The following is a 113,664-nucleotide window of genomic DNA, read 5'->3' on the forward strand; positions in this document are numbered from 1 at the left end:
CACCCAACCAAAGTTTTTTGACATTTTTGTAACAGGTTGAAAATGAAGGGCTTTTACTGCCTGCCTCCAAAAACGAGCAAATCCACCACCCGATCGGACGGTTTTTGAGATTCGTTTTTGCCGAATCCCGAAGGAAAGGCTTCGGCGAGGGAGATGAGCCTTATATGGGGCGCCTGACGCGGAATTCCAGGGTGCTTGCCTATGCCACGCCTCACTCGCTAGTTTGGCGATGAAGAAAGATCCGGCGGAGTGAAGAATGCTTGTCCTCGATGAAGAACAGACGCGCGCGGCCTTGCCCTGGCCGGAACTGATCGAGGCGATCGCCCGCATGTTCCAGAGCGAATGCGTGATGCCGGTGCGTCATCACCATGAGATGGAGGTGCCGGATGATGAGGAGAGCGCCACATTGCTCCTGATGCCGGCCTGGGTTCCCGGACGCTATGCCGGGGTAAAGACGGTCTCGGTCTTTCCAGGCAATGTGCGGCGGGGCCTGCCGGCGATCTTCGGAACCTATCTTCTTTCCTCCGGCGCTACCGGGGAAATGCTTGCCGCAATCGACGGCGGCGAATTGACCGCGCGGCGGACGGCGGCAGCATCGGCGCTGGCGGCCCGTCATCTCGCCCGTGTCGACGCGGAAGAGCTGCTCGTCTGCGGAACCGGGCGGCTGTCGCTCAACCTGATGTTTGCCCATGGCACGACCCGGCCGATCAAGAGGTACCGGGTCTGGGGCCGCAATGGGCAAGCCGCGGAAAAGATCGCAGCCGAAGCCCGGGCGCTCGGACTGAATGCCGAGGCAGTCGCGAATGCTGAAGCCGCAGCGCGGACAGCCGATATCATTTCCTGCGCCACGCTTTCCAGCGCACCGCTGATATCAGGCGAATGGCTGAAGCCCGGCGCCCATCTCGATCTCGTCGGCGCTTTCAAGCCGAGCATGCGCGAAAGCGACGACGAGGCCATCCGCCGTGCCTCCGTTTATGTCGACACCCGCGCCGGCGCCATCGCCGAGGCAGGCGACATCGTCCAGCCGCTGAAAAGCGGCGTGCTGAAGGAAGGCGACATCAGGGCTGAGCTTTCGGAACTCGTCAGCGGCGCCCATGGCGGACGAAGCCATGACGCAGAAATCACGCTGTTCAAGTCGGTGGGTGCGGCGTTGGAGGATCTCGCCGGCGCCATCCTTGCCTATGAGACAGTGACGGGCCAAAAGTGACAATCAGTGCATCCTTGCCGGAGCTTCCGGTTTCACATGTCCTGCCGGCCGTCGCTACCGCGCTGGAAAAGCAAAAACGCGCCGTTCTTTCCGCCCCACCCGGCGCCGGCAAGACGACGCTGGTACCGCTTTACCTGCTCGACAAGACCTGGCGCGGCGACGGCAAGATCATCCTGCTGGAGCCACGGCGGCTGGCGGCGCGGGCAGCGGCAAGCCGGATGGCATCGCTCATCGGCGAACAGGTCGGCGAGACGGTCGGCTACCGCATGCGCCTCGACAACAGGATATCGGCAGCGACACGGATCGAGGTGGTGACCGAAGGGGTTTTCGCCCGGATGATCCTCGACGATCCGGAACTGAACGGCGTCTCGGTCGTGATCTTCGACGAGTTCCACGAGCGTTCGTTGGACGCAGACTTCGGACTCGCTCTGGCGCTCGACGTGCAGTCGGCGCTACGCGAGGATTTGCGTATCCTCGTCATGTCGGCGACCCTCGACGTCGAACGCGTGGCCGCCCTGCTCGATCATCCGCCGGTGATCGAAAGCCTGGGGCGCAGCTTTCCGATCGATATCCGCTACCAGGATCGGCCGGGCGGCGAACGCATCGAGGATGCCGTGACGCGGGCGATACTCGATGCCCATGCCAATGAGGCCGGCTCGATCCTCGCTTTCCTGCCCGGCCAGGCGGAAATCACCCGGACCGTCGAACGCTTGGCAGGACGATTCGGAGCCGAAACGCTGATTGCGCCCCTTTACGGCAATCTCAGCCAGAAGGAGCAGGATGCGGCGATCCGACCGGCATCCCAGGGGACGCGCAAGATCGTGCTTGCGACGTCGATCGCCGAAACGTCGATCACCATCGACGGCGTCAGGATCGTGATCGACAGCGGGCTGCAGCGTCTGCCGGTGTTCGAGGCGTCGACCGGGATTACGCGGCTGGAGACGGTGCGCGTGTCGCGGGCTTCCGCCGATCAGCGGGCCGGCCGTGCCGGACGAACGGAACCGGGTATCGCTATCAGGCTGTGGCACCAGGGACAGACGGCGGCATTGCCGGCCTTTACACCACCGCAGATCCTTTCCAGCGATCTCTCGGGGCTGGTGCTCGACCTTGCGCATTGGGGCGTTCAAGATCCGGCATCCCTTGCCTTCGTCGATCAGCCGCCGGAAACCACGCTGAGGGAAGCGCGGGTGCTGCTTGGCCAGCTTGGCGCGCTGGACAAGGACGGAGCGCTGACGGCGCGCGGCAAGGTGATGCGCGATCTCGCTTTGCCGCCGCGGCTTGCCGCCATGGTCGTCTCCGCGGGAGAAGCCGGACACGCCCGGGATGCGGCGATGATCGCCGTGCTTCTCACCGAACAGGGGCTTGGCGGGACGAGTGTCGATATCGAGGAGCGGCTGCGACGCTTCAAGGCCGAGCGGGGCGAGAGAGCAGAGGCCTCAAGGCGGCTGGCGGGGCGGCTGTCGAGCGGCCTCGAGAGGGTTGCCTCAGCGGCGCCGGCGCTTGCAGGCCAGCTGTTGCTGCATGCGTTCCCGGATCGAATAGCACTTCAGCGCGGCGGGCGCGGCCGGTTCGTGATGGCGAATGGGCGCGGAGCGGAGCTGCCGGAAACCGAGCGGCTGGCCGGCAGCCAGATGCTGGTGATTGCCGACCTGACCGGACGGGCGGCGCAGGCGCGGGTTCTGGCGGCAGCCGAGGTGACACGAGGCGATATCGAAGCCGAGTTGCCCGGTGAGATCAAAACCGGCGACCAGATATTCTTCGACCGGCAAAGTCGGCAAATCCGGGCGCGGCGGGCAACCCGGCTTGGCGCGATCGTCTTCGAAGAGACGCCCTTGCCGCGCCCTTCCGGGGCAGCCGTCACCCAGGCGCTGGTGGAAGGGGTGCGCGAGCTCGGGCTTGATCAGCTTGCCTTCTCGAAGGAGGCCATACAGTTGCGCGAGCGGATCGGATTCCTCCACCGGACGATCGGAGAGCCCTGGCCCGATGTCAGCGATGATGCCCTGCTTTCTCGGCTGGACGATTGGTTCGGCCCCTTTCAGACGGAGGCCTGCGGCCTTTCGGAGATTTCCGCAGCCGGGCTTTCGAACGGGCTGATGTCGCTGGTGCCGCACGAATTGCAACGCGACCTTAGCCGGCTTGCGCCGACCCATTTCGAAGCGCCGACCGGCCAAAGGCATCCGATCCAATATGAGGGCGAGGAGCCGGTTCTGACGATCCGCGTGCAGGAGCTGTTTGGACTGAAGCAGCATCCAGCCATTGCCGGTGGCCGCCTGCCGCTGCTGCTCGAGCTCACCTCGCCGGCGCACCGGCCGATCCAGACGACACGCGACCTGCCGGGCTTCTGGGCCGGATCGTGGAAGGATGTGCGTGCCGATATGCGCGGGCGCTATCCCCGGCATCCCTGGCCGGAACGGCCGGAGGATGCGTTGCCGACGACACGGGCAAAACCGCGTGGTACATGAGGGCCATTCAAGGAACCCCCGGCATGATCGACAAGCCTGACATGATCGACAAGACGGAAGGCTATACGCTGGAGGACCGGCACAACAGCCGCAGGCTGCGCCTGCAGACGCTGGTGCGGCTGCGCTGGCTTGCCGTCGGCGGACAGGCGCTGACGGTTTTCATCGTTGCCTTCTGGCTGAAATTTCCCTTACCGCTGGTTGCCAGTTCTTCGCTGATCGCCGCCCTTGCCTGGGTGAATTTCTACCTGACGATCCGTTATCCGCCGACGCATCGGCTGGAACCGCCTGCCGCCTTTGCGCTGCTCGGCTTCGACCTTTTGCAGCTCTGCGCGCTGCTCTTCATCACCGGCGGCCTTGCCAATCCTTTCGCAGCGCTCGTCTGCGTGCCGGTCATCATCTCCTTTGCCTCGCAGCCGATTCGCTACAGCACCGCGCTGATCGGCGTTGCGATGGTCTGCATCACGGTGCTTGCCTTTTCGCCCTTTCCACTACCCTGGTTCGACGGGGCCGAGATCAACGTGCACACCGTCATGCAGTTCGGTGTCTGGTGCTCGATCGCCTCGACCATGGCATTCGCCGCTTTCTATGCCTATCGGGTCTCGATGGAAGCGAGCCAGCTTGCCGATGCGCTGGCTGCGACCGAACTGGTGCTGCAGCGGGAAAAGCACCTGTCGCAGCTCGACGGCCTGGCGGCCGCGGCCGCCCATGAACTCGGCACGCCGCTTGCGACGATCAGCGTCGTCGCCAAGGAAATGGAGCGGGAACTCAAGGACGACGATCGTTTCCGCGAGGACGTCATGCTGCTGCGCAGCCAGAGCGAACGCTGCCGCGACATCCTGCGGCGGCTGACGACGCTTTCCTCCGAAGGCGAGGCGCATATGCGCCGGCTGCCGCTTTCCTCGATGATCGAGGAGATCGTCGCCCCGCACCGGGAATTCGGCATCAGATTGGAGCTTATCGAAAAGAGCCCGCGCAAGGGCGAGCCGGTCACCGACCGCAATGCCGGCATCATGTACGGGCTCGGCAATCTGATCGAAAATGCCGTCGATTATGCGCGAGAGAAAGTGATCGTTACCGTCGAGCACGATCACGACAAAGTGCTGATCGTCATCGAGGACGACGGCAACGGTTATGCGCCCGATATTCTGACGCGGATCGGCGAGCCGTATGTGACGAAGCGGCAGAAGGAAGATACGGCAGGCGGCCTCGGGCTCGGCCTTTTCATCGCCAAGACGCTGCTGGAGCGCTCCGGCGCATCGCTGGTTTTCGAGAACCGCGATCCGGAAAGTGCGGGCGCGCGTATCCGGATCGAATGGCCGCGCATGCTGATCGACGCAAATTCGACAAAATGACTTTGTCGGCATAAAGGATATAAGCGGTTGACGCAGATCGGGCGCTCAACCGCCGGGACCGAGACGATGACAGAACAGAATCATGACAATTTCGCCGCGTCGGACGAAGACCATATCGGTCCCGACGCCAGCCTGCTGATCGTCGACGACGACGGGCCGTTCCTGCGCCGTCTGGCACGGGCGATGGAGACGCGCGGCTTCCAGGTGGAGACGGCCGAATCAGTGGCGGAGGGCGTTGCGAAATCGAAAGGCCGGCCGCCGAAATACGCGGTGGTCGACCTTCGGCTCGGCGACGGCAATGGGCTCGACGTCATCGAGGCGATCCGCCAGCGGCGCGACGACACCAGGATCATCGTGCTGACCGGCTACGGCAATATCGCAACGGCGGTCACGGCCGTGAAACTCGGCGCCGTCGACTACCTCGCAAAGCCTGCGGATGCCGACGACGTGTTTTCGGCGCTGACGCAGCGGCCGGGCGAAAAGGCCGAGCTTCCCGAAAATCCGATGTCGGCCGACCGGGTGCGCTGGGAGCACATCCAGCGGGTCTATGAAATGTGCGAGCGCAATGTTTCCGAAACGGCGCGCCGGCTCAACATGCACCGGCGGACGCTGCAGCGTATCCTTGCCAAACGCGCGCCGAAATAGACGCGCACGTCGCGCGTTTATAATTAGACGTCGTCCACGGTGAACGGTTTTCCGTTCGCCCATTCGGCCATCATCAGCCTTTGCGCGGCGGCACGCGAGAAGTTGAGCGTGACGGATTTGCGCGTGGCCGGCGCCATGCGGTGTTCCGGCGCCTCGCGAATCATATGGGCGCCGTAACCATCCGACAGGAACAGCCCGCATTCCTCGGGAAAGATCTCCAACGGCACATCCTGGTGAGTCGCGAAGAACAGGCGGTCGCAATGCAGCCTGTATTCCGGCCATTTGCGATCCACCCTGAAATCCTCGATCGAGGTCTTGATTTCGATGATCCAGACCTCGCCCTTTTCCGAAAGCGTGATCAGATCGGCGCGGCGGCCGCTGGCCAGCGGCAGTTCGGGCAGCACGGCGTGGCGCATTTCATGCAGCAATATCTGCGTTCCGCGCCGCACCATCATGGCCCTGTCCGATTGCCGGCCATCGATTAACGGATTGTTATTGTAAACGCTCAAAATCGTCATGGATAACCATCGCGGGGGCTGGCGTGTTGTTGCAAAAAAACCATGCGCTTCTAATTTGCGCGACAGACGGATTCCTCGCGCTGCAGCAGCCTTGCAAAGCGCAAGTTAATCGAAAATAAACCATAATCAACGATGGTCGAAAGACCGTTCTCCTTGCCCCAAAACTTCAAGAGTCATCCATGCGCATCCGCAATGCATTCCCTGTCTTTGGCCTGCTGGCGACATTCGCTCTGGCCGGTTGCTCCACGACCTCAGACAGCGCATCCGTCGACGACAAGGGCGCAGGCCCGACGGTTCAGACGGCACAGATCTTCACTGACGCCTACGGCCTGACGAAGGATGCCGGATACTCCCTACCGGCGATCCCGATCGACAGGGTCAAGCCGCAATTCCGCCGCCAGGTCGTCAGCTACCAGACCACAGAGCGTCCCGGAACGATCATCGTCAACACGCGCGAGCGTTTCCTCTATTACATCCTGGCCAATGGCAAGGCGATGCGCTACGGCATCGGCGTCGGCAAGCAGGGCTTCGCATGGGCCGGCACCGCCTACGTCGCCTGGAAGCAGGAATGGCCGAACTGGCACCCGCCGAAGGAAATGGCCGTCCGCCGGCCTGATCTCGCCAAATACGTCGAGGACGGCATGGGTCCGGGTCTCAGCAATCCGCTCGGCGCGCGCGCCATGTATCTCTTCAACGAGGACGGCAAGGACACGCTCTTCCGCCTCCACGGCACGCCGGAATGGGCCTCCATCGGCACCGCCGCTTCCTCGGGCTGCATTCGCCTGATGAACCAGGACGTCATCGATCTCTACAGCCGCGTCCGCCCGGGCAAGGGCACGTCCAAAGTCGTCGTCATTCAGTAAGCTAATTATCGAATTCGGTATAAAAAGGGCCGCCGAACTATCGTTCCGGCGGCCTTTTTGTATTCTCCGTCAGGCAGTCTGCTTCGCCTTGAGCTCAAGGCGGCGGCGGTGAAGCACCGGCTCGGTGTAGCCGTTCGGCTGTTCCCTACCCTTCAGGACGAGATCGAGGGCGGCCTGGAAGGCGATCGAATCGTCGAAATTGCCGGCCATCGGCTGATAGGCGGGGTCCGACGCATTCTGCCGGTCGACGACGGCGGCCATGCGCTTCATCGTCTCGACGATCTCAGCATCGGTGACGACCTTGTGATGCAGCCAGTTCGCCATGTGCTGGGCCGAAATGCGAAGCGTCGCGCGATCTTCCATCAGGCCGACATTGTTGATGTCGGGCACCTTCGAGCAGCCGACGCCCTGATCGACCCAGCGCACGACATAGCCGAGGATTCCTTGAGCATTGTTGTCGAGTTCGCGCTGGATTTCTTCCGGCGTCCAGTTCGGCCGCACCGCGACCGGCACGGAGAGAATATCGGAGAGCTTGGCGCGGGCGCGATCCTTCAACCCCTGCTGAACACGGGCGACATTGACCCGGTGATAGTGGGTGGCATGCAAGGTCGCGGCCGTCGGCGACGGCACCCAGGCGGTGTTGGCGCCGGCCTTCGGGTGGGCGATCTTCTGTTCGAGCATTGCCGCCATCAGATCCGGCATCGCCCACATGCCCTTGCCGATCTGGGCGTGGCCGGCAAGGCCGCATTCGAGGCCGATGTCGACATTCCAGTTCTCATAGGCGGAAATCCAGGCCGCCTGGCGCATGTCGCCCTTGCGAATCATCGGGCCGGCTTCCATCGAGGTGTGGATCTCGTCGCCGGTGCGATCAAGGAAGCCGGTATTGATGAAGACGACGCGCTCGCGGGCGGCACGGATGCATTCCTTGAGGTTGACGGTCGTGCGGCGCTCCTCATCCATGATGCCCATCTTGATGGCGTTGCGCGGTAGACCAAGCGCATCTTCGACCCGCGAGAAGATCTCGACGGCGAAGGCCACCTCTTCCGGCCCATGCATCTTCGGCTTGACCACATACATCGAGCCGGTCCGGGAATTCTTCCGCCAGCCGGAGGAACCAATATCATAAAGCGCGATCAGGCCGGTGATCGCAGCATCCATCATGCCTTCGGGCACCTCGTTGCCGTCGCGGTCGAGGATCGCCGGGTTGGTCATGAGGTGACCGACATTGCGCACCAGCATCAGCGAGCGGCGATGCACCTCGAAGGCGGCACCATCCGGGCCAGAATATTGCAGATCCGGGTTGAGCGTGCGGATGAAGCTCGTTCCGCCCTTTGCCACCTCTTCCTGCAGGTCGCCCTTCATCAGACCGAGCCAGTTGCGATAGACGACGACCTTGTCCTCGGCATCGACAGCGGCAATCGAATCCTCGCAGTCCATGATCGTCGTAATTGCCGATTCCAGCCAGACATCGGAAATATGAGCCGGATCGGCTTTTCCGATCGTCGTCGCCGCATCGATGACGATTTCAATGTGAATGCCGTTGTTCTTCAGGAGAATATGCGTGGGAGCGGCCGGATCTCCGCGATAGCCGGCAAAATGCTTGCCGTCCGTCAGCATGGTCTGCTCGCCATCGATCGATCTGACGACCAGCGCTCCATCCTTGACGGCGAAGCTTCCGACGTCCTTCCAGCGGCAGTCCTGCAGCGGAGCTGATGTATCGAGGAAATCGCGCACCCAGGTGATGACCTTATCGCCGCGCTTCGGATTGTAACCCTTACCCTTCTCTGCGCCATCGCTCTCCGGAATGGCGTCCGTGCCGTAGAGCGCATCATAGAGCGAGCCCCAGCGGGCATTGGCGGCGTTCAGGGCGTAACGGGCGTTCATGACGGGAACGACGAGTTGCGGGCCGGCGGTCGAGGCGATCTCCGGATCGACATTTTCGGTCGAAACCTGGAAGTCGGATCCCTCAGGCAGCAGATAGCCGATTTCGCGGAGGAAGGCCTGGTATTCGTCCATATCGGCCGGCGCACCGTGCCGGCGATACCAGTCGTCGATCTTTACCTGCAGCTCGTCGCGTTTTGCCAGCAGCGCACGATTTTTCGGGGCGAGATCGTGGACGATCGCCGAAAAATCGGCAAAGAACTTGTCCGCATCGATCGCCAGACCCGGCAGCACCTCCGTGACGAGGAAATCATGAAGGACGGTTTCGATGGCAAGACCGTTCTTATCAACGCGGCTCATGCGACATTCTCCCTGGCAACGACTTTTGAATGCTGCCACTTTGCCCGGCTTTCATTCACAGTCAATTCTGCAATAATTCGAAAGATTTATGCCGTCGTGGAAATTATGCGTGGCGTCACGCGCATCGGCAGTCCGTTCTGCGGCTGCGTCGTCAGCTTCTGCACCGGCCAAGGATTGGTCTGATCGGTGGAATCGAAGCGATAACGATGCATTAGGACAGCAAGGGCGATTACCGCCTCCTGAAGCGCAAAGGTTGCGCCGATGCAGACACGCGGGCCAGCGCCGAAAGGCAGGAACTGGAAACGGCCGATAGAGCCGCGATTTTCCGGCAGGAAGCGTTCGGGCATATAGGCGCGCGGCCTGTCCCAGTGAAGTTCGTGGCGATGCAGCGTCCAGGGCATGATCAGCACCGTGACGCCGGCCTCGATTACGACCCGCTCGCCCTTGGGGCTTGTCCAGGAATCATCTGATATGGCGGCGCGATTGATCGATGGCGCCGGCGGATAAAGGCGCAAAGCCTCCTCGAAGGCGGCGCGCGTCTGCGGCATCATATCCAGCCATTCCACAGGTTTGGTCCCAGTGGCGAGCACCGCGTCGATTTCTTCTTCCATCGCCTCGCGGATATGCGGGCTGTTCGATACGCAATACAACGTCCAGGCCAACGCTCGGGCTGTGGTCTCATGCCCCGCGCCGATGAAGGTCAGAATATTGTCTTCGATTTCCTCCTTGGTCAGCCCCTCAGGACCAGCCTGATCCAGGAGCAGGGTCAGGAAATCTTGCGGCGCGCTGCTGCGGTCTGCCTTCATCTTTGCGAGCCGCATATCCATGGTGTTGCGCACGATGGCACGGAATTTCTCCAGCACTTTCTGACCGCCGATGCGTGTCACACGTGGAACCCAGGACGGAGCGCGCATCAGATCCATCGGATCGACGCGGCCCATGCGATGCAGAAGTTCATTGACGTCGTCGGCAAAATGGCCGCTCGAGGTGACGATTTCGCCAGAGAACAATGTGTCAGCCAGAATCGCGAAGGTCAGCTCGGTCATATCGGTGCTGATATCGAAAATTGCGCCTGCCTCGCCTGCGCTCTCATATTTGCGGGCATAATCTTCGGACTGGCGCAGCATCTGCCCGGCAAAGCCTTGGGCATGGCGGGGGGTGAAAATAGGCGCCACCGCCTTGCGCGATCTCTTCCAGACAGGACCTTCGGCGGTCAGAAGGCCGTCGCGGAGGATCGGACGCAGGACGAGCTGGCGTACATCCGACATGCGGTAATTATTGGCATTATCAACAAGCACGTGTTTGATCAGGCCGGGATCGTTGACGATCAGCGTCCTCTGGCCGAAGAAATTGGTGCGGATCCACGGCAGCGTGTAGGACGGCTCGCCCCAGAGTTCGAGCGGATTGCGCAGGATGATGCGAATGATTTCCAGCCGGCTCGGCGGCACGGTACGCGGCAGCGGTGCTGGCGGGACGAAGGGGTCCGGACGCATGTCCATCGTAAAAGCCTTTCGGGGAAGATCTAGGCCTTCCCGGCAAGCTTGAAGCTAGAGCAGGCCCTTGAGTTCGTCCAGCTTGTCGTTGATCAGCCAGCCGTAATAATTCTCTTCCGGCCAGACCGTCGCACCGGCGCCGCGGTTCTTCGCAGCAAGGGCTGCGGCGCGCTGGCGTGAATTGCCGACATTATAAAGCGTCGCCGTCAGTCCGGGATTGCCCGAGATATCCATGCCGGCAATCTCCTTGTAATCGTCGATCGACCTGCGGATCGAGGCCGCGACGAAGGCGAGCGAAATATCGGGATCCATGATGGCCCTGTAGACGGCGCCGGCATTCTTCTCGTTCAGCTTCGGATAGCCGGACACGCGGGTGACGAGATCGGAGAGCATCAGCGCCGTCAGCGGATTGACCTGGCCGAGGCCGAAGGTCTGACCGGCATAGAAGGGCTGGAAGAAGACCGCGCTAAAACGGTTATTAGGAAAGCTCGTACCTTCAACCGTCTTGCCGCGGAAATCGGTTTCCCAGACATCTTCGCGGCAGGACCAGAGCGTATAGGAATCGCTCTTGCCCTTGCACCGAGCAAACTGGGGCCGCGTCACGAAATCGTCGATACTTTCGCCGTCATAGGAGAAGCGGAAGCTTTCTCCGGCATAGGAGGCGGCCTTGACGTAATAAGCCTGCAGCCGGTCGTAGGCGTCGACATTATAGGTGTGTTCGCCGACGATCGCGCCGACGACATGGATGGGATTGATGCCGTAAGCGCTGGAAATCTTTCGGATCTTGCTCATCAACTCGCGATCGGTCGCCAGAAGCTCATGCACCTTTTCGTATTTCAGATCGAAGCTGCTCTTGGTGCCCTTGGTGCGCCGGATGGAAGCGCCCGGAATATCGGGCTGCTCGGCATGACGGTTGCCCGCCGGCACCGCCTGCATAGCGAAGGCAGGCGCCGAATTCACCAGGGCAACGGCAATCATAAGGCTTGTCAAAAGGCGTCGCACGATCCGTTATCCCGTCCGTTCCATCGTCCTGTTTGTGATGCGGCTGCCTGGACCAGAATCTTGGCCGAATAAAGCCGAGCGAAAACAAAACGGGCCTTCACTACAGCGCCGCGCGTCTTTTCAGACGCGCAAAGGACGCTGTAGCACTTTGAGTTGCTGCATAATTTTATCCCCAAATCGATCCCGATTTAGGAATTATGCAGTAGAAAGTAAAAGGCCCGTTGTCGAGAGTCGCGTTCGTCACAATCCGTCATTCATGCCGGGAAACACATCAAGCGGTGTGCCGATATCACAGAATGAAGCGCGAGAGATCGGTATTCTGTGCGAGATCGCCGACATGTTCGCGCACATAGGCGGCATCGATCGTCACGGCCGTCCCGCCTCGATCCGGCGCGTTGTAGGAAATATCGTCCAGCACCCGCTCCATCACCGTCTGCAGACGGCGTGCGCCGATATTCTCGACGGAGGAGTTCAGATGCACGGCGACATCGGCAAGCGCGTCGATCGCGTCGTCGGTGAATTCGAGGCTCAGGCTTTCCGTCTCCATCAGCGCGCGGTACTGGCGGATGAGGCTCGCTTCCGTCTCGGTCAGGATCCGGCGGAAATCATCCTTGTTCAGCGGGCGCAATTCGACGCGGATCGGCAGGCGGCCCTGCAATTCCGGCAGAAGATCCGAAGGCTTGGAGACATGGAAGGCGCCGGAGGCGATGAACAGGATATGGTCGGTCTTCACAGGCCCGTATTTGGTCGAGACCGTCGTGCCTTCGACGAGCGGCAAGAGGTCGCGCTGCACGCCTTCGCGCGAAACGCCGGCGCCCATGCCACCGTCGCGGGCTGCAATCTTGTCGATTTCGTCAAGGAAGACGATACCGTCATTCTCGGTGGAGCGAACGGCTTCGCGCTGGATCACTTCGTTGTCGATCAGCTTGTCGGATTCGTCGCGGATCAGGTCACTGTAGGAGGCCTTGACCGTCGTGCGGACCTTCTTGGTGCGGCCGCCCATCGCCTTGCCGAACATTTCCGACAGGTTCAGCACGCCGATATTGGCGCCCGGCATGCCGGGAATTTCGAAGCCTCCCATGCCGGAGCCGGCATCGGCCACCTCGATATCGATTTCCTTGTCGTCAAGTTCGCCGTCCCGGAGCTTCTTGCGGAAGTTCTCGCGCGTCGCAGGCGATGCTGTCGTGCCGACCAGCGCATCGAGAACACGCTCCTCGGCGCTCACATGCGCCTTGGCCTGTACCTCGGTCCGCTTCTTCTCGCGCACCAGGCCGATGCCGACCTCGACCAGATCGCGGATGATCTGCTCGACATCGCGGCCGACATAGCCGACTTCGGTGAACTTTGTGGCTTCCACCTTGATGAAGGGCGCACCGGCGAGCTTTGCCAGGCGGCGGGAGATTTCCGTCTTGCCGACGCCGGTCGGGCCGATCATCAGGATGTTCTTCGGCATGACTTCGTCACGCAGGCTCGGGTCGAGCTGCTGGCGGCGCCAGCGGTTGCGCAACGCAATCGCAACGGCGCGCTTGGCGTCATGCTGGCCGATGATATAGCGATCGAGCTCGGAAACGATCTCGCGGGGGGAAAAAGTGGTCATTGCGTATCATTCTCCTGGCGGTCCAGGGCCATCAACAGCGCCCGGCCGCAATTAGTCGTTGTTTCGCCAAGTCCTTGAAAGCCCGCCTTGGTATAGGCTCTGATTGCGAATGCATTGTCAGGATGCGGATCGACGAGGATCCGCTGCGCGCCCTTTGCAAAGAGCATATCGCAGAACCCTATCATAAAGGCCGGTCCATGACCCTTGCCCGCGAGTTCCTCGATGCCGATGAACTGGTCGATGCCGTAGGTGCCCTTCGGCTGACCGGCGAGCGCTTCATCGTCCACGTCGTCGAGATCGGCCGCCTGGATAAAGGCAAAGTCCTTTCCATTCAGCGTGACGATGAAGCACGAGACAGAGGCCGCATCGATATGCTTTTCCATCGAAGCCAGCGCCTTGGCCGGATCGCTCCACCAGCGCCTGACATGCCGGCTTTCCAGCCATTTGGCGAGGAGCGGCAGGTCAACCGCGGCAAGCGGCCGGAAGGCATAGGGTTCAGCCTTCGGCATCCAGCAATTCCACCACGACGTTGTGGTTCGTGTAGACGCAGATGTCGGCGGCGATATCGAGGGCGCGGCGAGCAATCTCTTCGGCCGATTTGTCGGTATCCATGAGTGCGAGGGCGGCGGCGAGGGCAAAATTGCCGCCGGAACCGATCGCCGTCGTGCCATGCTCCGGTTCCAGAACATCGCCATTGCCAGTGATCGCCAGCGTGATCGACTTGTCGGCGACGAGCATCATGGCTTCGAGATTACGCAGGTACTTGTCGGTGCGCCAATCCTTGGCGAGCTCGACGGCGGCACGCATCAATTGACCGGGATATTGCTCAAGCTTCTTTTCAAGCCTTTCGAGTAGGGTAAAGGCATCGGCCGTGGCGCCGGCGAAACCGGCGACGACTTCGCCCTTGCCGATGCGGCGCACCTTGCGGGCATTGCCCTTCATGACGGTCTGGCCGAGGCTCACCTGGCCATCACCCGCCATCACCACCTTGCCGCCTTTTCGAACTGTAATGATTGTTGTCATAAAACACCTGTCTGCCGGGCCGCATGCCGGCCCTGTTGAGCCCTATGTAAGTGGACTGGCGCCGATTGCAAATGGGCCGGCTTTTCTCTTGCCCGGCTTCTGGATATTTCCCGATGCGCCTGATAAGGAACGGCCTTATTCCCGATGGAGGGCCATATGGCCGAGACCGCAGCGAGCCGCACCGGCAGCGTTTCCCGCAAGACCAACGAAACCTCGATTTCCGTTTCCGTCAATCTCGACGGCACCGGCAAATCGACGATCTCGACGGGCGTCGGCTTCTTCGACCATATGCTTGACCAGCTTTCGCGACATTCCCTCATCGACATGGAGATCGATGCAAAGGGCGACCTGCATATCGACGACCATCATACGGTCGAAGATACCGGCATCGCCATCGGCCAGGCGATCTCCAAGGCGCTCGGCGACCGGCGTGGGATCACCCGCTACGCGTCGATCGATCTCGCCATGGACGAGACGATGACCAAGGCTGCGGTCGATCTTTCCGGCCGGCCGTTCCTCGTCTGGAACGTCGCCTTCAGCGCGCCGAAGATCGGCACTTTCGACACCGAGCTCGTGCGCGAATTCTTCCATGCGCTCGCCCAGAATGCCGGCATCACCTTGCATATTCTCAACCATTATGGCGCCAACAATCACCATATTGCCGAGACATGCTTCAAGGCCGTTGCCCGTGCATTGCGCATGGCAACAGAGATCGATCCGAGACAGGCGGGCCGTGTTCCCTCGACCAAGGGCACGCTCGTCTGAGCCCTTCAAGGGAGCGGCGGCAATGACATCCAGCTATATCTTCCTGACACCGCCCGGTAGCACGAGCGCCACGGCCGATGAGACGCGAACCATCCGTGACGGCTTCACGCTGCTCGGCTTCCTGTTTCCATGGGTTTGGCTGCTGGCGCATCGGCTTTGGCTGCATGCGGCCGCGGCCTTTCTGCTGCAGGGGATTGGTGGTGCGCTGATGGACGAACCCGGCCTTGGGCCGGCGGGAGCGGCAATCCTGCTCGGCGTGAATATGCTGGTCGGTCTTGAGGGCCAGAATTTCCGTGTCCGCAACCTTGCTGCCAAGGGCTGGAACGAAGACGCATTCATTGCGGCCGATACGATCGGCATTGCCGAGCAGGTCTATTTTTCGGGCAACGAGGTCGCTACGAATAGTGACGGCGGCGCGGCACCGGACTGGGAGAACAAGACCCAGCCGAGCAGCCGGCACGGCCAAGCCACCTCGCTCGGTCTCTTCGGTTTTGATGGAGGACGCTAACGATGCGCGTCGCGATTATCGACTATGGCTCAGGCAACCTGCGCTCGGCAACCAAGGCTTTCGAGCGTGCCGCCCACGAAGCTGGCATCGATGCCCATATCGATCTCACCGACAGGGCGGAGGATGTTGCCGCAGCCGATCGTATCGTGCTTCCCGGTGTCGGCGCCTATGCCGATTGCCGGCGCGGCCTCGATGCCGTGCCTGATATGACCGAGGTGCTGATCGAGGTTGTCGAGAAGAAGGCGCGGCCGTTCTTCGGCATCTGCGTCGGCATGCAGCTCATGTCCTCGCGCGGTCTCGAGAAAACCGTGACGCACGGTTTTAACTGGATTCCCGGTAACGTCGTCGAGATGACGCCGGATGATCCGGCACTCAAGATCCCGCAGATCGGCTGGAACACGCTCGACCTGAAGCGCGAACATCCGCTCTTCGAAGGAATTCCGACGGGGTCGCAGGGACTGCACGCCTATTTCGTGCATTCCTACCATCTTGCCGCCGAAAACGCCGAGGATGTTATTGCCACGGCCGACTATGGCGGTCCGATGACCGCTTTCGTCGGGCGCGACAACATGGTCGGAGCGCAGTTTCACCCGGAAAAGAGCCAGAAGCTCGGCCTGGCCCTGATCGCCAATTTTCTGCGCTGGAACCCGTAGAGCCTGGAACCGTCAAGCATTGTTCATGCAATCCGAAGCAAAACGCTACACGGTTTGCTGGATCTCCAAGGTCTGGCTTTCAACACAGCCGCCTTATTTCCCTAGAGCATGATGCCGAAAAGTGTGAGCGGTTTTCGGACGACATCATGCTCTGCTATATATGTAGAACGGGATTCAGAACAGGAGTGCGCTCGATGCCGGCTTCACGGAAATCAGGCAAGGTGTTCTACACGTTGCGGCCCTCCAGGGAAGGCTTGCCCCCCTTTTCTGATATCAAGCTTCCCGGCGGCACGATCATCCGCCGTGTCGACGAAGCCATCCACAGGAAGGCGCTTTCCAATGCAGCCAAGGCGCTGAAAGAAAGGCTGGACCGATGATCCATGAATCTTTCTCCGCAAACGACGGTTCGAGCCGGCGGCAAAACGGGGTCAGCGCCGGCGATATCGCCGAGGCCGTGCTGGAATTCTATATCGAAGGTGAGGACGATCTGATCGGCCTGCTCGCCTACGCACTCTACGAGCGGCAAAAGCGCGATTTCGTTCTCAGCCATCGCAAGCGCAATGCCGGCCGTTCGCCCGATGAGGCCGAGCTTGCCGCCGTCAACAGCAATTATCTCTCGACCGACCTGCGCAACACGCTGCGCGACCGCGCCTCGCAGATCCTTTCGAGTTATGCCGAAACCTATGTCGAGGCGATGGAGCCGCAGATCCGGCTGACCGCCGTCAATAGCGATGCGTTGCGCCAGGTGCAAAACATCGAGAAATCGATCAAGAGGCGCCTGGGCTTCTGGCGTCAGGTCGGGGCCGGCTTTGCCATCACCCTGCTCCTCCTTCTGCTTTTCGGCGCGGCTGCCATTGCCGCTGTCTTTTTCCAATCGGATATCGTAGATGCGTGGAATGCGCTGATGGTACCGACCACTCTACGGACGTAAGACGACATGATCCTTTTTCCCGCGATCGACCTGAAAGGCGGCCAATGCGTCCGCCTGAAGCTCGGCGACATGCAGCAGGCGACGGTCTACAACACCGATCCGGCCGCCCAGGCGAGATCCTTCGAAGATCAGGGTTTCGAGTGGCTGCATGTGGTCGATCTCGACGGCGCCTTTGCGGGACATTCGGCCAATGGCGATGCCGTCGAAGCGATCTTGAAGGCAACGGACAATCCCGTGCAGCTCGGCGGCGGCATTCGCACGCTCGATCATATCGAGCGCTGGCTGTCGCGTGGGCTGCGGCGCGTCATTCTCGGCACCGTCGCAGTCAGAAATCCGGCGCTGGTCATCGAGGCCTGCCGGAAATTTCCGGGTCATGTCGCCGTCGGCATCGATGCCAAGGGCGGCAAGGTGGCCGTCGAGGGTTGGGCGGAGGCCTCCGAACTCGGTATCATCGAACTCGCCAGGAAATTCGAGGGCGCCGGCGTCGCTGCGATCGTCTACACCGATATCGACCGTGACGGCATTCTGGCCGGCATCAACTGGAATTCGACGCTGGAACTTGCCGACGCCGTTTCCATTCCCGTCATCGCTTCGGGCGGCCTTGCCTCCCTCGACGATGTTAGACGCATGCTGCAGCCCGATGCGCGGAAGCTGGAAGGGGCGATTTCAGGCCGCGCGCTTTATGACGGCCGTATCGATCCCAAGGAAGCGCTGGCGCTGATCAAGGCGGCCCGGGCCAAGGAGACCGCGTAATGACCCTCAAGGCCCGTGTCATCCCCTGCCTCGACGTCAAGGACGGTCGTGTCGTCAAGGGAGTCAACTTCCTCAACCTCGTCGACGCCGGCGATCCCGTCGAAGCCGCAAAGGCTTATGATGCGGCCGGCGCCGACGAACTCTGCTTCCTCGATATCACCGCTTCCTCGGACAATCGCGAGACGATCTTCGATGTCGTATCGCGCACGGCCGACCAATGCTTCATGCCGCTGACGGTCGGCGGCGGGGTCAGAACCATCGCCGATATCCGCAAGCTTCTGCTGTGTGGCGCCGACAAGGTCTCGATCAATTCGGCAGCCGTCAGCAATCCCGATTTCGTCACCGAGGCGGCCGACAAGTTCGGCGACCAGTGCATCGTCGTCTCGATCGATGCCAAGCGCCGGCGCACGCGGGCGGCCGGCGGCGACAATCTCAGCGCCTGGGAAATCTATACGCATGGCGGCCGCAACGCGACCGGCATCGACGCCGTCGAATTCGCGGAGAAGATGGTGGCGCGCGGCGCCGGCGAGCTGCTGGTCACCTCGATGGACCGCGACGGCACCAAGGTCGGCTACGATCTGGAGCTGACGCGGGCGATCGCCGATGCGGTGCGTGTGCCGGTCATTGCGTCCGGCGGCGTCGGCGATCTCGACGATCTCGTCGCCGGGGTGAAGGAGGGCCATGCCAATGCCGTGCTCGCCGCGTCGATCTTCCACTTCGGCACCTATTCCGTCAGCGAGGCGAAGCACTATATGTCGAAGTGCGGCATCGACATGCGTCTCGACTAAATTTTGAAAGCGGACCTATGAGCGGATTTTCCCTTTCCGATCTCGAAAGCATCGTCGCAGAACGATCGAAAGCCTCGCCGGAACAATCCTGGACAGCCAAGCTCGTGGCCGCCGGCCAGCCGAAAGCGGCAAAGAAGCTCGGTGAAGAGGCGATCGAGGCCGTGATGGCGGCGGTGACCGGCGACCGCGACAATCTGACCTATGAAGCCGCCGATGTGCTCTATCACCTATTGGTCGTATTGAAGATTGCTGAAATACCGTTAGAGAATGTCATGGCCGAACTCGAGCGCAGAACCGCGCAGTCCGGCCTCAAGGAAAAGGCCAGCCGGCAGAGTTCATGAGTATCGCGACTGAGATTATCGGGGTGCAGGAAACGTTGGATCACTTCCAGTCTGAATCCTATTCGCCCTACCACTTCTTCTCTTCCGAACAATGGGCGAAATTCCGCGCCGACACGCCGTTGACGCTAACGAGCGACGAGGTCAAACGGCTGCGTTCGATGGGCGATCCGATCGATCTCGACGAGGTCCGGCGCATCTATCTGTCGCTGTCGCGGCTGCTCTCGGCACATGTCGAATCCTCGCAGATGCTGTTTGAACAGCGCAACCGCTTCCTCAGCCTGTCCGATGTGACGAAGACACCCTTCGTCATTGGCATCGCCGGCTCGGTCGCAGTGGGAAAATCGACCACCGCCCGTATTCTCAAGGAGCTCCTGGGGCGCTGGCCTTCCAGCCCGAAGGTCGACCTCGTCACCACCGACGGCTTCCTCCATCCCAACGCCGTGCTGCAGCGGGAAAAACTGATGCAGCGCAAAGGCTTTCCGGAAAGCTACGACACGGGTGCGATCCTGCGCTTCCTCTCGGCGATCAAGGCCGGACGGCCGGATGTGAAGGCGCCCAGCTATTCGCACCTCGTCTACGACGTGCTGCCGGACGAATACAAGATCGTCGACCGGCCCGACATCCTGATCTTCGAGGGCATCAACGTGCTGCAATCGCGCGACCTGCCGGCCGGCGGCAAGATCGTGCCGATGGTCTCCGACTTCTTCGACTTCTCGATCTATATCGATGCCGCCGAAGACGAGATCCACAACTGGTATGTCACGCGCTTCATGCGGCTGCGCGAGACCGCCTTCCGCGATCCGAATTCCTATTTCCATCGCTATGCCTCGATCAGCGACGCGGAAGCGCTCGAAATCGCCGAGGATCTTTGGGCAAACATCAACCTGAAGAACCTGCGGCAGAACATTCTTCCGACGCGTCCACGCGCCGATCTCATCCTGAAAAAAGGCAAGGATCACCTGATCGAACAGGTTGCGCTGCGAAAACTATAGCAGTCGGTTGTCTTTTAAGGATTGACGCGGCGGAGCGTCAGATTGATGCGGCCGCCATTCTTCAGCAGCGTCGACGTCGCCGGATGGATACGGTCGACGCCGTGGAAGCAAAGTCTCCCCTCGCCGCCCAGCACGACCAGATCACCGCTCGAAAGCTTGAAAGACAGCGTGCGATCATTGCGGCTGAGACCGCCGACGCGAAAGAGGCAGCTGTTGCCGAGCGAGATCGAGACGACCGGGGCTTCGAGATCCTGTTCGTCCTTGTCCTGATGCAAGCCCATGCGCGCTTCGTCGGAGTAGAAATTGACGAGGCAGGCTTCCGGCGGCTTGTCGTAATTCGAAACGTCATTCCAGATATCGAGCAATTGCTGCGGCATATCAGGCCAGGGTCTGCCGGTTGCCGGGTGCGTCGGCTGGTAGCGATAGCCGCGCTCTTTGTCCGTCACCCAGCCGAGCGGCCCGCAATTGGTCATGCGCACCGACATCGGCTCGCCGGTACCGGGCATGGCGGGCACATAAAGCGGCGCTTCGGCGACGACGGTGCGGATCACCTCGACCAATGCTTCCTGATGCTCTCGGTCGAGGTAACCGGGGAGATGGCGGATGCCGCTCAAGAGCTCCGGCATGTCACTCACCGCTGCCGCCGGGGCGGCCGCGCATTTTCTTGACTTCCGAGCGACCGGATTTTTCCTTCAGGCGGCGCTCGACCGAACCCTTGGTCGGCCTGGTCTTCTTGCGCGGCGGCGGCGGCGGCTTGGCGGCCTCGAGGATCAGTTCCTTCAGCCGGTCGCGCGCATCCTCGCGGTTGCGGTCCTGGCTGCGAAACCGGCTCGCCTCGATCATCAGCACGCCATCCTTCGACAAACGCCGGCCGGCTAGTTTGACCGCATTGGTTTTGACACGATCATTGAGGGACGGCGAATTCACGATGTTGAAGAACAGCTGGACCGCGGTCGAGACCTTGTTGACATTCTGCCCGCCGGGACCGCCCGCCAGAACGAACTGTTCCGTCAGCTCCCATCCCGCGATGGTGATCCTGTCATCGATATAGAGCGCGTCGCTGGCCATGCGGCGTTCTATCTCACATCGGCGGCGAATTGAAAATATCGGCCGTCATCAAGGAAAGCCCGGCAATCCTGCGATGCCGGGTTTCACGTGAGTCAGCGGCTAGAACATTCCGTTTTTCTTCGAACCACGGAATGCTCTAGCTCTTTGTCTAGCGCAATTCCGCTGCGCAATTTTGCTGGAATTGCTCTGGGCCTTATTCGGCAGCAACCTTCACGCCCGGGGCGGCATCGCGGACGCCGCCGTCGACATGATTTTCGAACTTGGCGAAGTTCGTGATGAACATCGAGACCAGCTTTTCGGCCTGCGCGTCATAGGCTGCCTTGTCGGCCCAGGTCGAGCGCGGATCGAGAATGCTGCCGTCGACGCCATCCACCGAGACCGGCACGGCGAAGCCCAAGTTCGTGTCAGCACGGAATTCCGCCTGTCCAAGTTCGCCGCTCAGGGCGGCAGCGAGAAGCGCACGCGTCGCCTTGATCGGCATGCGCTTGCCGGTGCCGTAGGCGCCGCCGGTCCAGCCGGTATTGACAAGCCAGCATTGAACGCCATGCCGACCGATCAACTCCTTGAGAAGATTACCATATTCGGCCGGATGCCGCGGCATGAAAGGAGCGCCGAAGCAGGTAGAGAAAGTCGCTTCCGGCTCGACGACACCCTTTTCGGTGCCGGCCACCTTGGCAGTGTAGCCGGAGAGGAAGTGATACATCGCCTGATCAGGCGTCAATCGGGCGATTGGCGGCATGACGCCGAAGGCATCGGCGGTCAGCATGATGATCGTCTTCGGATGCCCGGCACGGCCCGTTTCCGAAGCGTTCGGGATGAAGTCCATCGGATAGGCGCAACGGGTGTTCTCGGTCAGCGAGCCGTCGTTGAAATCCGGCTCGCGGCTTTCGTTCAGCACGACGTTTTCTAGCACGGTGCCGAAGCGCTGCGTCGTCGCATAGATTTCCGGCTCGGCTTCGGCCGAGAGGCGGATGGTCTTGGCGTAGCAGCCGCCTTCGAAGTTGAAGATGCCGTTTTCGCTCCAGCCGTGTTCGTCATCGCCGATCAGCGTCCGGGCCGGATCGGCCGAAAGCGTCGTCTTGCCGGTGCCGGAAAGGCCGAAGAAAACCGCAGCGTCACCGGCCGGGCCGACATTGGCCGAGCAGTGCATCGGCATCACGCCCTTGGCCGGAAGCAGGTAGTTGAGCACGGTGAAGACCGATTTCTTCATTTCGCCGGCATAGGAGGTGCCGCCGATGAGGACGAGACCGTTAGTAAGATCGCAGGCGATCACCGTTTCCGAACGGCAGCCGTGGCGGGCCGGATCGGCCTTGAAGCTCGGCAGATCGATGATCATCAGCTTCGGCACGAAGCTCGGCAGCGCTGCGGTGTCAGGGCGGATCAGCAGATTGCGGATAAACAGCGAATGCCAGGCGAATTCGGTCACGACGCGGGTCGGCAGAGCATGGCCTTCCTCGGCGCCGCCGACGAGATCCTGGACGAAAAGGTCCTTGCCCGCGGCATGCGCCAGCATATCGTCGCGCAGCACGGCGAAATGCTCCGGCGAGATCGGCTTATTGTTGTCCCACCAGATTTCGCCATCGGTGTTAATATCGCGAACGACGAACTTGTCGCGCGGCGAACGGCCGGTGTGCTGGCCGGTAATAGCCCGCAATGCGCCTTGAGCGGTCAGTTCGGCTTCGCCCCGGCGGATCGCTTCTTCATAGAGCGCGGCGGCGGAAAAGTTGTAGCGAACGCTGGCTGCGCCGCCCAATCCCACCGTTGCCAGCTCTATTGCCGGGTTATGAACTCCGAACATTTCCATGGCTAGTTCCCTTCGCTCAGGCTCGTTGCCGTTAAAACTAACCGCGAAAATACGGGCAGAAATTTTAAAATACAAGATGGAAAACTTGAGAAAATGCAGTGATATCAAACAATTAATCGATTTAAATTTATCGCCTTAATTTTAAATCGTTTGAATGCGCCGCGTTTAAACATCTAGAAGAACTACCTACGATTGCCGGCGAAATTTACGACAATCCTCCCCTTTATCTTTGCCACAATTTGTTCCACCTTTATCCTCCATAAGCGCATCCGGTCACTGAGACCGCCTGGGGAGAGCAAATCCGGGAGATTGCGCACTGATGACGGAGACCAACACCATGCCGACAATCGCGCTCGTTGATGACGACCGCAACATCCTCACCTCGGTGTCGATCGCACTGGAGGCCGAAGGATATAAGGTCGAGACGTATACGGACGGTGCTTCGGCGCTCGACGGCCTGCTGGCGCGACCGCCGCAGCTGGCGATCTTCGACATCAAGATGCCGCGCATGGACGGCATGGAACTGTTGCGCCGCCTGCGGCAGAAGTCGGATATTCCCGTCATCTTCCTCACCTCCAAGGATGAGGAGATCGATGAACTCTTCGGCCTGAAGATGGGCGCCGATGATTTCATCACCAAACCTTTTTCACAGCGTCTGCTGGTGGAGCGCGTGCGCGCCGTCCTGCGCCGCGCGTCAAGCCGCGAAGCCGCCGCCGCCGGCACCAGCCCCAGCGGCTCGCCGAAGACAGGCGCGGTGCAGCAAGCCCGCTCGCTGGAGCGCGGGCAGCTGGTCATGGACCAGGAACGCCATACCTGCACCTGGAAAGGCGAGGCCGTGACGCTGACGGTGACCGAATTCCTGATCCTGCATTCGCTGGCGCAGCGCCCCGGCGTCGTCAAAAGCCGCGACGCGCTGATGGACGCAGCCTATGACGAACAGGTCTATGTCGACGACCGGACCATCGACAGCCACATCAAGCGGCTGCGCAAGAAATTCAAGATGGTCGACACCGACTTTGATATGATTGAAACACTCTACGGAGTGGGATACCGCTTCCGCGAAGCAGCCTGAGCCCCGAGCGGCGCAGCGCGCTCCTGCATAATCTCCTAAGTCGGCATCGATCTAAGGATTAAATTGTGCAGCAGTTCAAAATGTCACAGCGTCCTTTGCGCGTCTGAAAAGACGCGCGGCGCTGTCGGAAATGTTGAGGGCTGCGGGCCGGTCCATCCGGCCCCGCCCTTCGAAAGGGCCTGTCATTGGCACAGTTGGTGCAGGAAAGGGATCTGGACGATGCGGAGGGCGTGAGCACCCGTCGCGTCCGAGGCCGCCGTTGGTCGCATCCCTTCACGCTGATCCGCCGCATCTTCGGTAATGCCGTCTTTTCGAGCCTGACGCGGCGCATCCTGTTCTTCAATCTCGTCGCGCTGGTGGTACTCGTCGGCGGCATCCTCTACCTTAACCAGTTCCGCGAGGGATTGATCGACGCCCGCGCTGAAAGCCTGTTGACGCAGGGCGAAATCATCGCCGGCGCCGTTTCGGCCTCCGCGTCGGTCGATACGAACTCGATCACCATCGATCCGCAGAAGCTGCTCGAGCTGCAGGCCGGTCAGAGCATCACCCCGGTGCCAAACGACGAGGACCTTGAATTCCCGATTGATCCCGAAAAGGTCGCGCCGGTCCTGCGCCGGCTGATCTCTCCGACGCGCACGCGCGCCCGCATCTTCGATGCCGATGCCAACCTGCTGCTCGATTCGCGCCATCTCTATTCGCGCGGCCAGGTGCTGCGCTTTGACCTGCCGCCGGTGGAGGAAGAGAAACAGACCTGGAGCGAGTGGTTCGCCACCCTGTTCAACAAGGCGTTACAGCCCGGCAATCTGCCGCTCTATAAGGAAGCGCCGGGCGGCGACGGCTCGATCTATCCCGAAGTGATGAACGCGCTCACCGGCGTGCGCGGCGCAGTCGTGCGCACCACCGAAAAAGGTGAACTCATCGTTTCCGTCGCCGTGCCGATCCAGCGCTTCCGCGCCGTGCTCGGCGTGCTGTTGTTGTCGACGCAGGCGGGCGACATCGACAATATCGTCCATGCCGAGCGGCTTGCCATCATGCGCGTCTTCGGCGTGGCGACACTCGTCAACGTGCTGCTTTCGCTGGTGCTGTCGTCAACCATCGCCAATCCGCTGCGCCGTCTTTCGGCAGCGGCCATCCGCGTCCGCCGCGGCGCCAAGACGCGTGAGGAAATTCCCGACTTCTCTGCCCGCCAGGATGAAATCGGCAATCTTTCCATAGCATTGCGCGAGATGACGACGGCGCTCTACGACCGCATCGATGCGATCGAGAGTTTCGCGGCCGATGTCAGCCACGAGCTCAAGAACCCGCTGACCTCGCTGCGCAGCGCCGTCGAAACACTGCCGCTTGCCCGATCCGACGATTCCAAGAAGCGGCTGATGGACGTCATCCAGCACGATGTCCGCCGCCTCGACCGGCTGATCAGCGATATCTCCGACGCCTCCCGTCTCGACGCCGAACTCGCACGCGTCGATGCCGGCTCCGTCGATATGGAGGTGCTGCTGCGCGACCTCATCGAGGTTTCGCGCCAGGTCAGGAGCACCAAGAAGCAGGTGGAAATCGAATATGCGATCGAACGCAAGCCGAACGTCAAGACGCGCTTCGTCGTCAACGGCCACGATCTACGCATCGGCCAGATCATCGCCAACCTGATCGAGAATGCCCGCTCTTTCGTGCCGGAAAAGGGCGGCAAGATTACCGTGCGGCTGGTGCGGACACGCTCGCGCTGCGTCACCACGATCGAAGATAACGGCCCCGGCATCCAGGCGGAAAATATCGACCGTATCTTCGAGCGCTTCTATACGGACCGGCCGGAGGCGGAAGGCTTCGGCCAGAATTCGGGGCTCGGCCTTTCGATCAGCCGGCAGATCGCCGAAGCGCATGGCGGTTCGCTGAGAGCCGAAAACATCACCGATGCCGAGAGCGGGCATATACTCGGCGCGCGCTTCATCCTCTCTTTGCCGATCGGCGCCGCAGCATGACCGAGGCAGGTTTCAACGTCCATGCGACGGCGATCGTCGTCGGCAAGACGGGGCTGCTGTTCAGCGGCCCCTCCGGCTGGGGAAAATCGATGCTGGCCTTCACCTGCATGACCGAGGCGCGCCGGCTCGGGCTTTTCACGGCGCTGGTCGCCGACGACCAGGTTCTTCTCTCAAGAGAGGCCGGCGCGGTGATCGCCACGTGCCCGCCGTCGATCATCGGGCTGATCGAACTTCGCGGCACCGGCATCGTTCGCCAGGACCATATTCCCAGGGCGGTCATGCATTATGCCGTGCTTCCGGGCAGCGCCACCGGTGAAGACCGGGTGCCTCCCGAGGGCGAAATGGTGAGCCTTGCCGCCGGTTTTTCGCTTCCCGCATTGCGGTTGCTCACAGGCGTTTCCTCACCCCTTGCGATCCTGATGGCAAAAGTGCCGGATATCGGGCGCTGAGGCCTTCCGGATTGGTCAATCTGCCTTATATATTCGCATTTTTATCTTGCACTTCGGCTTTTCATAGCCAAGATGTGCCCCCACCGGTGGACGTAATTGCTGCATTGCGATATTGGGGCCACCGTTTGTATATGGGAGCAGTAATATCATGATCGGACTTGTGCTTGTCACTCATGGCAAGCTGGCTGAAGAGTTTCGTCATGCTGTAGAGCACGTCGTCGGTCCTCAGAAATTCATCGAGACGGTCTGTATTGGCCCCGAAGACGACATGGACCAGAGACGGCAGGACATTCTGGAAGCCGTTTCCGGTGCCGATGATGGCCATGGCGTCGTCATCCTGACCGACATGTTCGGCGGCACGCCGTCCAATCTTGCCATATCAGTCATGAGCAGCGGCCATACCGAAGTCATCGCCGGCGTCAACCTGCCGATGTTGATCAAACTTGCCGGGGTGCGCGGCGAGAACAACATGGAGAAGGCGCTGGTGGAGGCCTCCGAAGCCGGGCGGAAATATATCAATGTCGCGAGCCGTGTGCTCAGCGGAAAATAACGAGCATTTATGACATCGCTCTCCCGGGAACTCCTCATCATCAACAAGCGCGGTCTTCATGCGCGCGCTTCCGCCAAATTCGTACAGATGGTCGAGACCTTCGATGCCGCCATCACCGTTTCCAAGGACGGAATGACGGTCGGCGGAACCTCCATCATGGGCCTGATGATGCTTGCGGCAAGCCCCGGCTCGAGCGTCGTCGTCTCGGCAAGCGGCAGCCAGGCCGAGGAAGCGCTGGAGGCTCTGGACCAGCTGATCCAGAACAGGTTCGGCGAGGAGATGTGAGCTCCGATCGAGTTCATATAAACATATAAAGACTTCTTTATATCCTTATTGCCATCACCGGCGAAGCCTGCTAAACGGCGGACATGCCGTGCGCTTGCACGCGGGTCATCTTCGCGCCTGCGCCAATTTTGAGACGTTTTTCAGCCTGGAGGCCTCTATGAGCACTGAAAAAGATTATGTCGTCGCCGATATCGGGCTTGCGGATTTCGGCCGCAAGGAAATTACGATCGCCGAAACCGAAATGCCGGGGCTGATGTCCTGCCGCACCGAATTCGGCCAGACAAAGCCGCTGAAGGGCGCGCGCATCACCGGCTCGCTGCACATGACCATCCAGACGGCCGTGCTCATCGAGACGCTGGTCGCGCTCGGCGCCGAAGTCCGCTGGGCCTCGTGCAACATCTTCTCGACGCAGGATCATGCCGCTGCCGCGATCGCCGCTTCCGGCGTGCCTGTCTTCGCCATCAAGGGCGAATCGCTCGAAGATTACTGGGTCTACACCGACAAGATCTTCCAATGGGCCGATGGCGGCCTTTCCAACATGATCCTCGATGACGGCGGCGACGCCACCATGTACATCCTGCTTGGCGCCCGCGCAGAAGCCGGCGAGGACGTGCTGTCTCACCCGCATTCCGAAGAAGAGGAAATCCTCTTCGCACAGATCAAGAAGCGCCTTGCCGCTTCCCCGGGCTGGTTCACCAAGCAGCGCGACGCGATCAAGGGCGTCACCGAGGAAACGACGACCGGCGTCAACCGCCTTTACCAGCTCAGCCAGAAGGGCCTGCTGCCCTTCCCGGCGATCAACGTCAATGACTCCGTTACCAAGTCGAAGTTCGACAACAAGTATGGCTGCAAGGAATCGCTGGTCGACGGCATCCGCCGCGGTACCGACGTCATGATGGCCGGCAAGGTTGCCGTCGTCTGCGGATACGGCGACGTCGGCAAGGGTTCTGCCGCTTCGCTCTCCGGCGCCGGCGCCCGCGTCAAGGTGACCGAAGCCGATCCGATCTGCGCATTGCAGGCTGCTATGGACGGTTACGAAGTCGTTCTGCTCGAGGACGTCGTTTCCTCGGCCGATATCTTCATCACCACCACCGGCAACAAGGACGTCATCCGCATCGACCATATGCGGGCGATGAAGGATATGGCGATCGTCGGCAATATCGGTCACTTCGACAATGAAATCGAAGTGGCTGCATTGCGCAATCTCAAGTGGACCAACGTCAAGCCGCAGGTCGACCTGATCGAATTCCCCAAGGGTAACCGCATCATCCTTCTTTCCGAAGGCCGCCTGCTCAACCTCGGCAACGCCACCGGCCATCCGTCCTTCGTGATGTCGGCTTCGTTCACCAACCAGACGCTGGCGCAGATCGAGCTCTTCACCAAGCCCGACCAGTATTCCAACCAGGTCTATATCCTGCCGAAGCATCTCGACGAGAAGGTCGCACGCCTGCATCTCGACAAGCTCGGCGTGAAGCTGACTGAGCTTTCTGAGGAACAGGCTGCCTATATCGGCGTCTCGCCGAAGGGCCCGTTCAAGTCCGACCACTACAGATATTGATTTGATCGTTTAATATCCACAAGATGTAGAAGCCGCGGCATTGACAAATGCCGCGGCTTATTTTTTGGACGCTCCCTTCCCGCAGATTCCCTTCCGAAGTATTGTTTTAAGACTTGATTCGTGGCGCCGGACCCTGTCCGACCGCTGCGAAAATGGGATGTCTTGTCGTAATGCGGCACATTGAAGGACGGAGACATACCGCGGATGTCGGAAATGAAAAGCAGCCTGCCCGGTCAGGCGGATGATGGCGCTCGCGCCGATCGCCGCTCGCTCATGGCAGGCCGAGGATATAAATCTGCAACGGCACACGAGGCCGCAAAGCAAGAGCACGGACCATTGGCGCGCCTCCTGAAAAGCTGCGCCGCCGGCACGGCGCTTGTCGCGCTGGCGCGGCCGGCTCTGGCACAGGCGGAGCAGCAGGCGGCGGCCTCGGCTCACCTCTTCACATCCTCGCAGGTGATCGGTGTTTCCGTCGTCATCGGCGTCATATCGGCAGCGCTGCTGTCGACGCTATGGCTCGTGCGTCAGCGCGGCAATCTGGAAAACGAGAGCCGGGAAATCCGCTCGGCGCTCTCGGATGCCCAGCAGCGCATTTCGCAATACCAGGCTCTGATCGCCGACAAGAACCGGCGCATCGTCATCTGGGACGGCAATGCTCGCCCCGAACTGCTCGGCCAGCTTCCGCCCGAAACCGGCGCACCGCAGGACGGCGAATTCCTGGCCTTCGGCCTGTGGCTGAAGTCACGTTCGGCTTCCGAGCTGGAAAAGGCGATCGACCGGCTGCGTGACGAGGCGCAGAGCTTCGACATGGTAGTCGAAACCATCCGCGACGAAATCCTTGAGGCGCAGGGCCGGGTTTCCGGCGGACGGGCCTTCGTCCGTTTCGTGGCGCTCAACAATCTGCGCGCCGAGCTCGCAGAGCTCCGGATCGAGCGCGACCGGCTGATGACCTCGATCTCGGCCTTCCAGACCATGCTCGACGCGATCGACATGCCGGCCTGGCAGCGCGATCCGGTGGGCCGCCTGACTTGGGTCAACCAAGCCTATGGCGAGGCGGTCGAAGCGCGATCGCCGCAGCAGGCGATCAATGAAGGCCGCGAGATGCTGACGACCGTGGCGCGCGAACGCATTCGCGCGACGACGACACCGGAATCGCCCTTCCACGACAAGATCTCGACGGTCGTGCGCGGCAATCGGACATTCTTCGACGTCGTCGACGTCAGGGTTCCCGGCGGCTCGGCCGGCATCGCGATCGATGTGTCCGACATAGAGGCAGTGCGCGCCGAGCTGGAACGGACGCTGAAGAGCCATGCCGAAACGCTCGACCATCTCGCCACGCCGGTTGCCATCTTCGACGGCGAGCGCCGGCTGCAATTCTACAATCAGGCCTTCGTCGCGCTCTGGGAGCTGGATATCGCCTTCCTCGAAGGCCGGCCGGACAATAGCGAGTTGCTCGAGCGGCTGCGCGCAGCCAAGAAGTTGCCGGACCAGCTCAACTGGAAAAGCTGGAAGGAAGCAGCCCTTTCCGTCTATCGCGCGCTCGACACGCAAACGGATCTGTGGCACCTGCCCAACGGACAGACGTTGCGGGTCTTCGCCACCGCTCATCCGCAGGGCGGCGCCACCTGGGTGTTCGAAAATCTGACCGAGCAGGTCGATCTCGAAACGCGCTACAACACGCTGGTCAAGGTACAGGGCGAAACGATCGACCACCTTTCCGAAGGTGTGGCGGTGTTCGGTCCTGATGGACGCATCCGCCTTTCCAACCCGGCCTTCCGCGCGCTCTGGGGGATCACCGAAATCGAAGCCAAGCCCGGCACCCATATCCGTGCGCTGGGCGAGGCCTGCGCCCCGTCCTATGACCGGCCGGACGGCTGGAAGACCTTCGCGGAACTGATCACCAGCTTCGACGATGAACGCCGCTCGGGTCAGGGAACGCTGGAACTCTTCTCCGGCCTCGTGCTCGACTACGCGGTCATCCCGCTGCCGAACGCGCAGACCATGCTAACCTTCGTCAACATGACGGACAGTGTGCGTGCCGAGCGCGCGCTGACCGAGAAAAACGAAGCGTTGCGCAAGGCCGATGAGCTGAAAAACGACTTCGTCCAGCATGTTTCCTATGAACTGCGTTCGCCACTAACCAACATCATCGGCTTCACCGATCTTCTGCGCACGCCCGGCGTCGGGCCGCTTACCGAACGGCAGGCCGAATATATCGACCATATATCGACCTCGTCCTCGGTTCTGTTGACACTCGTCAACGATATTCTTGACCTTGCGACCGTCGATGCCGGGATCATGCGCCTCAATTATGCGGATATCGATCTCAACGATCTGCTCGACGACGTCTCGATGCAAATCGCCGATCGCCTCCACGAAAGCGGCGTCGCGCTTGAAATCACCGCTCCTGCCTATCTCGGCTCGATCGTCGCCGATCCGCAGCGGCTGAAGCAGATCCTGCTGAAGCTTCTCTCCAATGCGGCAAATTTCTCGCCCGAGGGCACGTCGATCTCGCTGGAATGCCATCGCGAAGGCACGGATTTCGTCTTCTCCGTCAGCGATCGCGGCCCCGGCATCTCACCCGATATGATCGCGACCGTCTTCGACCGTTTTGCCACGGGAGCGAAAAGCGGCAAACGCGGCGGCGCCGGCCTCGGCCTCTCGATCGTCGACAGCTTCGTCAGTCTGCATCATGGCGATGTGACGATCGACAGCGAGCCGGGCAAGGGCACGACGGTCATGTGCCGTATCCCCTCGGTCAATGTACCGCATTCCGCCGCAGCCGAATGACGACCAGTGATACGATTTCGCTTTTCCTGGAGGACGAGGCGGCTACCATCCGCCTCGGCGAGGACCTGGCGCTGGCCCTGAAAGCCGGCGATTGCCTTGCCCTTTCCGGCGATCTCGGCGCGGGGAAATCCTCGCTCGCCCGCGCGATCCTGCGTGCCATGGCCGATGACGAGGGGCTCGAGGTCCCGAGCCCGACCTTCACGCTGGTACAATCCTACGATCTGCGCATACCGGTTTCGCACTTCGATCTCTACCGGCTCGGCGATCCTGCCGAACTGACGGAACTCGGCTTCGACGAGGCGCTGCAGAACGGTATCTGTCTCGTCGAATGGCCTGAAATGGCGCAGAGTGAGCTGCCCGCGGAGCGCATCACGCTGACGCTGGCGCATGAAGGCAGCGGCCGCCGGGCAACGATCATAGCCGCTGGCGCGCAAAATACACGCATCCGCCGCGTCCTGGCGATCCGCGATTTCCTCGATACCGCCGGTTACCCCGCAGCGAAACGCCGATTCCTGACCGGTGATGCCTCGCTGCGCGCCTATGAGGCGATCTATCCGCAAGCCGGGAACCAACGCATCATCCTGATGGACTGGCCGCCTCTTGCTGAAGGCCCGCCGGTGCTCGACGGCAAACCCTATCCCAAAGTCGCGCATCTTGCCGAAAACGCTTATCCCTTCGTGGCGATCGCCGATACGCTGCGCAAGGACGGTTTTGCGGCACCCGAAGTCTACAAGGTGGATTATGACAAGGGTATCCTGCTGATCGAAGATCTTGGCAGCGAAGGCGTGCTGGATGCCCACGGACAGCCGGTTATCGAACGCTATCGCGAAAGCGTTGCGTGCCTAGCCAGGCTGCACGCCCTGAAATTTCCGCAGGACATCCCCATTGGAAAGGGCCATATCCACCATATTCCCGATTTCGACCGCACGGCGATGAAGATGGAGGTGCGGCTGGTGCTTGACTGGCACCTGCCCTGGAAGCGTCAGGGCGCACTTGCAACGGAAGCCGAACGGGCGGAATACCTGGCGATATGGGATGCGCTCATCGACGAGCTCGCAACGGCCGAGAAGAACCTGCTGCTGCGCGACTTCCACTCGCCGAACATCATCTGGCGCGAACATGAAAGCGGTATTCGCAAGATCGGCCTCATCGATTTCCAGGACGCGATGATCGGCCCCACGGCTTATGACCTTGCCTCGATCGTCCAGGATGCGCGTGTGACGATCGAGCCGGGCCTCTTCCGGCAGCTGATGGATGACTATCTGACGCTTCGCCGCGCAGAGAGCGGTTTCGACGAAGCCGGATTTATGAAGGCCTGGGCGATCATGTCGGCCCAGCGCAACTGCAAGCTTGCCGGCCTCTGGGTGCGCCTGTTGCAGCGCGATGGCAAGCCGGGCTATCTGAAACATATGCCGCGCACGCTTTCCTATCTGAACGTCGCGCTCGAGCATGAAACGCTTGCCCCCTTGCGCGATTGGTGCGCAAGGGCTGGAATAGGCCAGAGCGAATCATAAGTTCCGGATCAGAATGACCATCAGACAAGCCATGGTACTGGCCGCGGGTCTCGGAACCCGCATGCGCCCGATCACCGACACGATCCCGAAGCCGCTGGTGAAGATCGACGGCAAGCCGATGATCGACTACGCGCTGGATTCGCTGGTGGCGGCCGGCATAAAACGCGCCGTCGTCAACGTTCACCACCACGCCGACCAGATGCTCGAACATCTCGGGAATTATCACGGCCTCGACATCGTCATATCAGACGAGCGGGACGCGCTGATGAATTCCGGCGGCGGGCTGGCGAAGGGGCTGAGGCTGCTTAACCGCGACAATATTTTCGTCATGAACGCCGATCTCTTCTGGATCGGCGAACAGCCGGGGCGGCCGACGAACCTGGAACGCTTAGCCGGATTCTTCGATGCCGAACGCATGGATATGGCGCTGCTTTGCGTCGGGATCGAGGATACGACGGGTCACAACGGCAAGAACGACTTCAGTCTCGCGGCCGATGGCCGGCTGACGCGTTATCGCGACGATCCGTCCAATCCCGTCGTCTATGCCGGCGCGATCGCCATGAACCCATCGCTGTTCGACGATGCGCCGAAGGATGCCTTCAACCTCAATATCTATTTCGACAAGGCGATCGCGCGCGGACGGCTTTTCGGCATGGTGCTCGAAGGTCACTGGCTGACGGTCGGCACGCCCGACGCGATCGGTGAGGCGGAGGAAACGATCCGGCGATTGCGGACGTTTGCGTAAGCCATGGCGGAGCGGCACCAGCCACGCATCCTGACGATCCCGGCAGGCCTCTCCTTCCTAAAAACGCTGGCGACGACGCTTTGCGACGGCCGATTGACGCCGATTTTCCGGCACGACGCCGATGATCCGCTATCGCTTGCCAAAGTGACGATCTACCTGCCGACCCGGCGCGCCGTGCGTGTGCTGCGCTCCGAATTCGTCGACCTGCTCGGCGGCCGCTCGGCGATCCTGCCGGTGATCCGTCCGCTCGGCGAAACCGATGACGATAGCGGCTATTTCGACGAGGCGCTGCCGGCAACGATCGATCTCGTCCAGCCGCTATCGAATACCGCCCGTCTGCTGGAGCTTGCGCGTCTGATCCTTGCCTGGCGGAACAAGCTGCCGGAGATCGTCCGCCACATCCATTCGGACTCGCCGCTGGTCGCGCCGGCAAGCCCGGCGGATGCAATCTGGCTCGCCCGCAATCTTGCCGAGCTGATCGATTCCATCGAAACCGAAGATCTCGACTGGTCGGAACTGTCGAAACTCGATACCGGCGATTATGCCGCCTGGTGGCAGCTGACGGCGGAGTTCCTGCAGATCGCCAGCGCCTTCTGGCCGGAACGGCTTTCCGAACTCGGCAAATCCTCACCGGCGCGGCACAGAAACGCCATTCTCCGGGCCGAAGCAAGCCGGCTTTCGGCAACGAAACCCACTGGCCCGATCATCATCGCCGGTTCGACGGGTTCCGTTCCCGCCACTGCCGATCTCATTGCCGCCGTCGCCCATCTGCCGGAGGGTGTAATCGTGCTTCCTGGTCTCGATCTCTCCATGCCCGAGAAGCACTGGCAGATGGTCGCGCCGGAACCGGCGCCCGGCCAACATGTCAATCCGGCAAGCCGGAGCCATCCCCAGTATGGTCTGTCGTCGCTGCTCAAGCGGCTGAAGCTGACGCGGGCCGACGTCACGCTCCTCGATAGACCGGAGGCTGATCTTGAGCAGCGCGCCGAAATCCTGTCGCGGGCCCTTGCCCCGGCGGAGGCGACCAGCGACTGGGGAGCGTGGAAAAACGACCTGCCGGCAGGCGCGCTGTCTTCGGCCTTCTCCGATATCTCGCTGATCGAAGCCGCCAATGAGCGCGAGGAAGCAACCGCGATTGCCATCGCACTCCGGCTGGCGCTGGAAAGGCCGGGACAGGACAGCGAGAGCCGGGCAGCACTCATCACTCCCGATCGCAATCTCGCGCGGCGGGTGATGGCCGAGCTTTCCCGCTTCGGTATCCTCGCCGACGATTCGGCGGGCACACCGCTTGCGGCCATGCCGCAGGGCACCTTGCTGCAATTGCTGCTGGAGGCAGCGCTGCGGCCGGGCGATCCTGTGGCGATCGTCTCGCTGCTCAAACATCCGCTTGCCCGCTTCGGCCTGGAGCGCGGCGCGTTGATTTCCGCTACCGAGGCGCTGGAGCTGCTGGCACTGCGCGGTGGTGTGGCAGAGGTGGATATCAGCACGCTGGAACCGCTGCTCACGCACCAGCTTGCCGAACAGGCCCTGGACAGGCACGCGCCGCAATGGCGAAAAGCGCTTTCGCCCGATGCAGCGGACGCCGCATACGACCTTGCCCGACGGGTCACACAAGCGACCGAGCCTCTGGCTTCGGCGCTGATGCGGGAGCGGCCGGAAGATCGTGGAAGAACAGCGCGCTTCACATTGTCCGCATGGGCAGAGCGCACCGGCCGTTCGCTTGAAGCGGTCGCGGTCGATCCGCAAGGCAATCTCGCCGATCTCTGGTCGGGCGAAGCGGGAGATGCCCTCGCCGGCCTGCTCAGTGAAGTGATCGATACGGACGGCCAGATGGAGGCCGACGGACCGCAATGGATCGACATCATGGCAGCGCTTGCCGCCGGCCATGCGGTGAAGCCACGGGCTCTCAGCCATCCGAGGCTCTTCATCTTCGGCACGCTGGAAGCCCGCCTGCAGAGCGTCGATACGTTGATCCTCGGCGGCCTGAACGAAGGCACCTGGCCGGGACAGACCGCCAACAATCCCTTCATTCCGCGCATGATGAAGACGGAGATCGGCCTCGAGCCGCCGGAGCGGCGCATCGGCCAGCTGGCGCATGATTTCGAGATGGCAAACGGCACGCGCCATCTGATTTATTCGCGCGCGCTGCGCCAGGGCTCGACGCCGACCGTCGCCTCGCGTTGGCTGCAGCGGCTGCTGGCGCTCGGCGGAGAGGCGTTCGAAGCGGAATTGAGGGGTCGCGGTGATCGGTTTCTTCAATGGGCCGCTCTCATCGATCGGGGCGAGGCCCAAGCGCCGGCGCAACGACCCTCGCCGAAACCGCCGCTGGCGCTGCAGCCGAAATCCTATTCCTTCAGCGAAGTCGGCCGGCTGCGCCGAGATCCCTATGCCATCTATGCCCGTCGCATCCTGCGGCTCGACCCCGTCGACCCGTTCAACCGCGACCCGGGTGCCGCCGAACGCGGGACGCTCTACCATAAGATCATCGATCGTTTCATCCGCGAAGCCCATATCGCCGGCACGCCGGATGCGGCAGCGGCGATGGAGCACGTCCTTTCCGAGCTTTTCGACATGGAGCAACTGCCGCCGCATATCGATGCCGTGTGGCGGCCGCGCTTCCGCGCCGTGGCCCGCGCCTTCCTCGAATGGGAGGCTGGACGCCGGCATGGCATCCTGAAAACGCTGACGGAAGTGCGGGGCGGCATGGAGCTGGAGCCGGTCAATATCCGGCTTACCGGCGTCGCAGACCGGATCGACGTCACCGGACCAAACGCCGCCGATATCATCGACTACAAGACCGGCTACAATCCCTCGCCGGCGCAGGCACGCGTGCTTCTCGATCCGCAGCTGGCACTTGAAGCGGCGGCCTTGAGCGCCGGCGCTTTTCGCGATGCCGGCAGCCTCGTGCCGCAGGACCTTCTCTATGTGCGTCTGCGTCCGGGAAGCCGCTTTCAAGTCGATACCGTCAACAACGAGAGCTCGGCACGCAGCGACAAGGCGAAATCGGCGATGGATCTCGCCGCCGAATCGATCGACCAGCTGGTCAAATTCGTGGGGTTGCTGCAATCCAGCGAAAGAGGCTTTACCTCGCGGCTAATCCCGACCCAGCAATTCGATTTCGGCGGCGACTATGATCATCTCGCCCGCGTCTCCGAATGGTCGACGGCCGAAACCGAAGAGGGCGGCGATGAGTGATGTGACCGCCCTTCCCAACGATGACGATCCGGGCGCCTGGATCGGCTGGACGACGATCCAGCAGGCGATTGCCTCCGATCCGCTGCGTTCAGCATGGGTCTCGGCCAATGCCGGTTCCGGTAAGACACATGTGCTGACACAGCGCGTCATCCGGCTGCTGCTATCAGGTGCGCGGCCTTCCGCCATTTTATGCCTCACCTACACCAAGGCTGCGGCGTCGGAAATGTCGAACCGCGTCTTCGAACGGCTGGCGGAATGGGTGGTGCTTGACGATGAAGACCTCGGCCGCCGCATCACACAGATCGAAGGTACGCCCCCCGACAGGCTGAAGCTTGCCGAGGCCCGCCGGCTGTTTGCCAAGGCGCTGGAGACGCCCGGCGGACTGAAGATCCAGACGATCCACGCCTTTTGCGAGGCGCTGCTGCATCAGTTCCCGCTGGAGGCCAATGTTGCCGGGCATTTCTCGGTTCTCGACGATCGCGCGGCGGAAGCGCTGCTTTCCGATGCGCGCCGGGCGCTGCTGACGGCAACGGCGCCTGACGAAGACAGCGCCCTTGCCGAGGCATTCGCCTACGTGCTCAATCTCGGCGACGAATCCGGACTGGAGAACCTGCTCGGCGACATCGTCGCCAACCGCAATGCCATTCGTCGTTTCACGGCGACGGCCGAACAGCAGGGCGGCGTGGAAATGGTTCTGCGCAAAAGGCTTGGCCTTGCGGCCGGTGACACGGAAGACAGGATCGCGGCGCAATATTGGCCTTTGCCGGAGCTTTCGGGCGGCATGCTGGAGCTTTATCTCTCGCTTGCCGACCAGAAAGGCGGCGCGAAGGCGCAGGAGGTTGCCTACGGTCTCAGGCTCGCCGGACGCGAGCGCGATAACGCAAGGCGCGCAGAGTTTCTCGAGAAGATCTTTCTGACCGTGAAGGGCGAGCCGAAGGCGGATTCGCAATTCCTCGTCAAGGCCATGCTCGCCGAGGCACCGCAGCTCTCGGACGCCATCGCCATTGCCCGCGCGCATGTCGCTGCAAGCCGCAACCGGCTGAAACTGATGCGGATGCACGGCGCCACGCAGGCCGCGCTCGTGCTCGCCGACCGGCTGAATCACGATTATGAGGCGTTGAAGAAGCAGCGCAGCCAGCTCGATTTCGAGGACCTGATCACCCGCACCGCCGACCTGCTGACGAAAAATGGCGTCGGCCCCTGGATCCACTACAAGCTCGACCGCGGCATCGATCATATCCTCGTCGACGAGGCGCAGGATACCAGCCCGATCCAGTGGAGCGTCATCCAGTCGCTCGCCGAAGATTTCTTCTCCGGCGAAAGCGCCCGGCCGATCGTGCGCACGCTGTTTGCCGTCGGCGACGAAAAGCAGTCGATCTATTCCTTCCAGGGGGCGCGGCCTGAGCGTTTTTCCGAAGAGAGCGACCGGACGCGGCGGCGCGTTTCCGATAGCGGGCAGAGTTTTTCCTCCGTGCGGCTGCCACTGTCGTTCCGCTCGACCGCCGACGTGCTCGAGGCTGTCGACCACATTTTCAAGACACCCGAGAATGCGCGCGGCCTCAGCGCGCTCGGCGAACCGGTCGTGCATCGTTCCAGCCGCATCGGACATCCCGGCGCCGTCGATCTCTGGGAGATGGTTGCGCCGGAAGCGTTGGTGAAGGAGGAGGACTGGACGGCGCCCTTCGATGCGACGCCGGAAAGCGCGCCGGCCGCGATCCTCGCGCGGCGGATCGCCCATTCGATCGGCACGCTTGTTGGCCGCGAAACGATCGTCGACAAAGGCAAGGAGCGCCTGATCGAGGCCGGCGACATCCTGGTGCTGGTGCGCAAGCGCGACGCCTTCGTCAATGCGTTGACGCGCGCGTTGAAGCGCCGCGGCGATATTCCCGTCGCCGGCGCGGACAGGCTGGTGCTGACCAGCCATATCGCCGTGCAGGATCTGCTGGCGCTCGGCCGTTTCCTGCTTTTGCCGGAAGACGATCTTTCGCTCGCCGCCGTGCTCAAGAGCCCGCTTTTCGATCTCTCCGAGGACGACATCTTTGCGATCGCCGCGTTGCGTGGCGACAATGAAAGCGTCTGGAGCCATCTCAAAAGCTTCGCCGCCGACGGCACCGAACGGTTTCGCTTTGCCGTCGAGAGGCTGGAGCTGTTTCTCCGGCAGTCCAAAAGCCTGTCGGTCCATGATTTCTATGCGCGCGTGCTGGGCAGCTATGGCGGGCGGCGGCAATTCCTTGCCCGTCTCGGCACCGAGGTCAGCGATATCCTCGACGAATTCCTGACCTTCACGCTCGACCACGAGAGTTCCGGCCTTCCCGGGCTGCAATCCTTCATCTCGACGCTGGAACTCGAAGCCCCCGTGATGAAGCGCGAGCAGGACAAGGGGCGCAACGAGGTGCGGATCATGACGGTGCATGCCTCCAAGGGTCTTGAAGCACCGATCGTTTTTCTCGTCGACGGCGGTTCGAAGGCCTTCACCCATACCCATCTGCCGAAGCTTCGCCTGATCGAGACCGGCCCCGACGAACCGCCGATGCCCGTCTGGGTCCCTGTCTCCGATCTCGCCAATTCGCTGACCCAGGACGATGCCGCGCGTATCCAGATGCTGGCGGAAGAGGAATACCGCCGGTTGCTCTATGTCGCCATGACGCGCGCCGCCGACCGGTTGGTCGTCTGCGGCTATCGTGGCGTGCGTGTGAACAACGACACCTGGCATATGATGATTTCGACGGCACTGCGCGACGATCATCCGCATGTGGAGATGACCACATTCTCCGGTCCCGATGGGGAATGGCCGGGCATCAAATGGCGCGTGCCGCGGGTGGAACGACGCTTCGAGCGTAGCGAGCGCAGCGAAGAGCGCGACAGCGAGGCGATCTTGCCGGACGGCTTGTTGCGGCCATTGCCGCCGCAGGCTGAGCTGCCCCGGCCGCTCAGTCCTTCCGGCGCCGGGACGATCATCGATGAAGACGAGGGCGGTCTGCTGGTTGCCTCGCCGCTGTTCGGCGAAAAGGAGCGCAGCGATCGTTCGCTGGAAAAGGGCAGGCTGATCCATCGCATGCTGCAGGCGCTTCCCGAAATTCCGCTTGGCGAACGGCCTGATGCAGCAAGCCGCTATGCCGAACGGGCGGCGCGATTCTGGCCGGAGGCCGAACGGCGCAAGCTTGTCGATTCGGTTCTGAAACTATTGGACGAGGAGGGTCTGCAGGCCGTGCTCGGGGCGCAGGCCCAGCCCGAAGTCTCGATCATGGGAACATTGACGCTCGACGATAGGCGCTATGCCGTCTCCGGCCGTATCGACCGGCTTGCCGTTCTTGCCGATCGTGTCGTCATTCTCGACTACAAGACCAATCGGGTACCGCCGGCAACGGAAGAGGCTATCCCCTTCTCGCACCGGGCGCAGCTGGCGATCTATCGCGAGATCCTGGCGCCGCTCTATCCGGATAAGTGCATCGACTGCATGCTTGTCTATACCGAGAACGCCTCGCTCTTCACGTTGAGCGAAGAGGCGCTCGGTTTGGCGCTTGCAGCGGTCAAGACAAAGTGAAATACCGGACATTGAAAATTCGGCACCGCACCATCACATCTGGTTCAACACGCAATTCCGGTAAAGGAGCAGCCCATGGCTACCGTGAAAGTCGATATCAATAACTTCCAGTCGGAAGTTCTGGAATCCGCAGAACCCGTCGTCGTCGATTTCTGGGCCGAATGGTGCGGCCCGTGCAAGATGATTGCTCCGAGCCTCGAAGAAATCGCCGTCGAGATGGAAGGCAAGGTCAAGGTCGCCAAGCTGAATATCGACGAGAACCCGGAACTCGCTGCACAGTTCGGTGTGCGCTCCATTCCGACCCTTGCAATCTTCAAGGGCGGCGAAGTCGCCGATATCTCTGTCGGCGCAAAGCCGAAGACGGCTCTTTCGAACTGGATTTCGAGCGCTGCCTGATTGATATCGACCAATTGATATCGCATTGACGAAAAAGCCCGGTTCGACCGGGCTTTTTTCATTTTGCAGCCTTCATTTCGGCGGCGTGCCATTGTCGGCAAGCACGTCGCCGACGAGATAGAGAGAGCCGCCGACCAGGATGCGGGGCGGCAATACCTCCGGGTCGGCGACGGTTTTTATCGCGTCCAGCGCATCGCCGACCGTCGACATCGGTTCGGCAACCAAGCCGGCATCATAAGCGGCATTCGACAATATCACCGGGTCGATCATCGCTTCGCTGCCGCGGATCGGCACGCAGAAAACCTTCTCGACCAGGCCGGCAAAGGCCTTGAAGTAACCGACCGGATCCTTGGTGTTGATCATGCCGGTAATCAGGAAAAGCGGCCGCGACTGGCGCTCCTCGAAAGTGGCCATCGCTTCGGCGATCACTTCGCCGGCACCGGGATTATGCCCGCCATCGATCCAGATTTCGGCGCCGGCGGGCGCATACGACAGCAGCCGGCCCTCGCTCAAACGCTGCAGCCGGCCCGGCCATTCGACCAAACTCATCGCCTTTTCCATCATCGTCTCGGTGACGGTGAAACCCGCCGCCTTGACGGCACGAATGGCGGCGGCGGCATTGGCATATTGATGGCGGCCGGGAAGGCGCGGTAGCGGCAGGTCGGCAAGGCCGAACTCGTCCTGGTAGACGAGGCGGCCATATTCCTCATGCGCCATGAAATCCTGGCCGAAGACGGCGCTCGGGCAATGCAGCCGTTCGGCCGTCGACATCAGCACGTCGAGTGCTGCGTCATATTCCTGATGACCGATGACAACGGGAAATCCCGGCTTCATGATGCCGGCCTTTTCGGCCGCGATCAGCTCGACCCTGTCGCCGAGATAGGGCTGGTGATCCAGCGAAATCGGCATAATCACCGAGACGGCCGGATCGGAAATGACATTGGTGGCGTCGAACCGGCCGCCGAGACCGACTTCGATGATCGCGGCATCGGCCGGCTGTTCGGAAAACAGGATAAAGGTCACGGCCGTCAGGATTTCGAAGACGGTAATGTGCTGTCCTGCATTGGCATCGGCCACGCGACGCACGGCCTCGGCAAAGACGGCGTCGTCGACAAGCTGCCCGCGTCCGCCCTTGACGCCAATGCGGTACCGTTCGTGCCAATTGACGAGATGCGGCGAGGTGTGGACATGGGCGCTGTAGCCGCCGGCTTCGAGCAAAGCGCGGCAGAAGGCGGTGACCGACCCCTTGCCGTTGGTGCCGGCGACATGGATCACCGGCGGCAGTTTCCTGTGCGGATTGCCGAGTTGATCGAGAAGGCGGGTGATGCGATCAAGAGACAGATCAAAGCCCTTGGGATGCAATCCCATGAGCTTGTCGATCTCCTGTGCTGCCTCACTCACCGCGGTTTGGCCTCTGGGTATCAATTCGGCACCCCGCCTGCTTCGGTTATCAGGCGCTCGCTGCCAGAGCAATCGCGCCGCTATTCATGTCGTTCGCCGCCGAGACCGGCTTCTTCGTCAGGATCTTCAGGAGGCGCGCCAGCGTTTCCGGAATATCGTGACGCTTGACGACCATATCGACCATACCATGCTCCAGCAGGTATTCGGCGGTCTGGAAGCCTTCGGGCAGCTTTTCACGCAGCGTCTGTTCGATCACGCGCTTGCCGGCAAAGCCGATTTCGGCGCCGGGCTCGGCCAGATGAATATCGCCAAGCATGGCATAGGAGGCCGTGACGCCACCCGTCGTCGGATTGGTCAGCACGACGATATAGGGCTGGCCGGATTCCTTGAGCATGTCGACGGCAACCGTCGTGCGCGGCAGCTGCATCAGCGACAGGATGCCTTCCTGCATGCGCGCACCGCCGGAAGCGGGGAACATCACCAGCGGGCACTTTTCAGACGTCGCGCGCTCGAAAGCCTTGACGATCGCCTCGCCGGCGGCCATGCCGAGCGAACCGCCGATAAAGTTGAATTCGTGCACGACGGCCACGAGTTTCAGTCCCTGCACCTTTCCGACACCGGCGAGGATCGTATCCTCCTGTTCGGTTTTCAGGCGGCTGTCGCGCAGGCGATCGCTATATTTCTTCGAATCGCGGAACTTCAGCGGATCCTGCGCGACCTTCGGCTGCGGCAGCGATTCGAACTCGCCATTATCGAAAAGATCGGCCAGGCGGGCCTTCGCCGGCATCTTCATGTGATAACCGGACGCCGGAATGACCCATTTGTTGCCTTCCAGGTCCTTGTGGAAGACCATCTCACCCGTTTCCGGGCACTTGATCCAGAGGTTCTCCGGCACTTCGCGACGGCCCAGCATGGAATTGATCCGCGGGCGAACGTAGTTGGTGATCCAGTTCAACTCGAATACTCCTGATAGTCTAAAACGCGCCGCGATCTTTCAGATGCGCTGCCACGCTTTAGGTCCTGGTTTCCCGCATGTCGTTGCCGCAAACCGCAGCACACTTTTGCGCGACATGCCTTATTGCCAATGTGGGCAAACTATTCGGCAGCAACAAGGCGCGCCGAACGTGTTCCCGTGGAAAGGCCGCGCACCAGCGTGGCAACCGCCTGAACGGTGTCCGCCGTTGCCTTTCCGTCATGCGTCAAGCTGGTTGCGACCTGATTGACGATCGCGGTGCCGACGACGACGCCGTCGGCCGAACCGCCGATGACCTTTGCATGTTCCGCCGTCTTGACGCCGAAGCCGACGCAGACGGGCAGCTTGGTGTGCTGCTTGATGCGCTCGACCGCGCCCGAAACCAGCGACGGATCGGGCAGCGCCGAACCGGTGATGCCGTTCATCGAGACGTAGTAGACGAAGCCGGAGGTGTTCTTCAGGACCTTCGGCAGGCGCTTCTCATCGGTCGTCGGCGTCGCCAGGCGGATGAAATTGATGCCTTTGCGGATCGCCGGAATGCAGAGCTCGTCATCCATCTCGGGCGGCAGGTCGACGACGATCAGGCCGTCGATGCCGGCGGCGAGCGCGTCGTCGAGGAATTTCTCGACGCCGTAAATATAGATCGGGTTGTAGTAACCCATCATCACGATCGGCGTCGCATCATTGGTCTTGCGGAAATCGGCCGCCAGCTGCAGCGTCTTCTTCAGCGTCTGGCCGCCTTTCAGCGCCCGTTGACCGGCCAGCTGGATCGCCGGGCCGTCGGCCATCGGATCGGAAAAGGGCATGCCGAGCTCGATGATGTCGGAGCCCGCCTCCGGCAGCGCCTTCATGATGCCGAGCGAGGTGTCGTAATCAGGATCGCCGCCCATGAAATAGGTCACAAGCGCCGGACGGCCCTCGGCCTTCAGCTCGGCAAAGCGTTTGTCCATGCGTGCGGTCATGTCTTACAGTCCCATTCCCAGAATCTTGCCGACGGTGAAGATATCCTTGTCGCCGCGGCCGGAGAGGTTCATCAGGATGATCTCGTCCTTGCCCATCGTCGGCGCGCGTTTGATCACCTCGGCAATCGCATGCGAGGGCTCGAGCGCCGGGATGATGCCTTCGAGGCGGGTCAAGGTCTGGAAAGCCTCGAGCGCTTCGTGATCCATGATCGGCACATAGTCGACGCGGCCAGTATCGTTCAGCCAGGAATGTTCGGGGCCGATGCCGGGATAATCGAGACCGGCCGAAATCGAATGGCCTTCCTTGATCTGGCCGTCACCATCCTGCAGAAGGTAGGTGCGGTTGCCGTGCAGCACGCCCGGCGAACCGGCGGTGATCGAGGCGCAATGTTCGTCGCCCTGCAGACCCTTGCCGCCGGCTTCGACGCCGACGATCTTGACAGAGGGATCATCCAGGAAAGGATGGAAAATACCGATGGCGTTCGAGCCACCGCCGACGGCAGCGATGACGAGATCAGGAAGACGGCCTTCGGCTGCCAGCATCTGCTCTTTCGCTTCGATGCCGATCACCGACTGGAAATCGCGGACCATCTCGGGATAGGGATGCGGACCGGCTGCCGTTCCGATTAGGTAATAGGTATCCTCGACATTGGTGACCCAGTCGCGAAGTGCCTCGTTCATGGCGTCCTTCAGCGTGCCGCTGCCTGCCGTGACCGGTTTGACTTCCGCGCCGAGCAGCTTCATGCGGAACACGTTCGGCGCCTGACGCTCGACGTCGGTGGCGCCCATATAAACGACGCAGGGCAGGCCGAAGCGGGCGGCAACGGTTGCGGAAGCGACCCCGTGCTGACCGGCACCGGTTTCGGCGATGATGCGGGTCTTGCCCATGCGCTTGGCGAGCAGGATCTGGCCGATGCAGTTGTTGATCTTGTGCGAGCCGGTATGGTTCAGCTCCTCACGCTTGAAATAGATCTTGGCACCGCCGAGTTCGGCCGTCAGCCGCTCGGCGAAATAGAGCGGGCTCGGACGGCCGATATAATGCGCGCCGAGATGTTTCAATTCGGCTTGGAATGCCGGATCGTTCTTTGCTCTGTTCCACTCGTCCTGGAGGTCGAGGATCAGCGGCATCAATGTTTCGGCCACGAAACGACCGCCATAAATGCCAAAACGACCATCCTCATCGGGGCCGGAACGGAAGGAATTTGGTTTAGGCGTCTCGTTCACTCTTAACTCCCTGAGGCCATGACAGGCGTATTCGCCTTTTCGACCGCATCGAAAAATTCATCGATCTTTGCGACGCTCTTCACGCCAGGCGCAGTTTCGACACCCGACGAGACGTCGATGCCCGGCGCCTTGGTGATGAAAAGCGCTTCTGCGACATTGTCCTTGTTCAGCCCGCCGGAAAGCATGTAGTCGACGCTGCCGTCAAGCCAACTGAGAAGGCTCCAGTCGAAAGAAATACCATTGCCGCCGGGCAGTTCCGAACCCTTCGGCGCTTTGGCGTCGAAGAGGAAACGGTCGGCGATGCCGATATAGGCCTCGACGCGCTTCAGGTCGTCTGCCGAGTGCATCGAAAAGACCTTCATCACAGGCAGACCATAGACCGCCTTTATGGTCAGCACATGTTCGGGGCTCTCGTTGCCGTGAAGCTGGAGCATATCCGGCTTCAACAGCGAGACGATCTCGTCGAGTTCGTCATTGGTCGGATCGACGACGACAGCGACGATCTTCGCCCTGCCGCGCGCAGGTTCGGCGAGTTCTGCCGCCAGGTCCGGCTCGATATAGCGCGGGCTCTTTTCGAAGAAGATAAAACCGATATGGGTCGCGCCGCGCTTCAGCGCGCGATCGACAGCGTCGGGCGTCTTCAAGCCACAGATCTTGATATCCGGTCTCATGGCAGCGAAGTGACACGAAATGCGGAAAGAGTCGAGCCAATTTGCGACGGACGCTGAATTTAGCGCGGCTCTCGGCTAGAGCGCCGCGCTTCCAAAGGACGCGCAAAGGACGCTCTGGCACTTTAAATCTGCGCATAAAGCTTTCCGAAAAATCGACGCCGCTTTTCGGGGTTATGCGCTAGTCGAAATCGATGGCATGCAACTGGCTGCCATGCCGCTTGAGCCAGGACTTCGCCTCCTCCATACCGGGGCAAAGCTTACGGCAGAGGGCCCAGAAGTGCGGGCCATGGTTCATTTCCTTGAGATGGGCGACCTCATGGGCTGCGAGATAATCGATCACCGATGGCGGCGCCATGACGATACGCCAGGAAAAGCTCAGATTTCCTTCAGACGAACAGGAGCCCCAGCGGCTACGGGTATCCTTCATCGAGATCGAACGGATCGGCGCCCGGATCATTGCGGCATGCATCGTCGCCAGTCTTGCGAGATCGGCGCGCGCCTCCTTCTTGAGAAAGGCCGCAATGCGCCGTCCAACATGTTCCGGCATGCCGCTGACACGCAGCACCGGGATGCCGTCTATGGAAACCGCCTCCGTCAGCCCGCGCAAGCTGCCGCTATGCTGGATGCGATGGGAAACGCCGCGAAGGAGGATTTCGCCGCCGTCACGCAGGCCGGTATCGGTCGAAAACTTGGCAAGCTTGGTGAGCAGCCAACCCTGGTGACGATCGAGGAAGGCATTGACCTCGCGCGTGGCAAGGCCTTTCGGCACCGTCATCTTCAAGGCGCGGCCACCCGGCTCGATGCGCAGCGTGATGCGTGTCGCCCGGTCATGCTGCTTGATCGTCAGCGGCATGAGCCGGCCGGCGACATCGAGCGTCCGCATTTCGGGCGGAGCCGGCTTTCGCGCCTTCGACCTTGTTTTCAGAAGCGAGAACATGCGTGTTTTCTATACGATTCGCCGGCAAATCTAAATGATCGCCGGAAGGGCAGACATGGAAAAACCGGCATCGCGAGATGCCGGTCATCAATTCATCGTTCAGGCGTTTACGGCGTCTGATATTCAGCCACCGGGCCGTTGTCATCGCGCTTGGCGTTCCTGCGGTCGCGCATGAAGCGGTCGAACTCTTCCTGATCCTTGGCGCGGCGGAGTTCGCGCAGATAGGAGTCGAATTCCTCGCGCATTTCGTCAAGCTTGCGGCGCTCTTCCTCCATCCGGTCGAGTTCGGCCTTGCGCCAGTCGTCAAAGGCGACGTTGCCGGTCGAAAAATGCGGGCGGTGACGGCCATGCGGGCGGCGGCAGGAGGCAAAGAAGCCATCGGTCGCCTGGTTGACGTCACGCTTGAAGCCGCGCAGACGGTCGCCGAAGATGATGTAGGCAAGCATGGCAAGACCCAGAGGCCAGAAAACCATGAAGCCGAGAATCATCAGGGCAATGGTAGCCGGAGTCCAATCCGGTCGAAGCAATGCTGACTGGTTCATCGTGCGGGTATCCCTCACTTTCCGCGCCCGGCAGAATACCGAACGCTGAAATCGATGTGGTTACCGCAATAACCGCCTTCAAGACGATTGCCCGCGAAATCGGACAAGGCCTTGAATCCGTTTTACTAATTCAGCTATCCCTGATTCAGCCTGCCCGGCCGCCCTTGATGACACGCGGGAGCGGAGGCTTTACGGCGGAACGAGAATGCTGGCGGACGAAATCGATGATGCGCGGCGCGATCTCGCGGCGGAAACGCGAGCCGTTGAAAACACCATAATGGCCGACATCCGGCTGAAGGTAATGCATGCGCATATCTTCGGGAATGTTCACGCAGATGGTCTGGGCCGCCTTTGTCTGGCCGACCCCTGAGATATCATCATTCTCACCTTCGACGGTCAGCAGCGCCACGTTGCGAATTGCCGTCGGATCGACGCGTTTGCCGCGATGCAACAGTTCGCCCTTCGGCAGCGAATGCTTGATGAAGACCTCCTCCACCGTCTGCAGATAGAATTCGGCGGTCAGATCCATGACGGCGAGATATTCGTCGTAGAAATCGCGATGTCTTTCCGGCTCGCCGTCGTTCTTCACGAGATGCATGAAGAATTCCTTGTGCGCGACGAGGTGGCGATCAAGATTCATCGACATGAAGCCCGAAAGCTGCAGGAATCCTGGATAGACCGGACGCATAAAGCCCGGCTGCGGCCAGGGCACGTTCATGATGACATTGTCGGAGAACCACTGCAGCGACCGCTCCTGGGCGAGCTTGTTGACCGCCGTCGGGTTGATGCGTGTGTCGATCGGACCGCCCATCAGCGTCATCGACGCCGGCGAAAGCGGATCCCTGGCTTCTTCCATCACGGCAGCGGCAGCCAGCACCGGGACGGAAGGCTGACAGACGGCAATGACATGCGTGTCGTGACCGAGGAAATGCAGCATCTCGATGACGTAGTCGACGTAATCGTCGAAATCGAAGGTGCCTTCCGTCATCGGCACCATGCGGGCGTCGATCCAGTCGGTAATGTAGATATCGGCGCTCGGCAGCAGCGCCTCGACCGTGCCGCGCAGCAGCGTGGCATAGTGGCCGGACATCGGCGCGACGATCAGAATGCGCGGGTCATTGCGGCTGACGGCTGGGACATTGCGGGCGAAATGCAGGAGATTGCAGAAGGGTCGCGACCAGACGACCTCTTCGCGGACGGAAACCGTCTGGTCACCGATCGTCGTCTGCTTCAGTCCGAATTCCGGTTTCCCGTAGCGGCGCGTCGTGCGTTCGAACATTTCGAGGCTTGCCGCCATCGTCCGGCCGAACGGCGTGTGGGAGAACGGGTTCAGCGGATTGGCATAGGCAAATCGCATGATATCGGCCGCGGCGCGAAACGGCGCCATGGCGGCATGGTTCAATTCATAAAGCTGATAAAACATTGGAAGGCGCCACCTTTCTCTGTCGAAAAGATGATACCGATTGAGAGGCATCGACTCTTTTCGTAACGCGGGCACGTCGCGCAGACTAACAGTTTTTTGTTGCACAGCAACATGGGCGTACCAGACCCACACAAGAAATGCCGCAGAATTGATCTCCGGCATGATAATCGACCTGAAAACTTAAGTTTCTCAAAAGGAAGCGTCGTTAACGATCCGCTACGAAGGTCTGCTTCTGCGTGCCGAGACCTTCGATGCCGAGCTCGACCACGTCGCCGGCCTTGAGATAACGCGGCGGCTTGAGGCCCATGCCGACGCCCGGAGGCGTGCCGGTCGAGATCACGTCACCGGGATGCAGCGACATGAACTGGCTGAGGTAGGAGACGAGGAAGGCAACCCCGTAAACCATCGTCTTCGATGAACCATTCTGCATTTTCTGACCGTTGACCGTCAGCCACATGCCGAGGTTCTGCGGTTGCGGAATTTCATCCTTGGTCACGAGCCAGGGGCCGATCGGACCAAAGGTGTCGCAGGACTTGCCCTTGGTCCACTGACCGGACCGCTCGGTCTGGAAAGCGCGCTCGGAAACGTCATTGGAGACGCAATAGCCGGCGACATAATCCAGCGCTTCGGCTTCCGTTACATATTTGGCGGTTTTGCCGATGACGACGCCGAGCTCGACTTCCCAATCGGTCTTTTCCGAACCGCGAGGAATGATGACATCGTCGTTCGGCCCGACGATCGCGGACGTTGCTTTCATGAAGATGATCGGCTCGGGCGGCACGGTCGCACCGGTTTCGGCAGCATGATCCGAATAGTTCAAGCCGATGCAGATGAATTTGCCAGTGCCCGCGACGCAGGCGCCGATGCGACCGGGTGCGATTTCCGGGAGGCTCTTCGGATCGATCGCCGCAATCTTTGCAAGGCCTGCCGGTCCGATCGCTTCGCCACCGATATCGGCGACATGACCGGAGAGATCGCGAATTTTGCCATCGGCATCGAGAAGCGCTGGTTTTTCACTGCCTGCTTCGCCAACACGCATCAGCTTCATGGAATTCCTCCTCATCGAAAACGGGTTTGCAGCCACCTATGAACGAATTATTCATCGGTGTCATTACGGCTTTGCCGGGAAGCGGTACGGCTTCCTGGGATTCAGATGATTTTGTGCCGAAACCGCCCGTATCTTCGGCCTCATGCTCTAATAATTTCCGCCAGATCAGGACCGACGGGAACGATTTTCGTCGGATTGAGGCTCTCGATCGTCGTAGCCGCACTTGATGTGATCGAGATTCACCGTTTCACCGATGCCCGGCCAATCAGCATACGGCGGCAGAAGCCGCGCAGTAGTCATGGACAGTCTGTACACCCAAACTGCGACGATGCTGCGCTTGCCAAGCCAATGAAGCAGGAAATATGACTGCTCATACAAGATGACGTGGAGTTCGAAATGCATCTCTCGAAGGCCGTCGTACGGACCGAACATGCAAGCCGCTACCTCCAGCAGCTCTGCAAACACTGGAGCCACAAGTTCAGCGTCGATTTTGATCCTCTGAAGGGCCGGGTGCCGTTCAGCGATACGGCCGAGGTGACGTTTGCGGCTGACGATGCGGCGCTGACCATGACACTTTCCGTCGCCGATCCCTCGCAGCAGGAAAGGATGCAGCAGGTCATCGACGATCATCTGAAGCGCTTCGCCTTTCGCGAAGAACTCGACATCGTCTGGACGAATTAAGCCGAGCCCGATCCAAATTTTCTCCCCCAAACCATGGAACAAGCATGACGAAGAGCAATAGCCGCGAGTCGGAATATCCGATCGATTCGATGTTTCTCGACCGCTGGTCGCCGCGCGCCTTCACCGGCGAAATCATTGAGGAAAAGCAGCTGCTCAGTCTGCTCGACGCCGCGCATTGGGCGCCGTCCTCTTCCAACCAGCAGCCCTGGCGCTTCATCTATGGCCTCAAGGGATCGGAGCATTGGGAGAAATTCGTCGCGTTGCTCAACGATTCCAACCAGGAGTGGGCCAGGCATGCATCAGTGCTGATCTTCGTCGTGTCGCGCGCCTTCACCGGGGCCGCCGGCTCAGCTGAGGAAAAGCCGAGCTACACCCATTCCTTCGATGCCGGTGCGGCATGGGGATACTTGGCGCTGCAGGCGCGCCTCTCCGGTTTTTATGCCCATGGCATGGGCGGCATCAAGCATGAGGAGATCAGGACGGCGTTCGCTATTCCGGAGGGTTACCGTGTCGAAGCCGGCGTTGCCGTCGGTCATCTGGCCGACAAGAGCGTCCTTTCCGAGCGCTATCGGGCGCGCGAATTCCCGAGCCAGCGAAAGTCGCTTTCCGAACTCGCCTTTAACGGCCGTTTCGTCGTGAACTGAGCAAATATCAGAACAAGCGAAAGCCCCGCCATCCTGCGACTGCGGGGCTTTTTATTGAAGAGATATCGATCAGATATCGAGGTTTGCAACGCTCAGCGCATTGTCCTGGATGAATTCGCGCCGCGGCTCGACTTCGTCACCCATCAGGCGGGCAAACAGGCCGTCGGCGTCGGTGGCGTCGTTGACCCTGACCTGCAGCAGCGAACGCACGTTCGGATCGAGCGTCGTTTCCCAGAGCTGCTCGGCGTTCATCTCACCAAGACCCTTGTAGCGCTGCATTGTCAGGCCCTTGCGGCCGCTTGCGAAGATCGCGTCGAGCAGGGCGCGCGGGCCGGAGATTTCGACGTCGCCTTCGCGGCGATGCAGCGACGGCGGCGTCTGATAGATTTCCTTGAGGCGTGCCGTCAGCTGGTCGATATGACGGGCATCCGAAGAACCGATCAGCGCCATGTCGAGCACGACGAGTTCCCTGACGCCGCGGACCATGCGCTCGAGGCGCAGGCCGCCATCGGTTGTCAGATCGCCCCGCCAGCCGCGCTCGGTTTCCTCGGCGATGATGTCGAGGCGCCCAGCCACTTCGTTTGCCAGCGCCAACGCTCTCCCCGGATCGCTGGCGAGCTCGGCGTTGAGGGCGCCGGCAATCGCCGCTTGTTCGACGGCGGAACGATTGTAGCGCGAATGGAGATTGTCGAGCAGCGCGCGCATGCGCAGCGCATCGAGGATGACCTCGCGCAGATCCTGGCCGGCGCGAACTTCGCCGCTACCGAGCCTCAGCGAAGCATCTTCCAGGCCCTGGCTGATGAGATATTCTTCGAGCGCCTTCTCATCCTTCAGATATTGCACCGACTTGCCGCGCGAGACCTTATAGAGCGGCGGCTGGGCGATATAGAGATGACCGCGCTCGATCAGTTGCGGCATCTGGCGGAAGAAGAAGGTCAGCAGCAGGGTGCGGATATGGGCGCCGTCGACGTCAGCGTCCGTCATGATGATGATCTTGTGATAGCGCAGCTTTTCGACATTGAACTCGTCCTTGCCGATGCCGGTACCGAGCGCGGTGATCAATGTGCCGATTTCCTGGCTCGACAGCATCTTGTCGAAACGGGCGCGTTCGACGTTCAGGATCTTGCCGCGCAGCGGCAGGATCGCCTGGTTCTCGCGCGAGCGGCCCTGCTTGGCCGAACCGCCGGCAGAATCGCCCTCGACGAGGAAGACTTCGGATTTTGTCGGATCACGCTCGGAGCAGTCGGCGAGCTTGCCCGGCAGCGAAGCGATATCGAGTGCGCCCTTGCGGCGGGTCAACTCGCGGGCCTTGCGGGCGGCTTCGCGTGCGGCGGCGGCCTCGACGACCTTGCCGACCAGGATTTTGGCTTCGCTCGGATGTTCTTCGAACCAGGTGTTCAGCGCCTCGTTGACGAGACTTTCAACAACAGGACGGACTTCCGAGGAAACGAGCTTATCCTTGGTCTGCGAGGAGAATTTCGGATCCGGCACCTTGACCGACAGGACCGCCGTCAGACCTTCGCGGCAATCTTCGCCCTGCAGCGTCACCTTTTCCCGTTTGGTGATGCCGGAACTGTCGGCATAGGAAACGACCTGGCGCGTCAGCGCCGCGCGGAAGCCGGCCATATGCGTGCCGCCGTCGCGCTGGGGAATGTTGTTGGTGAAGCAGAGCACATTCTCATGATAGCTGTCGTTCCACCACATTGCGACCTCGACGGTGATGCCGTCCTTTTCGCCGCGGATGGCAACCGGCTTGTCGACGAGCGACTTCTTGGCGCGATCCAGATAAGCGACGAAAGCCTCGAGGCCACCGTCATAACGCAGTTCTTCCTGCTTGATATCGGAGTGGCGCTTGTCGGTCAGCAGGATGCGAACGCCTGAATTCAGGAAGGCGAGTTCGCGAAGACGATGTTCCAGCGTGCCGTAGTCGAACTCCGTCATGGTGAAGGTGTCGGTGCTCGGCATGAAGCTCACTTCCGTGCCGGTCTCATTCGGCGCGTCGCCCGTAACCTTCAGCGGAGCATCGGCCACGCCATGGGTGAAGCTCATTTCATGGATCTTGTCGTGACGCCGGATCTTCAGCTTCAGCCAGACGGACAGCGCGTTGACGACGGAGACGCCGACGCCGTGCAGGCCGCCGGAAACCTTGTAGGAATTCTGGTCGAACTTACCGCCGGCATGGAGCTGCGTCATGATGACTTCGGCCGCCGACACGCCTTCGCCGGTGTGGATGTCCGTCGGGATGCCACGACCATTGTCGGTGACGGTCACCGAACCGTCCGGATTGAGAGTGACGGTGACGATGTCGGCATGGCCGGCAAGCGCTTCGTCGATCGCGTTGTCGACGACTTCATAGACCATGTGATGAAGGCCGGAACCGTCGTCGGTATCGCCGATATACATGCCGGGGCGTTTGCGCACGGCATCGAGGCCCTTCAGAACCTTGATGGAATCTGCGCCATATTCGGTGCTTACGCCGTTTTCCGTCGCGGATGTATCGTTCATTCTGTCGAGATTTTCCCTGTTGTCGTAAAGCTGCGGCGCGCCTTGCGAATCACCGGCTTTCTTCACTCTTGTATATAGTTTTTTTGAACCGACTTCCCAATGGCAAGCCCCTAAAACAAGGCATAAAACAGGGGATTATGACGCTTTTCCGTCGCCTTTGCCGTCATTTTCGAGAAGAGCCGATAGCCGGCCTATCTCCGCACTGTCAAGGCTGCGAATCCGCCGGGCCAGCCGGTTGGCAAAATCGGTATATTCGGGGGGCAGGCCGGAGGTGTCGATCACGACGCGCGGGTCCGAAGAGCGGGCGAGCAGGAACAGTTCCTCGGCCTCATCCCAGATGATGTTGAAATAACCGGCGATGCGCTGCAGCAGATCGAATGTCGGCAAACCACGCTTTCCATGTTCGAGCGCGGAGAGATAGGCGGGGGAGACATTCAGCGCCTCCGCCATCTCCTTCTGCGAGACGCCCTTGCGCGCCCGCAACCTGCGAACCGCCTCTCCGAAGGGTGTCATGGCCTTTCCCCATGCCGCCGCGACAGGCGAATGTAGAGCGCGCCCTCACCGCCATGATGCTGTGCGGCCGGTTCATAGGAGGAGATCAGGTAGCGGAATTCCGGCTTCGAGAACCAGAGAGGCACAGCCCGCTTCAGCGCGCCGTCGCTGCCCATGGAGCTGCCCTTGCCCGTAATGACCAGCACATGGCGCATGCCGCGCTCATGGGCGCGGATCAGGAAATCGAGAAGGATGGCATGGGCCTGGCTCTGCACCAGCCCGTGCAGGTCGATCCGCGCTTCGAGCGCCAGCCGGCCCTTGGCGATCTTCCGCTTGACCGGCTTTTCCAGCGGATGATGCACCCCGGCCGATGGTTTCGCCGTTGACGGTGCTGCCGGCGGCGGCGGCGTGGGTGTGGCGGGCGTCTGCTTTTCCTGTTCCCGTTCGGCCGCCGCCTCGGCTTCGGCAAGAAAGGCATCGAGTTCGGTCAACGCCCCCGCCTTGCCGGGCATCGGCCGCGTGCTGCGGGCAACCTTGCCCCAGAGGATCCTCTCATCCGCACTCAGCTTGCGATCCCTGGCCATCAATCGAATCTTCCGGCGGCGGCATTGGGAATGAGGATGGCGAAATCGGCGTCGTTGCGGACGGTGCCGGCACTTTCCCCGGCCATGTCCCCCGAGCCGGTGAAGATATCACCCCGCGCCGGCCCGACGATCGCCGAACCGGTATCGAGCGCCAGCATCAGCCTGCGGAACGGCCGGCCCTGGTCGAGATGGGTGAGGCTTTCGGCGCGAATGAAAAAGGGAAAGCCGAAGGTATGGATCATCCGGTCGACCGCAAGCGCGCGCCCGGCGAGAAGCGGAACCTTGGCGGCCGCGATCGGACCTGCTTGCGGATCGGCAACCGGCGCTTCACGAAAGAAAATATAAGAGCGGTTATGCCATAACACTTCGTCGACGCGCTCGGGATTGTGCGCCAGCCAGGCACGGATCGCCTGCATCGAAATCTCCGCCCGATCGATCTCGCCGTGCTCGATGAGCAGCTTGCCGATCGCCGAGAAAACATGGCCGGCCTTCGCGGCATAGGTGATGCGGCCGATGCGACCATCCTCATAACGCAGGCGGGCAGCCCCTTGCACATGCACGAAGAAGACATCGACCTTCGACTTCGCCCAGGCGATTTCGAGGCCGCGGCCCTCGAGAAATCCTTGATCGATGGCGCGGCGGTCCGGATAGGTAGTGACGTGTCCCCCATGCAGACGGCCGAAAGCATAGGCCTTGTCGAGTTCGGCGGGGCGATTGGCGTCGTCGAGATCGATGAGATCGTCCGGATGCCGGTAGAAAGGAAAACGGAAAATTTCGTCCGGCCGCTCCGACACGTCGATATCGGGCTCGTAGAAGGCGGTGACGAAGCCCGAATTGCCGTCCTTGCGGCGAATCAGGAAGGGCCGACAGTGCGTCTCGAAAAAAGCGCGCGCCGATGCCGGAGATGACGGAGTGAAATCTTCGGCGGCGGCGAGAAGCGGAAGCAGGTCTTCCGAGCTCAGGCCCAGCGATCCGGTGCGGTACGGTTTGACATCGGTGATCTGCCGCCGGCAGCTTCGCATGACTTCAAAAAGGCTGGAGGGATCATCATCCCTCCAGCCTTCCAGAGTGTCGAAGCTTATGGCCTGCAGGACGAAGTCCGATGCGTGGTCACTCATGTTCCGATTCGGTCGCCACAAGTTTCCAGTTCGGATCGCGCGAGCGGGTGTCCCGAGCAAAGGTCCAGACGTCGTTGACCTCGGCGACGTTTTCAGCGTCGCCCTCGATCAGAACGTCGGCCTTGTCGTAGGTCGCTGATATCAGCTGGCTGGCAATGCGCACGGTGATCTGTGCTTCGCTGCCCTTGGTCTCCGCATGGGTGATCTCAGCCTTGTCGATGCCGACGAAAGTGGACTTCACCTTCTCGCCCCGGGCTTCGCGCTCGCCGATCGCCGCATCGAACCCGTCATAGACTTCGCGAGAAAGCAAGTTCTTCAGCGTTTTCCGGTCGCCATCCGCATAGGCCATGACGATCATCTCGTAAGCCATACGGGCGCCGTTCAGAAACTCCTTCGGGCTGAAGGCGGGATCGGCCTTGTTCAGCGCACGCAGCGATTCGTTGAGCGGCGTTCCGGGCGCCGCGAAAGCATCGATGGCGGCGAAGCGATCCTCATCCTCCGTCGTCGCATCGCGCCGCGGCAGCGTCACGACCTTGCCGGCATCGGCGGCTTCGGCCGGAGCCGCATCCCGCGGCGTATAGAGATCGCGCGGCGGCTTCTCATTTCCTGTACGGCGCCCGAGCACGGAGCGGAGCTGAAAGAAAATCAGCACAGCCGCCACCAGGAAAAATAATGTGATGAAGTCGTTCGAACTCATATCGTATCGCAGCCGCCGTTAACATCTCTGATTTGTACTCCCATATAGTCTGCCTATACAGATGATTCAAATGATGGCTGGCATCTTCGCCGGCGCCAAGAGGAGACCGGCGAGCCCGGGACATGACCGACATGCGTTTTTCGATGCTGCCAGCCTTCATTCTGCTGCTGCCGTTCGCCGAAATTGCCGGTTTCGTCGTCGTCGGCCAGGCTATCGGATTGTGGCTGACACTTGTTCTCGTCATGCTGGGTTTCGCTCTCGGCGTGGTTCTGCTGCGCCGGCAGGGCATCGGTATTTTGCGCCGCATGTCGAGCGAAGGACGAAATGGGGTGATGCCGGGCCGCGACCTGCTGCGGCCGGCGATGAACGTCATCGCCTCGCTGCTTCTGATCATTCCCGGCTTCCTCACGGATATCATCGCGATCCTCATTCTCATTCCGCCGGTGCGCGATCTCGTCTGGCGGGCGATCGCCAAACGCTTCGTCGTCGTCAATGCCAAGGGCGGCTCTTCCTCCGGTCCGCAACCCGATTTCCGCGACCGCAAGCCGAACTCGAAGGTGGTCGATCTCGACGAGGAGGACTATCATAGAGAGCCGGATCGCAACTCGCCGTGGTCCGGCAAGCATCTTGGCGATTGAGGCGCTGCGGCTGATCAACCGGGCCAAGCGCCCAGGGTTGTAAGCCCTTCCCTGAAATGTTAGATGGCGGCACCATTCCCATGCCCCTCGAGGAAAAGCCAATGGCAGACGATAACAACAGCAACGGTGCGGCCAACCCCACCCTTTCGATCCTTGCGCAATATACCAAGGATCTGTCCTTCGAAAATCCAGGTGCGCCGCGTTCGCTGCAGGCCCGCGACAAGGCGCCGACGATCAACATCAATGTGAACGTCAACGCCAACCCGCTTTCCGATACGGATTTCGATGTCGTGCTGTCGCTGAATGCCGAAGCCAAGGACGGCGACAAGACGGTTTTCCATGCCGAACTCACCTATGGCGGCGTTTTCCGCGTTGCCGGTTTCCCGCAGGAACACATGCTGCCGGTTCTCTTCATCGAGTGCCCGCGCATGCTTTTCCCCTTCGCCCGTCAGATCATCGCCGACGTCACCCGCAACGGCGGTTTCCCGCCGCTGATGATCGACCCGATCGACTTCACGCAGATGTTCGCTCAGCGCGTTGCCGAAGAACAGGCCCGCGCCAAGGTTCAGGCCGTTCCGAACTGACCAGGTCTTTCTTGTTGAAATGCGGATGCCCGGGCTGGTCCCGGGCATTTTCAATTGAGGACTGGTTTAATCGAGGTTGGCGTATTTCGCCCAGACGCTTTTTTCACCGAGCTTGGCGACGAGCGCCTCATGCGCCTGCTCCTCGGTTTGGCTGAGGCGCGGGGAAAGCGGCCGGGACCGCTCGAGCACGGCGGCAATCACCACGTCGTCTTCCATCCCCGTCTCACCGCGCGCTGCCTGGTTGGATTTGCCGACCATGCCGAGGCCGAGGGCCGCCTGTCTGCCGCCGATCATCTCGATATAGACTTCGGCAAGCAGTTCGGAGTCGAGCAGCGCGCCGTGTTTGGTGCGGTGCGAATTATCGATGCCGTAGCGCCGGCAAAGCGCATCGAGCGAATTCGGCCCCATCGGATGTTTGCGCCGCGCCATCGACAGCGTGTCGAGCACCCGTTCCGGCAGGATTGGCGGCAAACCGATTCGCGCGAATTCCGCGTTGATGAAGCCCATATCGAAGGTGGCGTTATGGGCAATCCACTTCCCATCGCCGAAGAAGGCAAGGATTTCTTCGGCAACGTCTGCGAAAGGCTGCTTGTCCTTCAGGAATTCATCGGTGATGCCATGCACGGCGAGCGCATCCGGATGAACCTTCTGATCTCCAGGATTGATGAAGATATGGATCGTGTTGCCCGTGGGGAAATGATTGAAGAGCTCGATGCCGCCGATTTCGATGATGCGGTCGGCGCGGTTGTCGAGGCCGGTTGTTTCCGTATCGAAGATGATCTCACGCATTCCGGAAATCTCCCTTGGCAATCCGCGTTTTCAGGTCGGCGACGATCTCGAACACCCGTTCCCTCGTCGCCGCGATACTGTGACTGGTGTCGATCAGATAATCGGCCCGGCGCCGTTTTTCCGTGTCCGGCGTCTGGCGTGAGAGAATCATGTCGAATTTTTCCTCGGTCATGCCTTCGCGCGCAAGCACCCTTTGGCGCTGAATCTGTGGATCAGTGCTGACGACGACGACGACGTCCACTCTTGCCACGGCGCCGGTTTCGAAAAGTAATGGAATATCGAGCAATACCATGTCGGCGCCGGCGGCGCGTTGTCGCTTCAGAAATTCCGTCTCGCGTTTGCGAACCAGCGGATGGACGATCGCTTCCAGGCGTTTGAAGCCGTCCGGATCAAGAGCGAGCTGGCGGCCGAGTTCACGCCGGTCGACTGCTCCATCCTTCATCGTGCCGGGGAAAGCGGCATTCACCAGGGGTGCAGCCTCGCCGGCATAGAGATCGTGGACCACGGCATCCGAATCATTCACCGGGATTCCTGCGTCGGCGAAGAGCTTTGCCGCTGTCGATTTTCCCATTCCGATGGAGCCGGTGAGGCCGATCTTCAGCATCAGTGTGCTTCCATATCCGCAATGATGAGCGCGCGCAGCGCCGCGTCGACGATCGGACGCTGGCCGAACCATTTCTCGAATCCGGGCACGGCCTGGTGCAAGAGCATGCCGAGACCATCGACGATGGGAAATCCTTGCTTCTCCGCCTGGGTCAGGATCGGCGTCTTCAAGGGCACATAGACGATATCGGTGACGACGGCATCGGCTGCAAGAGGCGAGAAATCGAGTTGCGGCGCCGGCTCGCCGTCCATGCCGAGCGAGGTGGTATTGATGAAGAGGCCCGCGCCTTTCATGACTTCGGCAAGCGCTCCGGCCGGGTGGGCCCGAACACGCGGGCCAAAACGATCCGCGAGCTCACGCGCACGTTCGACGGTGCGGTTGACGACGTGGATCTCCTTGAAACCCCGATCACGGACCGCCTGTATGATCGCCCGGCTGGCGCCGCCGGCGCCAAAGACGACGGCCGTGCCATGCCGGTCCCAGCCCGGATGGCGTTCGTCGAGATTGGCGATGAAGCCACGACCGTCAGTATTCGTCGCATGCAGGGCGCCATCCTCCAGCCAGAGTGTGTTCGCGGCGCCGAGTTCGCGCGAGAGCGCGTCCGGCTTGTCTGAGAGCTGGAACGCCAATTCCTTGTGGGGAATGGTGACATTGCCTCCGGTAAAGCCGGAACTGCCATCTTTCAGCGAGTGAATGAAATCGGCAAAGGCCTCGGGCGCCACTTCATGGGCGCGGTAGCTGCCCGGCAGGCCGAGAGTCTTCAACCAATATCCGTGGATCAATGGCGAACGCGAATGCTTGATGGGAAAGCCGGTGACAAATGCTTTCGGCCCCAATGTTTCACGTGAATCACCCATCGATCGCTCCGAGTTCTCGCAATTTTTTTAAGAGCGGCAGCATCGGCAGGCCGAGAATGGTGAAATAATCACCCTCGATCTTTTCGAAGAGCTGGATGCCCTCCCCCTCCAATTGATAGGCGCCGACACTGGAAAGCGCCCTTTCGCCAACCCGGGCCAGATGCCTGTCGATGAACTCCACCGTTAGCGGCCGCATCGTCAGTTCGGCAAGGGCGAGATGTTCCCACAAGACCACGCCATCGCTGACGATCGCGACGGCGCTGTTCAATCGGTGGGTTACGCCGGAAAGAGCCTGAAGATGGCTAGCCGCGTCGGCCAGGTCCTTCGGCTTATGGAAGACGCTGTCACCAAGCGACATCGTCTGATCCGAACCGATGACCAAGCTATCCGGAAAACGGCGGCTGACTTCCTCGGCCTTGGCCCTGGCCAGGACGATGGCCACGGCATCAGGCTTTGCGCCAGCTCTTTCCAACGGCGCTTCGACGGCCCGTTCATCGATCCTTGCGGCATGCGCCTCGAAGGGCAGACCGGCATTTTCCATCAGCATCCGGCGAAAGGGGCTCGACGATGCAAGGATGAGTTTCGGCGTCATGGGTTCCTCGGCGTGCCGGGTTTTCGTCAGCGCTTAGCGCAGCTTCGGCCGCAGGGCAACGATTGCCGCAGCTGTTTCCTCGATTGAGCGGCGGGTGACGTCGATCAGCGGCCAGTTATGACGGGCGCAAAGCGAGCGGGCATATTTCAGCTCCTCCGAAATCGCAGCGCGATCGGTGTAGTGTTCGCGATCGAAGCCCTGCGTCACCCCGAGCACCCGATTTTCCCGCACCTGGGAAATACGGTCGGTGGTGGCGATCAGGCAGACGATCAGCGGTTTGCTCGCCACGAACAGGCTTTCCGGCAATGGCACGCCGTAGACGATCGGAATGTTCGCCGTCTTGATGCCCCGGTTGGCGAGGTAGATGCTGGTCGGTGTTTTCGACGTACGGCTGATGCCGATGATGACGACATCGGCGTCGTTATAGTCGTCCGGCATCTGGCCGTCGTCGTGATCCATGGTGAAATTCAGCGCTTCGATGCGCGCGAAGTAGCCGGCATTCATCACATGCTGGGCCCCGACACGACGGCGAGACGGGGCGCCGAGATAGATCTGGAAGGCATTCATCACCGGCTCCAGCACATTCACCGAGGCGACACCCATCTCGATGCAGCGTTCATCGATCAGGCTCGCAAGCTCCCGGTCGACAATGGTGTAGAGCACGATGCCGGGGGCGTCATCGATCGCCTGCAGAACCGGCAGCAGCTGCTTGCGATTGCGGATCAGCGGATAGACATGTTCGATCGGCTGCGCCGATCTGAACTGCGCCGACGCGGCGCGCCCGGCGGAGATTAGAGTCTCTCCCGTTGAGTCAGAAATCAGATGCAGATGAAAGAAGTTCGTTCTGTTCTCCACGCTATTTTCCGCTGCCTGTTGAAAAGACTGGATGAAACAGAGCTACGGCGGCGAGGCAGTCTCCGGCAAGGGAAAACATGCCTCCTTATCCACATTTCGGATTCTGCGGATCGGTTTCGATTGGCCCTGTGGACGACGGGGAAGAGATCTATTTCCTGAAAGCTGGTCCACAGCCTATCCACAGCGATGAGAAAAATTGCCGGTCCGGAAGGATTTGGAATCATTTTCAGATTCGGCTTCTCCCCGAGATTCGGAGGAGATCGACAAATCCTTCCGATGTTCTTTTGCAGGCGCGCGACAAATGGCATCTGCGGTGGATGGATTTTAATCCTTGATAGTCACCGACTCTAAGAAATAGAAACCTTTTAAAATATCTTTGTTTTTTTATAGGGAAGAAGCGCTTGAGCGATATGCGCCGAAAGATCATGAGGGTTTTGAGTGGCGAGAGCCTCTCCCCTCCTCCTCTCTGGCTGATGAGACAGGCAGGACGTTATCTCCCGGAATATCGGGAGACCCGGGCAAAGGCAGGAAGTTTTCTCGATCTCTGCTACACGCCTGAGCACGCCGTCGAAGTGACATTGCAGCCTATCCGTCGCTATGGCTTCGACGCGGCCATTCTGTTTTCCGATATCCTGGTCGTTCCAGACGCAATGAAGCGGAATGTCCGGTTCACCGAAGGCCATGGCCCGGAGATGGATCCGATCGATGAAGCCGGGATCGGCAGTTTGAACGGCGAAGAGGTTGTCGATTATCTCAGGCCGGTTCTGGAAACGGTGCGGCGGCTGCGTGAGGAGTTGCCAGCGGAGACGACGCTGCTCGGTTTCTGCGGCGCGCCATGGACGGTTGCGACCTACATGATCGCCGGTCACGGCACGCCGGATCAGGGCCCTGCCCGTCTCTTCGCCTACAAGCATGCCCGCGCTTTCGAGCATCTGCTGATGTTGCTTGCCGACGTATCGGCCGATTATCTCGTCGCCCAGATCGATGCCGGCGCCGATGCCGTGCAGATCTTCGATTCCTGGGCAGGTGTTCTCGGCGAGAAGGAGTTCGAGGCATTTGCGATCAGGCCGGTTGCGCGGATGATCGCTTCCGTCAAATCACAACGGCCGCATGCTCGCATCATCGCCTTTGCCAAGGGCGCCGGCTATCAACTCAAGACCTATCGCCAGAAGACGGGTGCTGATGCGATCGGCCTCGACTGGTCGGTTCCGCTGGCCTTTGCAGCCGAACTTCAAAAGGATGGACCGGTTCAGGGCAACCTCGATCCGATGCGCGTCGTTGCCGGCGGCCGGGCGCTGGAGGAAGGCATCGATGATATTCTGCAGCACCTCGGAAATGGTCCGCTGATCTTCAATCTCGGTCACGGCATTACACCGCAGGCCGACCCAGAGCATGTGCGTCTGCTGGTGGATCGCGTGCGAGGCGGGGCGTGACGATGGAAAAGCAGACCGATCGGAGATCTGGCGCTTACGCCCGGCGCCGGGCTCATTTTGCGCTGGCCTTCTTTGCGCTGATGGCGATCGGGCTTTTTGCCTGGAATCCCGATAATCTCTACCTTTGGATCAAGGCGCTGCACATCATCGCGGTCATTTCCTGGATGGCCGGGCTGTTCTACATGCCGAGGCTGTTCATCTATCACACCGATGCGGAGCCCGGCTCGGTGCAGTCGGAAACCTTCAAGGTGATGGAGCGTCGGCTGCTTCGGATCATCATGACGCCGGCGATGATGTTGACGTGGATTTTTGGCCTCTATCTCGCCTGGTCGGTTTATGGATTCCAGGGCGGCTGGCTGCATGCCAAGATCGCTCTCGTCGTATTGCTGACCGGCGTTCATATGTTCTTCAGCCGCGCCGTCAGGGCCTTCGAGCGGGATGAAAACCGTCGCTCGGCGCGCTATTGGCGGTTTATGAACGAGGCGCCGACGGTGCTGATGATCCTGATCGTCATCCTCGTCGTGGTGAAGCCGTTCTGAGGAAAATCGTCCTCAGGTTAAATTTGCTTCATTTTAAGCAGCCCTCTTGCGGCAACGATTGCGAGTCGCTATTTTCCGCGCACCTCATCTACGTGGCATGTGTGTAGAGTTCAGTCGTCTGCGAGCCCTTTCGCGGTACCGAATACGACCCAACATCGCCTTTCCCCTTTGAAATTGAAAAGAGTATTGGTCACTTCATGGCTGAAATGAAGCTTCAGGAACTTAAGAGTAAATCCCCGACGGATCTGCTGGCATTTGCCGAATCGCTCGAGGTCGAGAATGCAAGCACGATGCGCAAGCAGGAGCTGATGTTTGCGATCCTCAAGATGCTTGCCAGCCAGGATGTCGAAATCATCGGCGAAGGCGTCGTCGAAGTGCTGCAGGACGGTTTCGGCTTCCTGCGGTCGCCCAATGCGAACTACCTGCCGGGCCCGGACGATATTTATATCTCCCCGTCGCAGATCCGCCGTTTCTCGCTGAAAACCGGCGATACCGTCGAAGGCCCGATCCGTGGACCGAAGGAAGGCGAGCGCTATTTCGCGCTGCTCAAGGTCAACACCATCAATTTCGACGATCCGGAAAAGATTCGTCACAAGGTTCATTTCGACAATCTGACACCGCTCTATCCGAACGAACGCTTCAAGATGGAACTGGATATTCCCACCACCAAGGATCTGTCGCCACGTGTGATCGACCTGGTGGCGCCGCTCGGCAAGGGCCAGCGTGGATTGATCGTCGCGCCGCCGCGTACCGGTAAAACCGTGTTGTTGCAGAACATCGCGCATTCGATCACCGCCAACCATCCGGAGTGCTATCTGATCGTCCTGCTGATCGATGAACGCCCCGAAGAAGTGACCGACATGCAGCGTTCGGTTCGCGGCGAGGTCATCTCCTCGACCTTCGACGAACCGGCCGTGCGTCACGTGCAGGTGGCCGAAATGGTCATCGAGAAGGCCAAGCGCCTAGTCGAACACGGCCGCGACGTTGTCATCCTGCTCGATTCGATCACGCGCTTGGGCCGTGCCTATAACACGGTTGTTCCCTCGTCAGGCAAGGTTCTGACCGGCGGTGTGGACGCCAACGCTCTGCAGCGGCCGAAGCGCTTCTTCGGCGCGGCGCGTAACATCGAAGAAGGCGGCTCTTTGACGATCATCGCGACGGCGCTGATCGATACCGGCAGCCGCATGGACGAAGTCATCTTCGAAGAATTCAAGGGTACCGGCAACTCGGAAATCGTCCTCGATCGCAAGGTCGCCGATAAGCGTATCTTCCCGGCAATGGACATCCTGAAGTCCGGTACGCGCAAGGAAGACCTTCTGGTACCGCGCCAGGATCTGCAGAAGATCTTCGTGCTCCGCCGTATCCTGGCTCCGATGGGCACGACCGATGCGGTCGAATTCCTGATCGACAAGCTCAAGCAGACGAAGAACAATTCCGACTTCTTCGAATCGATGAACACATAATCCTTAGCCGGAGTCATTTTAGGGGAGCTGGCGGCATCGTCGTGATGCCGCCAGCTTTTCTATTTAAGAGAGACCGATTCGGAACCGATGGACAGCAGACGGCATGGCCACGTTGAACGACACCATATATGCCCTTTCGAGCGGGGCACCGCCTTCGGGTGTGTCGGTTGTTCGCATCAGCGGAACGCTGACCCGAGATCTATTGCTCAACCTCATTGGTGCCGTTCCGGCCGATCGAACAGCCGCATACCGAACGATTCGAAACCGAAACAACCAGCCGATCGACAGAGGTCTGGTTTTGTTTTTTCCCGCGCCAAATTCGTTTACCGGCGAAGATGTTGCCGAGCTGCAGCTCCATGGCAGTAAAGCGGTTCTGGCGGCGCTGTTTCACGCGCTTGGCGACATTCCAGGTGTTCGGATGGCGGTCGAAGGTGAGTTCTCCCGACGGGCTTTTGAGAATGGCAAACTAGATCTCGTCGAGGTGGAAGGACTGGCCGACCTTATCGGCGCCGAGACTGAAATGCAGCGCCGCCTCGCGGTCGAACATAGCGCCGGCGGGCTTTCCGCAATTTACGATTCGTGGGCGGAACGATTGACGCGCGCCCGCGCGCTGATCGAGGCGGAACTTGATTTCCCCGACGAGGATGACGTTCCAGGGTCGGTATCGGATGCAGTCTGGGCCGATATGGCGAAGCTTCGCAGCGATATCGAGGATCACCTGGCGGCGGCTTCGGCCGGCGAGATTATCCGAGACGGCTTCAAGGTGGTCATCGCCGGTGCTCCGAATGCTGGAAAATCGAGCCTGTTGAACGCTTTGGCGCGTCGAGACGTCGCAATTGTCACGGAGATCGCTGGAACCACCCGCGATGTCCTGCAGGTTGATCTCGACATTGATGGTTACCTGATCAAGCTCTATGACACTGCGGGTCTTCGCGAGGCGGACGACAGAGTCGAAATGGAAGGTGTGCGGCGCGCGCGGATAGCACTGCGTGATGCCGATCTTGTCCTGCTGCTGGTCGACATGACGAAACCTCTGATTCCCGACGACTTGGAGCAGTCCTCTGCGCATGTTACTGTCGGGACAAAGAAGGATCTGACCGAAATCGCTTCGGGTCGGTATGATTTGCAGATTTCGACGGCGACGGGTGACGGGCTGCCGGAACTACGGCGGTTGATCGGCGACATCGTTGAGAGACGTTTTGCCGGCCTGTCTATGGCAATTCCCAGCCGGCAAAGGCATAAGGATTCGCTCGCGAAATGTTTAGCGGCGCTTGATGCGGCCATATCGCAGGCGGATGTGAATCTTGAACTGCGAACCGAGCAGCTGCGAATAGCCGCTGAGTATTTGGGCAGAATTACCGGTCGAGTGGATGTCGAACAATTGCTCGGGGTAATCTTCTCCGAATTTTGTATTGGCAAATGATTCACGTGAAACCTTTAGGGCTAAAGGCCTGCACGGTTTCACGTGAAACGTCTAGCGGATATGGAGCCTTGAATGACGGATAATGTCTTCGACGTGATTGTGATCGGTGGCGGCCATGCGGGGTCAGAGGCTGCCAGCGCAGCTGCGCGCCTCGGGGCAAAAACCGCTCTGATTACGCATAGACGGGACACGATCGGGGTCATGTCTTGTAATCCGGCGATTGGCGGGCTGGGCAAGGGCCACCTTGTTCGGGAGATCGATGCGATGGATGGCCTGATGGGTCGCGTCGCCGATGTTGCAGGCATTCAATTCAGGATGCTCAACAAGAAGAAAGGTGCTGCCGTCCGAGGGCCGCGGACGCAGGCCGATCGAAAGCTTTATCGCCAGGCGATGCTGGCGGCGATCGAAGCGACGCCGGACCTGGATATCATCGAAGGCGATGCGTTTGATCTGGACGTTGTCGATGGTTGCGTCGCTGGCGTGATCATGAAGGATGGTCGGACCCTGAAAGCGCCGGCGGTGGTTTTGACCACTGGAACCTTTCTGCGCGGTCTTATTCATATCGGGTCGGAAAAGACACCGGCCGGGCGTGTCGGTGAAGCGCCGTCGATCGGATTGTCTGCGACCCTCGCCCGCCTTGGGCTGCGGCTGGGACGTCTGAAGACCGGCACACCCGCCCGGCTGGACGGAAAGACGATCGACTGGCAATCCATCGGTCGACAGGGGGCTGACGAGGAGCTTGTCCCCTTCTCCTTTATGACAGACACGATTACCACGCCACAAATCGAATGCGGGGTCACCAGGACGACCGAAGCGACCCACCGCATCATTGTCGACAACATCATGCGCTCGGCAATGTATTCCGGGCAGATCGAAGGCGTCGGGCCTCGTTATTGCCCGTCAATCGAAGACAAGCTGGTGAAATTCGGAGAGCGGGATGGACATCAGGTCTTTCTCGAACCCGAGGGACTGGACGATGACACGGTCTATCCGAACGGGATTTCTACCTCCTTGCCGGCGGAGGTGCAGGCCGACTTCATCAAAACAATTCCCGGCCTCGAAGCGGCAAGAATACTGCAACCGGGCTATGCGATCGAATATGATCATGTCGATCCGAGGGAGCTTACTCCATCGCTGGAGGTCAAACGGCTGAGAGGCTTGTTTCTGGCAGGCCAGATCAATGGCACCACCGGATATGAAGAGGCAGCCGCGCAGGGGCTGGCAGCCGGGCTGAATGCCGCATTGCGAAGCAGCGATTCGGATCCGTTCCATTTTAGCCGGACGAGTTCTTACATTGGCGTCATGATCGACGATCTCACGTCGCGAGGCGTTACGGAGCCGTATCGAATGTTTACATCGCGTGCGGAGTATCGTCTCAGTTTGCGGGCTGACAATGCCGATATGCGCTTGACGCCGCTGGCCATGCGGGTCGGGTGCGTCAGTGACGCGCGAATGCAGCGATTCACATCCTATCAGGCGGAGATCGAAGCCGGTCGGGTGCTGCTGCAGTCGCTGGCGGTGACACCGAATGAGGCGCGTCGCGCGGGCTTGAATATCAATCTCGATGGGCAGCGCCGAACCGCGTATGATTTATTGTCCTATCCGAATTATGATTTCGCCGCGCTTCGGCATGTGTGGCCGGAGAAGCTCGGCATGATTGGATGGAAAGTTGCGGAAGCGTTGGAAATCGAGGCAGGCTATTCGGTTTATCTCGATCGACAAGCCTCGGCGATTGCCGGTCAGCAACGCGACGAGGAGCGGCAGATACCGCTAGATTTCAACTATGACGCACTGTCCGGTCTCTCGAACGAGTTGAAGGTCAAGCTCAGCGCTGCTCGCCCTTTCAGTATTGCCCAGGCTGCAATCGTTGAAGGGATGACGCCTGCGGCAATCGCGTTGCTGCTCGTGCACTTGCGTCGACTAGCCTCTGCCGAGCGCCGTAGCGCCTGATACAAGATTTGAGAGTCTTTCAGAATGGAATTAAACGGTTTGCGTGTTTCACGTGAAACACAGGAACGGTTGCAGCACTTTGCAGCGCTGTTTCAGAAGTGGGCAAAAGCGATCAATCTGGTGGCGCCGTCGACACTGGATGATCTGTGGCACCGGCACATCGCTGATAGCAGCCAGGTCTTTCAGATTCATCCTCAACCGATTACCTGGGTTGATCTCGGCAGCGGAGGCGGCTTTCCCGGCATTATTACGGCGATTTTTCTGGCCGAGCTGCAAGGTGGATGGGTCCATCTGGTCGAAAGCAACCATAAAAAGGCAGCGTTTCTGCGGACAGCGCTGCGGGAGACAAATGCGCGCGGCAGCATCCATAGCATTCGAATCGAAGATGCTTATACGGAGGTTGGCGAATGTGGTGCGATTTCAGCACGTGCCCTTGCGGATCTTGATGGGCTCATCGGTTATTCATCCCCCTGGATGCTTGGCAAGGAAAATTGTCGTGGCTTCTTTCACAAAGGCCGGGATTACCTCAGGGAAATTGACAAAGCACGTGGTCGGTGGGAATTCGATCTGTTAGAACATAAGAGCGTCGTCGAGCAGGAATCCGTTATTTTAGAAGTATCAAATCTCCGGCGCTTGGTTTAACAGATCGGATATTGCGGCAATGGCTGGCGAACGACATCGGATTATCACCATCGCAAATCAGAAAGGTGGCGTTGGCAAGACGACCACAGCAATCAATCTGGCAACGGCGCTTGCTGCTATCGGCGAGCGCGTCCTGATCGTCGATCTCGACCCGCAGGGCAATGCCAGCACCGGCCTCGGTATCGATCGTCGTGATCGCAAGCTGTCCTCCTACGATCTGATGGTCGGTGATCGTGGGATCCCCGAAGTGACTCTTGAGACGGCGGTTCCTAACCTCTTTATCGTCCCGTCGACGATGGATCTTCTCGGCATCGAGATGGAAATCTCGCAGCAGAGCGATCGGGTGTTCAAATTGCGGAAAGCGCTGTCGTCGCCCGAGGCCATGGCGTTTTCTTATATTCTTCTGGATTGCCCGCCGTCGTTCAATCTGCTGACGATGAATGCCATGGCGGCGGCACATTCGGTCTTGGTGCCGCTGCAATGTGAATTTTTTGCGCTGGAGGGGTTGAGCCAGCTCCTCGAGACCGTCAGTCAGGTTCGGCGGACAGTGAACCCGCGGCTGGATATTCAAGGTATCGTCTTGACGATGTTCGATGCGCGCAACAATCTTGCCCAGCAGGTCGTCAATGACGTGCGTACGCATCTTGGGGACAAGGTTTACCACACGTTAATTCCGCGCAACGTCCGGGTTTCCGAGGCTCCGTCCTACGGTAAGCCGGCTATTCTCTATGACTTGAAGTGCGCGGGCAGCCAGGCCTATCTGCAGCTCGCCTCCGAGGTCATTCAGCGAGAGCGCCAAAGGCTGGCCGCATAATATCATTTCAGGGGTGTAGGTGAGTGTAGATCATGAATGACGATGTATCGAAGAGGCGATTGGGCCGCGGCCTTGCGGCGCTGATTGGTGAAATGGATCAGCCTGTCCCGGTGGAAGCCGAGCGGACTATCAGCGCCGACAGAATGATCCCGATTGAGTTCGTCAGCCGCAACCCCCGCAATCCCCGTCGGTTCTTCGATGATTCGGAGCTGCACGATCTCGCAAGCTCCATTCGTCAACACGGTATCGTTCAGCCGATTGTTGTGCGGACGATGTCGCGGGATCGATATGAGATCATCGCCGGCGAACGACGCTGGCGCGCAGCTCAACTTGCCGGGCTGATCGAGATTCCTGTCATTATCCGTGATGTGGATGATAAGACGGCGCTGGAAATCGCCATTGTCGAAAACGTGCAGCGCGCGGATCTCAATGCCCTCGAAGAGGCCTTGGGCTATGAGCAGCTGATCGCGGAATACGGCTACACCCAGAACGACCTCGGCGAAATCATCGGCAAAAGCCGCAGCCATGTAGCCAACTCGTTGCGCCTGTTGAAATTGCCTGATCCGGTTCGCGATCTGCTTGCTGCCGGCAGCCTATCGGCTGGCCACGCGCGCGCACTGGTTTCGACATCCGACCCGGCAAGTCTCGCCCGTACGATCGTTGCCAAGGGCATGTCGGTGCGTGATGCGGAGAAGCTGGCGCAAAATAATATCAAGGCCCAATCGGAGCCGCAGCAGGCGGCCTTGCGGCGAGATCAGAAAGATTCCGACACGCTGGCGCTGGAACGGACACTTTCCGATGCGCTCGGCCTTGATGTTGCGATCAATCACAAGGCAAGCGGCGGCCAGATCAAAATTTCCTATAAGTCGCTAGAGCAGCTCGAGGAAATCTGCCGCTTGCTCGAGAGGCGCTAGACCAGGATGATTTTAGGCCGGGTCGGCCTAAAATCTGTTCTACATTATATAGTTAGTTTAGAGCATGATGTCGTCCGAAAACCGCTCACACTTTTCGGCATCATGCTCTAGAGCAACGACGCTTTAACTCCTTGAAACAACGCATCGTGCTTTCCGAAAAGCGGTTATGATTTTTGGGCCGACGCGCTCTGGTCAGGCGGATTTCCGGCCGGATTGAAGGGTGGTGGACAGAAGCGTTTGCATCGCAACGCTGTCTTCCAGCACCTGCCGCCGTCTGGTTTGCAGAATAGCGGCCTGTAGTCGATTGGATTCACGGGCGATGCTTTCCGCGGTCCACTGGCGCAGCGCCTGTTCGATGATCGGCTTGCGGCGGAAATGCAGATGCCGCCCCATTGTCTGCATGACTTGAGGCGGCTGCAGCCGTTTTTCATCCATTTCGGCGCGCATCGAATCCAGAAGCTGGAATTGCTTCAGGCATGCCTGCAGCACGAGAAAGATCGCGGTTTTCGAGCTGCTGATTTTTTGCATGGCGTGCAGAAAGGCGTTGAGATCACCGCCGAGGATGGCATCGACGGCGTCGTCAACCGAGATGGCGCTGGCGTCGCCGATTATTTCGGTAACGTGATGTTCTTCGACCGTATCGAAGCCCCGGCAGTAAAGAGCAAGCTTGCGCACCTCGTTTCGGGAAGCGATCCTGTCGCCGCCGATCAACGCGATCAGCGCTTGTCGCGCGGCCGGCGTAATGCCGAGCTTCTCTGCACCGAGTTCCGTATCGATCAATGCATTCAGGGCGCGGCTGTCATCGGCGTAAGACGGGATCGTCATGATGGATCGAGCGGTTTCCGCGGTCTTGCGCAGCAGGGAACCCTTCTTGAGGTCACCGGCCTCGATGATCAGATAGGCGGCCTCGAGTGGTTTTTTGGCCAGCAGCGCCAAGGAATCGACGAGGTATTTCTCGTTGGCGGCACCGCGGATCCAGATCAGTTTTTCGCCGCCGAACAGACCGATCGACTGGACCTCGTCGACCAACCGACCGGGATCTTTCTGCAGATCACCGATATCGAGCTTGGTCAGCGAGAAGGGATCATCGAGAGCAACACCGCTCTTGCCGGCGAGCAGGCTTGCCCGTTCGGAAACAAGACCGCGATCCGGCCCGTAGATGACGTAAATCCGATAGTTCCGCGCCGATTTCTGCAGGAATGTCTCGAATTCGTGGGATTTTATCTCTGCCACATCTCCGCCCTCAGCGGCTGAGGGCAGCGGCGATATCGGCTCCCACGAATTCCGCCACCTGATCCGCCGCGCGGTTCTGGGCATCACGGATCGCACGCTGCTTGGCGAATTCCTGTTCGGAAAAATCCACCAGCGCCGTGGTAGCTCGGCTGCCGGCCTTAATCACGTGATTGTCGGTCGCCGAACGCAGCGTGTAGGTGACGCTGACGGTCACACGGCCGGCGCGCGACGTGTCCGAGGAATCCGTCAGGAGCGTATCGGCAACAGACGAGGTAGCGTGAATCTCAACCTGATATTGCGGGTTTACCGCTTCACCGGCACCGCGCGACGCCAGGAAGATCAGGCGATTGCGCACCTGCTGCTCGACGCGGCTGCTTGCCGGGGAAAAGCCGACCGAGGAAAGCTTTTCGACGACACCGGAACTCTCGGAATAAAGCGGTCGGACCTGGCAGGCGGAGAGAAAAGCCGCCGAGGCAAAGATCACGGCGATGCCGGCATTGCGGGCCAGCTTGCAAGCGATATCAAACGACAATGTTTACAATCCTTCGGGGAACCACGATGATCTTCTTCGGTGCCTGTCCGTTCAGCGCGTTCTTCACTGCATCCAGATCCAGCACGGCGTTGGTGACGGCATTCTGATCTGCATCGCGAGAAATTGTCAATTCAGCGCGTTTCTTGCCGTTGATCTGTACCGGCAAGACGAGATCGTTTTCGATGACGAGGGTTTCGTCGTATCGCGGCCAGCTTGTCCGGGCAAGCAAACCTTCATTGCCGAGCGCGGCCCAGCATTCCTCAGCCAGATGCGGCGTCATCGGGGAGACGAGCTGAATCAGAATCTCGGCGGCATCGCGCACCGCCGCGCGATAGGTGGCATCTCCCTCACCTGCCGCAACCCTCATCATCGGGGCGGCCAGCGCGTTGACGAGTTCATAAATTCGGGCAACGGCCTTGTTGAACCAGAGCTTGTCATAGTCGTTCCCGACAGCCTTCAGCGTCTTGTGGGCGGCCTGCGAGATCGACAACGCCTCCCCATCGGTTGCCGGCGCAGGTACCACGGCGGAGAGCGCGTCGGCTGCTTCGGAAATCAAGCGCCACAGACGCTGAGTGAAACGATGAGCGCCTTCGACGCCCGCTTCGGACCAGATGACGTCACGCTCGGGCGGGGAGTCGGACAGAACGAAGAAACGGGCGGTATCGGCGCCGTAGGAGGCGATGATATCGTCGGGATCGACAACGTTCTTTTTCGATTTCGACATCTTCTCGATCGAGCCGATCGCAACTTCTTCGCCTGACGCCAGCAAGAAGGCGCGGCGTTTGCCGTCGAGTTCGTCGATGCGGATATCGGCGGGTGCCACCCATTCGCGGCCGGCGCCTGCGCCGCGACTATAGGTTTCGTGGACCACCATGCCCTGGGTGAAGAGACCCTTGAAGGGTTCGGTGGCGGCGACGTGACCGGTCTCGCGCATGGCGCGGGTGAAGAAGCGGGAATAGAGCAGGTGCAGGATCGCGTGCTCGATGCCGCCAATATACTGGTCGACCGGAAGCCAGCGGTTCGCCGCCTCCGGATCGGTCGGCTTTCCTTCCGAGGGTGCGGTGAAGCGGGTGAAATACCAGCTCGAATCGACGAAGGTGTCCATCGTATCCGTCTCACGGCGAGCATCCTTGCCGCAGTTCGGGCAGGAGACATGGCGCCAGGTCAGATGACGATCGAGCGGATTGCCGGGCTGGTCGAAGGTGACGTCGTCGGGCAGTTTGACCGGCAGATCTCTTTTCGGCACGGGCACGACGCCGCAATCATCGCAATGGATGACCGGAATCGGGCAGCCCCAATAACGCTGGCGGGAAATGCCCCAGTCGCGCAGACGGAAATTGACCTTACGTTCACCCTGCGGCGCATTGCTGAGCGACGCGGCCGACAGCCGGTCGGCGACGATATTGAAGGCTTCCTCGGTCGTCTTGCCGTCGAGGAAGCGTGAATTGATCATCACGCCATCACCGTCATAGGCGGTGTCGCCGACGGAGAAGCTTGCCGCATCGCCATCCCGGGGCATGACGACGGGTACGACCGGCAGACCATATTTGCGGGCAAAATCAAGGTCGCGCTGGTCGCCCGAGGGGCAGCCGAAGATCGCGCCCGTGCCGTAATCCATCAGGACGAAATTGGCGACATAAACAGGCAGTTCCCAAGAGGGGTCGAGCGGATGCCTGACGCGGATGCCGGTGTCCATGCCCTTCTTTTCAGCGGTTTCGAGTGCTGCGAGCGACGTACCGGCCCGGCGGCACTCCTCGCAGAAGGCTTCGACCTCAGGGTTCTTCGCCGCGGCATCCCTTGCCAGCGGATGATCGGCGGCAATCGCCAGGAAGGAGGCACCGAAAAGCGTGTCCGGCCGGGTCGTATAGACCGTGACTTCGCTTTCGCCCGCAGGTGCCGTTTCCGGCACGATCTCCCAGCGGATCGCCAGGCCCTCCGAGCGGCCGATCCAGTTCTTCTGCATCAGGCGCACTTTTTCCGGCCATTGGTCGAGCGTATCCAGCGCGTCCAGCAGGTCCTGACTGAAATCGGTGATCTTGAAGAACCATTGTGTCAGCTCGCGCTGTTCGACCAGGGCGCCGGAACGCCAGCCGCGGCCGTCGATCACCTGTTCGTTGGCGAGCACGGTGTTGTCGACGGGATCCCAGTTCACCTTCGACTGCTTGCGATAGACAAGGCCCTTCTCCAGGAAATCCAGGAAGAGATGCTGCTGGTGCTGGTAATATTCGACGTCACAGGTGGCGAATTCGCGGCTCCAGTCCAGCGAAAGTCCCATGGCCTTCAGCTGCGCCTTCATCGAACCGATGTTCTGATACGTCCAGGAGGCGGGATGCACGCCGCGCTCCATGGCGGCGTTCTCCGCCGGCATGCCGAAAGCGTCCCAGCCCATCGGGTGCAGTACGTTGTAGCCGCGGGCGCGCTTGTAACGGGCGACGACGTCGCCCATGGCGTAATTGCGGACATGGCCCATATGGATGCGCCCCGACGGATAGGGGAACATTTCGAGGACGTAATATTTTTCGCGCGGATCGGCGTTGTCGGTCTCGAAGACCTTGTCTTCATTCCATTTCTGCTGCCAGCGGGGCTCGGCATCGCGCGGATTATAACGTTCGGTGGCCATGGTATTCGTATTTCCGGAACATCAGGGGAGATTGGTCGAGACCTTCACCATGAAACCACCACAGCGTCAAGTTTTGCAGCCGCTGCAAGCGTCCGATCTTGATCATGCGCAAGCGATTTCGCGAAAGCGGGTCTTGGCAAGCACAGGTTGGCTGGTTAGTTCATTGCCAATCCTTTCATGCTGGTATGTCGAGGCAGAACGATGGAACTTCAAGAGCGCTTGAACGACGTGCGGTCGCGGATCGCCGCCGCGGAACGCGAAGCAGGCCGATCGGCGGGTTCCGTTCAGCTCGTCGCGGTGTCGAAGACCTTCGAGGCGGACGCGATCCGCCCGGCCATCGACGCCGGGCAGCGTGTGTTCGGGGAAAACCGGGTTCAGGAAAGCCAGGGCAAGTGGCCGGCGCTGAAGGCCGAGCATCAGGATATCGAGCTGCATCTGATCGGACCGCTGCAATCGAACAAGGCGGCGGATGCCGTCGCACTTTTCGACGTCATCGAGACGGTGGACCGGGAAAAGATCGCCCGCGCACTTGCCGAGGAGATGAGGCGGCAAGGCAAGGCGCTGCGGCTCTATGTCCAGGTCAATACCGGGCTCGAACCGCAGAAGGCCGGCATCGCTCCTGACGACACGCCGGCCTTCGTCGCTCTCTGCCGCGACGAACTCGGCCTTTCGATCGAAGGTTTGATGTGCATTCCGCCGGCCGAGGAAAATCCCGGACCGCATTTCGCCCTGCTGGCAAAGCTCGCGCTCAAATGCGGCGTCGAAAAGCTTTCCATGGGCATGTCGGGCGACTACGGGACGGCTATCGCCTTTGGCGCCACCAGCGTGCGTGTGGGATCAGCGATTTTCGGCACGCGCTGAAACGCTGCTTTGGTCGGGCTTCCTGTTCCCCTCAATGCCGCCTAGATTAGGTTTGCATGTCCTGGGGAGGAGCAGATGCGGAACGGCTATCATCAGGCCTATGCGGCCTGGAAACACGATCCCGAAGCCTTCTGGCGCGAAGCGGCCGCCGATATCGATTGGTTCAAGCCAGCGGAGCGGGTGTTTTCGCCGGATGCCGGCGTCTACGGCCGGTGGTTCTCGGGCGCTGAAACCAATACCTGCCACAATTGCCTGGACCGGCATGTGAGCGCCGGACGCGGGAGCGTGACGGCAGTCATCTTCGACAGCGCGATGAGCGGCGAGAAGCGTCGTTTCACCTATGATGAGGTGCTTGGCGAGGTGATGGCCATCGCTGCAGCGTTGGTCGAGCGCGGCATCGGCAAGGGTGATCGCGTCATCCTTTATATGCCGATGGTGCCGCAGGCGGTCTTTTCGATGCTCGCCTGCGCCCGCATCGGTGCGGTTCACTCCGTCGTTTTCGGCGGGTTTGCCGCCAGCGAACTTGCGGCGCGCATCGACGATTGCGGTGCGAAGCTGGTGATCACCGCGAGCTGCGGCCTCGAACCTGGTCGCATCGTCGCCTATAAGCCACTGGTCGATCAGGCGATTGCGATCGCGCGTTCGAAGCCGGAACGCTGTCTGGTGCTGCAGCGGCCGGAGCTTCGGGCAGATCTCGTCAGCGGTCGAGATCAGGATTTCGAGGTGGCGGTGGCGCAGCATCGTGGCGACGAGATCGCCTGTGTTTCCGTCAAGGCGACCGATCCGCTCTACATCCTCTATACCTCGGGCACGACCGGCCAACCGAAGGGTGTCGTGCGCGACAATGGCGGCCATATGGTCGCGCTCAACTGGTCGATGCGGAATATCTACGGCTTGAAGCCGGGCGAAGTGTTCTGGACGGCTTCGGATATCGGCTGGGTCGTCGGACATTCCTATATCGTCTATGCGCCGCTGCTATCAGGCGTCACCACGCTGATCTTCGAGGGAAAACCGGTCGGCACTCCGGATGCCGGTGCAGTCTGGCGCGTCGTTTCGGAGCATAAGGTGCGGGTGCTGTTCACGGCGCCGACGGCCTTCCGCGCCATCCGGCGGGAGGACGGTGAGGGTGAACTGATGCGCCAATATCCGATGCCGGATTTGCGCGCACTGTTTCTGGCCGGCGAGAGGGCGGATCCGGAAACGCTGAAATGGGCGGAGCGTATGCTCGGTATACCTGTCATCGATCATTGGTGGCAGACGGAGACCGGCTGGCCGATCGCTGCAAATCCGCTCGGTCTCGGCGCCCTTCCCATCAAGCACGGGTCACCGGCGCTGCCGATGCCCGGCTACGATATCGCGGTGCTCGACGATGCCGGTCATCCGATCGAGACGGGAACGCTCGGCAATATCGTCGTGAAGCTGCCCCTGCCGCCCGGCTGCCTGCCGACCCTCTGGAACGCCGACGAGCGTTTTCGCTCGGCCTATCTCGATGAGTTTCCCGGCTATTACAAGACGGCCGATGCCGGCTATGTCGATGAGGACGGCTATCTCTTCATCATGTCGCGCACCGACGACATCATCAATTGCGCCGGGCATCGGCTCTCGACAGGGGCGATGGAGGAGGTCTGCGCTCGTCATCCAGATGTCGCCGAATGCGCGGTCATCGGCGTGATCGATGCGCTGAAGGGTCAGGCACCCTGTGGTTTCCTGGTGCTGAAGCGAAATATTTCCCGTGACGCGACGGCGATCGAATCAGAGGTTGTGGCGATGATTCGTGATTCGATCGGGCCTGTCGCCGCCTTCAAGACGGCCATCACCGTTAACCGGTTGCCGAAGACACGCTCCGGCAAAATCCTGCGCGGCACGATGCAGAAGATCGCCGACGGCATGCCCTGGAAAATGCCTGCAACCATCGATGATCCAACGATTTTGGAGGAAATTGCCGAGGCGCTGCGCGGCCGCGGTTTAGGCTCCTTGCCGATGTGAATTAAACTTTCGGTAAACCTAATTGAGGAAATGTTAACCATATCGATGCAAGCATTTGTTAACGGCAATGGCTTGCATAGCAGGCTTTGCATGACGCAGTCGCCGTTACCGGCCTACTGCATAATTCCTTAAATCGGAATCGATTTCAGGACAAAATTATGCAGCAGTTGAAGTGCTACAGCGTCCTTCGCGCGTCTGAAAGATGCGCGGCGCTGTAGTCCGGATGCCCCTTTCTCAACGATTGTGGAACGGATCATGACAAGCATCCTCACCAACAACGCTGCTATGGCAGCGCTGCAGACTTTGCGCGGCGTAAACGATAGCCTCAAGGACACCCAGGGTCGCGTTTCATCTGGTTACCGTGTGGAGAAAGCGGCCGACAACGCCGCCTACTGGTCAATCGCAACGACCATGCGTTCCGACAACATGGCGCTTTCGGCCGTCTCCGACGCGCTCGGGCTCGGCGCGGCCAAGGTCGATACCGCCTATTCGGCCATGGATAGCGCACTCGATGTCGTCAGCGAAATCAAGGCCAAGATCGTGGCCGCCACCGAAAAGGGTGTCGACAAGACGAAGATCCAGCAGGAACTCGATCAGTATCAGGAGCAACTGCTCAGCATCGCTCAGTCGGCGTCCTTCTCCGGCGAAAACTGGGTCGCCGGCGCCTCCGGCACGAAGAGCGTCGTCTCGTCCTTCGTGCGCGACGGCAGCAATGCCGTTTCGGTCAAGATGACCGATTACGTGCTCGATTCAGGCTCGCTTGGAAACGTGCTTTTCGGCATGACCAGCACCGGTGCGATCGAGACGAGCAGCGGTATCATCGGTACGGCCTTCAACGGAACTTATGGCGGCACTGTCATCGTCATGCCGTCGATCTATGATCTCGACATCACCGGTTTCACCCAGGGTCAGCTCGATGCAGCCTTGACCGGCATCGAGCTGGTTCTCGGCGCCATGACCGCCGCCGGTTCGGCCCTCGGCTCGATCTCGACCCGTATCCAGCTGCAGGAGACCTTCGTCAGCGGCCTGCACGATTCAATCGACTCCGGCGTCGGCCGCCTTGTCGATGCCGATATGGAAGAGGAGTCGAGCAAGCTTTCGGCGTTGCAGACACAGCAGCAACTCGCCATCCAGTCTCTCTCGATCGCCAACAGCTCGGCGCAGAACATCCTCACCCTGTTCCGCAGCTAATACGAAACAGGCCATCCGCAATAAAAAACCCCGCCGGTCAGCTCAAACCGGCGGGGTTTTTTGTGAGACGACTGATATCTCAGTACTGATCGTCGTCCTCGTCCTTCGGGGCAGAGCGTAGCGAGCTCAGCTTGCGGAAGACGGCGTCGGCGTCGATTTCCTTTTCCTTTTCCTCCTCGCGCTCGTGGCTCGGGGTCAGGCGCTCGGTGTCCTGGGCCGATTGCAGCGTTGCGCCCAACTCGGCAGCGGTCGGTAGCGGACGGCCCTTGGAGGCCTTTTCCACTTCCATGTCGAGATCGATCTGGCTGCAGAGGCCAAGCGTAACCGGATCCATCGGCGCGAGGTTGGCGGAGTTCCAGTGGGTGCGCTCGCGGATTTGTTCGATTGTCGATTTCGTCGTGCCGACGAGGCGGGAAATCTGCGCGTCCTTCAGCTCCGGATGGTTGCGAACGAGCCAGAGAATGGCGTTCGGCCGGTCCTGACGCTTGGAAACCGGCGTATAACGCGGACCGCGGCGCTTGGATTCCGGCACCCGCACCTTCGGTTCGGAAAGCTTCAGCTTGTGGTTCGGATTGGCCTCGGCGCGGGCAATCTCGTCGCGGGAAAGCTGTCCTGTCGAGATCGGGTCGAGGCCCTTGATGCCCTGCGCCGCTTCGCCGTCGGCGATCGCCTTGACTTCGAGCGGATGCAGTTTGCAGAACTGCGCGATCTGATCGAAAGACAGTGCCGTATTGTCGACGAGCCAAATGGCTGTCGCCTTCGGCATGAGCAGTGTTTGAGCCATGGATATAGTCCTTCTATCGTCCGCGCCGGTCGCGGTCCGTGGATTGTCACCACAATGTCCGGGAAATATGGCGCTATATAACCGCACTGTCGCAGAATTGCAATTCTTCCGAAATGAAATGACCTTTGTCTAATTGCCGTGGCGAGGCGAACTGCTATGAATTGCCGTGATTTCAAGTCCGGGCCATAGCTCACGCGGCCCGTCGCATGTCCCATGAGGAGGAGTTGCATGTCGGAGAAGATCTATCCGGTCACGAAGCCGGTGAAGGCGCGCGCCCTGATCGATAAGGAAAAGTACCTGAAATGGTATGAGGAAAGCGTCGAGAACCCCGACAAGTTCTGGGGCAAGCACGGCAGGCGGATCGACTGGTTCAAGCCCTATACCAAGGTCAAGAACACTTCCTTTACCGGCAAGGTTTCGATCAAGTGGTTCGAGGACGGTCAGACAAATGTCTCCTACAACTGCATCGACCGTCATCTGAAAACGAATGGCGACCAGGTGGCGATCATCTGGGAGGGCGACAACCCCTATATCGACAAGAAGGTCACCTATAACGAGCTCTACGAGCATGTCTGCCGGATGGCGAACGTGTTGAAGAAGCACGGCGTCAAGAAAGGCGATCGCGTCACCATCTATATGCCGATGATCCCGGAAGCGGCCTATGCAATGCTCGCCTGCGCCCGCATCGGCGCGGTGCATTCGGTCGTCTTCGGCGGTTTCTCGCCCGAGGCGCTGGCCGGGCGCATCGTTGACTGCGAATCCACTTTCGTCATCACCTGCGACGAAGGTCTGCGCGGCGGCAAGCCGGTGCCGCTGAAGGACAATACCGATACGGCGATCCATATCGCCGCCCGCCAGCATGTCAATGTCAGCAAGGTGCTGGTCGTTCGCCGCACCGGCGGCAAGACCGGCTGGGCGCCCGGCCGCGACCTCTGGTATCACCAGGAAATGGCCACGGTGAAGGCGGAATGCCCACCGGTGAAGATGAAGGCGGAAGATCCGCTCTTCATTCTATATACGTCCGGCTCGACCGGCAAACCGAAGGGCGTGCTGCACACGACGGGCGGTTATCTCGTCTATGCGGCGATGACGCATGAATATGTCTTCGATTATCACCACGGCGACGTCTATTGGTGCACGGCCGATGTCGGCTGGGTGACCGGCCACTCCTATATCGTCTATGGGCCGCTTGCGAACTGCGCGACGACGCTGATGTTCGAGGGCGTGCCGAACTTCCCGGACCAGGGCCGTTTCTGGGAAGTCATCGACAAGCACAAGGTCAACATCTTCTATACGGCGCCGACGGCGATCCGCTCGCTGATGGGTGCCGGCGACGACTTCGTCACGCGCTCCTCGCGCTCTTCGCTGCGCCTGCTCGGCACGGTCGGCGAGCCGATCAATCCCGAGGCCTGGGAGTGGTACTACAATGTCGTCGGCGACAAGCGCTGCCCTGTCATCGATACGTGGTGGCAGACGGAAACCGGCGGTCACATGATCACGCCGCTGCCCGGCGCCACCGATCTGAAACCCGGTTCGGCGACGATGCCGTTCTTCGGCGTCAAGCCTGAGTTGGTCGACAATGAAGGCAAGGTGCTTGAAGGCGCGGCCGACGGCAATCTCTGCATCACCGACAGCTGGCCGGGCCAGATGCGCACGGTCTATGGCGATCATGAGCGCTTCATCCAGACCTATTTTTCCACCTACAAGGGTAAGTATTTCACCGGCGATGGCTGCCGGCGCGATGCGGACGGTTATTACTGGATCACCGGCCGCGTCGACGATGTGCTGAACGTCTCCGGCCACCGGCTCGGCACGGCGGAGGTGGAATCCGCGCTCGTCTCGCATAATCTGGTTTCGGAAGCCGCGGTCGTCGGTTATCCGCATCCGATCAAGGGCCAGGGCATTTATTGCTATGTGACGCTGATGGCCGGTCACGAGGGATCGGATACGCTTCGCCAGGAACTGGTGAAACATGTGCGGGCCGAAATCGGCCCGATCGCCGCGCCCGACAAGATCCAGTTTGCGCCCGGCCTACCGAAGACCCGCTCCGGCAAGATCATGCGCCGCATCCTGCGCAAGATCGCCGAAGACGATTTCGGCGCGCTCGGCGATACCTCGACGCTGGCCGATCCGGCCGTGGTGGAGGATCTGATCGCCAACCGGCAGAACAAGGCGACCGCCTGATAGATGGAGCCGCTCCGATCCCCTTTCGGGCTTCCGGGGCGGCTCTTTTGTTTCCGCGTATTCGATGCGTGGTTTGTGGCATCCAAACATGTTCACGGGCGAAGCCCTGAGAACATTCCCGGCGAGGTCACGCCTGCTAGATGTGCCTGAAATACCTGTCGCTTAAAATGTCATTAGCCGGATTCTTAGTTCTATTCTGCGGCCGAGGAAGCCAACAGCAAATATTGGCTTAGAAATCGATCGCCCTGCCATTGATTTCGTAATCGCCGAAACGCGCCGGCTCGGCTCCGCCGCGGCCGCCGATCTCCGGCGGCAGCTCCAGCGGCTTCTGGTTCTTTCGCCGCTCCTCGGCTTCGGCAAGCGCGCGTCTGGCAGCCGGGGACAGCATCTTGCGCGGCGGCTCCGATCCCTCGGCCATCGGCGTTTCGCTATTGTCGTTATCGGCGTCCTGCATGCCGTCTCCTGCCGGAATATTGAAAATGGCTGATGAATAACCAAATCATAATGCGCCGGTGCCGGGATTGAAAGCTCGTGACGCCGAAATCGGAGATGGAGATCCGCCATGAACCTCGTTCGCACTGCCATGTTGCTTGCCTTCATGACGGCGCTTTTCATGTTTGTCGGCTTCCTGATCGGCGGTCGGGCCGGCATGATGATCGCATTCGTCATTGCCGCTGGCATGAATTTCTTCTCCTATTGGAATTCCGACCGCATGGTGCTTTCGGCCTATCACGCGCAGGAGGTCGATGAGCGCAACGCGCCGGAATTCTTCCGGATCGTGCGCGATCTCGCCCGCAATGCCGGCTTGCCGATGCCGAAGGTCTATCTCTACGACAGCCCGCAGCCGAATGCCTTCGCCACCGGCCGCAATCCCGACAATGCCGCCGTCGCCGCCTCGACCGGTCTGCTGAGCGCCTTGTCTGCCGAGGAGGTCGCAGGTGTGATGGCGCATGAACTGGCCCACATTCAGAACCGCGACACGCTGACGATGACGATCACGGCAACGCTTGCCGGCGCAATCTCCATGCTCGGCAACTTCGCCTTCTTCTTCGGCGGCAATCGTGACAACAACAGCAATCCCCTCGGCTTCGTCGGCGTCATCGTGGCGATGATCGTGGCGCCGCTCGCCGCCATGCTAGTGCAAATGGCGATCAGCCGCACCCGCGAATATTCAGCCGACCGCCGCGGCGCCGAGATCTGCGGCAATCCGCTCTGGCTTGCCTCGGCGCTCGGCAAGATCGCGCGCGGCGCTGCCCACGTGCCGAACGAGGATGCCGAGCGCAATCCGGCGACAGCGCATATGTTCATCATCAATCCGCTCTCCGGCGAGCGCATGGACAATCTGTTTTCCACGCATCCGAACACGGAAAACCGCATCGCCGCGCTGCACGACATGGCGCAAGGCGGTATGAATGTCTCGACGCAGCCTGCTCGTGCTGCTAATCCGTCGCGCAAATCGCGCTCTGTTCCGGATACGGGTCTTGGTCGCGGTGGTTCGCAACCGCCAAAAGGTCCGTGGTCTTGAATTCAGACGGCACGAAGAAGCCATTCCGCAAGCATAAGCCCTCCACCGAGCGATCTGCTCCGGCAAAGCCCGGCCTGCAGGCCAGGGCCGCGGCGGCAAAAATTCTTGCTGCCGTCGTCGACCGCAAGCTGCCGCTCGACGGTGCTCTCGATCATGAACACGGCAACCCAGTCTATAGGGCGCTCGGCGAAAGCGACCGGGCGCTTGTCCGCGCCATCCTGAACACGACGCTACGCCATTTGCCGCGCATCGATGCCGCGATTGCCGGGCTGCTGGATTCGCCGCTGCCGGAGGGGGCAAGAGCGCTGCATCACGTGCTCGCCATCGGGGCAGCACAGATCCTCTATCTCGACGTCCCGGATCATTCTGCCGTCGATCTCGCCGTCGAGCAGGCCAATCAGGATCCGCGCAATCGCCGTTTTGCCAAGCTGGTCAATGCCATCCTCCGCCGGCTCGGCCGCGAGAAGGAGCAGGTGCTGGCCGACATCGGCAAGGTCGCGCCGATGCCGGCCTGGTTCATCGCCAGGCTGGAAAAGGCCTATGGCCGGGACGCGGCGCTGGCGATTTCGGAATCCCAGCTCGAACCGGCAGCAATCGATCTGACCGTCAAGTCCGACCCCCAAGGTTGGGCGAAGCGGCTGAATGGCGTCGTCCTGCCCACGGGCGGCGTGCGTCTCGCCGCCTTCGACGGCGGTATCCCCTCGCTCGAAGGCTTCGACGAGGGCGCATGGTGGGTGCAGGATGCGGCGGCAAGCATCCCGGCGAAGCTTTTCGGCGATCTCTCGGGCAGACGTACCGCCGATCTCTGTGCCGCACCCGGCGGCAAGACGGCGCAGCTGATTCTTGCCGGCGGCGCAGTCACCGCCCTCGACCAGTCGGAAAACCGGCTGAGACGGCTGCGGTCGAATCTCGACCGGCTCGGTCTCAAAGCGGAGACGATTGCGGCAGATCTGACGACATTCGAGCCGGCGGAGCGTTTTGACGCGATTTTGCTCGATGCCCCTTGCTCTTCCACCGGCACGACGCGTCGGCACCCTGATGTGTTGTGGACCAAGGGGCCTGAGGATATCGCCAGGCTGGCGGCGCTGCAGGAACGGCTGCTGCGTCATGCGCTGACATTGCTGAAGCCTGATGGAACGCTGGTTTTTTCGAATTGTTCGCTCGATCCTGTTGAGGGTGAGGACGTTGTCGCCCGTGTTCTTTCCGATACGGATGCAATCGAGCGCGTTCCGATCGGCGCCGGAGACTGGCCGGGCCTTGAGGCGGCGATCACGCCGCTCGGTGAATTCCGTACGCTTCCCACCATGCTGAAAATGCCCGATGCGATTGGCTCCGGCCTCGACGGCTTCTATGCGGCGGTGCTGCGGCGCCTGGCCTGATTGCAGGCTTGAGCACTCGCGGCGAGCCTGGGCTGTACGAGGTGCTTCACAGTCTCGTGTCACGCATGCCGTTCTCCAAAACTGCTCGCATGATTTCAGGTGAAACGCGTCAATGTGCGTATATTCGAACTTTGTCACGAATTAATTCATTGCGGACGATGAAATCGGCCACTTTTCACCTATTCTTAACCACGAGGGTCAATAGACAATAGAATATGCAGTCCGGTCGGCGTTTTGCGAGCATGTATGTTCGGGAGGCTTGGCGGCGCGCCTTGCGCCGCGTCGCGTTGCTGCGCCTGAAGCTCTTTCGCCATTCGATCAAGGTGCCCGAGCGTCTGATCGTCGCGCCGACCGATCTGCGCAGCATCGATCCGCATGTGGCCGACGAGATCCTCAACGGACGGTTTCTCCTGGCCGGGCGCATGCTGGAAACCAACGAAAAGTCGCCCTTCACCTTCACCCTGCCCTCGCGCTCCTTCGCGATCCGTCTTCACAGCTTCGGCTGGCTGCGGCATATGCGGGCGAACAAGACGGAGCGCAGTTCGGCTGCCGCCCGCGCGATCGTCGACAGCTGGCTTTCCATTCATGCCGGTCGCATGGAGGGGATTGCCTGGGAAACCGACGTCACCGCCCAGCGCGTTATTGCCTGGCTGTCGCATTCGCCGGTGGTACTGCAGAATGCCGATCGCGGCTTCTATCGCCGCTTCATGAAGTCGCTGGCGTTCCAGGTGAGGTTCCTGCACCGCATGGCGCCGTTCACCCTCGGCGGCCTGGAGTTGTTTCGGCTGCGCATCGCGCTGGCCATGGCCTCCGTCGCCATGCCGGCCCGCGCCTCCACGCTTCGAAGAGCGGCACAGGCGCTCGACCGCCAATTTGATAGCCAGATTCTGCCGGATGGCGGCCATGTGTCGCGCAATCCGCGCGTCGGGCTGGAATTGCTGCTCGATCTGCTGCCGCTCCGGCAGACCTATGTCAATCTCGGACATGACCTGCCGCAGAAGCTGATCTCCGGCATAGACCGCATCTATCCGGCATTGCGGTTCTTTCGCCATCAGGACGGGGACCTGGCGCTCTTCAACGGGGCGACCTCCACGCTCGCAAACGAGCTGATGTCGGTGCTGCGATATGACGAAACCGCCGGTCAGCCGTTCAAGGCCTTGCCGCATTCGCGCTATCAGCGGCTTTCCGGGGGAAAGACGGTGATCATTGCCGATACCGGCACGCCGCCTTCGGGAGGCGCGCTTCGGACCGCGCATGCCGGCAGCCTCTCCTTCGAGATGTCGTCCGGCCGTCATCGCTTCATCGTCAATTCCGGTTCGCCGAAATTTGCCGGGCATCGCTATGTTCAGATGGCGCGCACGACGGCGGCGCATTCGACCGTTATCCTCAACGACACCTCGTCCAGCCGTTTTTCGCCCTCGCCCTTCCTGAACCACGCGATCATCGAACCGGTGAGGACAATCACCGTCGAGCGCGCCGAAACCGAAGACGGACGCGACGGCATCAAGCTCAGCCATGACGGTTACCTCAGGATGTTCGGGGTGCTGCACGAGCGTGAGCTGACGCTCAATGCCGCAGGCTCGATCGTGACAGGCCGCGACCGGCTCGTTGTCCGCGAAGGATATGAGAATGACGAGCCGTTGAAGGCCGTCGCCCGTTTTCATATCCATCCCTCGATCGTCCTGCATCAGAGTGACGGAGAGTCCGTGCTGCTGACGGCGCCGGACGGCGAAAGCTGGCTGTTTTCCGCACCCGGCAATGAAGTGCTGATCGCCGAGGACATCTTCTTTGCAGACAGCTCCGGCATCTGCGGCTCGGACCAGATCGAGATCGACTTCGATCTTGCCGAAAAGACCGAAATCCGCTGGTTTTTGTCCCGCAAAGGCTAGAAGCGGACGATTTTGGGCCGAGTGGTCAAAATCGGGTTCGCATCCAGATAATGGAAGTAAAGTACGATGCCGTCCAAAAATGGCTCGTGCTTTTTGGCGTCATGCGCTGACGCCTGTTTGCGCGGCGGCAAAGCTGTGCTAACGCGGCGCCAGCATGCGAACATCCCTTGCGGATGTCCCCCCGAAGCCCGAACGGAGAAGGTTTCATGGCCGTCATTTCCAAGAAGATCCCCGCCCCCGACAAGGTCGAAATCAAGACCGCGCTCATCTCCGTCTTCGACAAGACCGGGATCGTCGACCTCGCCCACGCCTTGTCTGCCAGAGGTGTGCGACTGCTTTCGACCGGCGGCACGTTTAAAGCGATCACCGCTGCCGGTCTTGCCGTCACCGATGTCTCCGAAGTCACCGGTTTTCCAGAGATCATGGATGGGCGTGTGAAGACGCTGCATCCAACGGTGCATGGCGGCCTGCTGGCGATCCGCGACGACAGCGAACACCAGGACGCGATGAAACAGCATGGCATCGAGGGCATCGACCTCGCAGTCATCAACCTCTACCCCTTCGAAGAGGTGCGTGCGGCCGGCGGCGACTATCCGACGACCGTCGAGAATATCGACATCGGCGGTCCGGCGATGATCCGCGCATCGGCCAAGAACCATGCCTATGTCACGACCCTGACGGATCCGGCCGATTATGCCGAACTGCTGGAGCAGCTTTCCGCAGATGACGGCAAGACGGCCTATGCTTTCCGCCAGCGGATGGCCGCCAAGGCCTATGCCCGTACCGCCGCCTATGATGCAATAATCTCCAACTGGTTCGCCGAGGCGCTTTCGATCGACACGCCGCGCCACCGGGTCATCGGTGGTGCGCTGAAGGAAGAGATGCGTTACGGTGAAAACCCGCATCAGAAGGCCGCCTTCTATGTGACCGGCGAGAGGCGTCCGGGTGTTTCGACGGCCGCTCTTCTCCAGGGCAAGCAGCTCTCCTACAACAATATCAACGATACGGATGCGGCCTACGAGCTCGTCGCCGAGTTCCTGCCGGAGAAGGCGCCGGCTTGCGCGATCATCAAGCACGCCAATCCCTGCGGCGTCGCCACCGGATCGAGCCTGGTCGAGGCCTATCGGCGGGCGCTCGCTTGCGATTCCGTTTCCGCCTTCGGCGGCATCATCGCGCTCAACCGGACGCTCGATGCCGAAACGGCCGAAGAGATCGTCAAGCTCTTCACCGAAGTGATCATCGCGCCGGATGTCACCGAGGAGGCGAAGGCGATCGTCGCCCGCAAACCGAACCTGCGGCTGCTGTCTGCCGGCGGCCTGCCCGATCCGCGTGCTGCGGGCCTGACGGCAAAGACCGTTTCCGGCGGTCTGCTCGTCCAGAGCCGTGACAACGGCATGGTCGAGGATCTGGAACTCAAGGTCGTCACCAGGCGCGCGCCGATGGCGCAGGAACTGGATGACATGAAGTTCGCCTTCAAGGTCGGCAAACACGTGAAGTCGAACGCCGTGGTCTATGCCAAGGACGGCCAGACGGCCGGCATCGGCGCCGGCCAGATGAGCCGCGTCGATTCCGCCCGCATCGCTGCGCTGAAGGCCGAAGAGGCCGCCAAGGCGCTTGGCCTTGCAGTCCCGATGACGCATGGCTCGGCGGTTGCCTCCGAGGCCTTCCTGCCTTTTGCCGACGGTCTTCTGTCGATGATCGCCGCAGGGGCGACGGCTGTTATCCAACCGGGCGGCTCGATGCGCGACCAGGAAGTCATCGATGCCGCCAACGAACACGGCGTCGCAATGGTCTTTACCGGCATGCGCCATTTCCGGCACTGATCGGGTGCCGGCGGTGGCCGGCGCTCTTCCTCGAGCAGGTTCGTCCCTATGCGCGATCGGCCGGATAGGGTGTGCGGATCAAGAGTATCAATCCGCCGGCGAGGAACAGGATCAGCGTTGCCATTCCGAGCCGCGGTGATCCGCTCATATAGGTCACCAGCGAGAAGAGCAGCGTCGCCATAAAGCTGGTGGCGCGCCCCGAAAGCGCGTAGATGCCGAAGTAGCGGCCGGCTTCCTCGATGTTGACGCTGCGGGCGAGATAGGAGCGTGACGAGGCCTGCACCGGCCCGAAGGCGAGCCCGATCAGCAGGCCATAGAGGATATAGGCCTTTTCCGCCGCCGTGCCGAAGAGGCCGCCGGAATCCGCCGCTGGCAGCGGCATCAATCCGAACAGGGTGTAACCCGGTCCTGTCGAGATGATGCCGATGGTGGCGAGAAGCAGCATCGTGAGGCTGATGACGACGGTCACCTTCGAACCGACGCCCTTGTCGATGCGGCCGGCGATCAGGCAGCCGAAGATCGCAATGACATTCAGGATGATGCCGTAGATACCGATCTCGATTGTCGCCCAGCCGAACATGCCGGCCGCGAAGATGCCGCCCAGGATCAGCAGGCCGTTGACGCCATCCTGATAGATCATGCGGGCGATGAGGAATTTCAGGATGCCGCGGCGCTCTTTAAGCTCGCCAAGCGTGTTTTTGAGTTCCCGCAAGCCGGAGCGCACCGCGGTGCCGAAGGGAAGACCCTTGCCGACATCGGGCGTGAAGAAGAACATCGGCAGGATGAAGATCAGATACCAGACAGCCGAGATCGGCCCGGTGATGCGTGCATCCTGGCCGGTCTCAGGATCGAGGCCGAACAGGGGATCAAGGCCGAGGATGGTCTTGCCGCTCTCGGGGCTCGCCGCCAAAAGGGTGACGACGGCAATGAGCACGATGATGCCACCGAGGTAGCCGAGCCCCCAGGCGGTGTTGGAGAGCTTGCCGACCTCATGCTTGCCGACCAAGCGCGGCATCATCGAATCATTGAAGACGATCGAAAACTCGGCCGAGATCGAGGCGAGGATCATGAAAATAACGGGATAGAGAACAGGTGAACCGGGTGCGGCAAACCACAGGCAGAACAGGCTGGCGATCTTGATGATCGCGAAGAAGCCGATCCAGGGTTTGCGTGCGCCCGACTGGTCGGCGATCGAGCCGAGGACGGGTGAGAGCAGGGCGATGATCACCGAGGAGATCGTCGCCATGTTGCTCCAGGTCGTCTGCGCGGAAACCGGGTCATCGGTCAGGCGGGAAACGAAATAGGGTCCGAAGATAAAGGTTGTGACCACGGTGAAGAAGGGCTGTGCTGCCCAATCGAAGAACATCCACCCCCAGATGCCCTTCTCCGTGGCCTTCGGCGGTTGCGTTCCTGTCCAGTCAATGCGATTCAACATCCGCTCCTTCTTTTGACGCGGACTGTCTCACCTCACCCGGTCGCGCGCAAGATCGGTCAAGATACCTGCAGCAACGGTAATACGCGCGAGATTGGGATCGCCGCCGTCGCTGAGGCTTGAAAGCTCCTCGAGGATACGGTTGATGCGGATGCGATCCTGCGCATGCCAGGCCTGAACCGGAAGCTTCTCCTTGCCGTGATCGGAAAGGGCCGAAATGACGATGTCGCGCCTTGCGCTGGCGATCTGGTCGATGCTGCGGGCAAGCGCCAGATTCTCGTAATGGTCGGAGGTGAGGATCCGTCCGCCCGCCGCCAGCAGCCTGCCGATACGGAAGGTCTGCGACACGGCGATGTAGTTTTCGGCGGCGCGCACCAGGGGTTCGCCGGTGCGCTCGGCAATCTGCATGATCTCGGGCACCAGTGCGAAGATCGGGAGGCTGGCGATCTCGGCCGCGAGTTTTTCGGGTAGACCCGCCTGGCTGTACTCCGCCTGGCGCACGGCGACTTCGCTGGCCAACTGTCCGGCAAAGGCGGTTTTCAGCTTCTTCAGGGCTGCCTGCAGCCGGCTAATCACTTCCGCCATATCGGCCTTGGTCATGCCCGTTTTCAGCAGCAGGCGCGTCAGCACGATAAAGCTTTGGCTGATCTCCTCGTAGATGCGGTTCTGCGTCTCACCGGAAACCTTGCCGTCCAAAGCGTCCGTTTCTGCCCAGAGCCGGGTCAGGTCAAAACCGTCGCGGGCAACGATCGCAGCGCGCACCACTTCCGGTGCCGACGCCGCCGTCGCGTCCATCATGGCGACGGTGAAGCTCGGCCCGCCGCGATTGATTGCTTCGTTGGCAAGCACGGTCGCGACGATTTCGCGCTTCAGCCGGTGGCTGGCGATATCGCCGGCGTTCGACTTCTGCATCTTCACGGGGAAGTAATTCGAAAGCGTCGTGGCAAAATAGGGATCGTCCGGCAGATCGCTTGCGATCAGCGCGTCGAAGAGCACGATCTTGGCATAGGACACCAGCACGCCGATTTCAGCCCGCGTCAGCGGCTTGCCGGCCGTGTAGCGTTCTGTGAGAGTCTGGTCGTCCGGAAGAGTCTCCACCTTGCGGTTCAACTGCTTGGCGCCTTCTAGAACCGTCATGAAGCGCGCAAGTTCCAGGCCGTTTGCCGTGCCCTTGCGTTCCGTCAGCGAGATCGCCAGCGACTGCAGGTAGTTGTTGCGCAGCACCAGGGTCGCCACTTCGCCGGTCATCGAGGAAAGAAGCTGATCGCGTTTTGCGCGCGTCAGGCGCCCGTCATGCATGGCGGCTGCCAGCGCGATCTTGATGTTGACCTCGACGTCCGAAGTGTTGACGCCGGCCGAGTTGTCGATGGCGTCGGAGTTGCAGCGCCCGCCCTTCAGACCATAGGCGATGCGGCCCTTCTGGGTGACGCCGAGATTTGCGCCCTCGCCGATCACCTTGGCGCGCACCTCCGCTGCTGTGATGCGGATCGGGTCGTTGGCGCGGTCGCCGACTTCGGTATCGGTTTCGGACGGCGCTTTCACATAGGTGCCGATGCCGCCGAACCAGAGCAGGTCGACCGGGCTCCTCAGGATCGCCGCTATGATCTCGAAGGGCGTCGCCACGGCCTTGTCGATGCCGATCGCGGCAACCGCTTCCGGCGTCAGCGTGACCGATTTGGCGGCGCGAGAAATGATCATCGCACCTTTCGAAAGCACGCTCTTGTCGAAGTCCTGCCAGCTTGAACGCGGCAGGTCGAAGAGCCGCTGGCGCTCAGTCAGCGTCTTTTCCATATCGGGATCGGGATCGATGACGATGTCGCGGTGATCGAAGGCGGCAATGAGCCGGATCTTCGGAGAAAGCAGCATGCCGTTGCCGAAGACGTCGCCCGACATGTCGCCGACGCCGGCGACGGTGAAGGGCGTCGTCTGGATATCGATGTCCATTTCCCGGAAATGGCGTTTCACGGTTTCCCAGGCGCCGCGGGCGGTGATGCCCATCTTCTTGTGGTCGTAGCCGGCCGAGCCGCCGGAGGCGAAGGCGTCGTCCAGCCAGAAGCCGGCTTCCTGCGCCAGCGCATTGGCGGTGTCGGAAAAGGTCGCGGTGCCCTTGTCGGCGGCGACGACGAAATAAGGGTCGTCGCCGTCAAGCCTGACCGTGTCCTTCGGCGGGACGATCTCGGCACCCGATATATTGTCGGTGATCGAAAGCAGCGTGCGGATATAAGTCTTGTAAGCCTCGCGGCCGGCATTGAAGATCTCGTCGCGGCTGCCGCCGACGGGGAGTTTCTTCGGATAGAAGCCGCCTTTGGCACCGACCGGCACGATGACCGCGTTCTTGACCTGCTGGGCCTTGACGAGGCCGAGCACTTCGGTGCGGTAATCCTCGGCGCGGTCCGACCAGCGCAGGCCGCCGCGCGCCACCTTGCCGAAGCGCAGGTGCACGCCCTCGACTTCAACGCCGTAGACGAACATTTCGCGGAAGGGCTTCGGCTCCGGTAGCCCGTCGACCAGGTGCGGATCAAGCTTAAAGGCCAACATCGGCTTCGGCGAACCGTCCGGGTTCTTCTGGAAATAATTGGTACGCAAGGTCGCATCGACGATATTGACGTAGCGGCGCAGGATACGGTCGTCATCGAGGCTCGGCACGTCGGCAAGTTCTGCCTCGATCGCCTGGTGCAGTTCGGCAAGCTTCTTGACGCGCACCTTCTCCGAAAGCCTGGTGTCGAGCGTGTCATGGAAGAGACGGAAAATGGCGGCGGCGACATCAGGATATTTATCGAGCGTGGTTGCGATATAATCCTGCGAATAGGCGATGCCGGCCTGGCGAAGATAACGCGCATAGGCGCGCAGGACGTTGGTCTCGCGCGCCGAGAGCCCAGCCGAAAGGATCAGCCGGTTGAAGCTGTCATTGTCGATCGTGCCGGCGAAGGCGGCGACGAAAGCTTCCTCAAGGGCGGCGCCGTAACGCTGCAGATCGATGTCACCGCCGTTGCGGGTCTCGAGTTCCATGTCGTGCAACACGACGAGTTTCTTTTCTCCATCGGCGGGCACGCCGATATCGAAGGTGCGTTCACTGACGACGTTGAAGCCAAGATTCTCGAGAAGCGGCACGCGGCGCGACAGCGCCAGCTGGCCGCCGGCGTGGAAGATCTTCAAGGAAAGGATGCGGCGTTGTTCTTCCTGACGATGGTAGAACTGGATGCGCAGCGGTTCGCCGGCGGCGCAGGCACCGATATCGGCGAGGTCGGCCACGGTTTCCTCCGGCGTGAAGGAATCCTGGAAGGCTTGGTCGACCGATATCTTCGGCGCCTTGGCGCCTGCCAGCGCCTCGAAACGGTCGTCCCAGCGGGCCGTGATCTCGCGGATCACCTGCTCGAGCTTTGACTGCGGAATGCGTGGCGTCTTGCCGCCCGAGCGGCCGATGATGAAATGCACGCGCGCCACGCCGCCTTCCGGGAAAGCCGGGTAATAGGCGGAGACACGGCCGTCATAGACAGTCTTCAGATAGGTGCCGATCCGTTCGCGGACGATCGAGTCATATTCCTCGCGCGGCACGTAGACGATTACCGAGACGAAGCGGTCGAAATGGTCGATGCGCGGCAGGACGCGGACGCGCGGCCGATCGGCCAAGTCGTTGATCTGTTCGGCAAAACTTGCAAGCAGCGTCGTGTCGATCTGGAAAAGATCGTCGCGCGGATAGGATTCCAGCGTGTTGTCGAGCATGCGGCCGGAATGGCTCATCGGGTCGAAGCCGAAATGTTCCTTCACCTTCTCGATTTTGGAACGCAGCAGCGGGATTTCCGAGGCGAGCGAGGTATAGGCCGTCGAGGTGAAAAGGCCGACGATGCGCAGCTCGCCGGTGACGTTACCCTCAGCGTCGAAGCGCTTGACGCCGACATAATCCATATAGGCCCGGCGATGGACGATCGATTTCACATTCGCCTTGGTGACGATCAGGAAGTCGGGGCCGTCGAGGAAGGCGAGGATCTCAGGCGTCGTCGTCACGGCGTCCTTGCCGGTGCGCAGTACGAGAACATCGGGGTTGGAGAGGATGCCGAGGCCAGCACCCTTGTCACGCTCGACCCTGGCATCGGTCCCCTTGCCGGAATAGACATATTCGCGCATGCCGAGGAACGTGAAATTCTCATCCCGCAGCCAGGTCAGGAAAGCGACGGCTTCGTCGCGATCGGCCTTCTTCCGGCTGGCGCCATTGGCAGCAAGCTCGGCGATCACTCCGTCGATCTTGAAAAGCATCGGCTTCCAGTCGGAAACCGACAGGCGGACCTGTTCGAGCACTTTTTCGATGCGCTTGACGAGATCGGCGGCCTGGGCGGAATTGAGGGGCGCAATATGAAGCTGGATATGGCTGACGCGGTTGGCCGGATCGCTCGGGTGATCGGCGGAATATATCGCCGGCGCCTTGCCCTTTTCCATGACCAGGATGGGATGCACGGCCATGAACAGGTCACGATAGGTGCTCGTCACTTCGCCCATGACCGATTCAAACAGAAAAGGCATGTTCTGGTCGGTGACTGAAAGCACTGAGACGGCGATGCCATCAGGCGTCACATCGGCAATCGTGTCGATGCTGACGCGGTGCGCCTTGCCGTTCCAGGCGGCGAGTTCGTTTGCCGAATGTACCGCGGAGAGCGCCAGCATTTCCGGCGTATAGAGTTCGAGATCGTCATTGCTTGCCCGGCCGAAGAGAATTGCCGGATCGAGATGCGCCTCGCCTGTCGCCTTGGCGATCTTGCGCGCGCTTTCGATCTGCTTTTCCCGTTTCGGATTGTTTCTGGCAGCCATGGATCGCCTCCCTCAATGTCTGATTTTTTGCAAGCTAGCAGAAGATTCTTCGAAAAAATCTCTAAAAGAGAGGTCCGAGGGATTGTTTTGACGCTTTTTTGGCGCTGGAAACGAGAAATCGTAAGAGATTTTCCACCTTCTTCGCCAAGCGAAAGCGAAAGTCCCGTCTTCTGGTTTTTCATTCCGCCGAACATTTCCACGCCCGCATGAAGAATGGTTGACAGCGTGGCGTCAAAAAGATCATCAAACGCGGTCATCATTCGGATCTTGGATATCATGTCGGAAAATGCAGCGGGCGCAGTCATCGTCATTTCCAGCCATGTGGTGCGGGGCTCGGTCGGAAACCGGGCAGCCGTCTTTGCGCTGGAGACACTCGGTCATCCGGTCTGGGCCCTGCCGACCATCGTGCTGCCCTGGCATCCCGGCCACGGCCGCTCGACGCGGCTGACTTTTGCCGAAACGGATTTTGATGCGGCAATCGACGATCTGATCCGCGCGCCCTGGATCGGCGAAGTCAAGGCGGTGCTTTCGGGCTATTTCGGCAATGCCGCCCAAGCGCGCTCCGTCGCCCGGCTGATCGGTGCGCTGAGGCAAAACAATCCCGAGCTGCTCTATATCTGCGATCCCGTCATGGGCGACCTCGGCGGCCTTTACGTGCCGGAAGCGACCGCAGAGGCCATTCGCGACCATCTCATTCCGCTCGCCTCGCTCGCAACGCCGAACCGCTACGAGCTCGCATGGCTTTCGGGGGCAGCCCTCGAAGACAACAGCGCGATCATGGAGGCGGCGCTCGCGCTCGGACCATCGCGCATGCTCGTCACTTCGGCGGTACCGATGATGGCGGGTGGTACCGGCAATCTCTATCTTTCCGGCCGTCACGCCCTTCTTGCCGAGCATCGCGTCGTCGACAACCCGCCGAATGGTCTCGGCGACCTCATCGCCGCCGTCTTCCTGTCGCGCCTGCTTTCCGGGATCGAGGACGAAAAGGCGCTGCAGCTTGCCACCGCCAGCGTCTTCGAGGTGCTTGCGCGTGCCGTCAAGCGCGGCAGCAACGAGTTGATGCTGGCAAGCGACGCTTCCAGCCTTTCGACGCCGATGGCCATGGTGCAGATGCGCCGGCTCGTGCACCCGGCGCAGCGGCGGAAAAAATGACGCATCTGCCAATATGTTCATTTTGCGGTGCAGCAGTTGATCTTGTCTTCCGCGCGCGCTAATCCAGAAGCATGCAGCGTTTTCCAAATCCCCTTCTGGACGGCTATCGCAACTTCATGAACGGGCGTTATGCCGACGCCCGCGAGAGGTATCGGCAGCTTGCCGAAAACGGTCAGAATCCCCATACGCTTGTCATTGCCTGTTCGGATTCTCGCGCGGCACCGGAGTTGATCTTCGATGCCGGCCCGGGCGAGCTCTTCGTCATCCGCAACGTCGCCAACATGGTGCCGCCCTACGAGCCGGATGGTCATTTTCATTCGACCTCGGCTGCACTCGAATTTGCCGTGCAGGTGCTGAAGGTCTCGGATATCGTCGTGATGGGCCATGGCCGCTGCGGCGGCATCCGCTCGGCGCTCGATCCGAATGCCGAGCCATTGTCGCCCGGCGATTTCATCGGCCGCTGGATGTCGCTGGTCAGACCGGCCGCCGAGCAGATCCAGAGCAACGACGTGATGACGGCCGCCGAACGGCAGACGGCGCTGGAGCGGGTCTCCATCCGCAATTCGATCAACAATCTCAGAAGCTTTCCCGACATCAAGGCGCTCGAGGAGGCGGGAAAGATTCATCTCCACGGTGCCTGGTTCGACATTTCGACCGGTGAACTCTGGGTCATGGACGCCGAGACACGCGACTTCATTCGTCCCGAAATCTAGGGACATGCCAGTTTATCAGTTTTTTAAGGATTGTTGTTAAGCTAGCCGTCAATTGGTCGCGCACAACCGACGTTTTGATCACCGTGGCGATTGGCGATGAAATTCGAAACCATCAAAAGGGTTATCCTGGCCGCCATCATGCTGCCCTTCGTCTTCATGCTCATTGAAGGCGTCGTCGTCATACGTTCTTCGGTCAATCAATACTGGGACCTCGAAAAGGACCGGCAGTTCGCCGATGTGCTTGCCCGTGGCGGGTCGATCGCCGCCACGGAGATTCTGACTGAGATTGGCGCCACCCGCCGCTACCTCGCAGATCCGAGCAGCAGGACTGCCATCGACATGCAGCAAAGCCGGGTGACGCTCGATCGCGAACGCCACGCTTTTTATGCCAGCCTGCCCTCCCGCGATGCGCTCGACGAGGGGCTCGTCGGCGAATTATCGATTCTCAGCCTTGCCTACAGCCGCATCGTCGCGGCGCGCAGCGCCGTCGACCAAGGGCGTTATACCGGCAGCGATCCCGGTTCCATCTACTGGTATGCGGCTCTCAAGCAGCTTGCCGTCGTCGATGCGCTTTCGCCGCTGATCAGCGATCCGGTGCTGCTTGAGAAATCCAACGAGCTGATGGGTATCCTGCTGACCTATTACGGCGAAAGGCTGATCACCGGGATCGGCACCCGTTATCTCAACCAAGGGGCTTCCGCCAGATTGCCGGTGGAGCTTTTCGTACAGGGCAAGGTCATGCTCGGCGAGGGCATGGATCACATGGTTTTCCATTCCTCCGCGCCGGTCGTGCGCCACATCGTTGCTTATCTCGGCCGCAGCAACCAGGTAAAGGCGAATGCGATCACCGATGCCATTCTCGCCGGATCGCGGCCGACAAGTGCCGTGCATGACGTCTGGGCCGCCGCGCAGAGCGAGCGCATGACCTTCCTGCAGCAGAAGATGATCGAGGCTGCAAAAGATATTCACGAGACCGGAGAAAATCTTTCGACGCGCTCGCACATACACCTGACGCGGATCCTGGCGCTGTGTGCCGGCCTGCTGATTCTCGCCACATTGGTGCTGCTGCTGGCGGCAAAGGGCCTGCGCCTGATCGACCGGCTGACCCAGGATCGGGAGACGCTTGTGGGCGAGTTGCGCAGCGCCGCCCAGACCGATCTTCTGACCGGCCTCTACAACAGGCGCGGCTTCGAGGTCGCCGCATCCGCACTTCTTACACAGGCCGAGCACGGATCACGCTGGATTTCCGTCGTGCTGTTCGACCTCGATCATTTCAAGAAGATCAACGACATTCACGGGCATGACGCCGGCGATGCCGTGCTCCGGCAGGTCGCCGGCGTCGCGCGCCAAAATTTCCGTTCCTTCGATCTCTTGGTGCGCCATGGCGGCGAGGAGTTCCTGGCGCTTATGCCGGATTCGACGCCTGACGATGCTGCAATCGTTGCCGAGCGCGTGCGGCTGGCGATCGAGGCGGCGGAAATCCCCCTGCCGAGCGGCGATGTTCTCAAGGTGACGGCGAGTTTCGGATGCGCCGGACGGGCAAACGAAGCCACCAACCGGAACTTTGAGGATCTGGTCAAACGCGCCGACCTGGCGCTTTACGCCGCCAAGGCCTCCGGCCGCAATTGCGTCGTCTCGGGACCAATCATCCAGGCCCCGGTGCAGGAGGAGCGACGCAAGGCGGCTTCCAGCGGCGGCTTTGATTCCCGCATATGAAAAACGCCGCATATCGCAGCGGCGCTTTGGCGTATTCAGTCGGGCCTATTTGCCGTCGATCTGCTGACCGATATAGGCGATCGCCTGCTGGTAGACGCTGGCGGCGTTCCAGCCCTGGATGGCGACGAAATTCGGCTCTCCAGGCTGATAGCCGGCGCCGGCGCGCCAGCCGTGGCCCTTGAGGAAATTCGCCGTCGAGGCCAGTGCATCGGCGCGGGAACCGACCATATCGATGCGGCCGTTGCCGTCGCCGTCGGCTCCGAAGCGCACGACATTGCGTGGCAGAAACTGCGTCTGGCCGATTTCACCATGAGCAGCGCCCTTGGCCTGTGGGCTCAGATAACCCTCGGAGACGAGCTGGAGTGCTGCATAGAGCTGGTCGGTGAAATATTGCGAACGTCGGCAGTCGTAAGCCAGCGTCGAAACTGCTGACAGCGTATGCTGATTGCCCATGTAGCTGCCGAAACCCGTCTCCATGCCCCAGATTGCAATCAGAGGGCCCGCCGGAACACCGAAACGACGCTCCAGCGATGCAAATAGAGCCTGGTTGGCGGCCTTCATACTGCGGCCGCGGGAGATAATGGCGGCTCCTCCCCGCTTCTTCATGAAAGCGTCGAAGGACAGCTTAAAGCTCTTCTGGCCACGGTCGGCAGCGATGGTCGGTTTGTTGTAGTTGACATTGGCGAAAGCGCGGTTGAGGACCGACTGGCTGACGCCATTGGCAGCCGCCGTCTGCTTGAAATCGCTAACCCAAGCCTCGAATCCGGCGCCGGTATTCCCACATTGTGCACCTTGCGCGAGCGCCGGTACCGTGTGGAGGACGCTCATTGCCGCAGCGGCCGCCATAAACAATTTTGTCATGCGCATTGAGAAACCCCGCTCTCGATCTGCTTAGTTTTTAGGCGGGCACGAGAATGCCAGCCACTCGCAATTTTGTCACGATCACCTTTTAGCGAGCGCTTATACAGTTGTGCTTGCCCCAAAGCCCCGCTCAACGAGCAGGGCTTTAACACATCATGGTTTACAAATGGTATCATGCGGCCTGCTTGCGCGGCTTGACGAGACCACGATTGACGAGCAGCTCGGCGATCTGGATGGCGTTCAACGCAGCGCCCTTGCGCAGATTATCGGAGACCACCCAGATGTTGAGGCCGTTTTCGACCGTCGCATCCTCGCGGATGCGCGAAATGTAGGTCGCATCCTCGCCGGCGGATTCATAAGGCGTGATGTAGCCGCCATCCTCGCGCTTGTCGATGACGAGGCAGCCCGGTGCATCGCGCAGGATGTCGCGGGCCTGGTCGGCGGTGATCTCGTTTTCGAATTCGATGTTGACCGATTCCGAATGACCGATGAAAACCGGCACGCGCACCGCGGTGCAGGTCACCTTGATCTTCGGGTCGAGCATCTTCTTCGTCTCGGCCAGCACTTTCCACTCTTCCTTGGTGTAGCCGTCCTCCATGAAGACGTCGATGTGCGGGATGACATTGAAGGCAATACGCTTGGTGAACTTCTTGTTCTCGATCGGATCGGCGACGAAGACGGCGCGCGTCTGGTTGAAGAGCTCGTCCATGCCGTCCTTGCCGGCGCCGGAGACCGACTGGTAGGTCGAGATGACGACGCGCTTGATCTTGGCAAAGTCGTGCAGCGGCTTCAACGCCACCACCAACTGGGCGGTCGAGCAATTCGGATTGGCGATGATGTTGCGCTTGGTGAACTGGCTGATGGCATCCGGGTTCACTTCCGGCACGATCAGCGGCACGTCGGCGTCGTAGCGCCAGGCCGAGGAATTGTCGATGACGATGCAGCCCTGCTGGCCGATCTTCGGCGAGAACTTCTTGGAGACCTCGCCGCCGGCCGACATCAGGCAGATGTCTGTATCGGAGAAATCGTAATTCTCCAGATTGGAGACCTTCAGCGTCCGGTCACCGAAGGAAACCTCGGTGCCCTGCGAACGCGAGGAGGCGAGTGCCACGACCTCATCGGCGGGGAAGCCTCGCTCGGAGAGGATATTGAGCATCTCCCGGCCAACATTTCCGGTCGCTCCCGCAACTGCTACTTTGAAACCCATTTCTCAAGCTCTCTTTCTCTTCTCTCCTCTTGTCCGGTGAAGGGAAAGGCGCGATTAATCGCGTCTTCCTGTCCCCAGCCGAGCCGGGGAGAGAGCGGCAGGCCAGAGACGTCAGACGGTTTTCGTCGTCGTTTTGGCCTTGGTTTTGGAAGAAACCGGAACGGCAATGTCCACCCCGGCAACTCGTGCCCGGTCACTGCGATCAGCAATGGCGTGTTCGTCGCGAACCATGGTGGAGATTCCTTTTCCGCTGTTGCTCTTAGAAGGTTTCCCACAGGAGTCAAGGTTTTTGCGCACAGAGCCGGCAGGCGAAGCCGCGGAAATGCGGCGATGTTTTGTCATGCCGCTGTCATCCTCGGCAGGTATCCCGGCGCGGTTGTTAATGTCTGCAACGAAAACGGGGGTTTTCCATGCGTATGCTTCTTGCCGCCTTTGCGGCCACCACCATCCTTGCGGGCGCCGCTCAGGCGACGACGGTCTATCCGCTTGATCGCGCGACGATCCTTGCCGGTTCGCCGTTCGATTTCAAGGTCGAGCTCAACAAGCAGGTCAAGCCCGAAGACGTGAAGATCACGGTCAACGGTCAGGATTACAAGGCGGTTCTCGGCGGTGAGGCGCAGTTTATCGAGCTGGAAAAAGGCAAGGATGACAAGACTCTCGGTTCCGCTCTTCTGCTGCGCGGCCTGAAGATTTCGGTTCCGGGCGACTACAAGGTCGAAGTCGCGGCCGGCGACGAAACGAAGTCCGTCACCTGGAACGTTTACGAAACCGCGGCCCAGCCGAAGGCCAAGAACATCATCTTCCTGCTCGGCGATGGGCTTTCCGTTGCGCATCGCACCGCTGCCCGCGTCATGTCCAAGGGCATGACCGAAGGTAAGGCGAATGGCCGTCTGAACATGGACGATCTCGATCGCATGGCTTTCATCGGCACGTCGGCGACGAATGCCGTTGCCACGGACTCGGCCAACACCATGTCGGCCTTCATGACCGGCCACAAGACGGCCGTCAACGCGATCGGCGTTTACGCTGATCGTACGCCGTCCTCGCTCGATGATCCGCGCGTCGAAACTTTCGGCGAAGCCGTTCGCCGCACAACGAAAAAGTCTATCGGCATCGTTGCGACGTCCGAAGTCGAAGACGCTACGCCGGCTGCCGTCGTGGCCCACACCCGCAACCGCGGCGACAAGGCCGACGTCGTCGGCATGCTGCTGGACGTCAAGCCGGAAGTCCTGCTTGGCGGCGGCTCGGCCTATTTCCTCGGCAAAGAAATTCCCGGTTCCAAGCGCAAGGACAATCAAGATTACATCAAGCTTTTCCAGGATGCCGGCTACAAGCTAGCGACCGACAAGAACGAGCTCGCAGCCAATGCATCGGCTGAAGGCAATCTCCTTGGCCTGTTCCACACCGGCAATATGGACGTCACGCTTGATCGCGAGTTCCTGAAGAAGGGCACGGTCGACAAGTTCCCGAACCAGCCGGGTCTCGTCGACATGACCAAGGCCGCGCTGGACCGTCTGTCCAAGAATCCCGATGGTTTCTTCCTGATGGTCGAAGGCTCCTCGATCGACAAGATGTCCCATCCGCTCGATTGGGATCGCGCCGTCGTTGACACCATCGAATTCGACCAGGCGATCGGCGTCGCCCGCGACTTCCAGAAGGCGCATCCGGATACGCTGATCGTCGTCACCGGCGACCACACGCATGGCGTATCGATCATCGGCACCGTCGATGACGAAAAGCCAGGCACGGAAATGCGCGAAAAGGTCGGGACCTATGCCGAAGCCGGCTTCCCGAACTACAAGGACGAAAACGGCGACGGCTATCCCGATAAGATCGACGTCAGCCGCCGCCTGTTCCTGAGCGCCAACAACGGCCCCGATCACTACGAGACCTTCCGTCCGAAGCTCGACGGCCCCTTCGTTCCGGCCGTCCAGAACGAGAAGAAGGAATACGTCGCCAACGAGCAGTATAAGGATGTTCCAGGCGCAGTCTTCGTTCAGGGCAATCTTCCCAAGAGCAGCGAGAGCGGCGTCCATGCAGTCGACGATGTGGTTCTGCAGTCGGCTGGTCCGGGCGCTGAAGGCTTCCACGGCTACCTGGAACAGAGCGACGTCTATCGCGTGCTCGCCGATACCTTCGCTCTCGGCGCCAAGCAGACCAACTGATCCAGCTTGGCCGCTTGCCGGCCTTGCCTCTTTCATCGATCATGGTCCCGGCCGTTCAGCGGCCGGGATTTACTTCTGGAGGTCACCATGGAAACAGTTTCTTCGTTGCATCTCAGCCGCCGTCGGCTGATCGGCGCTGCCATGGTGCTTCCCTTCACCGCTTCCCTCGTTCGCGCTGCCGAGTCTTCGCTTGCCTTCGGTGAGCTCTACGGCAAGTTCGGCGTGCTCGGCCTCGAATTCTCCGACAAGGTGAAGCGCCTTGCCGGCAAAGGAATCAGCATGAAAGGTTTCATGGCGCCGCCATTGAAGGCCGAGGCCCAGTTCTTCGTGCTCACCGAGGTGCCGATGTCGCTCTGCCCCTTCTGCTCCTCGGATGCGGACTGGCCGGACAATATCGTCGTCGTCTATCTCGGCGAGAAGCAGACCTTCGTGCAGCCGCGCCAGACGATCGAAGTGCGCGGTACGCTTGAATACGGTTCGTGGACGGATCCGGACACAGGCTTCGTCAGCCTGCTGCGGATCCGCCGGGCCGAATATTCCGCCGTCTGAACCGATATGCTCGCTCTCGATATCGAAAACCTGACCGTTGCCTTCCCGGGCCTGTCCTCGCCGGCACTGGCGATCGGCCGCCTGTCGATCGATGCCGGCAGCAGGGTCGCAATTACAGGCGCGTCCGGCTCCGGCAAGAGCACCTTCGTCAATATCGTTGCCGGGCTGGAGCGGACACGGCAAGGCCGCATCCGCTGGAACGGCGAGGATATCGCGAGTTTTTCAGAAAGCCGGCGCGATCGGTTCCGTGCCGCCAATATCGGCCTGGTCATGCAGGAGTTTCATCTCTTCCCCGGCCTGTCGGCGCTGGAAAACGTGCTGCTGCCTGCGCGGCTTGCCGGCGCCGCCGCGGCTGATGTCATCGAGCGGGCGCATGCGCTTTTGAGCACGGTCGGTCTTTCCCGCCCCGACCAGAAGATCGAAACCATGTCGCGCGGCGAGATGCAGCGTGTGGCGATCGGCCGGGCGCTGCTGCGCAAGCCCGGCGTCATCATCGCCGACGAGCCGACCGCAAGCCTCGATGCCGAAAGCGGCGAGGCGGTCGGCGATCTCATCCTCGATCTGGCCATTGCCGAAGGCAGCACGCTCATCGTCGTTTCACACGACCAGCGCTTGGCCAGCCGCCTCGACCGGCGCATCACCTTCGGATCCGGCCGGATCAGCGAAGATTCCGCGGCAACGGCGGGAGAAGCTGCATGATCCGCTTCATCCTTTCCGATCTTCGTCGCCTCTGGGCGGGATCGCTGGTGGTCGTGCTGCTGGTGGCGCTTGCGACCGCGCTTGGCGTTTCTGTCGTCCTGCAGGAGCGGGCGCTTCGTCTCGGCAGCGCACGCGCTGCCGACAAGTTCGATCTTGTCATCGGGGCCGGCGGCAGCGAGACGCAGCTCGTGCTGTCCTCCGTCTTCCTGCAGCCCTCGCCTTTGCCGCTGATGCCGGGCGAAGTGCTGGGCAAACTTGCTGCGGATCCACGGGTCGATTGGGCAGCTCCGATCGGCTTCGGCGATTCCTTCTCCGGCTATCCGATCGTCGGCACGACGACCATGCTGGCGCAGAACCTGTCCGGCAGCTTGGCCGAAGGCAAGATTTTTGCGCGCGAGGGCGAAGCCGTGATCGGCGCTGCCGTCAAGCTGTCGCTCGGCGGCGAGATCAAGCCTATGCACGGGTCGCTGGAAGAGGGCGGAGAGACCCATACCCAGCTCGTCTATCATATCGCCGGCCGTTTGCGGCCGACCGGCACCGCCTGGGACCGGGCGATCCTCGTTCCGATCCAGGCCGTCTGGCACATCCATGGCATGGAGGCGGAGGAACATGCGGGGGACGGCGAGCACGAGCACGAAGCGGCGTCGGGCACGGATAGCGCTGAACATGGTCATGAGCATGAGAAAGCCGGCGCTGATCACGATGGGCATGAGCATCACGGAGAAGCCGATCCGGATGCCGCGCTTGATGAGAGCTGGACTGCGGGCGCTCCCGGCCTTCCCGCCATTCTGGTCAAGCCGAAGACGATTGCCGATGCCTACAAGCTGCGGCAGGATTATCGCAGCGGCAATACCGTTGCCGTCTTTCCCGGCGAGGTGCTGACCAATCTCTACGCCACGCTCGGCGACGCCAAACAGATCCTCGTCGCGGTCGCCTCCGGCGCGCAAGCTCTCGTCGCAGCCTCCCTGGTGCTGGTCACGGTCATCCATGTCGGCCAGCGCCGCCGCCAGATCGGCGCACTCAGGGCCTTCGGCGCCCCGCGCGGCGCGATTTTCGGCATCGTCTGGCTGGAATTCTTTTTCCTGGTGGCGGTCGGCATCGCACTCGGATTCGCGCTCGGTTATGCCGCTGCCCTCATCTTGTCCGGCATGTTCTCTGAGACGAGCGGGATCACCATGCCGGTCGGTTTCGCCCGTGAAGATGCCGCGCTTGCAGCGGTGCTGCTTGCCTTTGCCACAATTCTTGCCGCGCTGCCGGCAGTGCTCGCCTACCGGCAATCGCCGGCGCAGGCGCTAAGAGCATAACGGATCCACATCACAAACCGCCCGTGAAACCTTCTTCCAAACTTCCGGCAGCTCTATCGTCACGGGCGGCGGAGAGCTTGATGTGCATGACAAAGCGTGGCGCCATTAGACTAAAGTCATAATCCGAAAGCCTCTCTCTTTTTGATCTGTCGTTTCTGGCACACTCCCGTCAGGCGTGTCGCGGCCAGGGGTATGCTTTGAGGAGAAGCAGGCCGCGCGCGTTGATCATCACTTTGTGGAGGACAGACAATGGCAAATGTCGCAAGCATCGACGGCGCGAAGGCCGGTCCGATGACCGGCGAGGAGAAGAAGGTCATCTTCGCCTCTTCGCTGGGCACCGTTTTCGAATGGTACGATTTCTATCTCTATGGTTCGCTCGCCACCTATATCGGTGCGACCTATTTCACCCAATATCCCGAGGCAACACGTAACATCTTCACGCTGCTCGCCTTTGCCGCCGGCTTCCTGGTCCGCCCCTTCGGCGCGCTGGTGTTCGGCCGTCTCGGCGATCTCGTCGGTCGTAAATACACCTTCCTGGTGACGATCATGATCATGGGTCTGTCGACCTTCCTCGTCGGCATCCTGCCGGGTGCCGCCACAATCGGTATCGCGGCCCCGATCATCCTGATCGCGCTTCGCCTGCTCCAGGGTCTGGCGCTGGGCGGTGAATATGGCGGTGCAGCAACCTATGTCGCAGAACATGCGCCGAACGGACGCCGCGGCTACTTCACATCATGGATCCAGACGACGGCGACGCTCGGCCTGTTCCTGTCGCTGATCGTCATCGTCTTTGTTCAATATTTGATGGGTGCGGCTGAGTTCGCCGCCTGGGGCTGGCGCATTCCGTTCCTGCTCTCGTTCGTCCTGCTCGGCATTTCCGTCTGGATCCGCCTGAAGATGAACGAATCGCCGGCTTTCCAGCGGATGAAGGCCGAAGGCAAGGGCTCCAAGGCGCCGCTGACCGAGGCCTTCGGGACATGGAAAAATGCGAAGATCGCGATCATCGCGTTGCTTGGCGCCACCATGGGCCAGGCGGTCGTCTGGTACGGCGGCCAGTTCTATGCACTGTTCTTCCTGCAGAACGTGCTGAAGGTGGACCTGTTCTCGGCCAATGTCATGGTCGCCATCTCACTTCTCCTCGGCACGCCGTTCTTCGTCATCTTCGGCGGCCTCTCCGACAAGATCGGCCGCAAGCCGATCATCATGGCTGGCCTTCTCATTGCGGCGCTGACCTATAATCCGCTGTTTAAGGCGATGACCTGGACGGCGAACCCGGGGCTTGCCGAAGCTCAGGCTTCGATTCGGGCAACGGTGACGGCTGATCCGGCGGACTGCAGGTTCCAGTTCAACCCGACCGGCACGGCAAAGTTCACCAGCTCTTGCGACGTGGCAACTGCGTTCCTCACGAGGAACTCGGTGCCCTACGACGTCGTGCCCGGAACCGCCGGACAGCCGGCAACGGTGAAGGTTGGGAATGCGACGATCCCAAGCTTCGACGTCGTCGCTGCCGGCGACAAGGCGAAGGGCATGACCGCCGCCTTCGAAAAAAGCGTGAACATCGCGCTTCAAGACGCTGGCTATCCGCTGAAGCGCGGTGTCGCCAAGGTGCCGGATTCCAAGCTCGATGCCTTCATCGCTGCCAATCCTGAACTGGCGCTCAACGCCGATACCGTACGCGCCGGCGAGAAGGAAACCATGCCGGCAGCCAAGTTGGTCGAAGGCAAGCTGCTGACGGCGGATGAGACCAATGGCGTCACCGACATGGCGGTCTACAATATCGCCAATGGCGGCACTTTCGCCATGACCGCCGATCCCGCCCGCGTCAACTGGATCGGGACGATCGCCGTGCTGTTCGTCCTCGTCCTCTATGTGACGATGGTCTACGGCCCGATCGCCGCCCTGCTGGTCGAGCTTTTCCCGACCCGCATCCGCTATACCGGCATGTCGCTGCCCTATCACATCGGCAACGGCTGGTTCGGCGGCCTGCTGCCGGCAACGGCCTTCGCGATGAGCGCTGCCGCGGGCGATATCTACTACGGTCTCTGGTATCCGATCGTCTTTGCTGCAATCACGCTGGTGATCGGCCTGATCTTCCTGCCGGAAACGAAGAACAGGGATATCCACGCCATGGATTGAGCGGTGGATTGAGGCCAATCCTTGCTTGAGAAAAAAGACCCGGCGCTCACAAGGCGCCGGGCTTTTCAATGTCTGGAAATAGGCGCTTCGAAAGCGGCCATCCATCCGGCGCCAGTTTGAAGAGCAAACCGCAACGGGCAAAGACGATCGCTGCCAGCAGCGAGAACCAGCCGCCGAAGGCAAGGCCGGCGATGACATCGCTCGGATAATGGGCGCCGACCATGACACGCGTCATGCCGAGCCAGATGGCGCAGGCGATGAAGGCAACGCGATAGCGCGGAAACAGCAGCGCGAAGGCGGCGAAGAAGGCGCCGACCGTGGTGGCATGGCCGGACGGGAAGCTTTCGAAAGCGGAATGGCCCGAAAAGGGCGCGAAGGAAAACATGCCGTAGTCGTGGAAATGATCGGGACGCGCCCTGCCGATCGCACGCTTCAGTAGATTGGCGAGAAGTCCTGAGAAGACGACGGTGGCGAAGAGATAGGCGCCGATCCAGCTGACATAAAGCGCCTGCGCCTTGGAGCGCGCCGTCTTCAAAAGCTTGTAACCGGCCCTGCCCTGAAAGAACAGCAGGATGCTGGTGTAGATCAGCCAGGCGGAATCGCCGAAACCGGTCAGCAACTCGCCGAGGTGTTTCACCGGCGCGGGAGCTTCGCTGGCACCGATCGGCGCGTCGAAGAGCAGCATCGAAAGGATCACTGCATTGATCGTGACGAAGAGACAGGCCTGCCAGCGCAAAGGCGGCATGCCGACGTCGCTCCGGCGCCAGCGCCTGTCCAGGGAAGCCCAAAATGCCCGCATTTCGTCGTCCGTTCGAATTGGCCTAGAGCGCCGCGCGTCCAACAGGACAGGCTAAGGACGCTCGATTATTTGAATTGACGCATGATCCTTCGTCGAAGATTGCTCCGACTTCGGGTTACGCGCTGATTGAAATCCGGCGCAAAAATACACGAGATTGTGGCCGAGAATAGTCCGTTTCGGATAATTCGACCAAGCGGGACGCGCTTCACCGCCCGCAAAGAAAAGGCCCTCCGCATGCGCGATGCGAAGGGTTGGATACTGTTTCACGTGAAATATCAGGCGGAAAGCGTCTTGAACTCGGCGAGGATCGCATCGCCCATTTCGACGGTGCCGACCTGCCTTGCGCCATCGGCCATGATGTCGCCGGTGCGGACGCCCTTGTCGAGCACGTTGGCTATCGCCTTTTCCAGATCGTCGGCTTCCTTCACCAGATTGAAGGAGTAACGCAGGCACATGGCGAAGGAGGCGATCATGGCGATCGGATTGGCGATGCCCTTGCCGGCGATGTCAGGGGCCGAGCCGTGCACAGGTTCGTAGAGCGCCTTGCGCTTGCCGGTCTTGCCGTCGGGCGCGCCGAGCGAGGCCGACGGCAGCATGCCGAGCGAGCCGGTCAGCATGGCGGCGACATCGGAGAGCATATCGCCGAAGAGATTGTCGGTGACGATCACGTCGAACTGCTTGGGCTGGCGCACCAGCTGCATGCCGCCGGCATCGGCCAGCATGTGTTCGAGCTGAACGTCGGAATATTTCGCCTTGTGCGTCTCGGTTACCACCTGGTTCCAGAGCACGCCCGACTTCATGACGTTGCGCTTTTCCATGGAGCAGACGCGATTCTGCCGCGTGCGAGCCATTTCGAAGGCGACTCCGGCGATGCGCTCGATCTCGTAGGTATCGTAAACCTGCGTGTCGATGCCGCGCTTCTGGCCGTTGCCGAGGTCGATGAGTTCTTTCGGCTCGCCGAAATAGACGCCGCCCGTCAACTCGCGGATGATCAGGATATCGAGGCCTTCGACCAGCTCCGGCTTCAGCGACGAGGCCGCAGCAAGGGCCGGATAGCAAATGGCGGGGCGCAGGTTTGCGAAGAGCTGCAGATCCTTGCGCAGGCGCAGCAGGCCGGCTTCCGGGCGCACTTCGTAAGGCACGCTATCCCATTTCGGGCCGCCGACGGCGCCGAACAGAACGGCATCGGCGGCAAGCGCCTTCTGCATGTCGGCTTCCGAGATGGCCGCGCCATGCGCATCATAGGCGCAGCCGCCGACAAGGCCTTCGTCGGTGACGAAACCGGCATTCATCGCCTCGTTCATATAGGCGATGATCTTGCGGACCTCGCCCATGGCCTCGGGACCGATGCCGTCACCCGGCAGCAGGAAAAGATTGCGCGCTGTCATGAAACCCTCCTGGGAAAAACAAGTTGCGGTTTCTTAGACCCCGGAAATGGGCATTTCAAGCGACAGAAGCGGTGAATCGGTACGCTTCGCTCCGAGCCGCGGCAGTTGCTCCTGCGTCCACAAACGAATTAGAACGGTGACCCTATCTTTATTCTGGATGGTTCCCATGCCTTTCGCGCCTCTCCACCTCGACACGCCCTTGCTCCAGACGGCACCTGGCTACAGCGCCAGCGGCAAACCGCTCTGGCTGAAGCTCGATGCGCTGCAGCCTTCCGGCAGCTTCAAGCTGCGCGGCGTTGGCCGGCTTTGCCAGCACGAGGTGGAAAATGGGGCGCGCGAAATCTTCTGCGCTTCCGGCGGCAATGCCGGTATTGCCGCCGCTTATGCCGGCCGAGCGCTTGGTGTGCCGGTCACAATCGTCGTGCCGGAGACGACGGCGGCCGACGTACGCCGGACGATTGCCGCAACGGGCGCGAATGTCCTCGTTCATGGTTCGGTTTTCGATGAGGCCAATGCCCATGCAATTGAACTCGCCCGGAGCCGCAAGGCAACCTATGTGCACCCCTTCGACCATCCGCTTCTGTGGGATGGCCATGCCACGCTGATCGACGAGGTGGTGGCGAAAGGGGCAAAATTCGATTGCGTCGTCACCAGCGTCGGCGGCGGCGGGCTGCTTGCCGGTATCGTCGAGGGGTTGAAGCGCAACGGGCTTTCCGATGTGCCTGTTATCGCCGTCGAAACGGAAGGAGCGGCCTCGCTCCATGCCAGCCTCAAGGCGAATGAGCGTATCACCCTTCCCGCCATTACCTCGATTGCCAATTCGCTCGGGGCGCGGCAGGTGGCGCGGCATGTCTTCGACCTGCCGCAGCAGCATCCGATCGAAAGTGTTGTCGTCAGCGACGCCGATGCCGTTGCCGCCTGCCTGAAATTTGCCGATGCGCAGCGCATTCTGGTCGAGCCGGCTTGCGGTGCGGCCCTTGCGGTTGCCGATGTGCACGCCGGGCTGCTTCAGCGCTTCGATAATCCGCTTATCGAAGTCTGCGGCGGCATCGGCGTGTCGCTCGAAAAACTCAGGGCCTGGACAGAAAAGTTTCTTTGACCCACACCAAAGAAAAAGCCGGGCGTAAGCCCGGCTTGATCGGTAACCGATTGGGAGGGCTCAGGCTGCCCAGGGGTGCGAAGCGGCGTTCTTCTTTTCGAAGCTGTCGATCGCCTTGCCCTTTTCCAGGGTCAGGCCGATATCGTCGAGGCCGTTCAGCAGGCAGTGACGCTTGAACTCGTCGAGATCGAACTTGATCAAGCCACCATCAGGGCCGGTGATCTCGAGATTTTCGAGGTCGACGGTCAGGATGGCGTTGGAGCCGCGCGAGGCGTCGTCCATCAGCTTGTCGAGGTCTTCCTGGCTGACCTTGATCGGCAGGATGCCGTTCTTGAAACAGTTGTTGTAGAAAATATCGGCAAAGCTGGTCGAAATAACGCAGCGGATGCCGAAATCCAGAAGCGCCCAGGGCGCGTGCTCGCGCGAGGAGCCGCAGCCGAAATTGTCGCCGGCAACCAGGATCTTGGCATCGCGATAGGCCGGCTTGTTCAGCACGAAATCCGGGTTTTCTGAGCCGTCTTCGTTATAACGAGCTTCCGCGAAGAGGCCGGTGCCGAGGCCGGTGCGCTTGATCGTCTTCAGATAATCCTTCGGAATGATCATGTCGGTGTCGACGTTGACAACCGGCAGAGGCGCTGCAACGCCCGTGAGCTTCACGAATTTATCCATGACCCATGCTCCATTTCAGCAAATCTACTTCCTGAATTTGCATCTAGTCCAGTTTTTCGCCGAAATGAAGGAGAATCTTTCACGGATGGCGGCCACGCGACGTTTCGCGCGGTCCGCCGATTGCGGCTGTCCCTTATTTGGACGGTGCGTTCAACGCCCAGAGGACGCCGAACGGATCACGAAGCTGGCCATAGCGGTCGCCCCAGAACATCAGTTCGACCGGCATGACGACTTCGGCGCCGGCAGCAACCGCGCGATCCCACCAGAAATCGATATCGTCGATGATCAGCTGAATGGCGAAGCCTTCATGGCCTTTGAAGGGATCGCCGTATTCGGGATAGACGTCCGACAGCATGAGGGAGCTGCCGTTGATGTAGAGATGCACATGCATCGTTCTGCCGCTCTCGTCGACCGGCACGAGATATGCCTCTTCGGCGCCGAAAGCCTTCTTGTAGAATTCCGCAGCTTTCACCGCGCCGTCGACCGTCAGATAGGGCAGCAGGCCGTTCTTGACCGGTGGCATCTTGGTCGGGTTGCTCTCTGTCGTCGTATCCATGCTTGTCCTCCATTCGTTTTTGAGCGCCGGCTGAATGCCTGGCTGCTTCAAGGACGTAGCATGGAAGCGTGATCCGACAGGGTCGGCCGAAATTTTTCAGCGAACCAAATTTTCAGCGAAAAGGTGATCAGAGATCGATGATCGTGCCGCGGCCGTCGTTCCACACGCGCATCTCGCGCTTACCATTGTTTGCCTTGGCGCGGACCGGAGCGGGCTTCATCTTCATCGAAAGCGCGCGTCCGACCATGAGCACGGTCAGGATGCCGCCGACGGCGAGCGTCACCGAGAAGGTGAGAAGCAGCATGGCCACGAAAACGGTGGCGCCGGCAAGCATGAGGAAGATGGAGCGAATGTTCTGCATGGTTAGAGACCTTTCTTCGGAAAGGAATGTGGTCCTTCTCCTTCCTCTCTGCAAGGCAAGCATGGCTTTTTGTTGTTCTGCTCGATGTCTGGGGGCGGGCTGCTTGCTTCGGCTTTCAAAGCTTGGCACTAATTCGGCATGAGCCGAAACCCCGCGACCCGCTCCATCCGCCTGCGCCGTTCGGTGCTGAGCGTGCCTGCCATCAATCCCCGCGCCCTCGAAAAAACCCATGCGGTCGATTGCGATGCGGTGATCTTCGATCTTGAGGATTCCGTGGCGCCGGAAAAGAAGGCGGAAGCGCGGGAAAATCTGAGGAATTTCTTTTCGGCTCGGCCGCTCCAAGGCAAGGAGCGGATTATCCGCATCAACAGTCTGTCCACTGATTTCGGCCTGGTGGACATGGAGCTGGTGACGGCGCTTGGTCCCGATGCCGTGCTGCTGCCGAAGGTCGACGAACCGCAGGATGTCATGGCGCTCAGTGACCTTCTCTCCGAGGCCGATGCACCTGATGATCTGCGCATCTGGGCGATGATCGAGACACCGCGCGGCATCCTGAATGCGGCTGTTATCGCCGAAGCCGGGCGTACGCCAGGCTCCCGGCTCGATTGTCTCGTCGTCGGGCTGAACGACCTGCGCAAGGAAACCGGCGTGCTGCCGCAGCCGGGGCGGAGCTATCTCGTGCCGTGGCTGATGCAGGTCGTCCTTGCGGTCAGCGCCTATGGGCTCGATGCGATCGACAGCGTCTTCAACGATTTCAGGGACGAACAGGGTTTCGATGCCGAATGTCTGCAAGGTCGGGCCATGGGCTTTGCCGGCAAGATGCTGATCCATCCGGCGCAGATCGAGCCTGCCAACCGGCATTTCGGCCCGGATCCGGCAGCGATTGCGGAAGCGGAGGCGATCATATCAGCCTTTGCCGACCCCGCTTCCGATGGGCTCAACGTCATCAATGCAGGCGGGCGGATGGTC

Annotated in this window: 100 protein-coding genes and 1 pseudogene (1 of these 101 only partly in view); 56 read left to right on the forward strand and 45 right to left on the reverse strand. The window is 60.7% G+C overall.

The annotated features are described in order from the left end of the window. Positions 1 to 256 precede the first annotated feature (256 nt). The 4 genes from lhpI (at position 257) to V8P77_RS27185 (ending at position 5,666) form a co-directional block, all read left to right on the forward strand. Entirely contained in the window at positions 257 to 1,207 is a 951-nt protein-coding gene (gene lhpI / locus V8P77_RS27170) for a bifunctional Delta(1)-pyrroline-2-carboxylate/Delta(1)-piperideine-2-carboxylate reductase (RefSeq protein WP_335915151.1), read from the forward strand. Further along, entirely contained in the window at positions 1,204 to 3,669 is a 2,466-nt protein-coding gene (hrpB, locus tag V8P77_RS27175; RefSeq protein ID WP_335915153.1) for an ATP-dependent helicase HrpB, read from the forward strand. The genes lhpI and hrpB overlap by 4 nt, the downstream gene beginning before the upstream one ends. A gap of 23 nt (positions 3,670 to 3,692) precedes the next feature. After that, positions 3,693 to 5,021, forward strand: coding sequence for an ActS/PrrB/RegB family redox-sensitive histidine kinase (locus V8P77_RS27180; RefSeq protein ID WP_335915154.1), 1,329 nt, complete (start codon positions 3,693 to 3,695; stop codon positions 5,019 to 5,021). A 66-nt stretch (positions 5,022 to 5,087) separates the two neighbouring features. Beyond that, a complete protein-coding gene (locus V8P77_RS27185; protein ID WP_025396545.1) occupies positions 5,088 to 5,666 on the forward strand; it encodes an ActR/PrrA/RegA family redox response regulator transcription factor in 579 nt (192 codons plus the stop codon). A 23-nt stretch (positions 5,667 to 5,689) separates the two neighbouring features. Here the strand turns inward: V8P77_RS27185 and V8P77_RS27190 are convergent, their stop codons facing one another. Beyond that, the gene (locus V8P77_RS27190) at positions 5,690 to 6,184 is read right to left on the reverse strand and encodes an MmcB family DNA repair protein (protein WP_012759589.1); all 495 of its coding nucleotides are present in this window, start codon (positions 6,182 to 6,184) and stop codon (positions 5,690 to 5,692) included. Positions 6,185 to 6,363: 179 nt separating this feature from the next. Here V8P77_RS27190 and V8P77_RS27195 point away from each other — a divergent pair, with 179 nt between their 5' ends. Then, positions 6,364 to 7,047 (forward strand): L,D-transpeptidase, encoded by a 684-nt coding sequence (locus V8P77_RS27195; protein WP_335915158.1) that lies wholly within the window; start codon positions 6,364 to 6,366, stop codon positions 7,045 to 7,047. 69 nt (positions 7,048 to 7,116) lie between these two features. Here the strand turns inward: V8P77_RS27195 and V8P77_RS27200 are convergent, their stop codons facing one another. The 6 genes from V8P77_RS27200 to hslV form a co-directional block, all read right to left on the reverse strand. Then, the gene (locus V8P77_RS27200; RefSeq protein ID WP_335915160.1) at positions 7,117 to 9,288 is read right to left on the reverse strand and encodes a malate synthase G; all 2,172 of its coding nucleotides are present in this window, start codon (positions 9,286 to 9,288) and stop codon (positions 7,117 to 7,119) included. An 86-nt stretch (positions 9,289 to 9,374) separates the two neighbouring features. After that, positions 9,375 to 10,787: a cytochrome P450 gene (locus V8P77_RS27205; RefSeq protein WP_335915161.1), complete on the reverse strand. Its 1,413-nt coding sequence runs from the start codon at positions 10,785 to 10,787 to the stop codon at positions 9,375 to 9,377. Between the two features lie 48 nt (positions 10,788 to 10,835). Further along, complete coding sequence (locus V8P77_RS27210; RefSeq protein ID WP_335915162.1) at positions 10,836 to 11,783, reverse strand: DUF1402 family protein; 948 nt, start codon at positions 11,781 to 11,783, stop codon at positions 10,836 to 10,838. A gap of 289 nt (positions 11,784 to 12,072) precedes the next feature. Next, entirely contained in the window at positions 12,073 to 13,380 is a 1,308-nt protein-coding gene (hslU, locus tag V8P77_RS27215) for an ATP-dependent protease ATPase subunit HslU (protein ID WP_335915164.1), read from the reverse strand. Continuing rightward, positions 13,377 to 13,889, reverse strand: coding sequence for a GNAT family N-acetyltransferase (locus V8P77_RS27220; RefSeq protein WP_335915165.1), 513 nt, complete (start codon positions 13,887 to 13,889; stop codon positions 13,377 to 13,379). Before V8P77_RS27220 ends, hslU begins: the two co-directional genes overlap by 4 nt. Next, positions 13,876 to 14,403, reverse strand: coding sequence for an ATP-dependent protease subunit HslV (gene hslV / locus V8P77_RS27225; RefSeq protein WP_011649873.1), 528 nt, complete (start codon positions 14,401 to 14,403; stop codon positions 13,876 to 13,878). Before hslV ends, V8P77_RS27220 begins: the two co-directional genes overlap by 14 nt. A 156-nt stretch (positions 14,404 to 14,559) precedes the next feature. On the opposite strand from hslV, the gene hisB reads away from it, so the two are divergent. From hisB to coaA, 9 genes are all read left to right on the forward strand, one after another. Next, the gene (hisB, locus tag V8P77_RS27230) at positions 14,560 to 15,168 is read left to right on the forward strand and encodes an imidazoleglycerol-phosphate dehydratase HisB (protein ID WP_335915166.1); all 609 of its coding nucleotides are present in this window, start codon (positions 14,560 to 14,562) and stop codon (positions 15,166 to 15,168) included. A gap of 22 nt (positions 15,169 to 15,190) precedes the next feature. Next, a complete protein-coding gene (locus tag V8P77_RS27235; RefSeq protein WP_335915167.1) occupies positions 15,191 to 15,676 on the forward strand; it encodes a DUF2628 domain-containing protein in 486 nt (161 codons plus the stop codon). 2 nt (positions 15,677 to 15,678) lie between these two features. Beyond that, entirely contained in the window at positions 15,679 to 16,329 is a 651-nt protein-coding gene (gene hisH / locus V8P77_RS27240) for an imidazole glycerol phosphate synthase subunit HisH (RefSeq protein ID WP_335915168.1), read from the forward strand. 194 nt (positions 16,330 to 16,523) lie between these two features. Then, positions 16,524 to 16,706 (forward strand): hypothetical protein, encoded by a 183-nt coding sequence (locus tag V8P77_RS27245; protein WP_029768237.1) that lies wholly within the window; start codon positions 16,524 to 16,526, stop codon positions 16,704 to 16,706. Further along, positions 16,703 to 17,260, forward strand: coding sequence for a hypothetical protein (locus V8P77_RS27250; protein ID WP_335915171.1), 558 nt, complete (start codon positions 16,703 to 16,705; stop codon positions 17,258 to 17,260). Before V8P77_RS27245 ends, V8P77_RS27250 begins: the two co-directional genes overlap by 4 nt. Before the next feature lie 6 nt (positions 17,261 to 17,266). After that, positions 17,267 to 18,013: a 1-(5-phosphoribosyl)-5-[(5-phosphoribosylamino)methylideneamino]imidazole-4-carboxamide isomerase gene (gene hisA, locus V8P77_RS27255; RefSeq protein ID WP_335915172.1), complete on the forward strand. Its 747-nt coding sequence runs from the start codon at positions 17,267 to 17,269 to the stop codon at positions 18,011 to 18,013. Further along, positions 18,013 to 18,801: an imidazole glycerol phosphate synthase subunit HisF gene (gene hisF, locus V8P77_RS27260; RefSeq protein WP_335915174.1), complete on the forward strand. Its 789-nt coding sequence runs from the start codon at positions 18,013 to 18,015 to the stop codon at positions 18,799 to 18,801. Before hisA ends, hisF begins: the two co-directional genes overlap by 1 nt. Before the next feature lie 17 nt (positions 18,802 to 18,818). After that, a complete protein-coding gene (locus tag V8P77_RS27265; RefSeq protein WP_017962659.1) occupies positions 18,819 to 19,142 on the forward strand; it encodes a phosphoribosyl-ATP diphosphatase in 324 nt (107 codons plus the stop codon). Then, on the forward strand, positions 19,139 to 20,134 hold the full coding sequence (gene coaA / locus V8P77_RS27270) for a type I pantothenate kinase (RefSeq protein ID WP_335915176.1): 996 nt from the start codon (positions 19,139 to 19,141) through the stop codon (positions 20,132 to 20,134). Before V8P77_RS27265 ends, coaA begins: the two co-directional genes overlap by 4 nt. A 14-nt stretch (positions 20,135 to 20,148) precedes the next feature. On the opposite strand, the gene V8P77_RS27275 is transcribed toward coaA, so the two are convergent. The 3 genes from V8P77_RS27275 to V8P77_RS27285 all read right to left on the reverse strand — a co-directional run bounded on the left by V8P77_RS27275 (position 20,149) and on the right by V8P77_RS27285 (position 23,006). Then, entirely contained in the window at positions 20,149 to 20,760 is a 612-nt protein-coding gene (locus tag V8P77_RS27275; RefSeq protein ID WP_335915177.1) for an alpha-ketoglutarate-dependent dioxygenase AlkB, read from the reverse strand. A gap of 1 nt (position 20,761) precedes the next feature. Next, positions 20,762 to 21,202 (reverse strand): alternative ribosome rescue aminoacyl-tRNA hydrolase ArfB, encoded by a 441-nt coding sequence (gene arfB, locus V8P77_RS27280; protein ID WP_335915178.1) that lies wholly within the window; start codon positions 21,200 to 21,202, stop codon positions 20,762 to 20,764. Positions 21,203 to 21,395: 193 nt separating this feature from the next. Beyond that, entirely contained in the window at positions 21,396 to 23,006 is a 1,611-nt protein-coding gene (locus tag V8P77_RS27285) for a phosphoenolpyruvate carboxykinase (RefSeq protein WP_335915179.1), read from the reverse strand. A 337-nt stretch (positions 23,007 to 23,343) separates the two neighbouring features. Here V8P77_RS27285 and V8P77_RS27290 point away from each other — a divergent pair, with 337 nt between their 5' ends. The 12 genes from V8P77_RS27290 (at position 23,344) to trxA (ending at position 41,080) form a co-directional block, all read left to right on the forward strand. Beyond that, a complete protein-coding gene (locus V8P77_RS27290; protein ID WP_335915297.1) occupies positions 23,344 to 24,078 on the forward strand; it encodes a response regulator transcription factor in 735 nt (244 codons plus the stop codon). Between the two features lie 185 nt (positions 24,079 to 24,263). Continuing rightward, positions 24,264 to 26,054, forward strand: a complete 1,791-nt coding sequence (locus V8P77_RS27295) for a sensor histidine kinase (protein ID WP_011649861.1) — start codon at positions 24,264 to 24,266, stop codon at positions 26,052 to 26,054. Beyond that, complete coding sequence (locus tag V8P77_RS27300) at positions 26,051 to 26,503, forward strand: HPr kinase/phosphorylase (RefSeq protein WP_335915181.1); 453 nt, start codon at positions 26,051 to 26,053, stop codon at positions 26,501 to 26,503. Before V8P77_RS27295 ends, V8P77_RS27300 begins: the two co-directional genes overlap by 4 nt. 148 nt (positions 26,504 to 26,651) lie before the next feature. Continuing rightward, complete coding sequence (locus tag V8P77_RS27305) at positions 26,652 to 27,053, forward strand: PTS sugar transporter subunit IIA (protein ID WP_003544139.1); 402 nt, start codon at positions 26,652 to 26,654, stop codon at positions 27,051 to 27,053. A gap of 9 nt (positions 27,054 to 27,062) precedes the next feature. Then, positions 27,063 to 27,338, forward strand: coding sequence for an HPr family phosphocarrier protein (locus tag V8P77_RS27310; RefSeq protein WP_003544133.1), 276 nt, complete (start codon positions 27,063 to 27,065; stop codon positions 27,336 to 27,338). A 157-nt stretch (positions 27,339 to 27,495) separates the two neighbouring features. After that, positions 27,496 to 28,896 carry an adenosylhomocysteinase gene (ahcY, locus tag V8P77_RS27315; protein ID WP_011649859.1) on the forward strand — a complete coding sequence of 467 codons (1,401 nt, stop codon included), beginning with the start codon at positions 27,496 to 27,498 and terminating at the stop codon, positions 28,894 to 28,896. 204 nt (positions 28,897 to 29,100) lie between these two features. After that, positions 29,101 to 31,686, forward strand: a complete 2,586-nt coding sequence (locus V8P77_RS27320) for a sensor histidine kinase (protein ID WP_335915188.1) — start codon at positions 29,101 to 29,103, stop codon at positions 31,684 to 31,686. Beyond that, positions 31,683 to 33,200 carry a tRNA (adenosine(37)-N6)-threonylcarbamoyltransferase complex ATPase subunit type 1 TsaE gene (gene tsaE, locus V8P77_RS27325; protein ID WP_335915189.1) on the forward strand — a complete coding sequence of 506 codons (1,518 nt, stop codon included), beginning with the start codon at positions 31,683 to 31,685 and terminating at the stop codon, positions 33,198 to 33,200. The genes V8P77_RS27320 and tsaE overlap by 4 nt, the downstream gene beginning before the upstream one ends. Positions 33,201 to 33,213: 13 nt before the next feature. Then, on the forward strand, positions 33,214 to 33,945 hold the full coding sequence (locus V8P77_RS27330; protein ID WP_335915190.1) for a nucleotidyltransferase family protein: 732 nt from the start codon (positions 33,214 to 33,216) through the stop codon (positions 33,943 to 33,945). Between the two features lie 3 nt (positions 33,946 to 33,948). Next, the gene (gene addB, locus V8P77_RS27335) at positions 33,949 to 37,140 is read left to right on the forward strand and encodes a double-strand break repair protein AddB (RefSeq protein WP_335915191.1); all 3,192 of its coding nucleotides are present in this window, start codon (positions 33,949 to 33,951) and stop codon (positions 37,138 to 37,140) included. Then, positions 37,133 to 40,684 (forward strand): double-strand break repair helicase AddA, encoded by a 3,552-nt coding sequence (gene addA / locus V8P77_RS27340; RefSeq protein ID WP_335915192.1) that lies wholly within the window; start codon positions 37,133 to 37,135, stop codon positions 40,682 to 40,684. The genes addB and addA overlap by 8 nt, the downstream gene beginning before the upstream one ends. 75 nt (positions 40,685 to 40,759) lie before the next feature. Further along, positions 40,760 to 41,080, forward strand: coding sequence for a thioredoxin (gene trxA, locus V8P77_RS27345; RefSeq protein WP_003544118.1), 321 nt, complete (start codon positions 40,760 to 40,762; stop codon positions 41,078 to 41,080). A gap of 72 nt (positions 41,081 to 41,152) precedes the next feature. On the opposite strand, the gene V8P77_RS27350 is transcribed toward trxA, so the two are convergent. The 10 genes and pseudogenes from V8P77_RS27350 to V8P77_RS27395 all read right to left on the reverse strand — a co-directional run. Beyond that, positions 41,153 to 42,505, reverse strand: coding sequence for a bifunctional folylpolyglutamate synthase/dihydrofolate synthase (locus V8P77_RS27350; RefSeq protein WP_335915193.1), 1,353 nt, complete (start codon positions 42,503 to 42,505; stop codon positions 41,153 to 41,155). Positions 42,506 to 42,530: 25 nt separating this feature from the next. Further along, positions 42,531 to 43,436: an acetyl-CoA carboxylase, carboxyltransferase subunit beta gene (accD, locus tag V8P77_RS27355; protein WP_064649336.1), complete on the reverse strand. Its 906-nt coding sequence runs from the start codon at positions 43,434 to 43,436 to the stop codon at positions 42,531 to 42,533. A gap of 140 nt (positions 43,437 to 43,576) precedes the next feature. Further along, positions 43,577 to 44,416, reverse strand: a complete 840-nt coding sequence (gene trpA / locus V8P77_RS27360; RefSeq protein WP_029874599.1) for a tryptophan synthase subunit alpha — start codon at positions 44,414 to 44,416, stop codon at positions 43,577 to 43,579. 3 nt (positions 44,417 to 44,419) lie between these two features. Further along, positions 44,420 to 45,640, reverse strand: a complete 1,221-nt coding sequence (gene trpB, locus V8P77_RS27365; RefSeq protein WP_003544114.1) for a tryptophan synthase subunit beta — start codon at positions 45,638 to 45,640, stop codon at positions 44,420 to 44,422. A 2-nt stretch (positions 45,641 to 45,642) separates the two neighbouring features. Then, positions 45,643 to 46,311 (reverse strand): phosphoribosylanthranilate isomerase, encoded by a 669-nt coding sequence (locus V8P77_RS27370; protein WP_335915195.1) that lies wholly within the window; start codon positions 46,309 to 46,311, stop codon positions 45,643 to 45,645. A 178-nt stretch (positions 46,312 to 46,489) separates the two neighbouring features. Further along, a complete protein-coding gene (locus V8P77_RS27375) occupies positions 46,490 to 47,248 on the reverse strand; it encodes a M48 family metallopeptidase (RefSeq protein WP_335915196.1) in 759 nt (252 codons plus the stop codon). A gap of 107 nt (positions 47,249 to 47,355) precedes the next feature. Further along, on the reverse strand, positions 47,356 to 47,790 hold the full coding sequence (locus tag V8P77_RS27380; RefSeq protein WP_017962639.1) for a DUF2852 domain-containing protein: 435 nt from the start codon (positions 47,788 to 47,790) through the stop codon (positions 47,356 to 47,358). 145 nt (positions 47,791 to 47,935) lie between these two features. Beyond that, positions 47,936 to 49,213, reverse strand: a complete 1,278-nt coding sequence (locus tag V8P77_RS27385; RefSeq protein WP_335915198.1) for a polyhydroxyalkanoate depolymerase — start codon at positions 49,211 to 49,213, stop codon at positions 47,936 to 47,938. Positions 49,214 to 49,418: 205 nt separating this feature from the next. After that, positions 49,419 to 50,261 (reverse strand): fumarylacetoacetate hydrolase family protein, encoded by an 843-nt coding sequence (locus V8P77_RS27390; RefSeq protein WP_129422166.1) that lies wholly within the window; start codon positions 50,259 to 50,261, stop codon positions 49,419 to 49,421. Between the two features lie 140 nt (positions 50,262 to 50,401). Next, positions 50,402 to 50,554: pseudogene (locus V8P77_RS27395) on the reverse strand (glutathione S-transferase family protein); the annotation flags it as partial. A gap of 103 nt (positions 50,555 to 50,657) precedes the next feature. Here V8P77_RS27395 and V8P77_RS27400 point away from each other — a divergent pair. Both V8P77_RS27400 and V8P77_RS27405 read left to right on the forward strand, forming a co-directional pair. Then, positions 50,658 to 50,942 carry a DUF2218 domain-containing protein gene (locus tag V8P77_RS27400; protein WP_335915200.1) on the forward strand — a complete coding sequence of 95 codons (285 nt, stop codon included), beginning with the start codon at positions 50,658 to 50,660 and terminating at the stop codon, positions 50,940 to 50,942. A 44-nt stretch (positions 50,943 to 50,986) separates the two neighbouring features. Then, complete coding sequence (locus V8P77_RS27405) at positions 50,987 to 51,586, forward strand: nitroreductase family protein (protein ID WP_335915201.1); 600 nt, start codon at positions 50,987 to 50,989, stop codon at positions 51,584 to 51,586. 69 nt (positions 51,587 to 51,655) lie between these two features. On the opposite strand, the gene gyrB is transcribed toward V8P77_RS27405, so the two are convergent. The 5 genes from gyrB to V8P77_RS27430 form a co-directional block, all read right to left on the reverse strand. After that, positions 51,656 to 54,091, reverse strand: a complete 2,436-nt coding sequence (gene gyrB / locus V8P77_RS27410; RefSeq protein ID WP_335915202.1) for a DNA topoisomerase (ATP-hydrolyzing) subunit B — start codon at positions 54,089 to 54,091, stop codon at positions 51,656 to 51,658. A gap of 135 nt (positions 54,092 to 54,226) precedes the next feature. Further along, complete coding sequence (locus tag V8P77_RS27415; RefSeq protein ID WP_020052227.1) at positions 54,227 to 54,604, reverse strand: helix-turn-helix domain-containing protein; 378 nt, start codon at positions 54,602 to 54,604, stop codon at positions 54,227 to 54,229. Next, positions 54,601 to 55,167 (reverse strand): Smr/MutS family protein, encoded by a 567-nt coding sequence (locus tag V8P77_RS27420; RefSeq protein WP_335915204.1) that lies wholly within the window; start codon positions 55,165 to 55,167, stop codon positions 54,601 to 54,603. The genes V8P77_RS27415 and V8P77_RS27420 overlap by 4 nt, the downstream gene beginning before the upstream one ends. Next, positions 55,167 to 56,285 carry a murein transglycosylase A gene (gene mltA, locus V8P77_RS27425; RefSeq protein ID WP_335915205.1) on the reverse strand — a complete coding sequence of 373 codons (1,119 nt, stop codon included), beginning with the start codon at positions 56,283 to 56,285 and terminating at the stop codon, positions 55,167 to 55,169. The genes V8P77_RS27420 and mltA overlap by 1 nt, the downstream gene beginning before the upstream one ends. Then, positions 56,278 to 56,982: a Tim44/TimA family putative adaptor protein gene (locus V8P77_RS27430; protein WP_003544090.1), complete on the reverse strand. Its 705-nt coding sequence runs from the start codon at positions 56,980 to 56,982 to the stop codon at positions 56,278 to 56,280. Before V8P77_RS27430 ends, mltA begins: the two co-directional genes overlap by 8 nt. A gap of 131 nt (positions 56,983 to 57,113) precedes the next feature. Between V8P77_RS27430 and V8P77_RS27435 the strand changes: the two genes are divergently transcribed. Then, entirely contained in the window at positions 57,114 to 57,620 is a 507-nt protein-coding gene (locus V8P77_RS27435; protein ID WP_335915298.1) for an FxsA family protein, read from the forward strand. Between the two features lie 101 nt (positions 57,621 to 57,721). After that, positions 57,722 to 58,204, forward strand: coding sequence for a protein-export chaperone SecB (gene secB / locus V8P77_RS27440; RefSeq protein WP_003544086.1), 483 nt, complete (start codon positions 57,722 to 57,724; stop codon positions 58,202 to 58,204). A gap of 66 nt (positions 58,205 to 58,270) precedes the next feature. Here secB and dnaQ read toward each other — a convergent pair whose 3' ends face one another. Genes dnaQ through V8P77_RS27465 form a run of 5 tightly spaced genes read right to left on the reverse strand, consistent with a single transcriptional unit; the run spans position 58,271 to position 61,901 of the window. After that, positions 58,271 to 58,993, reverse strand: a complete 723-nt coding sequence (gene dnaQ / locus V8P77_RS27445; protein ID WP_335915206.1) for a DNA polymerase III subunit epsilon — start codon at positions 58,991 to 58,993, stop codon at positions 58,271 to 58,273. After that, positions 58,986 to 59,597 carry a dephospho-CoA kinase gene (coaE, locus tag V8P77_RS27450; RefSeq protein WP_335915207.1) on the reverse strand — a complete coding sequence of 204 codons (612 nt, stop codon included), beginning with the start codon at positions 59,595 to 59,597 and terminating at the stop codon, positions 58,986 to 58,988. Before coaE ends, dnaQ begins: the two co-directional genes overlap by 8 nt. Beyond that, complete coding sequence (locus tag V8P77_RS27455; RefSeq protein ID WP_335915208.1) at positions 59,597 to 60,454, reverse strand: shikimate dehydrogenase; 858 nt, start codon at positions 60,452 to 60,454, stop codon at positions 59,597 to 59,599. The genes coaE and V8P77_RS27455 overlap by 1 nt, the downstream gene beginning before the upstream one ends. Beyond that, on the reverse strand, positions 60,447 to 61,046 hold the full coding sequence (locus V8P77_RS27460) for a Maf-like protein (protein WP_335915210.1): 600 nt from the start codon (positions 61,044 to 61,046) through the stop codon (positions 60,447 to 60,449). Before V8P77_RS27460 ends, V8P77_RS27455 begins: the two co-directional genes overlap by 8 nt. Positions 61,047 to 61,079: 33 nt before the next feature. Next, positions 61,080 to 61,901, reverse strand: coding sequence for a pyruvate, water dikinase regulatory protein (locus V8P77_RS27465; protein ID WP_011649834.1), 822 nt, complete (start codon positions 61,899 to 61,901; stop codon positions 61,080 to 61,082). Positions 61,902 to 62,302: 401 nt separating this feature from the next. Here V8P77_RS27465 and hemE point away from each other — a divergent pair, with 401 nt between their 5' ends. The 8 genes from hemE to V8P77_RS27505 all read left to right on the forward strand — a co-directional run bounded on the left by hemE (position 62,303) and on the right by V8P77_RS27505 (position 71,079). After that, on the forward strand, positions 62,303 to 63,334 hold the full coding sequence (gene hemE, locus V8P77_RS27470; protein WP_335915212.1) for a uroporphyrinogen decarboxylase: 1,032 nt from the start codon (positions 62,303 to 62,305) through the stop codon (positions 63,332 to 63,334). A gap of 2 nt (positions 63,335 to 63,336) precedes the next feature. Beyond that, positions 63,337 to 63,873, forward strand: a complete 537-nt coding sequence (gene hemJ / locus V8P77_RS27475; RefSeq protein WP_335915213.1) for a protoporphyrinogen oxidase HemJ — start codon at positions 63,337 to 63,339, stop codon at positions 63,871 to 63,873. Positions 63,874 to 64,070: 197 nt separating this feature from the next. After that, the gene (gene rho, locus V8P77_RS27480; RefSeq protein WP_020052216.1) at positions 64,071 to 65,336 is read left to right on the forward strand and encodes a transcription termination factor Rho; all 1,266 of its coding nucleotides are present in this window, start codon (positions 64,071 to 64,073) and stop codon (positions 65,334 to 65,336) included. A gap of 103 nt (positions 65,337 to 65,439) precedes the next feature. Then, a complete protein-coding gene (gene mnmE / locus V8P77_RS27485) occupies positions 65,440 to 66,759 on the forward strand; it encodes a tRNA uridine-5-carboxymethylaminomethyl(34) synthesis GTPase MnmE (protein WP_335915214.1) in 1,320 nt (439 codons plus the stop codon). A 72-nt stretch (positions 66,760 to 66,831) separates the two neighbouring features. After that, positions 66,832 to 68,709: a tRNA uridine-5-carboxymethylaminomethyl(34) synthesis enzyme MnmG gene (gene mnmG / locus V8P77_RS27490; RefSeq protein WP_335915215.1), complete on the forward strand. Its 1,878-nt coding sequence runs from the start codon at positions 66,832 to 66,834 to the stop codon at positions 68,707 to 68,709. 24 nt (positions 68,710 to 68,733) lie between these two features. Next, entirely contained in the window at positions 68,734 to 69,351 is a 618-nt protein-coding gene (gene rsmG / locus V8P77_RS27495; protein ID WP_025396495.1) for a 16S rRNA (guanine(527)-N(7))-methyltransferase RsmG, read from the forward strand. Positions 69,352 to 69,370: 19 nt separating this feature from the next. Next, the gene (locus V8P77_RS27500) at positions 69,371 to 70,165 is read left to right on the forward strand and encodes a ParA family protein (RefSeq protein WP_011654065.1); all 795 of its coding nucleotides are present in this window, start codon (positions 69,371 to 69,373) and stop codon (positions 70,163 to 70,165) included. 32 nt (positions 70,166 to 70,197) lie between these two features. Beyond that, positions 70,198 to 71,079, forward strand: coding sequence for a ParB/RepB/Spo0J family partition protein (locus V8P77_RS27505; RefSeq protein ID WP_017962618.1), 882 nt, complete (start codon positions 70,198 to 70,200; stop codon positions 71,077 to 71,079). Positions 71,080 to 71,271: 192 nt separating this feature from the next. Here V8P77_RS27505 and holA read toward each other — a convergent pair whose 3' ends face one another. Genes holA through leuS form a run of 3 tightly spaced genes read right to left on the reverse strand, consistent with a single transcriptional unit; the run spans position 71,272 to position 75,464 of the window. After that, positions 71,272 to 72,312, reverse strand: a complete 1,041-nt coding sequence (gene holA, locus V8P77_RS27510; RefSeq protein WP_335915216.1) for a DNA polymerase III subunit delta — start codon at positions 72,310 to 72,312, stop codon at positions 71,272 to 71,274. 10 nt (positions 72,313 to 72,322) lie between these two features. Continuing rightward, positions 72,323 to 72,844 carry an LPS assembly lipoprotein LptE gene (gene lptE, locus V8P77_RS27515; protein ID WP_335915217.1) on the reverse strand — a complete coding sequence of 174 codons (522 nt, stop codon included), beginning with the start codon at positions 72,842 to 72,844 and terminating at the stop codon, positions 72,323 to 72,325. Continuing rightward, positions 72,834 to 75,464: a leucine--tRNA ligase gene (leuS, locus tag V8P77_RS27520; protein ID WP_335915218.1), complete on the reverse strand. Its 2,631-nt coding sequence runs from the start codon at positions 75,462 to 75,464 to the stop codon at positions 72,834 to 72,836. Before leuS ends, lptE begins: the two co-directional genes overlap by 11 nt. A gap of 201 nt (positions 75,465 to 75,665) precedes the next feature. Between leuS and V8P77_RS27525 the strand changes: the two genes are divergently transcribed. From V8P77_RS27525 to V8P77_RS27535, 3 genes are all read left to right on the forward strand, one after another. Continuing rightward, the gene (locus V8P77_RS27525; protein WP_335915219.1) at positions 75,666 to 76,325 is read left to right on the forward strand and encodes a YggS family pyridoxal phosphate-dependent enzyme; all 660 of its coding nucleotides are present in this window, start codon (positions 75,666 to 75,668) and stop codon (positions 76,323 to 76,325) included. 75 nt (positions 76,326 to 76,400) lie between these two features. Next, complete coding sequence (locus tag V8P77_RS27530; protein ID WP_335915220.1) at positions 76,401 to 78,311, forward strand: propionyl-CoA synthetase; 1,911 nt, start codon at positions 76,401 to 76,403, stop codon at positions 78,309 to 78,311. Positions 78,312 to 78,566: 255 nt separating this feature from the next. Then, positions 78,567 to 79,502, forward strand: coding sequence for a flagellin N-terminal helical domain-containing protein (locus tag V8P77_RS27535; RefSeq protein WP_335915222.1), 936 nt, complete (start codon positions 78,567 to 78,569; stop codon positions 79,500 to 79,502). A gap of 79 nt (positions 79,503 to 79,581) precedes the next feature. On the opposite strand, the gene V8P77_RS27540 is transcribed toward V8P77_RS27535, so the two are convergent. Continuing rightward, complete coding sequence (locus V8P77_RS27540) at positions 79,582 to 80,286, reverse strand: DUF1013 domain-containing protein (RefSeq protein WP_032991769.1); 705 nt, start codon at positions 80,284 to 80,286, stop codon at positions 79,582 to 79,584. A 228-nt stretch (positions 80,287 to 80,514) separates the two neighbouring features. On the opposite strand from V8P77_RS27540, the gene acs reads away from it, so the two are divergent. Continuing rightward, positions 80,515 to 82,470, forward strand: coding sequence for an acetate--CoA ligase (gene acs / locus V8P77_RS27545; protein ID WP_335915223.1), 1,956 nt, complete (start codon positions 80,515 to 80,517; stop codon positions 82,468 to 82,470). 229 nt (positions 82,471 to 82,699) lie between these two features. Here acs and V8P77_RS27550 read toward each other — a convergent pair whose 3' ends face one another. After that, positions 82,700 to 82,924, reverse strand: a complete 225-nt coding sequence (locus V8P77_RS27550; protein WP_335915224.1) for a DUF1674 domain-containing protein — start codon at positions 82,922 to 82,924, stop codon at positions 82,700 to 82,702. A gap of 108 nt (positions 82,925 to 83,032) precedes the next feature. Here V8P77_RS27550 and htpX point away from each other — a divergent pair, with 108 nt between their 5' ends. The 4 genes from htpX to purH all read left to right on the forward strand — a co-directional run bounded on the left by htpX (position 83,033) and on the right by purH (position 89,086). Then, positions 83,033 to 83,995 (forward strand): zinc metalloprotease HtpX, encoded by a 963-nt coding sequence (htpX, locus tag V8P77_RS27555; protein WP_335915225.1) that lies wholly within the window; start codon positions 83,033 to 83,035, stop codon positions 83,993 to 83,995. Then, the gene (locus V8P77_RS27560) at positions 83,986 to 85,374 is read left to right on the forward strand and encodes an RsmB/NOP family class I SAM-dependent RNA methyltransferase (RefSeq protein WP_335915226.1); all 1,389 of its coding nucleotides are present in this window, start codon (positions 83,986 to 83,988) and stop codon (positions 85,372 to 85,374) included. Before htpX ends, V8P77_RS27560 begins: the two co-directional genes overlap by 10 nt. 215 nt (positions 85,375 to 85,589) lie before the next feature. Beyond that, positions 85,590 to 87,263: a heparinase II/III family protein gene (locus tag V8P77_RS27565; RefSeq protein WP_335915228.1), complete on the forward strand. Its 1,674-nt coding sequence runs from the start codon at positions 85,590 to 85,592 to the stop codon at positions 87,261 to 87,263. A 206-nt stretch (positions 87,264 to 87,469) separates the two neighbouring features. Further along, positions 87,470 to 89,086, forward strand: a complete 1,617-nt coding sequence (gene purH / locus V8P77_RS27570) for a bifunctional phosphoribosylaminoimidazolecarboxamide formyltransferase/IMP cyclohydrolase (protein ID WP_335915229.1) — start codon at positions 87,470 to 87,472, stop codon at positions 89,084 to 89,086. A gap of 46 nt (positions 89,087 to 89,132) precedes the next feature. On the opposite strand, the gene V8P77_RS27575 is transcribed toward purH, so the two are convergent. Then, entirely contained in the window at positions 89,133 to 90,521 is a 1,389-nt protein-coding gene (locus tag V8P77_RS27575; RefSeq protein ID WP_335915230.1) for an MFS transporter, read from the reverse strand. A gap of 27 nt (positions 90,522 to 90,548) precedes the next feature. Beyond that, the gene (locus V8P77_RS27580) at positions 90,549 to 95,321 is read right to left on the reverse strand and encodes an NAD-glutamate dehydrogenase (protein WP_335915231.1); all 4,773 of its coding nucleotides are present in this window, start codon (positions 95,319 to 95,321) and stop codon (positions 90,549 to 90,551) included. A gap of 276 nt (positions 95,322 to 95,597) precedes the next feature. On the opposite strand from V8P77_RS27580, the gene pdxY reads away from it, so the two are divergent. The 3 genes from pdxY (at position 95,598) to V8P77_RS27595 (ending at position 98,902) form a co-directional block, all read left to right on the forward strand. Further along, complete coding sequence (gene pdxY, locus V8P77_RS27585; RefSeq protein WP_335915232.1) at positions 95,598 to 96,473, forward strand: pyridoxal kinase PdxY; 876 nt, start codon at positions 95,598 to 95,600, stop codon at positions 96,471 to 96,473. A 71-nt stretch (positions 96,474 to 96,544) separates the two neighbouring features. Continuing rightward, positions 96,545 to 97,186: a carbonic anhydrase gene (locus V8P77_RS27590; RefSeq protein WP_335915233.1), complete on the forward strand. Its 642-nt coding sequence runs from the start codon at positions 96,545 to 96,547 to the stop codon at positions 97,184 to 97,186. A 96-nt stretch (positions 97,187 to 97,282) separates the two neighbouring features. Continuing rightward, positions 97,283 to 98,902 (forward strand): GGDEF domain-containing protein, encoded by a 1,620-nt coding sequence (locus tag V8P77_RS27595; protein WP_335915235.1) that lies wholly within the window; start codon positions 97,283 to 97,285, stop codon positions 98,900 to 98,902. A gap of 45 nt (positions 98,903 to 98,947) precedes the next feature. Here the strand turns inward: V8P77_RS27595 and V8P77_RS27600 are convergent, their stop codons facing one another. The 3 genes from V8P77_RS27600 to V8P77_RS27610 all read right to left on the reverse strand — a co-directional run bounded on the left by V8P77_RS27600 (position 98,948) and on the right by V8P77_RS27610 (position 101,312). Continuing rightward, a complete protein-coding gene (locus tag V8P77_RS27600) occupies positions 98,948 to 99,769 on the reverse strand; it encodes a lytic murein transglycosylase (RefSeq protein WP_335915236.1) in 822 nt (273 codons plus the stop codon). Positions 99,770 to 99,935: 166 nt separating this feature from the next. Then, positions 99,936 to 100,970, reverse strand: a complete 1,035-nt coding sequence (locus V8P77_RS27605; RefSeq protein WP_105007754.1) for an aspartate-semialdehyde dehydrogenase — start codon at positions 100,968 to 100,970, stop codon at positions 99,936 to 99,938. 111 nt (positions 100,971 to 101,081) lie between these two features. Next, positions 101,082 to 101,312, reverse strand: a complete 231-nt coding sequence (locus tag V8P77_RS27610) for a hypothetical protein (protein WP_335915237.1) — start codon at positions 101,310 to 101,312, stop codon at positions 101,082 to 101,084. A gap of 68 nt (positions 101,313 to 101,380) precedes the next feature. Between V8P77_RS27610 and V8P77_RS27615 the strand changes: the two genes are divergently transcribed. From V8P77_RS27615 to V8P77_RS27635, 5 genes are all read left to right on the forward strand, one after another. Then, a complete protein-coding gene (locus tag V8P77_RS27615) occupies positions 101,381 to 103,135 on the forward strand; it encodes an alkaline phosphatase (RefSeq protein WP_335915239.1) in 1,755 nt (584 codons plus the stop codon). Between the two features lie 87 nt (positions 103,136 to 103,222). Next, on the forward strand, positions 103,223 to 103,684 hold the full coding sequence (locus V8P77_RS27620; protein WP_335915240.1) for a hypothetical protein: 462 nt from the start codon (positions 103,223 to 103,225) through the stop codon (positions 103,682 to 103,684). A gap of 6 nt (positions 103,685 to 103,690) precedes the next feature. Further along, a complete protein-coding gene (locus V8P77_RS27625; protein ID WP_335915241.1) occupies positions 103,691 to 104,383 on the forward strand; it encodes an ABC transporter ATP-binding protein in 693 nt (230 codons plus the stop codon). Then, on the forward strand, positions 104,380 to 105,687 hold the full coding sequence (locus V8P77_RS27630; RefSeq protein WP_335915243.1) for an ABC transporter permease: 1,308 nt from the start codon (positions 104,380 to 104,382) through the stop codon (positions 105,685 to 105,687). Before V8P77_RS27625 ends, V8P77_RS27630 begins: the two co-directional genes overlap by 4 nt. Before the next feature lie 249 nt (positions 105,688 to 105,936). After that, positions 105,937 to 107,823, forward strand: coding sequence for an MFS transporter (locus tag V8P77_RS27635; RefSeq protein WP_222324681.1), 1,887 nt, complete (start codon positions 105,937 to 105,939; stop codon positions 107,821 to 107,823). A gap of 46 nt (positions 107,824 to 107,869) precedes the next feature. Here the strand turns inward: V8P77_RS27635 and lpxE are convergent, their stop codons facing one another. Together lpxE and leuB are read right to left on the reverse strand one after the other, a co-directional pair. Further along, positions 107,870 to 108,622: a lipid A 1-phosphatase LpxE gene (gene lpxE / locus V8P77_RS27640; RefSeq protein WP_222324678.1), complete on the reverse strand. Its 753-nt coding sequence runs from the start codon at positions 108,620 to 108,622 to the stop codon at positions 107,870 to 107,872. A gap of 275 nt (positions 108,623 to 108,897) precedes the next feature. Beyond that, a complete protein-coding gene (gene leuB, locus V8P77_RS27645; protein ID WP_335915245.1) occupies positions 108,898 to 110,010 on the reverse strand; it encodes a 3-isopropylmalate dehydrogenase in 1,113 nt (370 codons plus the stop codon). Positions 110,011 to 110,176: 166 nt separating this feature from the next. On the opposite strand from leuB, the gene V8P77_RS27650 reads away from it, so the two are divergent. After that, positions 110,177 to 111,109, forward strand: coding sequence for a pyridoxal-phosphate dependent enzyme (locus V8P77_RS27650; RefSeq protein ID WP_335915246.1), 933 nt, complete (start codon positions 110,177 to 110,179; stop codon positions 111,107 to 111,109). Between the two features lie 60 nt (positions 111,110 to 111,169). Here the strand turns inward: V8P77_RS27650 and leuD are convergent, their stop codons facing one another. The 3 genes from leuD to V8P77_RS27665 all read right to left on the reverse strand — a co-directional run bounded on the left by leuD (position 111,170) and on the right by V8P77_RS27665 (position 112,695). After that, positions 111,170 to 111,778 (reverse strand): 3-isopropylmalate dehydratase small subunit, encoded by a 609-nt coding sequence (gene leuD, locus V8P77_RS27655; RefSeq protein ID WP_003543984.1) that lies wholly within the window; start codon positions 111,776 to 111,778, stop codon positions 111,170 to 111,172. 133 nt (positions 111,779 to 111,911) lie between these two features. After that, positions 111,912 to 112,334 (reverse strand): VOC family protein, encoded by a 423-nt coding sequence (locus V8P77_RS27660; protein WP_335915248.1) that lies wholly within the window; start codon positions 112,332 to 112,334, stop codon positions 111,912 to 111,914. A 127-nt stretch (positions 112,335 to 112,461) separates the two neighbouring features. After that, a complete protein-coding gene (locus tag V8P77_RS27665) occupies positions 112,462 to 112,695 on the reverse strand; it encodes a hypothetical protein (protein ID WP_335915249.1) in 234 nt (77 codons plus the stop codon). A 138-nt stretch (positions 112,696 to 112,833) separates the two neighbouring features. Between V8P77_RS27665 and V8P77_RS27670 the strand changes: the two genes are divergently transcribed. Then, positions 112,834 to 113,664, forward strand: partial view of an HpcH/HpaI aldolase/citrate lyase family protein gene (locus V8P77_RS27670; RefSeq protein WP_335915250.1) — the 5' portion only. Its footprint extends 90 nt past the window's final position; 831 of the gene's 921 nt are visible here — the first part of the coding sequence; it begins with the start codon at positions 112,834 to 112,836; the stop codon falls past the right edge of the window.

Source organism: Rhizobium aouanii (genome assembly GCF_037002925.1).
GTDB classification, from domain to species: domain Bacteria; phylum Pseudomonadota; class Alphaproteobacteria; order Rhizobiales; family Rhizobiaceae; genus Rhizobium; species Rhizobium aouanii.

What these genes read in the sequence shown, in the direction of transcription:
- V8P77_RS27275 (WP_335915177.1), bottom strand. Translation starts at nt 20,760, where the DNA reads ATGCCGGAGCTCTTGAGCGGCATCCGCCATCTCCCCGGTTACCTCGAC.
- V8P77_RS27535 (WP_335915222.1), top strand. Translation starts at nt 78,567, where the DNA reads ATGACAAGCATCCTCACCAACAACGCTGCTATGGCAGCGCTGCAGACT.
- V8P77_RS27575 (WP_335915230.1), bottom strand. Translation starts at nt 90,521, where the DNA reads ATGTTGAATCGCATTGACTGGACAGGAACGCAACCGCCGAAGGCCACG.
- V8P77_RS27615 (WP_335915239.1), top strand. Translation starts at nt 101,381, where the DNA reads ATGCGTATGCTTCTTGCCGCCTTTGCGGCCACCACCATCCTTGCGGGC.
- V8P77_RS27605 (WP_105007754.1), bottom strand. Translation starts at nt 100,970, where the DNA reads ATGGGTTTCAAAGTAGCAGTTGCGGGAGCGACCGGAAATGTTGGCCGG.
- rsmG (WP_025396495.1), top strand. Translation starts at nt 68,734, where the DNA reads ATGGAATTAAACGGTTTGCGTGTTTCACGTGAAACACAGGAACGGTTG.
- V8P77_RS27435 (WP_335915298.1), top strand. Translation starts at nt 57,114, where the DNA reads ATGCGTTTTTCGATGCTGCCAGCCTTCATTCTGCTGCTGCCGTTCGCC.
- V8P77_RS27195 (WP_335915158.1), top strand. Translation starts at nt 6,364, where the DNA reads ATGCGCATCCGCAATGCATTCCCTGTCTTTGGCCTGCTGGCGACATTC.
- coaA (WP_335915176.1), top strand. Translation starts at nt 19,139, where the DNA reads ATGAGTATCGCGACTGAGATTATCGGGGTGCAGGAAACGTTGGATCAC.
- hslU (WP_335915164.1), bottom strand. Translation starts at nt 13,380, where the DNA reads ATGACCACTTTTTCCCCCCGCGAGATCGTTTCCGAGCTCGATCGCTAT.
- gyrB (WP_335915202.1), bottom strand. Translation starts at nt 54,091, where the DNA reads ATGAACGATACATCCGCGACGGAAAACGGCGTAAGCACCGAATATGGC.
- leuS (WP_335915218.1), bottom strand. Translation starts at nt 75,464, where the DNA reads ATGGCCACCGAACGTTATAATCCGCGCGATGCCGAGCCCCGCTGGCAG.
- V8P77_RS27590 (WP_335915233.1), top strand. Translation starts at nt 96,545, where the DNA reads ATGCAGCGTTTTCCAAATCCCCTTCTGGACGGCTATCGCAACTTCATG.
- tsaE (WP_335915189.1), top strand. Translation starts at nt 31,683, where the DNA reads ATGACGACCAGTGATACGATTTCGCTTTTCCTGGAGGACGAGGCGGCT.
- V8P77_RS27630 (WP_335915243.1), top strand. Translation starts at nt 104,380, where the DNA reads ATGATCCGCTTCATCCTTTCCGATCTTCGTCGCCTCTGGGCGGGATCG.
- V8P77_RS27565 (WP_335915228.1), top strand. Translation starts at nt 85,590, where the DNA reads ATGCAGTCCGGTCGGCGTTTTGCGAGCATGTATGTTCGGGAGGCTTGG.
- V8P77_RS27610 (WP_335915237.1), bottom strand. Translation starts at nt 101,312, where the DNA reads ATGACAAAACATCGCCGCATTTCCGCGGCTTCGCCTGCCGGCTCTGTG.
- V8P77_RS27220 (WP_335915165.1), bottom strand. Translation starts at nt 13,889, where the DNA reads ATGCCGAAGGCTGAACCCTATGCCTTCCGGCCGCTTGCCGCGGTTGAC.
- V8P77_RS27505 (WP_017962618.1), top strand. Translation starts at nt 70,198, where the DNA reads ATGAATGACGATGTATCGAAGAGGCGATTGGGCCGCGGCCTTGCGGCG.
- V8P77_RS27205 (WP_335915161.1), bottom strand. Translation starts at nt 10,787, where the DNA reads ATGGACATGCGTCCGGACCCCTTCGTCCCGCCAGCACCGCTGCCGCGT.
- V8P77_RS27245 (WP_029768237.1), top strand. Translation starts at nt 16,524, where the DNA reads ATGCCGGCTTCACGGAAATCAGGCAAGGTGTTCTACACGTTGCGGCCC.
- V8P77_RS27200 (WP_335915160.1), bottom strand. Translation starts at nt 9,288, where the DNA reads ATGAGCCGCGTTGATAAGAACGGTCTTGCCATCGAAACCGTCCTTCAT.
- V8P77_RS27620 (WP_335915240.1), top strand. Translation starts at nt 103,223, where the DNA reads ATGGAAACAGTTTCTTCGTTGCATCTCAGCCGCCGTCGGCTGATCGGC.
- mnmG (WP_335915215.1), top strand. Translation starts at nt 66,832, where the DNA reads ATGACGGATAATGTCTTCGACGTGATTGTGATCGGTGGCGGCCATGCG.
- V8P77_RS27185 (WP_025396545.1), top strand. Translation starts at nt 5,088, where the DNA reads ATGACAGAACAGAATCATGACAATTTCGCCGCGTCGGACGAAGACCAT.
- V8P77_RS27530 (WP_335915220.1), top strand. Translation starts at nt 76,401, where the DNA reads ATGCGGAACGGCTATCATCAGGCCTATGCGGCCTGGAAACACGATCCC.
- trxA (WP_003544118.1), top strand. Translation starts at nt 40,760, where the DNA reads ATGGCTACCGTGAAAGTCGATATCAATAACTTCCAGTCGGAAGTTCTG.
- V8P77_RS27180 (WP_335915154.1), top strand. Translation starts at nt 3,693, where the DNA reads ATGATCGACAAGCCTGACATGATCGACAAGACGGAAGGCTATACGCTG.
- V8P77_RS27650 (WP_335915246.1), top strand. Translation starts at nt 110,177, where the DNA reads ATGCCTTTCGCGCCTCTCCACCTCGACACGCCCTTGCTCCAGACGGCA.
- secB (WP_003544086.1), top strand. Translation starts at nt 57,722, where the DNA reads ATGGCAGACGATAACAACAGCAACGGTGCGGCCAACCCCACCCTTTCG.
- trpA (WP_029874599.1), bottom strand. Translation starts at nt 44,416, where the DNA reads ATGACCGCACGCATGGACAAACGCTTTGCCGAGCTGAAGGCCGAGGGC.
- hslV (WP_011649873.1), bottom strand. Translation starts at nt 14,403, where the DNA reads ATGACAACAATCATTACAGTTCGAAAAGGCGGCAAGGTGGTGATGGCG.
- hemJ (WP_335915213.1), top strand. Translation starts at nt 63,337, where the DNA reads ATGGAAAAGCAGACCGATCGGAGATCTGGCGCTTACGCCCGGCGCCGG.
- V8P77_RS27190 (WP_012759589.1), bottom strand. Translation starts at nt 6,184, where the DNA reads ATGACGATTTTGAGCGTTTACAATAACAATCCGTTAATCGATGGCCGG.
- leuB (WP_335915245.1), bottom strand. Translation starts at nt 110,010, where the DNA reads ATGACAGCGCGCAATCTTTTCCTGCTGCCGGGTGACGGCATCGGTCCC.
- purH (WP_335915229.1), top strand. Translation starts at nt 87,470, where the DNA reads ATGGCCGTCATTTCCAAGAAGATCCCCGCCCCCGACAAGGTCGAAATC.
- lpxE (WP_222324678.1), bottom strand. Translation starts at nt 108,622, where the DNA reads ATGCGGGCATTTTGGGCTTCCCTGGACAGGCGCTGGCGCCGGAGCGAC.
- V8P77_RS27250 (WP_335915171.1), top strand. Translation starts at nt 16,703, where the DNA reads ATGATCCATGAATCTTTCTCCGCAAACGACGGTTCGAGCCGGCGGCAA.
- arfB (WP_335915178.1), bottom strand. Translation starts at nt 21,202, where the DNA reads ATGGCCAGCGACGCGCTCTATATCGATGACAGGATCACCATCGCGGGA.
- V8P77_RS27300 (WP_335915181.1), top strand. Translation starts at nt 26,051, where the DNA reads ATGACCGAGGCAGGTTTCAACGTCCATGCGACGGCGATCGTCGTCGGC.
- V8P77_RS27375 (WP_335915196.1), bottom strand. Translation starts at nt 47,248, where the DNA reads ATGTTCTCGCTTCTGAAAACAAGGTCGAAGGCGCGAAAGCCGGCTCCG.
- V8P77_RS27405 (WP_335915201.1), top strand. Translation starts at nt 50,987, where the DNA reads ATGACGAAGAGCAATAGCCGCGAGTCGGAATATCCGATCGATTCGATG.
- V8P77_RS27310 (WP_003544133.1), top strand. Translation starts at nt 27,063, where the DNA reads ATGACATCGCTCTCCCGGGAACTCCTCATCATCAACAAGCGCGGTCTT.
- V8P77_RS27285 (WP_335915179.1), bottom strand. Translation starts at nt 23,006, where the DNA reads ATGGAAATGTTCGGAGTTCATAACCCGGCAATAGAGCTGGCAACGGTG.
- hisA (WP_335915172.1), top strand. Translation starts at nt 17,267, where the DNA reads ATGATCCTTTTTCCCGCGATCGACCTGAAAGGCGGCCAATGCGTCCGC.
- addB (WP_335915191.1), top strand. Translation starts at nt 33,949, where the DNA reads ATGGCGGAGCGGCACCAGCCACGCATCCTGACGATCCCGGCAGGCCTC.
- V8P77_RS27550 (WP_335915224.1), bottom strand. Translation starts at nt 82,924, where the DNA reads ATGCAGGACGCCGATAACGACAATAGCGAAACGCCGATGGCCGAGGGA.
- V8P77_RS27370 (WP_335915195.1), bottom strand. Translation starts at nt 46,311, where the DNA reads ATGAGACCGGATATCAAGATCTGTGGCTTGAAGACGCCCGACGCTGTC.
- leuD (WP_003543984.1), bottom strand. Translation starts at nt 111,778, where the DNA reads ATGGATAAATTCGTGAAGCTCACGGGCGTTGCAGCGCCTCTGCCGGTT.
- V8P77_RS27385 (WP_335915198.1), bottom strand. Translation starts at nt 49,213, where the DNA reads ATGTTTTATCAGCTTTATGAATTGAACCATGCCGCCATGGCGCCGTTT.
- V8P77_RS27665 (WP_335915249.1), bottom strand. Translation starts at nt 112,695, where the DNA reads ATGCAGAACATTCGCTCCATCTTCCTCATGCTTGCCGGCGCCACCGTT.
- V8P77_RS27330 (WP_335915190.1), top strand. Translation starts at nt 33,214, where the DNA reads ATGACCATCAGACAAGCCATGGTACTGGCCGCGGGTCTCGGAACCCGC.
- dnaQ (WP_335915206.1), bottom strand. Translation starts at nt 58,993, where the DNA reads ATGCGTGAGATCATCTTCGATACGGAAACAACCGGCCTCGACAACCGC.
- V8P77_RS27290 (WP_335915297.1), top strand. Translation starts at nt 23,344, where the DNA reads ATGCCGACAATCGCGCTCGTTGATGACGACCGCAACATCCTCACCTCG.
- hisH (WP_335915168.1), top strand. Translation starts at nt 15,679, where the DNA reads ATGCGCGTCGCGATTATCGACTATGGCTCAGGCAACCTGCGCTCGGCA.
- V8P77_RS27400 (WP_335915200.1), top strand. Translation starts at nt 50,658, where the DNA reads ATGCATCTCTCGAAGGCCGTCGTACGGACCGAACATGCAAGCCGCTAC.
- V8P77_RS27235 (WP_335915167.1), top strand. Translation starts at nt 15,191, where the DNA reads ATGACATCCAGCTATATCTTCCTGACACCGCCCGGTAGCACGAGCGCC.
- V8P77_RS27500 (WP_011654065.1), top strand. Translation starts at nt 69,371, where the DNA reads ATGGCTGGCGAACGACATCGGATTATCACCATCGCAAATCAGAAAGGT.
- V8P77_RS27265 (WP_017962659.1), top strand. Translation starts at nt 18,819, where the DNA reads ATGAGCGGATTTTCCCTTTCCGATCTCGAAAGCATCGTCGCAGAACGA.
- V8P77_RS27305 (WP_003544139.1), top strand. Translation starts at nt 26,652, where the DNA reads ATGATCGGACTTGTGCTTGTCACTCATGGCAAGCTGGCTGAAGAGTTT.
- mnmE (WP_335915214.1), top strand. Translation starts at nt 65,440, where the DNA reads ATGGCCACGTTGAACGACACCATATATGCCCTTTCGAGCGGGGCACCG.
- V8P77_RS27580 (WP_335915231.1), bottom strand. Translation starts at nt 95,321, where the DNA reads ATGGCTGCCAGAAACAATCCGAAACGGGAAAAGCAGATCGAAAGCGCG.
- V8P77_RS27660 (WP_335915248.1), bottom strand. Translation starts at nt 112,334, where the DNA reads ATGGATACGACGACAGAGAGCAACCCGACCAAGATGCCACCGGTCAAG.
- addA (WP_335915192.1), top strand. Translation starts at nt 37,133, where the DNA reads ATGAGTGATGTGACCGCCCTTCCCAACGATGACGATCCGGGCGCCTGG.
- htpX (WP_335915225.1), top strand. Translation starts at nt 83,033, where the DNA reads ATGAACCTCGTTCGCACTGCCATGTTGCTTGCCTTCATGACGGCGCTT.
- pdxY (WP_335915232.1), top strand. Translation starts at nt 95,598, where the DNA reads ATGTCGGAAAATGCAGCGGGCGCAGTCATCGTCATTTCCAGCCATGTG.
- mltA (WP_335915205.1), bottom strand. Translation starts at nt 56,285, where the DNA reads ATGAGTGACCACGCATCGGACTTCGTCCTGCAGGCCATAAGCTTCGAC.
- V8P77_RS27625 (WP_335915241.1), top strand. Translation starts at nt 103,691, where the DNA reads ATGCTCGCTCTCGATATCGAAAACCTGACCGTTGCCTTCCCGGGCCTG.
- rho (WP_020052216.1), top strand. Translation starts at nt 64,071, where the DNA reads ATGGCTGAAATGAAGCTTCAGGAACTTAAGAGTAAATCCCCGACGGAT.
- V8P77_RS27600 (WP_335915236.1), bottom strand. Translation starts at nt 99,769, where the DNA reads ATGCGCATGACAAAATTGTTTATGGCGGCCGCTGCGGCAATGAGCGTC.
- coaE (WP_335915207.1), bottom strand. Translation starts at nt 59,597, where the DNA reads ATGCTGAAGATCGGCCTCACCGGCTCCATCGGAATGGGAAAATCGACA.
- V8P77_RS27320 (WP_335915188.1), top strand. Translation starts at nt 29,101, where the DNA reads ATGTCGGAAATGAAAAGCAGCCTGCCCGGTCAGGCGGATGATGGCGCT.
- V8P77_RS27595 (WP_335915235.1), top strand. Translation starts at nt 97,283, where the DNA reads ATGAAATTCGAAACCATCAAAAGGGTTATCCTGGCCGCCATCATGCTG.
- V8P77_RS27455 (WP_335915208.1), bottom strand. Translation starts at nt 60,454, where the DNA reads ATGGGTGATTCACGTGAAACATTGGGGCCGAAAGCATTTGTCACCGGC.
- V8P77_RS27635 (WP_222324681.1), top strand. Translation starts at nt 105,937, where the DNA reads ATGGCAAATGTCGCAAGCATCGACGGCGCGAAGGCCGGTCCGATGACC.
- hisB (WP_335915166.1), top strand. Translation starts at nt 14,560, where the DNA reads ATGGCCGAGACCGCAGCGAGCCGCACCGGCAGCGTTTCCCGCAAGACC.
- V8P77_RS27380 (WP_017962639.1), bottom strand. Translation starts at nt 47,790, where the DNA reads ATGAACCAGTCAGCATTGCTTCGACCGGATTGGACTCCGGCTACCATT.
- V8P77_RS27430 (WP_003544090.1), bottom strand. Translation starts at nt 56,982, where the DNA reads ATGAGTTCGAACGACTTCATCACATTATTTTTCCTGGTGGCGGCTGTG.
- ahcY (WP_011649859.1), top strand. Translation starts at nt 27,496, where the DNA reads ATGAGCACTGAAAAAGATTATGTCGTCGCCGATATCGGGCTTGCGGAT.
- V8P77_RS27525 (WP_335915219.1), top strand. Translation starts at nt 75,666, where the DNA reads ATGGAACTTCAAGAGCGCTTGAACGACGTGCGGTCGCGGATCGCCGCC.
- V8P77_RS27540 (WP_032991769.1), bottom strand. Translation starts at nt 80,286, where the DNA reads ATGGCTCAAACACTGCTCATGCCGAAGGCGACAGCCATTTGGCTCGTC.
- V8P77_RS27390 (WP_129422166.1), bottom strand. Translation starts at nt 50,261, where the DNA reads ATGAAGCTGATGCGTGTTGGCGAAGCAGGCAGTGAAAAACCAGCGCTT.
- hisF (WP_335915174.1), top strand. Translation starts at nt 18,013, where the DNA reads ATGACCCTCAAGGCCCGTGTCATCCCCTGCCTCGACGTCAAGGACGGT.
- V8P77_RS27415 (WP_020052227.1), bottom strand. Translation starts at nt 54,604, where the DNA reads ATGACACCCTTCGGAGAGGCGGTTCGCAGGTTGCGGGCGCGCAAGGGC.
- acs (WP_335915223.1), top strand. Translation starts at nt 80,515, where the DNA reads ATGTCGGAGAAGATCTATCCGGTCACGAAGCCGGTGAAGGCGCGCGCC.
- lhpI (WP_335915151.1), top strand. Translation starts at nt 257, where the DNA reads ATGCTTGTCCTCGATGAAGAACAGACGCGCGCGGCCTTGCCCTGGCCG.
- V8P77_RS27420 (WP_335915204.1), bottom strand. Translation starts at nt 55,167, where the DNA reads ATGGCCAGGGATCGCAAGCTGAGTGCGGATGAGAGGATCCTCTGGGGC.
- V8P77_RS27460 (WP_335915210.1), bottom strand. Translation starts at nt 61,046, where the DNA reads ATGACGCCGAAACTCATCCTTGCATCGTCGAGCCCCTTTCGCCGGATG.